General features: G+C 62.4%; 108 protein-coding genes, 2 tRNA genes, 3 pseudogenes and 1 CRISPR repeat array. Of the genes and pseudogenes, 61 read left to right on the top strand and 52 right to left on the bottom strand.

Features of this window, described 5'->3' with window-relative positions:
• Positions 1-33: 33 nt before the first annotated feature.
• Together G486_RS0111085 and G486_RS0111080 are read right to left on the bottom strand one after the other, a co-directional pair.
• Positions 34-627 carry an IMPACT family protein gene (locus G486_RS0111085; protein WP_027015596.1) on the bottom strand — a complete coding sequence of 198 codons (594 nt, stop codon included), beginning with the start codon at positions 625-627 and terminating at the stop codon, positions 34-36.
• 77 nt (positions 628-704) lie between these two features.
• Positions 705-1,340 carry a GntR family transcriptional regulator gene (locus tag G486_RS0111080; protein WP_027015595.1) on the bottom strand — a complete coding sequence of 212 codons (636 nt, stop codon included), beginning with the start codon at positions 1,338-1,340 and terminating at the stop codon, positions 705-707.
• Between the two features lie 102 nt (positions 1,341-1,442).
• On the opposite strand from G486_RS0111080, the gene scpA reads away from it, so the two are divergent.
• Genes scpA through G486_RS0111060 form a run of 4 tightly spaced genes read left to right on the top strand, consistent with a single transcriptional unit; the run spans position 1,443 to position 8,313 of the window.
• Entirely contained in the window at positions 1,443-3,620 is a 2,178-nt protein-coding gene (scpA, locus tag G486_RS0111075; protein WP_027015594.1) for a methylmalonyl-CoA mutase, read from the top strand.
• A gap of 20 nt (positions 3,621-3,640) precedes the next feature.
• Positions 3,641-4,663: a methylmalonyl Co-A mutase-associated GTPase MeaB gene (meaB, locus tag G486_RS0111070; protein ID WP_027015593.1), complete on the top strand. Its 1,023-nt coding sequence runs from the start codon at positions 3,641-3,643 to the stop codon at positions 4,661-4,663.
• 47 nt (positions 4,664-4,710) lie between these two features.
• Positions 4,711-6,243 carry an acyl-CoA carboxylase subunit beta gene (locus tag G486_RS0111065; protein WP_027015592.1) on the top strand — a complete coding sequence of 511 codons (1,533 nt, stop codon included), beginning with the start codon at positions 4,711-4,713 and terminating at the stop codon, positions 6,241-6,243.
• 27 nt (positions 6,244-6,270) lie between these two features.
• Positions 6,271-8,313 carry an acetyl-CoA carboxylase biotin carboxylase subunit gene (locus tag G486_RS0111060; protein ID WP_027015591.1) on the top strand — a complete coding sequence of 681 codons (2,043 nt, stop codon included), beginning with the start codon at positions 6,271-6,273 and terminating at the stop codon, positions 8,311-8,313.
• Between the two features lie 657 nt (positions 8,314-8,970).
• Here G486_RS0111060 and G486_RS0111055 read toward each other — a convergent pair.
• Positions 8,971-10,029 carry an HTH-type transcriptional regulator GntR gene (locus G486_RS0111055; RefSeq protein ID WP_027015590.1) on the bottom strand — a complete coding sequence of 353 codons (1,059 nt, stop codon included), beginning with the start codon at positions 10,027-10,029 and terminating at the stop codon, positions 8,971-8,973.
• A 223-nt stretch (positions 10,030-10,252) separates the two neighbouring features.
• On the opposite strand from G486_RS0111055, the gene G486_RS0111050 reads away from it, so the two are divergent.
• The 6 genes from G486_RS0111050 (at position 10,253) to eda (ending at position 16,519) form a co-directional block, all read left to right on the top strand.
• A complete protein-coding gene (locus G486_RS0111050; protein ID WP_051303424.1) occupies positions 10,253-10,801 on the top strand; it encodes a gluconokinase in 549 nt (182 codons plus the stop codon).
• A 122-nt stretch (positions 10,802-10,923) separates the two neighbouring features.
• Positions 10,924-11,427, top strand: coding sequence for a TRAP transporter small permease (locus G486_RS0111045; RefSeq protein ID WP_027015588.1), 504 nt, complete (start codon positions 10,924-10,926; stop codon positions 11,425-11,427).
• A 9-nt stretch (positions 11,428-11,436) separates the two neighbouring features.
• Entirely contained in the window at positions 11,437-12,717 is a 1,281-nt protein-coding gene (locus G486_RS0111040) for a TRAP transporter large permease (protein ID WP_027015587.1), read from the top strand.
• Positions 12,718-12,913: 196 nt separating this feature from the next.
• Complete coding sequence (locus G486_RS0111035; protein ID WP_027015586.1) at positions 12,914-13,933, top strand: TRAP transporter substrate-binding protein; 1,020 nt, start codon at positions 12,914-12,916, stop codon at positions 13,931-13,933.
• Between the two features lie 103 nt (positions 13,934-14,036).
• The gene (edd, locus tag G486_RS0111030; RefSeq protein WP_027015585.1) at positions 14,037-15,887 is read left to right on the top strand and encodes a phosphogluconate dehydratase; all 1,851 of its coding nucleotides are present in this window, start codon (positions 14,037-14,039) and stop codon (positions 15,885-15,887) included.
• Positions 15,872-16,519, top strand: a complete 648-nt coding sequence (eda, locus tag G486_RS0111025; protein ID WP_027015584.1) for a bifunctional 4-hydroxy-2-oxoglutarate aldolase/2-dehydro-3-deoxy-phosphogluconate aldolase — start codon at positions 15,872-15,874, stop codon at positions 16,517-16,519. The genes edd and eda overlap by 16 nt, the downstream gene beginning before the upstream one ends.
• A 36-nt stretch (positions 16,520-16,555) precedes the next feature.
• On the opposite strand, the gene G486_RS0111020 is transcribed toward eda, so the two are convergent.
• Entirely contained in the window at positions 16,556-16,747 is a 192-nt protein-coding gene (locus G486_RS0111020) for a YgaP family membrane protein (RefSeq protein ID WP_027015583.1), read from the bottom strand.
• A 45-nt stretch (positions 16,748-16,792) separates the two neighbouring features.
• Positions 16,793-17,155 (bottom strand): carboxymuconolactone decarboxylase family protein, encoded by a 363-nt coding sequence (locus tag G486_RS0111015; RefSeq protein WP_027015582.1) that lies wholly within the window; start codon positions 17,153-17,155, stop codon positions 16,793-16,795.
• Between the two features lie 209 nt (positions 17,156-17,364).
• On the opposite strand from G486_RS0111015, the gene G486_RS0111010 reads away from it, so the two are divergent.
• From G486_RS0111010 to G486_RS0111000, 3 genes are all read left to right on the top strand, one after another.
• Positions 17,365-17,703 carry an ArsR/SmtB family transcription factor gene (locus tag G486_RS0111010; protein ID WP_027015581.1) on the top strand — a complete coding sequence of 113 codons (339 nt, stop codon included), beginning with the start codon at positions 17,365-17,367 and terminating at the stop codon, positions 17,701-17,703.
• A gap of 103 nt (positions 17,704-17,806) precedes the next feature.
• Positions 17,807-18,625, top strand: coding sequence for a YdcF family protein (locus tag G486_RS0111005; RefSeq protein ID WP_245587294.1), 819 nt, complete (start codon positions 17,807-17,809; stop codon positions 18,623-18,625).
• Positions 18,626-18,760: 135 nt separating this feature from the next.
• Positions 18,761-19,231 (top strand): VOC family protein, encoded by a 471-nt coding sequence (locus G486_RS0111000; protein WP_027015579.1) that lies wholly within the window; start codon positions 18,761-18,763, stop codon positions 19,229-19,231.
• A 39-nt stretch (positions 19,232-19,270) separates the two neighbouring features.
• Here G486_RS0111000 and G486_RS0110995 read toward each other — a convergent pair whose 3' ends face one another.
• The 5 genes from G486_RS0110995 to G486_RS0110975 form a co-directional block, all read right to left on the bottom strand.
• On the bottom strand, positions 19,271-19,918 hold the full coding sequence (locus G486_RS0110995; protein ID WP_027015578.1) for a DUF4136 domain-containing protein: 648 nt from the start codon (positions 19,916-19,918) through the stop codon (positions 19,271-19,273).
• A gap of 135 nt (positions 19,919-20,053) precedes the next feature.
• Positions 20,054-21,568 carry a PepSY domain-containing protein gene (locus G486_RS0110990; protein ID WP_034387345.1) on the bottom strand — a complete coding sequence of 505 codons (1,515 nt, stop codon included), beginning with the start codon at positions 21,566-21,568 and terminating at the stop codon, positions 20,054-20,056.
• Positions 21,568-23,796: a TonB-dependent receptor gene (locus G486_RS0110985; RefSeq protein WP_051303429.1), complete on the bottom strand. Its 2,229-nt coding sequence runs from the start codon at positions 23,794-23,796 to the stop codon at positions 21,568-21,570. Before G486_RS0110985 ends, G486_RS0110990 begins: the two co-directional genes overlap by 1 nt.
• Before the next feature lie 123 nt (positions 23,797-23,919).
• Complete coding sequence (locus G486_RS0110980) at positions 23,920-24,291, bottom strand: hypothetical protein (RefSeq protein ID WP_027015575.1); 372 nt, start codon at positions 24,289-24,291, stop codon at positions 23,920-23,922.
• An 84-nt stretch (positions 24,292-24,375) separates the two neighbouring features.
• Complete coding sequence (locus G486_RS0110975) at positions 24,376-24,858, bottom strand: DUF192 domain-containing protein (RefSeq protein ID WP_084455207.1); 483 nt, start codon at positions 24,856-24,858, stop codon at positions 24,376-24,378.
• Between the two features lie 575 nt (positions 24,859-25,433).
• Here G486_RS0110975 and icd point away from each other — a divergent pair.
• Positions 25,434-26,696 (top strand): NADP-dependent isocitrate dehydrogenase, encoded by a 1,263-nt coding sequence (gene icd, locus G486_RS0110965; protein WP_027015572.1) that lies wholly within the window; start codon positions 25,434-25,436, stop codon positions 26,694-26,696.
• Positions 26,697-26,777: 81 nt separating this feature from the next.
• Here icd and G486_RS0110960 read toward each other — a convergent pair whose 3' ends face one another.
• Entirely contained in the window at positions 26,778-27,533 is a 756-nt protein-coding gene (locus G486_RS0110960) for a DsbA family protein (protein ID WP_027015571.1), read from the bottom strand.
• 128 nt (positions 27,534-27,661) lie between these two features.
• Between G486_RS0110960 and G486_RS0110955 the strand changes: the two genes are divergently transcribed.
• Positions 27,662-28,228 carry a retropepsin-like aspartic protease family protein gene (locus tag G486_RS0110955; protein ID WP_027015570.1) on the top strand — a complete coding sequence of 189 codons (567 nt, stop codon included), beginning with the start codon at positions 27,662-27,664 and terminating at the stop codon, positions 28,226-28,228.
• 392 nt (positions 28,229-28,620) lie between these two features.
• A complete protein-coding gene (gene mnmH / locus G486_RS0110950) occupies positions 28,621-29,670 on the top strand; it encodes a tRNA 2-selenouridine(34) synthase MnmH (protein WP_027015569.1) in 1,050 nt (349 codons plus the stop codon).
• Between the two features lie 84 nt (positions 29,671-29,754).
• Here the strand turns inward: mnmH and hrpA are convergent, their stop codons facing one another.
• Positions 29,755-33,795, bottom strand: coding sequence for an ATP-dependent RNA helicase HrpA (gene hrpA / locus G486_RS0110945; RefSeq protein ID WP_027015568.1), 4,041 nt, complete (start codon positions 33,793-33,795; stop codon positions 29,755-29,757).
• A 371-nt stretch (positions 33,796-34,166) separates the two neighbouring features.
• Here hrpA and G486_RS22110 point away from each other — a divergent pair, with 371 nt between their 5' ends.
• Positions 34,167-34,388 (top strand): hypothetical protein, encoded by a 222-nt coding sequence (locus tag G486_RS22110; RefSeq protein ID WP_034387340.1) that lies wholly within the window; start codon positions 34,167-34,169, stop codon positions 34,386-34,388.
• 19 nt (positions 34,389-34,407) lie between these two features.
• The gene (locus tag G486_RS0110935) at positions 34,408-36,372 is read left to right on the top strand and encodes an AAA family ATPase (protein ID WP_245587293.1); all 1,965 of its coding nucleotides are present in this window, start codon (positions 34,408-34,410) and stop codon (positions 36,370-36,372) included.
• A gap of 196 nt (positions 36,373-36,568) precedes the next feature.
• On the opposite strand, the gene G486_RS0110930 is transcribed toward G486_RS0110935, so the two are convergent.
• The 15 genes from G486_RS0110930 to G486_RS0110855 form a co-directional block, all read right to left on the bottom strand.
• On the bottom strand, positions 36,569-37,852 hold the full coding sequence (locus tag G486_RS0110930) for an O-acetylhomoserine aminocarboxypropyltransferase/cysteine synthase family protein (protein ID WP_027015566.1): 1,284 nt from the start codon (positions 37,850-37,852) through the stop codon (positions 36,569-36,571).
• Positions 37,853-38,290: 438 nt separating this feature from the next.
• A tRNA-Thr gene (locus G486_RS0110920) sits at positions 38,291-38,366 on the bottom strand.
• Positions 38,367-38,393: 27 nt separating this feature from the next.
• A complete protein-coding gene (locus G486_RS0110915; RefSeq protein WP_027015564.1) occupies positions 38,394-39,401 on the bottom strand; it encodes a class 1 fructose-bisphosphatase in 1,008 nt (335 codons plus the stop codon).
• Positions 39,402-39,586: 185 nt separating this feature from the next.
• Entirely contained in the window at positions 39,587-42,316 is a 2,730-nt protein-coding gene (gene pepN, locus G486_RS0110910) for an aminopeptidase N (protein ID WP_027015563.1), read from the bottom strand.
• 37 nt (positions 42,317-42,353) lie between these two features.
• On the bottom strand, positions 42,354-43,385 hold the full coding sequence (locus G486_RS0110905) for a YiiG family protein (RefSeq protein ID WP_027015562.1): 1,032 nt from the start codon (positions 43,383-43,385) through the stop codon (positions 42,354-42,356).
• A 65-nt stretch (positions 43,386-43,450) separates the two neighbouring features.
• Positions 43,451-44,555, bottom strand: a protein-coding gene (prfB, locus tag G486_RS0110900; RefSeq protein ID WP_156920005.1) for a peptide chain release factor 2 whose coding sequence is annotated in 2 segments (ribosomal slippage) — positions 43,451-44,473 and positions 44,475-44,555 — 1,104 coding nt in all. Because the reading frame shifts where the segments join, the coding sequence is not laid out codon by codon here.
• A 308-nt stretch (positions 44,556-44,863) separates the two neighbouring features.
• Complete coding sequence (locus tag G486_RS0110895; protein ID WP_027015560.1) at positions 44,864-46,138, bottom strand: acyl-CoA dehydrogenase family protein; 1,275 nt, start codon at positions 46,136-46,138, stop codon at positions 44,864-44,866.
• Positions 46,139-46,182: 44 nt separating this feature from the next.
• Positions 46,183-47,268 (bottom strand): phosphotransferase, encoded by a 1,086-nt coding sequence (locus G486_RS0110890; protein ID WP_027015559.1) that lies wholly within the window; start codon positions 47,266-47,268, stop codon positions 46,183-46,185.
• Positions 47,269-47,431: 163 nt separating this feature from the next.
• The gene (locus tag G486_RS0110885) at positions 47,432-48,151 is read right to left on the bottom strand and encodes a Crp/Fnr family transcriptional regulator (RefSeq protein ID WP_027015558.1); all 720 of its coding nucleotides are present in this window, start codon (positions 48,149-48,151) and stop codon (positions 47,432-47,434) included.
• 186 nt (positions 48,152-48,337) lie between these two features.
• On the bottom strand, positions 48,338-49,114 hold the full coding sequence (locus G486_RS0110880; protein WP_034387337.1) for an ABC transporter ATP-binding protein: 777 nt from the start codon (positions 49,112-49,114) through the stop codon (positions 48,338-48,340).
• Positions 49,115-49,236: 122 nt separating this feature from the next.
• Positions 49,237-50,235: a FecCD family ABC transporter permease gene (locus G486_RS0110875; protein ID WP_027015556.1), complete on the bottom strand. Its 999-nt coding sequence runs from the start codon at positions 50,233-50,235 to the stop codon at positions 49,237-49,239.
• A 203-nt stretch (positions 50,236-50,438) separates the two neighbouring features.
• Positions 50,439-52,220 carry a methyl-accepting chemotaxis protein gene (locus G486_RS24710; RefSeq protein WP_027015555.1) on the bottom strand — a complete coding sequence of 594 codons (1,782 nt, stop codon included), beginning with the start codon at positions 52,218-52,220 and terminating at the stop codon, positions 50,439-50,441.
• Positions 52,221-52,476: 256 nt separating this feature from the next.
• On the bottom strand, positions 52,477-53,565 hold the full coding sequence (locus G486_RS0110865; protein ID WP_027015554.1) for an ABC transporter substrate-binding protein: 1,089 nt from the start codon (positions 53,563-53,565) through the stop codon (positions 52,477-52,479).
• Positions 53,562-54,146 (bottom strand): DUF2478 domain-containing protein, encoded by a 585-nt coding sequence (locus G486_RS0110860; RefSeq protein WP_027015553.1) that lies wholly within the window; start codon positions 54,144-54,146, stop codon positions 53,562-53,564. The genes G486_RS0110865 and G486_RS0110860 overlap by 4 nt, the downstream gene beginning before the upstream one ends.
• Before the next feature lie 445 nt (positions 54,147-54,591).
• A complete protein-coding gene (locus G486_RS0110855) occupies positions 54,592-56,553 on the bottom strand; it encodes a TonB-dependent receptor plug domain-containing protein (RefSeq protein WP_034387374.1) in 1,962 nt (653 codons plus the stop codon).
• Positions 56,554-56,920: 367 nt separating this feature from the next.
• On the opposite strand from G486_RS0110855, the pseudogene G486_RS24010 reads away from it, so the two are divergent.
• The 3 genes and pseudogenes from G486_RS24010 to G486_RS0110840 form a co-directional block, all read left to right on the top strand.
• Positions 56,921-57,161, top strand: a pseudogene (locus G486_RS24010) (transposase); the annotation flags it as partial.
• A gap of 165 nt (positions 57,162-57,326) precedes the next feature.
• Complete coding sequence (gene tadA / locus G486_RS0110845; RefSeq protein ID WP_034387334.1) at positions 57,327-58,679, top strand: tRNA adenosine(34) deaminase TadA; 1,353 nt, start codon at positions 57,327-57,329, stop codon at positions 58,677-58,679.
• Between the two features lie 30 nt (positions 58,680-58,709).
• The gene (locus G486_RS0110840; protein ID WP_211233781.1) at positions 58,710-59,813 is read left to right on the top strand and encodes an LD-carboxypeptidase; all 1,104 of its coding nucleotides are present in this window, start codon (positions 58,710-58,712) and stop codon (positions 59,811-59,813) included.
• 416 nt (positions 59,814-60,229) lie between these two features.
• Here G486_RS0110840 and G486_RS0110835 read toward each other — a convergent pair whose 3' ends face one another.
• On the bottom strand, positions 60,230-60,598 hold the full coding sequence (locus G486_RS0110835; protein ID WP_027015549.1) for a hypothetical protein: 369 nt from the start codon (positions 60,596-60,598) through the stop codon (positions 60,230-60,232).
• Positions 60,599-60,730: 132 nt separating this feature from the next.
• Between G486_RS0110835 and G486_RS22100 the strand changes: the two genes are divergently transcribed.
• Entirely contained in the window at positions 60,731-63,244 is a 2,514-nt protein-coding gene (locus tag G486_RS22100; protein ID WP_051303418.1) for a penicillin acylase family protein, read from the top strand.
• 78 nt (positions 63,245-63,322) lie between these two features.
• Here the strand turns inward: G486_RS22100 and G486_RS24300 are convergent, their stop codons facing one another.
• The 3 genes and pseudogenes from G486_RS24300 to G486_RS0110815 form a co-directional block, all read right to left on the bottom strand.
• A complete protein-coding gene (locus G486_RS24300; RefSeq protein ID WP_169728590.1) occupies positions 63,323-63,469 on the bottom strand; it encodes a hypothetical protein in 147 nt (48 codons plus the stop codon).
• A gap of 382 nt (positions 63,470-63,851) precedes the next feature.
• A pseudogene (locus tag G486_RS23555) lies at positions 63,852-63,986 on the bottom strand (IS481 family transposase); the annotation flags it as partial.
• A 68-nt stretch (positions 63,987-64,054) separates the two neighbouring features.
• The gene (locus tag G486_RS0110815; protein WP_027015547.1) at positions 64,055-65,194 is read right to left on the bottom strand and encodes an iron-containing alcohol dehydrogenase; all 1,140 of its coding nucleotides are present in this window, start codon (positions 65,192-65,194) and stop codon (positions 64,055-64,057) included.
• A 62-nt stretch (positions 65,195-65,256) separates the two neighbouring features.
• Here G486_RS0110815 and G486_RS0110810 point away from each other — a divergent pair, with 62 nt between their 5' ends.
• The 4 genes from G486_RS0110810 to G486_RS0110795 all read left to right on the top strand — a co-directional run bounded on the left by G486_RS0110810 (position 65,257) and on the right by G486_RS0110795 (position 68,969).
• Positions 65,257-66,135 carry a 2-keto-4-pentenoate hydratase gene (locus tag G486_RS0110810; protein WP_027015546.1) on the top strand — a complete coding sequence of 293 codons (879 nt, stop codon included), beginning with the start codon at positions 65,257-65,259 and terminating at the stop codon, positions 66,133-66,135.
• A 198-nt stretch (positions 66,136-66,333) separates the two neighbouring features.
• Positions 66,334-67,269 carry an alpha/beta hydrolase gene (locus G486_RS0110805; protein WP_084455214.1) on the top strand — a complete coding sequence of 312 codons (936 nt, stop codon included), beginning with the start codon at positions 66,334-66,336 and terminating at the stop codon, positions 67,267-67,269.
• 58 nt (positions 67,270-67,327) lie between these two features.
• A complete protein-coding gene (locus G486_RS0110800) occupies positions 67,328-68,185 on the top strand; it encodes a YbgC/FadM family acyl-CoA thioesterase (protein ID WP_027015544.1) in 858 nt (285 codons plus the stop codon).
• 28 nt (positions 68,186-68,213) lie between these two features.
• Positions 68,214-68,969, top strand: coding sequence for a sulfite exporter TauE/SafE family protein (locus G486_RS0110795; protein WP_027015543.1), 756 nt, complete (start codon positions 68,214-68,216; stop codon positions 68,967-68,969).
• 78 nt (positions 68,970-69,047) lie between these two features.
• Here G486_RS0110795 and ygfZ read toward each other — a convergent pair whose 3' ends face one another.
• Positions 69,048-70,004, bottom strand: a complete 957-nt coding sequence (gene ygfZ, locus G486_RS0110790) for a CAF17-like 4Fe-4S cluster assembly/insertion protein YgfZ (protein ID WP_027015542.1) — start codon at positions 70,002-70,004, stop codon at positions 69,048-69,050.
• A gap of 30 nt (positions 70,005-70,034) precedes the next feature.
• Between ygfZ and mltG the strand changes: the two genes are divergently transcribed.
• The 6 genes from mltG to G486_RS0110760 all read left to right on the top strand — a co-directional run bounded on the left by mltG (position 70,035) and on the right by G486_RS0110760 (position 74,825).
• The gene (gene mltG, locus G486_RS0110785; protein WP_407059795.1) at positions 70,035-71,045 is read left to right on the top strand and encodes an endolytic transglycosylase MltG; all 1,011 of its coding nucleotides are present in this window, start codon (positions 70,035-70,037) and stop codon (positions 71,043-71,045) included.
• Between the two features lie 21 nt (positions 71,046-71,066).
• Complete coding sequence (gene tmk, locus G486_RS22095) at positions 71,067-71,759, top strand: dTMP kinase (protein ID WP_051303415.1); 693 nt, start codon at positions 71,067-71,069, stop codon at positions 71,757-71,759.
• On the top strand, positions 71,756-72,790 hold the full coding sequence (gene holB / locus G486_RS0110775; protein ID WP_027015540.1) for a DNA polymerase III subunit delta': 1,035 nt from the start codon (positions 71,756-71,758) through the stop codon (positions 72,788-72,790). Before tmk ends, holB begins: the two co-directional genes overlap by 4 nt.
• An 82-nt stretch (positions 72,791-72,872) precedes the next feature.
• The gene (locus tag G486_RS0110770) at positions 72,873-73,232 is read left to right on the top strand and encodes a PilZ domain-containing protein (RefSeq protein ID WP_027015539.1); all 360 of its coding nucleotides are present in this window, start codon (positions 72,873-72,875) and stop codon (positions 73,230-73,232) included.
• Positions 73,233-73,296: 64 nt separating this feature from the next.
• Positions 73,297-74,103: a TatD family hydrolase gene (locus G486_RS0110765; RefSeq protein ID WP_027015538.1), complete on the top strand. Its 807-nt coding sequence runs from the start codon at positions 73,297-73,299 to the stop codon at positions 74,101-74,103.
• A complete protein-coding gene (locus G486_RS0110760) occupies positions 74,100-74,825 on the top strand; it encodes an ankyrin repeat domain-containing protein (protein ID WP_027015537.1) in 726 nt (241 codons plus the stop codon). Before G486_RS0110765 ends, G486_RS0110760 begins: the two co-directional genes overlap by 4 nt.
• 160 nt (positions 74,826-74,985) lie before the next feature.
• On the opposite strand, the gene msbA is transcribed toward G486_RS0110760, so the two are convergent.
• The gene (gene msbA / locus G486_RS0110755; RefSeq protein ID WP_027015536.1) at positions 74,986-76,833 is read right to left on the bottom strand and encodes a lipid A export permease/ATP-binding protein MsbA; all 1,848 of its coding nucleotides are present in this window, start codon (positions 76,831-76,833) and stop codon (positions 74,986-74,988) included.
• Between the two features lie 258 nt (positions 76,834-77,091).
• On the opposite strand from msbA, the gene tolB reads away from it, so the two are divergent.
• From tolB to G486_RS0110730, 5 genes are all read left to right on the top strand, one after another.
• On the top strand, positions 77,092-78,345 hold the full coding sequence (tolB, locus tag G486_RS0110750) for a Tol-Pal system beta propeller repeat protein TolB (RefSeq protein ID WP_027015535.1): 1,254 nt from the start codon (positions 77,092-77,094) through the stop codon (positions 78,343-78,345).
• 65 nt (positions 78,346-78,410) lie between these two features.
• Positions 78,411-78,947, top strand: a complete 537-nt coding sequence (pal, locus tag G486_RS0110745) for a peptidoglycan-associated lipoprotein Pal (protein ID WP_027015534.1) — start codon at positions 78,411-78,413, stop codon at positions 78,945-78,947.
• Positions 78,948-78,964: 17 nt separating this feature from the next.
• Positions 78,965-79,732, top strand: a complete 768-nt coding sequence (gene ybgF / locus G486_RS0110740) for a tol-pal system protein YbgF (RefSeq protein ID WP_027015533.1) — start codon at positions 78,965-78,967, stop codon at positions 79,730-79,732.
• Positions 79,732-80,580, top strand: coding sequence for a tRNA threonylcarbamoyladenosine dehydratase (locus G486_RS22090; protein ID WP_034387326.1), 849 nt, complete (start codon positions 79,732-79,734; stop codon positions 80,578-80,580). The genes ybgF and G486_RS22090 overlap by 1 nt, the downstream gene beginning before the upstream one ends.
• Before the next feature lie 42 nt (positions 80,581-80,622).
• Positions 80,623-80,698 (top strand) — tRNA-Lys (locus G486_RS0110730).
• Between the two features lie 123 nt (positions 80,699-80,821).
• Here the strand turns inward: G486_RS0110730 and G486_RS22085 are convergent.
• Together G486_RS22085 and G486_RS22080 are read right to left on the bottom strand one after the other, a co-directional pair.
• Positions 80,822-81,757: a phage integrase gene (locus tag G486_RS22085; protein ID WP_211233780.1), complete on the bottom strand. Its 936-nt coding sequence runs from the start codon at positions 81,755-81,757 to the stop codon at positions 80,822-80,824.
• Positions 81,738-82,157, bottom strand: a complete 420-nt coding sequence (locus G486_RS22080) for a hypothetical protein (protein WP_034387324.1) — start codon at positions 82,155-82,157, stop codon at positions 81,738-81,740. Before G486_RS22080 ends, G486_RS22085 begins: the two co-directional genes overlap by 20 nt.
• A gap of 103 nt (positions 82,158-82,260) precedes the next feature.
• Here G486_RS22080 and G486_RS24005 point away from each other — a divergent pair, with 103 nt between their 5' ends.
• The 11 genes from G486_RS24005 to G486_RS23995 all read left to right on the top strand — a co-directional run bounded on the left by G486_RS24005 (position 82,261) and on the right by G486_RS23995 (position 89,223).
• Positions 82,261-82,524, top strand: a complete 264-nt coding sequence (locus G486_RS24005) for a hypothetical protein (protein ID WP_156919999.1) — start codon at positions 82,261-82,263, stop codon at positions 82,522-82,524.
• The gene (locus G486_RS24000) at positions 82,521-82,667 is read left to right on the top strand and encodes a hypothetical protein (RefSeq protein WP_156919997.1); all 147 of its coding nucleotides are present in this window, start codon (positions 82,521-82,523) and stop codon (positions 82,665-82,667) included. The genes G486_RS24005 and G486_RS24000 overlap by 4 nt, the downstream gene beginning before the upstream one ends.
• 139 nt (positions 82,668-82,806) lie before the next feature.
• Positions 82,807-83,895, top strand: coding sequence for a replication initiation factor domain-containing protein (locus G486_RS0110705; RefSeq protein WP_027015532.1), 1,089 nt, complete (start codon positions 82,807-82,809; stop codon positions 83,893-83,895).
• Positions 83,896-83,916: 21 nt separating this feature from the next.
• Positions 83,917-84,228: a hypothetical protein gene (locus G486_RS0110700; protein WP_027015531.1), complete on the top strand. Its 312-nt coding sequence runs from the start codon at positions 83,917-83,919 to the stop codon at positions 84,226-84,228.
• Between the two features lies 1 nt (position 84,229).
• On the top strand, positions 84,230-84,448 hold the full coding sequence (locus G486_RS0110695; protein ID WP_027015530.1) for a hypothetical protein: 219 nt from the start codon (positions 84,230-84,232) through the stop codon (positions 84,446-84,448).
• The gene (locus tag G486_RS0110690; RefSeq protein ID WP_027015529.1) at positions 84,445-84,702 is read left to right on the top strand and encodes a hypothetical protein; all 258 of its coding nucleotides are present in this window, start codon (positions 84,445-84,447) and stop codon (positions 84,700-84,702) included. The genes G486_RS0110695 and G486_RS0110690 overlap by 4 nt, the downstream gene beginning before the upstream one ends.
• Positions 84,703-84,757: 55 nt before the next feature.
• Positions 84,758-84,994 (top strand): hypothetical protein, encoded by a 237-nt coding sequence (locus tag G486_RS0110685; RefSeq protein WP_034387320.1) that lies wholly within the window; start codon positions 84,758-84,760, stop codon positions 84,992-84,994.
• A 133-nt stretch (positions 84,995-85,127) separates the two neighbouring features.
• The gene (locus G486_RS0110680) at positions 85,128-86,489 is read left to right on the top strand and encodes a hypothetical protein (RefSeq protein WP_027015527.1); all 1,362 of its coding nucleotides are present in this window, start codon (positions 85,128-85,130) and stop codon (positions 86,487-86,489) included.
• An 11-nt stretch (positions 86,490-86,500) separates the two neighbouring features.
• Positions 86,501-86,788 (top strand): DUF2523 family protein, encoded by a 288-nt coding sequence (locus G486_RS0110675; RefSeq protein WP_027015526.1) that lies wholly within the window; start codon positions 86,501-86,503, stop codon positions 86,786-86,788.
• Positions 86,789-86,791: 3 nt separating this feature from the next.
• Complete coding sequence (locus tag G486_RS0110670) at positions 86,792-87,859, top strand: zonular occludens toxin domain-containing protein (RefSeq protein ID WP_027015525.1); 1,068 nt, start codon at positions 86,792-86,794, stop codon at positions 87,857-87,859.
• Positions 87,860-87,981: 122 nt separating this feature from the next.
• Positions 87,982-89,223, top strand: coding sequence for a type II secretion system protein GspD (locus G486_RS23995; protein ID WP_027015524.1), 1,242 nt, complete (start codon positions 87,982-87,984; stop codon positions 89,221-89,223).
• A 42-nt stretch (positions 89,224-89,265) separates the two neighbouring features.
• On the opposite strand, the gene G486_RS0110660 is transcribed toward G486_RS23995, so the two are convergent.
• Complete coding sequence (locus G486_RS0110660; RefSeq protein WP_245587292.1) at positions 89,266-89,529, bottom strand: antitoxin VbhA family protein; 264 nt, start codon at positions 89,527-89,529, stop codon at positions 89,266-89,268.
• 468 nt (positions 89,530-89,997) lie between these two features.
• On the opposite strand from G486_RS0110660, the gene G486_RS23545 reads away from it, so the two are divergent.
• From G486_RS23545 to G486_RS23535, 3 genes are all read left to right on the top strand, one after another.
• A complete protein-coding gene (locus G486_RS23545; RefSeq protein WP_084455205.1) occupies positions 89,998-90,291 on the top strand; it encodes a hypothetical protein in 294 nt (97 codons plus the stop codon).
• A gap of 249 nt (positions 90,292-90,540) precedes the next feature.
• Complete coding sequence (locus G486_RS23540) at positions 90,541-92,652, top strand: NACHT domain-containing protein (protein ID WP_084455203.1); 2,112 nt, start codon at positions 90,541-90,543, stop codon at positions 92,650-92,652.
• Positions 92,652-93,530 (top strand): RelA/SpoT domain-containing protein, encoded by an 879-nt coding sequence (locus G486_RS23535; protein WP_169728589.1) that lies wholly within the window; start codon positions 92,652-92,654, stop codon positions 93,528-93,530. The genes G486_RS23540 and G486_RS23535 overlap by 1 nt, the downstream gene beginning before the upstream one ends.
• 625 nt (positions 93,531-94,155) lie before the next feature.
• On the opposite strand, the gene G486_RS0110645 is transcribed toward G486_RS23535, so the two are convergent.
• The 13 genes and pseudogenes from G486_RS0110645 to G486_RS24515 form a co-directional block, all read right to left on the bottom strand.
• Positions 94,156-95,169 (bottom strand): tyrosine-type recombinase/integrase, encoded by a 1,014-nt coding sequence (locus G486_RS0110645; RefSeq protein WP_027015522.1) that lies wholly within the window; start codon positions 95,167-95,169, stop codon positions 94,156-94,158.
• On the bottom strand, positions 95,144-95,314 hold the full coding sequence (locus G486_RS23530; RefSeq protein WP_084455199.1) for a helix-turn-helix domain-containing protein: 171 nt from the start codon (positions 95,312-95,314) through the stop codon (positions 95,144-95,146). Before G486_RS23530 ends, G486_RS0110645 begins: the two co-directional genes overlap by 26 nt.
• A gap of 123 nt (positions 95,315-95,437) precedes the next feature.
• On the bottom strand, positions 95,438-95,752 hold the full coding sequence (locus G486_RS0110640) for a hypothetical protein (protein WP_027015521.1): 315 nt from the start codon (positions 95,750-95,752) through the stop codon (positions 95,438-95,440).
• On the bottom strand, positions 95,749-96,219 hold the full coding sequence (locus tag G486_RS24525) for a hypothetical protein (protein ID WP_245587291.1): 471 nt from the start codon (positions 96,217-96,219) through the stop codon (positions 95,749-95,751). The genes G486_RS0110640 and G486_RS24525 overlap by 4 nt, the downstream gene beginning before the upstream one ends.
• Positions 96,201-96,575: a hypothetical protein gene (locus G486_RS0110630; protein WP_156919993.1), complete on the bottom strand. Its 375-nt coding sequence runs from the start codon at positions 96,573-96,575 to the stop codon at positions 96,201-96,203. The genes G486_RS24525 and G486_RS0110630 overlap by 19 nt, the downstream gene beginning before the upstream one ends.
• Before the next feature lie 85 nt (positions 96,576-96,660).
• Positions 96,661-96,945: a hypothetical protein gene (locus G486_RS0110620; RefSeq protein ID WP_027015518.1), complete on the bottom strand. Its 285-nt coding sequence runs from the start codon at positions 96,943-96,945 to the stop codon at positions 96,661-96,663.
• Between the two features lie 47 nt (positions 96,946-96,992).
• Positions 96,993-97,331 (bottom strand): hypothetical protein, encoded by a 339-nt coding sequence (locus tag G486_RS23990; protein ID WP_156919991.1) that lies wholly within the window; start codon positions 97,329-97,331, stop codon positions 96,993-96,995.
• A gap of 74 nt (positions 97,332-97,405) precedes the next feature.
• Positions 97,406-98,116: a hypothetical protein gene (locus G486_RS0110615; RefSeq protein ID WP_027015517.1), complete on the bottom strand. Its 711-nt coding sequence runs from the start codon at positions 98,114-98,116 to the stop codon at positions 97,406-97,408.
• Between the two features lie 13 nt (positions 98,117-98,129).
• The gene (locus G486_RS0110610) at positions 98,130-98,312 is read right to left on the bottom strand and encodes a hypothetical protein (RefSeq protein WP_027015516.1); all 183 of its coding nucleotides are present in this window, start codon (positions 98,310-98,312) and stop codon (positions 98,130-98,132) included.
• On the bottom strand, positions 98,309-98,944 hold the full coding sequence (locus G486_RS23120) for a hypothetical protein (protein WP_051303412.1): 636 nt from the start codon (positions 98,942-98,944) through the stop codon (positions 98,309-98,311). Before G486_RS23120 ends, G486_RS0110610 begins: the two co-directional genes overlap by 4 nt.
• A 103-nt stretch (positions 98,945-99,047) precedes the next feature.
• Positions 99,048-99,239: pseudogene (locus tag G486_RS24520) on the bottom strand (DNA translocase FtsK); the annotation flags it as partial.
• A gap of 768 nt (positions 99,240-100,007) precedes the next feature.
• Positions 100,008-100,871, bottom strand: coding sequence for a hypothetical protein (locus tag G486_RS22065; protein WP_245587290.1), 864 nt, complete (start codon positions 100,869-100,871; stop codon positions 100,008-100,010).
• Positions 100,872-100,886: 15 nt separating this feature from the next.
• Positions 100,887-101,129, bottom strand: a complete 243-nt coding sequence (locus tag G486_RS24515) for a hypothetical protein (RefSeq protein WP_245587289.1) — start codon at positions 101,127-101,129, stop codon at positions 100,887-100,889.
• A gap of 92 nt (positions 101,130-101,221) precedes the next feature.
• Between G486_RS24515 and G486_RS24415 the strand changes: the two genes are divergently transcribed.
• From G486_RS24415 to G486_RS0110555, 6 genes are read left to right on the top strand one after another with little or no spacing between them, the layout of a single operon-like run.
• Positions 101,222-101,524, top strand: coding sequence for a hypothetical protein (locus G486_RS24415; protein ID WP_211233779.1), 303 nt, complete (start codon positions 101,222-101,224; stop codon positions 101,522-101,524).
• Positions 101,511-102,167 carry a DUF6475 domain-containing protein gene (locus tag G486_RS22060; protein ID WP_051303410.1) on the top strand — a complete coding sequence of 219 codons (657 nt, stop codon included), beginning with the start codon at positions 101,511-101,513 and terminating at the stop codon, positions 102,165-102,167. Before G486_RS24415 ends, G486_RS22060 begins: the two co-directional genes overlap by 14 nt.
• Complete coding sequence (locus G486_RS0110570) at positions 102,164-102,367, top strand: hypothetical protein (protein ID WP_027015513.1); 204 nt, start codon at positions 102,164-102,166, stop codon at positions 102,365-102,367. Before G486_RS22060 ends, G486_RS0110570 begins: the two co-directional genes overlap by 4 nt.
• Positions 102,364-102,894: a hypothetical protein gene (locus tag G486_RS22055; RefSeq protein ID WP_245587288.1), complete on the top strand. Its 531-nt coding sequence runs from the start codon at positions 102,364-102,366 to the stop codon at positions 102,892-102,894. The genes G486_RS0110570 and G486_RS22055 overlap by 4 nt, the downstream gene beginning before the upstream one ends.
• Entirely contained in the window at positions 102,891-103,307 is a 417-nt protein-coding gene (locus G486_RS24410) for a phage tail assembly chaperone (protein WP_034387314.1), read from the top strand. Before G486_RS22055 ends, G486_RS24410 begins: the two co-directional genes overlap by 4 nt.
• A gap of 28 nt (positions 103,308-103,335) precedes the next feature.
• On the top strand, positions 103,336-103,782 hold the full coding sequence (locus G486_RS0110555; protein WP_027015511.1) for a GNAT family N-acetyltransferase: 447 nt from the start codon (positions 103,336-103,338) through the stop codon (positions 103,780-103,782).
• Here the strand turns inward: G486_RS0110555 and G486_RS23525 are convergent.
• Positions 103,748-104,053, bottom strand: a complete 306-nt coding sequence (locus G486_RS23525; protein ID WP_084455193.1) for an addiction module antidote protein — start codon at positions 104,051-104,053, stop codon at positions 103,748-103,750. The two genes, G486_RS0110555 and G486_RS23525, sit on opposite strands and share 35 nt — an antisense overlap.
• The gene (locus G486_RS0110550) at positions 104,016-104,345 is read right to left on the bottom strand and encodes a type II toxin-antitoxin system RelE/ParE family toxin (protein ID WP_027015510.1); all 330 of its coding nucleotides are present in this window, start codon (positions 104,343-104,345) and stop codon (positions 104,016-104,018) included. Before G486_RS0110550 ends, G486_RS23525 begins: the two co-directional genes overlap by 38 nt.
• Positions 104,346-104,519: 174 nt before the next feature.
• Here G486_RS0110550 and G486_RS0110545 point away from each other — a divergent pair, with 174 nt between their 5' ends.
• Positions 104,520-105,353 carry a hypothetical protein gene (locus G486_RS0110545; protein WP_156919989.1) on the top strand — a complete coding sequence of 278 codons (834 nt, stop codon included), beginning with the start codon at positions 104,520-104,522 and terminating at the stop codon, positions 105,351-105,353.
• Between the two features lie 45 nt (positions 105,354-105,398).
• Here the strand turns inward: G486_RS0110545 and G486_RS23520 are convergent, their stop codons facing one another.
• Positions 105,399-106,406: a DUF2569 family protein gene (locus G486_RS23520; RefSeq protein ID WP_084455192.1), complete on the bottom strand. Its 1,008-nt coding sequence runs from the start codon at positions 106,404-106,406 to the stop codon at positions 105,399-105,401.
• 151 nt (positions 106,407-106,557) lie between these two features.
• Positions 106,558-106,826: a CRISPR direct-repeat array (repeat unit 28 nt; unit sequence GTTCACTGCCGAGTAGGCAGCTCAGAAA).
• Positions 106,827-106,866: 40 nt separating this feature from the next.
• Between G486_RS23520 and G486_RS0110540 the strand changes: the two genes are divergently transcribed.
• From G486_RS0110540 to G486_RS0110525, 3 genes are all read left to right on the top strand, one after another.
• Complete coding sequence (locus G486_RS0110540) at positions 106,867-108,420, top strand: hypothetical protein (protein WP_156919987.1); 1,554 nt, start codon at positions 106,867-106,869, stop codon at positions 108,418-108,420.
• A 992-nt stretch (positions 108,421-109,412) separates the two neighbouring features.
• Complete coding sequence (locus G486_RS23110) at positions 109,413-111,698, top strand: hypothetical protein (protein WP_245587287.1); 2,286 nt, start codon at positions 109,413-109,415, stop codon at positions 111,696-111,698.
• Positions 111,699-111,765: 67 nt separating this feature from the next.
• On the top strand, positions 111,766-111,961 hold a 196-nt coding region (locus G486_RS0110525; protein ID WP_027015505.1), incomplete at its 3' end, for a transposase.

The raw sequence follows: 111,961 nt of genomic DNA, 5'->3' as shown, positions 1-111,961 counted from the left end.
ATCGGCCGAGGGCCTTAGATCGTAAACACGTTCTTACGCATAGACCTCGATCCAGCCCACGCGGCCCTGGCCTGCATCGTTGAGCCGGCTCTTGAAGGCCTCGGCCTGGGCTTCGGGCAGGCGCAGACTCAAATCCACGAGACTGGCGTGTTCCACTTCGAGCAATTCGGCGCCGGCGGCCTCGATCTCGCGGCGCACCAGGCCCTCAAGCGCATAGGGCACGCTGCAGCGCAAGACCTGCATGCGCTGCAGCCTCACTTTCTCTGCCGTGAGCAAGGCCTGGGCCACGGCATCGGTATAGGCGCGTACCAGGCCGCCTGCGCCCAGCTTGACGCCGCCAAAGTAGCGCACCACGGTGGCCAGCACGCCCTCAAGATCCTGATGGCGCAGCACATCGAGCATGGGCCGGCCCGCCGTGCCGCCAGGCTCGCCATCGTCCACGGCTGCAGACTGGCCTCCCGCGAGCAAGGCCCAGCACACATGGGCTGCCCCGGGATGGGCGCGGCGAAGTTCATCGACCACTGCCTGGGCGCTGGCGCGGTCACTCATGGGCTGAACGCAGCCGATGAAGCGGCTTTTCTTGATGATGAGTTCGCTGTGCACGGCACAGCTCAGGGTCTGGGACATAAGCGCGGGCAAGCTTACCTCATGCAAGCCTGGATGCGGCTCAAACACTCTGGGCGCGCAAGATGCGCCGGGCATGACTAGCCGGCGGCGGCCAGCCCTTTGTTGAAGTGTTCGCGCATGGCGCGTGCGGCAGCTGCTCCGTCATGGGCCAGCAAGGCCTGCATGACGACTTCATGTTCTTGCAGTGAATCCTCGATGCGCCCATGCTTGAACAGGGACTTGTGGCGGTTGAGCTTCATGACCTTGCGCAGATCGGCGACCAGCTGATTGCGCCAGCGGTTGTCGGCCAGCTCCAGCATCTGCATGTGAAAGCTTTCATTGAGCGCAAAAAAGCGCTCGGCATCATGGGTCTGGGCCTTGAGCTGCTCATGGGTGTGGAGCAGGGCGGCAAGCTGTTGTTCGTCGGCTCTTTCGGCAACCACGCAGGCAGCATCGGATTCGAGCAGGCCCAGCAGGTGATAGACGTCGGCAATATCCTTGGGCGAAACCTCGGTCACATAGGCGCCGCGGCGCACTTTCATGGTCACCAGGCCTTCGGCAGCCAGCACCTTGAGCGCTTCGCGCAGCGGTGTGCGGCTGATGCCGTATTCCTCGGCGATCTTGAGTTCGTCTATCCAGTCACCGGGAGCCAGCTCATGCGCAAAGATACGGTGGCGCAGCTGTTCGGCCACTTGTTCATAGAGAGCGCGGGGGGTGAGGGTGTTGGTCGACATGGCGACTGCATTCTAAGGGCAGGATATTTTGAATCAATAATTATGAATGATGTACACTGCGGCCTGTTCCAAGCCAGGGACAATATTCACCAGCCTGACATCATGAGACAAGAAAATCCGACAGCGCGGACCGAAGCCGAGTTCGCAGCCTCCGACCTCAAGACCTGGGCCCAAGCGGCAGCCAAGGCGGCTCCCGGAGGGGACGTGGCCGCGCTGAACTGGATCACGCCCGATGGCATCACGGTCAAGCCGCTGTACACGGCCGCCGATATGGCCGATCTGCAGCATGCCGACAGCCTGCCGGGGTTCGAGCCCTATATCCGTGGCCCGCAAGCGACCATGTATGCAGGCCGCCCCTGGACGATTCGCCAATACGCGGGCTTTTCCACGGCCGAGGAATCCAACGCCTTCTACCGCAAGGCGCTGGCTGCCGGTGGCCAGGGCGTGTCTGTGGCCTTCGATCTGGCCACGCACCGGGGCTATGACAGCGATCACCCGCGCGTGACCGGTGACGTGGGCAAGGCCGGCGTGGCCATTGATTCCGTGGAGGACATGAAGATCCTGTTCGACCAGATTCCCCTGGACAAAATCAGCGTCTCCATGACCATGAACGGCGCGGTACTGCCCGTGCTGGCCGGCTATGTGGTGGCAGCAGAAGAGCAGGGCGTGCCTCAGGACAAGCTCTCCGGGACCATTCAGAACGACATCCTCAAGGAGTTCATGGTCCGCAACACCTACATCTACCCGCCTCAGCCCTCGATGCGCATCATCGGCGACATCATCGAGTACACGAGTCAGAACATGCCCAAGTTCAACTCGATCTCGATCTCGGGCTACCACATGCAGGAAGCCGGAGCCAACCAGGCGCTGGAGTTGGCCTTCACGCTGGCCGATGGCAAGGAGTATGTGAAGACCGCGATTGCCAAGGGCATGGACGTGGACGATTTTGCGGGCCGCCTGTCCTTTTTCTGGGCGATTGGCATGAACTTCTACCTGGAGATTGCCAAGATGCGCGCCGCGCGCCTGTTGTGGTGCCGCATCATGAAGGGCTTTGACGCCAAGAAGCCCAAGAGCCTGATGCTGCGCACCCACTGCCAGACCTCGGGCTGGTCGCTGACCGAGCAGGATCCCTACAACAACGTGGTACGCACCACCATCGAGGCCATGGCTGCGGTGTTCGGCGGCACGCAAAGCCTGCACACCAACAGCTTCGACGAGGCGATTGCCCTGCCCACGGAGTTCTCGGCCCGCATTGCGCGCAATACCCAGCTCATCATCCAGGAAGAGACCCATATCACGAATGTGATCGACCCCTGGGCCGGCTCCTACATGATGGAAAAGCTGACCCAGGACATGGCCGACGCGGCCTGGAAGATCATCGAGGAAGTCGAGGCCATGGGCGGCATGACGGCCGCCGTGGACAGCGGCTGGGCCAAGCTCAAGATCGAGGCGGCCGCCGCCGAGAAGCAGGCGCGTATCGATTCGGGCAAGGACGTGATTGTCGGTGTCAACAAGTACAAGCTGGCCAAGGAAGATCCTGTAGATATCCTGGAAGTGGACAACGTCAAGGTGCGCGACAGCCAGATTGCGCGCTTGCAAAATATCAAGCAAAAACGCGATCAAGCGCAGGTGGATCAAGCGCTGGCTGCTCTCACAAGTGCAGCAGAGTCTGGCCAGGGCAACCTGCTGGAGCTGTGCATCCAGGCCATGCGCCTGCGCGCCACCGTGGGCGAGGTCTCGGATGCGCTGGAAAAGATCTTTGGGCGCCACCGCGCCGACACACAAAAGGTGACCGGTGTGTACGCTGCCGCTTACGACTCGGCCGAGGGCTGGGAGAAACTCAAGGGCGAGATCGATCAGGCCTCGCAGCAAATGGGCCGCCGCCCGCGCGTGATGATCGCCAAGCTGGGCCAGGACGGTCATGATCGCGGCGCCAAGGTGGTGGCCACCGCGTTTGCCGACCTGGGCTTCGACGTGGACATGGGCCCGCTGTTCCAGACGCCAGAGGAATGTGCGCGCCAGGCGATCGAAAACGACGTGCACGCCGTGGGCGTGTCGACACTGGCCGCAGGCCACAAGACCCTGGTGCCGGCCATCATCGAGGAGCTCAAGAAGCAGGGTGCCGACGACATCATCGTCTTTGTGGGCGGCGTGATTCCGGCCCAGGACTATGAATATCTCTACAACGCCGGCGTCAAGGGCGTGTATGGCCCGGGCACGGCGATTCCGGCCAGCGCCAAGCATGTGCTTGAACAGATCAAGCAGGCCAATGGTCTTTGAACGGGTAAAGGCGATTTGCGGTGACACCTGAGCAAATGCTGCAAGGCATACTGCATGGCGCCCCGGCCCAGCGCCGTCGCGCCATGGCCAAGGCCATTACCTTGCTGGAATCCACGCGGGCCGATCATCGTGCCCAGGGCGACGAGCTTCTCACGGCCTTGCTGCCGCATACCGGCCAGGCCTTGAGGCTGGGCATCAGCGGCGTGCCGGGCGTGGGCAAGTCCACCTTCATCGAAGCCTTGGGGCTGTATCTCATAGCTCAGGGGTTCAAGGTGGCGGTGCTGGCCATCGACCCGTCCTCCACGGTCTCGGGCGGCTCCATCCTGGGCGACAAGACGCGCATGGAGCAGCTTTCCGTGAACGAGGCCGCCTATATCCGCCCCAGCCCTTCCAGCGGCACGCTGGGCGGCGTGGCCGAGAAGACGCGCGAGGCCATGCTGGTCTGCGAGGCCGCTGGCTATGACGTGGTCATTGTCGAGACCGTGGGTGTGGGCCAGAGCGAGATTGCCGTGCATGGCATGACCGACATGTTCTGCGTGCTGCAGCTGCCCAATGCCGGCGACGATCTGCAGGCCATCAAGAAAGGCGTGATGGAGTTGGCCGACCTGGTGGTCATCAACAAGGCCGATATCGACGCTCATGCGGCCACGCGTGCCCAGGCACAGATCACGTCCAGCCTCAGGCTGCTGGGCATGCATGGCAACCCCGATCATGCCGCGCATGGTGCACTGTGGCAGCCCCGGGTGCTGCAGATCAGTGCCTTGAAAAGCCAGGGCGTGGATGGCTTCTGGAACGCGGTGCGCGACTATCGCCAGCTGCAGACCGACAACGGCCGGCTGCAGGCCAGGCGCGAGAGGCAGTCTCTGGCCTGGATGTGGGAGCGCATCGACGCCGGGCTCAAGCAGGCCTTTCGCCAGCACCCGCAGGTTCAGGCCCTGCTGCCCGAACTGCAGGTCGAGGTCGCTGCAGGCCGGGTGGCGGCCAGCACTGCAGCAAGAAATCTGCTGCTAGCGCAGACCCAGTCTGTGCCAGCAGCTCATTGAACAATAGCAATCACTGAGACAAACAACGACAGCGGTAGAGGACAGTCATGCAAGACATTCTGAGTCAGTTGCAAGCCAAGCGCGAACTTGCGCGCCTTGGCGGCGGGCAAAAACGCATCGATGCCCAGCACAAAAAGGGCAAGCTCACGGCGCGCGAGCGCATCGAACTGCTGCTGGACGACGGCACATTCGAGGAGTGGGACATGTTCGTGGAGCATCGCTGCACGGACTTCGGCATGGAAGGCAGCAAGATCCCCGGTGACGGCGTGGTCACCGGCTACGGCATGATCAATGGCCGCCTGGTGTTTGTCTTCAGCCAGGACTTCACGGTGTTCGGCGGCGCGCTGTCGGAAACCCATGCCGAGAAGATCTGCAAGGTCATGGACCAGGCCATGAAGGTGGGCGCTCCCGTGATCGGCCTGAACGACTCGGGCGGTGCCCGCATCCAGGAAGGTGTGGCCTCCCTGGGTGGCTATGCCGATGTGTTCCAGAAGAACGTGCTGGCCTCGGGCGTGGTGCCGCAGATCTCCATGATCATGGGCCCCTGCGCCGGTGGCGCCGTGTACTCGCCGGCCATGACCGACTTCATCTTCATGGTCAAGGACAGCAGCTATATGTTCGTGACCGGCCCCGAAGTGGTGAAGACTGTGACCCACGAAGAGGTGACGGCCGAAGAGCTGGGCGGTGCCGTGACCCACACCAGCAAGAGTGGCGTGGCCGATATGGCCTTTGACAACGATGTCGAGGCGCTGATGATGCTGCGCCGCCTCTACAACTACCTGCCGCTGAACAACCGCGAAAAAGCACCTGTGCGCGAGTCCACCGACCCGGCACACCGCGCCGATCTGTCGCTCGATACCCTGGTGCCCGAGAATCCCAACAAGCCCTATGACATGAAGGAGCTGATTCTCAAGACCGTGGACGACGGCGACTTCTTCGAGCTGCAGCCCGACTACGCCAAGAACATTCTGATCGGCTTTGCGCGCATGGCCGGCCAGACCGTGGGCATTGTGGCCAACCAGCCCCTGGTGCTGGCGGGCTGCCTGGACATCAAGAGCTCCATCAAGGCCGCGCGCTTTGTGCGTTTTTGCGATGCCTTCAACATCCCCGTGGTCACCTTTGTGGACGTGCCCGGCTTCATGCCCGGGACCTCGCAGGAGTACGGCGGCATCATCAAACATGGCGCCAAGCTGCTCTACGCCTATGCCGAGTGCACCGTGCCCAAGATCACCGTCATCACCCGCAAGGCCTATGGCGGCGCCTATGACGTGATGGCCTCCAAGCATTTGCGCGGTGACGTCAACCTGGCCTGGCCCCAGGCCGAGATCGCCGTGATGGGCGCCAAGGGTGCTGTGGAAATCATCTTCCGCGAAGACAAAAACGACCCCGTCAAGCTGGCCGCGCGTGAAGCGGAATACAAGGAGCGCTTTGCCAACCCCTTTGTGGCCGGCGCACGCGGCTTTATCGACGACGTCATCCTGCCGCACGAAACGCGCAAGCGCATCTGCCGTTCTCTGGAAATGCTGAAGAACAAGCAACTGGAGAACCCCTGGCGCAAGCACGGGAACATTCCTTTGTAAGAACAAGAAGAACGAGGAGATACGTAGATGTTTACCAAAATCCTGATCGCAAATCGGGGCGAGATCGCCTGCCGTGTCATCGCCACCGCCCGCAAGATGGGCATTGCCACCGTGGCCGTCTATTCGGACGCCGACAAGGACGCCCGCCATGTGAAGCTGGCCGATGAGGTCGTGCACATTGGCGCAGCGCCCAGCCGTGAGTCCTACCTGGTGGCCGACCGCATCATCGCGGCCTGCAAATCCACCGGTGCCCAGGCCGTGCACCCCGGCTACGGCTTTCTGTCCGAGAACGAGGCCTTTGCCAAGCGCTGCGAGGAAGAGGGCATTGCCTTTATCGGCCCCAAGGCGCATTCGATTGCCGCCATGGGCGACAAGATCGCCTCCAAAAAGCTGGCGGGTGAGGCCAAGGTCAACACCATCCCCGGCTACAACGACGCGATCGAGAACGCCGAAAAGGCCGTGGCCATCGCCAAGGGCATTGGCTACCCCGTGATGATCAAGGCCTCGGCCGGTGGCGGTGGCAAGGGCCTGCGCGTGGCCTATAACGACAAGGAAGCACTGGAAGGCTTTACCGCCTGCCAGAACGAGGCCCGCAACAGCTTTGGCGACGACCGCATCTTCATCGAGAAGTTTGTGCAGGAGCCGCGCCACATCGAAATCCAGATTCTGGGCGACAGCCACGGCAACGTGGTGTATCTGAACGAGCGCGAGTGTTCCATCCAGCGCCGCCACCAGAAGGTGATCGAGGAAGCGCCTTCGCCCTTCATCAGCGACGCCACCCGCAAGGCCATGGGCGAGCAGGCCGTGGCCCTGGCCAAGGCCGTGAAGTACCAGTCCGCCGGCACGGTGGAATTCGTGGTCGGCAAGGACCAGGACTTTTACTTCCTGGAAATGAACACCCGTCTGCAGGTGGAGCACCCGGTGACCGAGTGCATCACCGGCCTGGACCTGGTGGAGCAGATGATCCGCGTGGCGGCCGGCGAGCCGCTGTCCTTCACCCAGGCCGATGTGAAGCGCGATGGCTGGGCCATCGAGTGCCGCATCAACGCCGAAGACCCGTTCCGCAACTTCCTGCCCTCCACGGGCCGCCTGGTGCGTTTCCAGACGCCCGAGCAAACCATGTGGCAGGCCGACACCACCCACCTGAACGGCGTGCGTGTGGATACCGGCGTGTTCGAAGGCGGCGAGATTCCCATGTTCTACGACTCGATGATCGCCAAGCTCATCGTGCACGGCAAGGACCGCAACGACGCCATCGCCAAGATGCGCGAGGCCTTGAACGGCTTTGCCATTCGCGGCATCAGCTCCAATATTCCGTTCCAGGCTGCGCTGCTGGCCCACCCCAAGTTTGTCAGCGGGGAATTCAACACCGGCTTTATCGCCGAGCACTACAGCCACGGCTTCCATGCCGAGGATGTGCCTCACAGCGATCCCGGATTTCTGGTCGCGCTGGCCGCGCACATGAACCGCCGCTATCGCGCGCGCGCGGCCACCATCAGCGGCCAGGTGCGCGGGCATGAGCTCAAGATCGCGGGCGATTACTGCGTGGTGGTCCTGGGGGCGGATGGCCAGCATGCATACCACGCCGTGCAGGTCGCGGGCTGCGAAGGCGATGCGAACAGCGTGCTTGTCGATGGCAAGACCTATGCCTTCGAGAGCCATACGCCCATGCGCGCCATCTGCGTCCAGGGCCAGTGCAATGGCCTGCCGTTCACGGCCCAGGTGGAGCGCGGCACGGGCAAGAATCCGCTGGCGCTGCGCGTGATTCACAACGGCACGCAAATCGAGGCGCTGGTGCTGTCGCCGCGCGGGGGCGAGTTGCACCGGCTCATGCCTTACAAGGCGCCGCCGGATCTCTCCAAGTTCCTGCTCTCGCCCATGCCGGGCCTGCTGGTCGAGGTGGCCGTACAGCCAGGGCAGAAGGTGCAGGCCGGCGAGAAGCTGGCCGTCATCGAGGCCATGAAGATGGAGAACATCTTGTTCGCCTCCCAGGATGGCGTGGTCAGCAAGGTCTCTGCAGGCAAGGGCGACTCTCTGGCCGTGGACGATGTGATTCTCGAATTTGCATGAAACCCCGTCCGTTGGCCTGAGGGCAGGAGTGCGCTCCAGGCAATGAAATTGGCATGAAAATAGCTTCTAGCCCTTGTCTATCAAGCGCCGGAAGCTATTTTTTTTGAGAGCGATTTAGGGATGTATCGGGGCCACGGCGGCCGAGGCGACGTCAACAGAGGTCATGCCGTACACACTGCAGCCCCAGCTTCCCTCGATGGGAAAAGAGGCCCTGCCGGCAAGGGCTCAGGCCGGAGATTCAGGCTTGCTAACACAAGCCTTGAGTACTGCCTGCGGTTTAGCGCCTTGTCTCAAACGCAACCCTGCGGTTTGCTGGGTTGTGTTGGCCGCTCTTAGAACGTGTTTACGATCTCTACGCTGCCGCGTTGGAGCGCAATCGGGATGAGTTCAAAGCGATGGGGCGCAGCTTGCACCGGGGTGCAAGCAAGCCACAGCGCGAAGAAATCGCCCGATTTCGCTCCACCCCTTCGGGCCAGTGCCTTTGCGGGCGGTCTACAGCGTTGCGAATCCTCGCAATAGCACAGCTATTGCTGCGGTATCGCGCCTTGTATCCCATCCCGCACAGACACTGGCGCGGCACCGAGGAGATCGTAAACACGTTCTTAGATGCAATCGCCTTGGGAATGTGGCAAAGACGATGCACGTGGTCCGGCGGGCTTAGCTGCTCTTTCTCACGATCAGTTCATAGCCGAGATCGATCCGGGTCTGCTCCACTTCATCGCCGCGCATGAGCTGCAGCAGCATCTGCGCCGCTTCGCGGCCTATGCTTTGGCGCGGCGTGCGTATGGTGGTCAGCGGGGGCAGCATCTGATCGCTGCCGGCCAGGTCGTTAAAGCCCGCAAGCGCGACCTGCCCAGGGACATCGATGCCCAGCCGCAAGGCCTCCAGCAAAGCGCCTTGGGCAATGTCGTCGTTGCAGAAGAACATGGCATCGGGCTTGAGAGCCAGAGCCGCGTTGAACAACTGGGCTCCGAGGGCCATGGAGGTCGGCTGCGGCCAGAGCAGCTCCAGCGTCTGGTCGTAGACGCCGGCTTCGCGCAAGGCATTGCGGTAGCCTTCGGCACGCTGCATGACGCGTACATCAAGCTGGCCTGCGCAGAACACAATGCGCCGGCGCCCGCCGGCCAGCAGATGGCGCGTGATGTCTGCGCCGGCATCGGTCTGGGAAAAGCCCACGCAAGGCGTGCCGGCGCGATCGCTGAGCTCCATCAGGTGTACGCAGGGCACCTTGCTTGCCGCGAGCAGCTTTTCCGCGCCCGGACTGTGGTTCAGTCCCGTGAGCAGCAGGCCTGCAGGGCGCAGCGGCAGATAGGTGCGCAGCAGCAGCTCTTCCTCGGCCGTGTCGTAATGGGTCACGCCGATCAGCGCCTGATAGCCGGCCTTGAACAAGACCTGGTGCACGGCTTCGAGCAGATCCACGAACAAGGTGTTGGACAGCATGGGCACGAGTACCAGCACCTGCGAGCTTTTTTGCGAGGCCAGGGCGCGGGCCGCCGGGTCGGGCACATAGCCGAGCTCATCGGCCGCGGCACGTATCTTTTCCACCAGACCTGGGGCCACGCGCCGCTCGCCGCGCAACGCGCGCGACACCGTCATGGCGCTCACGCCGCAGGCCTGGGCCACGTCGGCCAGAGTGATGCGTCCGGTGGCACGCGATGAGCGCGTGCGGCCCGCAGCCGGGGCAGGAAGAGGGGACTCGGAAGAGGAATGGGCCATTGCTAGGGAAGAGTAAGGGAATTTCCTAGGTCAGCAGCAGGTGTTTTATTCGATATGATAGCGCTAACCGGTTGATTCATATTGTTTGTTTCAGAGTGTAGAGCAGACATGTGGTTCATGTGATAACAACATCAAGCAACCCCAGGTTGCTCATTTTTCAAATCCGATGGATAGCGCTAACAATTCAACCGTTCAAAGCTCGGAAATAACGGCACTGGTGGTCATGGGGGTGTCCGGCTGCGGCAAATCCAGCGCCGCCCAGGTCTTGTCGCAAGCACTTGGATGGCGTTTGCTCGAAGGTGATGCCTATCACACCGAGGCCAGCATTCTCAAGATGCGCTGCGGTGTTGCGCTGACCGATGCCGACAGAGAGGTCTGGTTGCAGCGTCTGGTGAGCCTGCTGCAGCAAGACGGGCAGGAGAGGGGGGCAGAGACCAGCTGTGGCAGGAGAGGTCTGGTGCTGACCTGTTCTGCGCTCAAGCGCAAATATCGTGAGCAGTTGCGTGCGGCCCGTCCCGGTGTGGGCTTTGTGTTCCTCGATCTGGACTTCGCCACGGCCCTGGAACGCGTGCGCCAAAGGCCGGCCCATTTCTTCTCCCCCGATCTGGTAGCCAGCCAGTTCGCCACGCTGGAGCGCCCCGAGGATGAGCCGAATGTGCTGCGCCTGGATGCAGGGCTGAGCCTGGAGCAGATTGCACACCTCTCCCGCAGCTGGCTGGCCGCAGGGCAGGTTGCGGGAGAGAAACCGATGGAAACAGGAGCTCGGCCCTGAGACCGAATATTGCCTGGGAGAGACGGATCGGCGCCTGAGCCTCGGGGCCGGATCCGCTGTCCGCCTGCACATGCAGGCCGCATACATGCCAGGCATGGACACAACGCACGGAGAGAAAACCTATGAAGACACAACAGGCCATGGCCGCCAAGCCTTTGTGGCAGCGTCTGGCAGAAGGGCTCATGGTGCTGGCTCTGGCCGGCATGGTGGTCGCCGTTTTTGTGAATGTGGTGCTGCGCTATCTGTTCCACACCAGCATCGTTTCCTATGAGGAGATTTCGCGCCTGCTCTTTGTCTGGCTGGTGGCTGTGGGCGCGATTGTGGCGGCCTACGAAGGCAGCCACCTGGGCTTTGACATGCTGACCTCGCGTCTGGGTCCAGGCCCGGCGCGGCTGCTGTTCTGGATTTCGCAACTGCTGATCACGGTCTGCATGCTGCTGCTGCTGTGGGGCGGCTGGGCCCAGGTCCAGGCCGGGCTTGACAGCTTCAGCACCGTGCTCGGCTACCCGCTGGCCCTGGGGGTGGGCGCCATCGTGGTGCTGGCCCTGGGCCTGCTGGCGGTGGTGTTGCGCGATGTGCGGCGAGGCCCCGTGGCCCAGCAGCATCCGGCCATGGACATCGAGTAGGAGCCGGCAATGCTTGTCACTTTCATCTTTCTTTTCGTGCTCATAGGCGGCATGGTCATCGGCATGCCCATTGCCCATGCCCTGCTGCTCACGGGCGTGGTCCTGATGTGGCATCTGGACTTTTTCGACACCCAGTTGCTGGCGCAGAACCTGCAGGCAGGCTTCGACAATTTTCCCTTGCTGGCCGTGCCGTTCTTTATTCTGGCCGGCGAGCTCATGAATGCTGGCGGCCTGTCGCGGCGCATCATCGATCTGGCCGGGGCTTATGTCGGCCATATACGCGGTGGCCTGGGCTATGTGGCCATTGGTGCTGCGGTTTTGCTGGCCTCCATGAGCGGCTCGGCGATTGCGGACACGGCGGCGCTGGCCACCATTTTGCTGCCCATGATGCGCGAGCAGAAATACCCGGACAGCTACAGCGCTGGCTTGATGGCATCGGGCGGCATCATCGCGCCCATCATTCCGCCGTCCATGCCTTTCGTGATCTATGGCGTGACGACCAATACCTCGATCAGCAAGCTGTTTCTCTCGGGCGTGGTGCCGGGTCTGATCATGGGCGTCTTCCTGATCTTTGCCTGGTGGTGGATAGCGCGCAGCCATGATCTGGCGCCCGGCCCGCGCGTGCCCTGGGGGCAGAGGCTCAAGGCGCTGGCGCAGAGCTTCTGGGCCATGATGATGCCGGTCATCATCCTCGGCGGTCTGCGCGGCGGCATCTTCACGCCTACCGAAGCCGCTGTCGTGGCAGCCGTCTATGCCTTGTTCGTGTCCATGGTGGTCTATCGCGAAATGAGCCTGGCCAGGCTGTACGAGGTTTTTCTGGCCGCAGCCAAGACCACGGCTGTGGTCATGTTCCTGTGCGGCGCAGCCACGGTCACGGCCTACATGATCACCCTGGCCGACCTGCCGAACATGCTGGCCGATACCTTTGCCGGCGTGCTTGGAAATCCAATGCTGTTCATGGCCTTGATGATGCTGTTTCTGCTGGTCGTGGGCACGGCCATGGACCTCACGCCCACGATCTTGATCTTCGGCCCCGTGTGCGCTCCGCTGGCGGTCAAGGCGGGAATCGATCCCGTGTACTTCGGCTTCATGTTCATCTACGTGGGCTGCATAGGCTTGATCACGCCGCCCGTGGGCACGGTGCAGAACGTGGTGGCCGGCGTGGGCCGGCTGCGCATGGAGACCGTGATCAAGGGGACGACGCCATTTTTGCTGGCCTATCTGCTGCTGGCCGTGCTGCTGGTGATCTTTCCCCAGATCGTAATGGCGCCTTTGGCGTGGATGCATTGAGTATGGGTTACCCCCTGAGCCGCTTCGCGTCTTCCCCTGGAAGGGAGGGGCGACAGCCTTGCCTGAGGGGGCCCAGGCGGCCCTTGCTTCGTGCCAGCCAAGGTGGGGCATGCGGCATGAGCGGTGGCACCCATGACCGAAGAAATAAAGTTTTCCCTGCACGTCACCCTGTTCTCTTACAACCAAGGAGATGAAGATGCGTATTTCATTTGCTCTTGCCGGCCTGATGGCCGCTGTCGCCAGCCTGGGCTTTGCCGGCCTGGCCCAGGCTCAGGATTTCAAGCCGCGTCTGGTGCGCTTTGGTTATGGTCTGGTCGATGATTCCAACCAGGGGCGGGCTGTGCGCCTGTTCGCCCAGGAGGTGGAAAAGGCCTCGGGTGGCAAGATGAAGGTTCGGGCCATAGGCAATGCCGCCCTGGGCTCGGACACGCAGATGCAGCAGGCCTTGATCGGCGGCGCGCAGGAGATCATGGTGGGCTCCACAGCCACGCTGGTCGGCCTGTCACAGGCCATGGCGGTCTGGGATACGCCTTTTCTGTTTGCCAACACCAGGGAGGCCGATGCCGTGCTTGACGGCCCCGTAGGCGAAAAGGTCAAGGCCACGCTGGAGGCCAAGGGCCTGGTCGGTCTCGTGTACTGGGAGAACGGCTTTCGCAATCTGACCAACAACAAGCGCCCGATCACCCGGCTGGAGGACCTGTCGGACATCAAGCTGCGCGTGATGCAGAACAATGTCTTCATCGACAGCTTCAAGGCCCTGGGCGCGAATGCCGTGCCCTTGCCATTCTCGGAACTGTTCACGGCGCTGGAGACCAGAGCGGTCGACGGGCAGGAGAACCCCTTCAACACCGTGATCTCCAGCAAGTTCTACGAGGTGCAAAAATACCTGACTGTCTCCAACCATGTGTACAGCCCATGGATAGTCACCGTGAGCAAGAAATGGTGGGATCAGTTGTCCGAAGCCGAGAAGGCCGTGCTCAAGAATGCGGCCATCAAGAGCCGTGAGTTCGAGCGCAAGGACACGCGCGAGGAGGCCGCCAGGGCCCTGGCCGAAATCAAGGCCAAGGGCATGCGGGTCAATGAACTGTCTGCAGCCGAGACTGCCCGGATGCGCGACAAGCTGGCTGCCATCAACGCCGGCATCGCCAACAGCGTAGGGCAGACTTACTGGGACGAAGTTCAGGCCGCAGTGCGGCAGCTTCGTTCCAAGAAATAAGAGCGTGTTCACGCTCTAAGAGAAATCTGCTTGAAGCGCTTATGGGGAGGGCGCTGACAGCTACTGAAACAGAAGCAAGAGCCTTGCTTCAAAGGAAGCCAGCATGAGTCTCATACATCCCGTCGTCGAACGGGTGACGTTGCGCATCATCGAGCGCAGCGCTCCCGGGCGGCAAGCCTACCTGGAACGTCTGGAGCAGATGGCCCAGCGCGCTCCTGCCGCCCAGAGCCTGGGCTGTGCCAATGTGGCCCATGCGTTTGCGGGCCTGCCCGGCGCAGACAGGATTCGCATCGTCGAGCAGAAAGGGCCCAACGTCGGCATCGTCACCGCCTATAACGATGTGCTCTCGGCCCATGCACCGCTGGCCGCCTATCCGGAAATCCTCAAGGACCAGGCGCGTCGGCATGGCGCCACGGCCCAGGTGGCTGGAGGCGTGCCCGCCATGTGCGATGGCGTGACCCAGGGTGCGCCGGGCATGGAGCTGTCCCTTTTCAGCCGCGATGCCATCGCCATGGGCACGGCCATAGCCCTGTCCCATGATGTATTCGATGCGGCTCTTTTGCTGGGCGTGTGCGACAAGATCGTGCCCGGGCTTTTGATCGGTGCCTTGCACTTCGGCCATCTGCCCGTGGTCTTTTTGCCGGCGGGGCCCATGGGCACCGGGCTTTCCAACAGCGAGAAAGCCAAGGTGCGCGAGCAGGCCGCGCAAGGGCTGGTCGGGCGCAGCGAACTGCTGGCCGCCGAATCCGCGGCCTACCACGGCCAGGGCACGTGCACCTTTTATGGCACGGCCAACAGCAACCAGATGCTGCTTGAAGCCATGGGGCTGCATGTGCCTGGCACGGCCTTCATCCCGCCGGGCAGCAAGGCGCGCGAGCTGCTCACTCGTGAGGCCATGGACAGTGCGCTGGCCATTACCCGTCAGCGGCGCTTTGCGCCCATTGGGCGCGTCGTGGACGAGCGCTGCATCGTCAACGCCATGGTGGCCCTGCTGGCCACGGGGGGCTCGACGAATCACCTGATTCACTGGGTGGCCGTGGCGCGTGCGGCAGGCATCATCATCGACTGGAATGATTTCTCGGAGCTCTCGGCCGTTGTGCCTTTGCTGGCCCGCGTCTATCCGAACGGCCAGGCTGACGTCAATCAGTTCCAGGCTGCAGGTGGCCCGGGCTTTGTGATCGGCGAATTGCTGGGCGCAGGCCTCATGCATGGCGATGTGCTGACCGTGCATGCCGACGGCTTGAAGGCCTATGCACGGATACCTGAGCTTCAGGGCGAGACACTCGCATGGCATGAGGTCGGGGCTTCGGGCGACGACAGCGTGCTGCGCCCGGTGCAGCAGCCGTTCAGCCCCACAGGCGGGCTCAAGCTGCTGGATGGCAACCTGGGCCGCTCCGTGATCAAGATCAGTGCGGTGCCAGAGGATCGCCATGTGGTCGAGGCGCCTGCGCGGGTGTTCGACTCTCAGGAGGAATTGCTGCAGGCCTTCAAAACCGGCGAGCTGCAGAGTCTGTGCGAATCCCATGCCTCTCGCGGTCTGGTCTGCGTGGTGCGCTGGCAGGGCCCGCGCGCCAACGGCATGCCGGAGCTGCACAAGCTCACGCCGCCGCTGGCGGTTCTGCAGTCCAAGGGGCTGCATGTGGCCCTGGTCACGGACGGGCGCATGAGCGGTGCTTCGGGCAAGGTGCCTGCCGCCATCCATGTCTGGCCCGAGGCCAGCGTGGGGGGGCCGCTGGCGCGCGTGCGCAACGGCGACCTGCTGCGCCTGGACGCCGTGGCCGGCACCCTGGGCGTGCTGGTGGATGCGGACGAGTGGAGCCGCCGCCAGCCCGATGCCATGCCCCGGGGCCTGCGCGAGGCGAATCAGCATGGCTTTGGCCGCGAGCTGTTCGCGGGCATGCGCCACCTGGCTTTGTGTGCAGAACAAGGAGCTTGTACATGGATGATCGATTGACTGCCCTGACCGTCATGCAGGACGGTCCTGTAATCCCCGTCATCGTGCTCGACAACGAAGCCTATGCCGTGCCCTTGGCCCGGGCACTGGTTGCGGGCGGCATTCGAGTGCTCGAGGTCACCTTGCGCACTCCCCAGGGCCTGGCCTGCATCGAGGCCATGGCCCGTGCCGTGCCCGAAGCCCTGGTCGGCGCGGGCACGGTGCGCAGCGCAGCCGATGCGCGTGCTGCGGCCGATGCCGGAGCGCGCTTTGCCGTGAGCCCCGGCTATGCCAGCAGCCTGGGCCAGGCCTGTGCGGATCTGGGCTTGCCGCTGCTGCCCGGTGTGGCCACGGCCAGCGAGGTCATGGCTGCGCTGGCCGACGGCTTCAACGAGCTCAAATTCTTCCCGGCCCAGCAGGCCGGTGGTGTGGCCATGCTGCGCGCCTGGCAGGGACCGTTTGCCGACGTGCGCTTTTGCCCCACGGGCGGCATCTCGGCGGCGAACGCTCCAGAGTTCCTGGCGCTCTCCAATGTGGTCTGCGTGGGCGGCTCATGGCTGGTGCCACACCAGGCCATGGCCCAAGGCGATTGGGAGCGCATCAGCCTGCTTGCACGCGAAGCCCGGGGCCTGGCGCGCCTGGATGTGCATTGAGCGAATCGCGGCCAGACCTTTGGCTGGCTTGCGTTCTTACTTGCGCTTGGCGCAGGTATTGATGCCCAGCAAAGGGTAGGCCGGACAGAAGCCGGCGAATGCCGTGAGCAAGGGCAGGATGCCGAGCCAGCCCCACCAGCCCGCTGTGCCGGTAGCGGCCAGGGCCATGAGTGCGAGGCCGAGGATTGCGCGAACTGCGCGGTCAAGACTTCCCATATTGGCTTTCATGAAGCTCTCCTGTGCTGTGGTGTAGGGACGCTCGTAAACACGTTCTCAGGCACTGACGGGTGCCTGCAGTGCTGCAAACTCGTCATAGGCGGCCAGGGCGCGAGCCGAATACATGAGCGAAGGGCCGCCGCCCATATAGACCGCAAGACCCAGGGCCTCGGCGACTTCTGCGCGCGTGACGCCGAGCTTGACCAGGGCCTGGCTGTGAAAGCCCAGGCAGGGGTCGCAACGCACGCCGACCGACAAGGCGATGGCGATCAACTCCTTGGTCTTGGCGTCAAGTGCGCCGGGCTTGGTCGCAGCCTGGGCCAGGCTGGAAAATCCGCGCAGACTTTCCGGGATTTCCGCACGCAACTGGGCTAGCTGGGCCGAGGTTTGCTGGGTGAGTTCCTTGTAGCTGATGCTCATATCATTCCTTTGAATAAATCACCAAAAACAGGTGTAGCCCTTGCAGAGCAAGCGCTTCTAGCTATGAAAAAAGACGGTCTTATGACAGTTGCTGGCAAGCTGTATGCAATTTTGTTTTAATTATTTAGCTAATTAGTTAAATAGTCAATAAGCTATGATCAAGCTCTGTCGTCGGATAGACGAGAACTTGTTCTTGCATGGAGAAACCGATGAAACAAATGCCGCCCGAAGCCCTGGAGCAGGTTGCTGCCTATTTCCAGGTGCTGGCCGAACCGACGCGGCTGCGGATTCTGAATCTGCTGAGCGAAGGGGAGCTCAACGTCGGTGAGCTGGCCCAGGCCTGTGGCTACACGGCGGCCAATACCTCGCGCCATCTGTCCTTGATGACCAAACATGGTCTGGTTGCGCGCGAGACCCGGGGGACGGCCGTGTACTACAGCCTGGGCGACGAGTCCGTGCATGCGCTGTGCGACTTGGTCTGCGGCAATATCGCTCGCCGCCTGGAGCGCGATGCGGGTGCACGTGCGGCCTTTGCCAAGCTGCGCTAGCTGCGCTGACTGGCGCACAATAGGTGCTTTGGCGGCTTGGCCCAGGAGGTCAAGACCAGCCCCGAATGCCCGGCCCGGGCTTTTTTTCTTGGCTTTGCGCGACTTGTCTCTCATCACTTCTCCCCGGCCTGGCCTGCATGCTCTTGGTCTTCGTCAATGGCTGGGCCTGATTGCCGGCCTGGTGTTGCTGCTCGATGCCCTGGTGCTCATGGCCTATGGCATGTTCAATCTGGGCGTGACCTTGCCTGCGGCCCTGGGCCTGCTGCTCGTGGTTTCCAGTCTCGGGCACCGGGCCATTGCTGGCTGGCTGGACAAACGCCCGGCCTGGCGCAGGGCCTGGCGCCTTTCATGGCTGGGGTTGGGGCTCTGGCTGCTCAGCCTGCTGCTCTTCTGGGGCTTTTTGCTGTTGCACATCGACCGTGGTTGGGACGACGGGGCACCGGTACAGGCCGTGCTGGTGCTGGGCAGTGCCACGCGGGACGGGCAGCCTTCCACGACGCTGGCGCAACGCCTGGATGTGGCTGCTGCCGTCGCGGAACGCCAGCCCCAGGCGCTGGTGCTGGTCAGCGGTGGCGTGGACTTCGGTGAAAAAGAGAGCGAGGCTGCCGTCATGGCCCGTTATCTGATCGAGCGCCATGGCCTGGCGCAAGACCGTCTGCTGCTCGAGCAGGCCAGCACCAGCACGGCGCTCAATCTCGCCTTGAGCCTGCCTTTGCTCCAGCAAAGAGGCCTGGCGGCGGATGCACCCATGGCCCTGGTCACAAGCGACTTTCATACGCTGAGAGCGCTCTGGATAGCCAGACGCAATGGTTATGTCCATGTGCGGGCGCTGGGTGCACCCACGCCGCTTTCCATACGCGCCAATGCCTGGCTGCGCGAGTACTTTGCGGTACTCAGCGGCTGGCTGCTGGGCGAGTTCTAATCAGCCGGTTCACGCCAGCCTTCTATGCCATACCCTCGCATGACCGATGGATCTGGCAAATGCACTGACGGCGCAGGTCCATGATTTCAAAAACCGCCGCCCTGTCCAGGACGGCAATCTACAAAGGAGCAAGTCTTGAGCAATACACAGCGTCCCTTCAAGGTTCTGGGCATTCAGCAGGTCGCGATTGGCGGCACCGACAAGCAGCGCATGAAGCGCCTGTGGGTGGACATGCTGGGGCTGAGCCAGACAGGAACCTTCCAGAGTGAGCGTGAGAACGTGGATGAAGACATTCTGGCCATGGGCCGAGGGGTCTACCAGGTCGAAGTGGACATCATGCAGCCCCTGGATCTGGACAAAAAGCCTGCGGTCCACACGACGCCGCTCAATCACATCGGTCTGTGGATAGACGATCTGCCCAGGGCCGTGGAGTGGCTTACGGCCCAGGGCGTGCGCTTTGCGCCTGGAGGCATACGCAAGGGTGCGGCAGGCCATGACATCTGCTTTCTGCACCCCAAGAGCAATGACGAGTTCCCGGTGGCAGGTGAGGGCGTGCTGATCGAGCTGGTCCAGGCTCCGGCAGACGTGATTGCGGCTCTGGGCTGAGCGGCTCAACAAGGCCGCGTCGCGGCAGGACCCAGCGTGTCAGTGCCTGGTCTGCTCCACGGTTCTGGGCTGGCCGCTCTTTCCGGGGAAGTCCTGCAGCAAGGCCTCGATCATGTAAGGCATGACGGCGCTGAGCTGCTCCTCTGTGCCGCGGCTTTTCACCTCGCCCTGGTACAGGCGCAAAGGCCTGCCTTCGCTGTCTTTGGCCTTGTTGTCGAGAATCTCGACCTGGAGAAAGCGTGCGTAGACGGTATCCGTTCGGGTCGTGGATCCTATGACCCCATAGCTGGGGGTGTTGTAGGTGGTTGAGGAAAAGTTCGAGCCCTTGGCCGAACGATTCACCTGGCCGTAAGTGTGGGACGAGGCAATCCCTGTCTGCCCGACGATGGGGACCGAAGAGACCTGGGTGCGACCTTTGTCGATGCCATAGCGCACCAGCACCGCGTACTGGGCCTTGTCGGCGCTGGCCTGCTCCATGCCGTAGCGCATCAGGCCCGAGGCGAGCTCCTGGGCGTAGGTCTTGTATTCAAGATCGTTCTTTTGCTCATTGCGTGGTGCAAGCGCAAAAGTGCGGCCCTTGATGTTCTCAAGCTCATGGAACACGGACACCTGGGAGCGGATCGGGGTCGAGCAGGCCGCAAGCAAGCTGCAGGCGAGCGCAACGGATGCAATCTGGAAAACTTTCATCTGACTGATTTCTCCTGTAGAGAAAATGTAGCAGACGCCCCATGGGCCCAGGGCCATCGCATCTCAAAACCGATACCGTCAAGCGCTCAAGCTGGGGGTAGATGCAATCGCCCTGCCTATGGGCAGGACACGTTCTCATCTGTGCCTGCCTTGGCGCGTCTTTCTGGCAAGACGCCTGGCACTTTGAACCAGGCCCGTGGCGCTCAGCATCAGGCCGCCGAGGCTCATGACGATCATGAAGACATCCCAGAGCGGGCGACGGGAGAGCAGGGGTAGCCAGTCCCAGCTGTGCAGCAAGGCAAACAGCCAGCGCCAGGCGCGCTGGCCGCGATCGAGCCGCCCCAGGACCTGGCCTGTGTGTGCATCCACATGTACCCAGGTTTGCGCAGCATCGCCAAACACCAGGCGCAGCACGGGCAGGGGCTTGTCATGGCCGCCTGTCATGCTGTGATCGGCGCGTGCGTAATAGTAAAAATCGTAGTCCTCAAGCCGGTCGCTGCGCAGCAGCGGTGCGTCTAGCAAGCGCAGCCCTGCAGTCCGCAGACTTTCCGGGCTGGGGAGCCAGGGGCTGGCGCTGGAGGTTTCGAACACCAGGGCTTGGCCTTGGGCGCGCCGGATCTGGACCAGATCCTGTCCCGGGGCGCGCATCCAGCGCAGTTCGGCGGCAGGCCCGGTCTGTGCGAGCAGGGATGCAGGCGCAGTATCGGGTGCCATCAACGGCCCCGCCTGCCACTGATCGATCTGGAGCGGCTCGGCGTTGCTGTCAAAGATGCGCCAGGGATTCATGGACATGAGGCCGCTGAAGATCCAGCCGAGCACGAGCAGGCCGAACAGCAGGCCGCCCAGATGGTGCCAGCGCATGAGCCGCCCTGGATAAGGTGTGCGCCGCCCGCTGGCATAGGGCCGCGCGAAGCGCCAGCGCTGCCAGCCCACTAGCAGCCCGGCTGCCGTCAGAGCAATGCCGGCGATGGACAGGCTGTTGACGATGCTCGACCAGTGGTCATCCAGGGCATTGCCGCGGAACATGTACAGCCAGTGCAGCCAGGCCCCCTGATAGTTCCAGCCCCGCTCGGCACGCGTGGCATCGCGCACCACCTCCGCCGTGCGGCCCGAGATATACAGCCGTGTGCCCTGGGCATCGCCCAGGGCCACGTGGTGCAGGGGCCGGTGGGCATCCAGCGCACGCGAATGCGTGAACGCATCTTCGTCGATCGGGCCCAGATACGCGATCTCCAGATGGGCGCGGCTGTGCATGGCTGCATAGACTGCAGCCGACGCCATGGCCTGCTGGGGGCCGATGGCCGTGAGGCGCTGGCCGCTGATGGCGTCCACGGCAATGGCCACCCTGCCGCCTGTCGGCGTGGCGAAATAACTGGGCCGGCCATTGCCTGCATGCAGGCGCAAGTCCTTGAGCGGACCTGGCACTCCGGCCAGCGCAAGTGCCCGGCTTGGTGGCAGCAGCGCAGCCTCGTGCGGCAAGGGTGGCAGGTGCGCGAGTCTTTCGCTTTCACTGAGCTTGGGGTAGCCCACATACAGCATGACCATGCCCGAGACAAACCAGGCCACGAAGAACACGCACAGGCCTATGCCCAGCCAGCGGTGCAGCAGAAAAATCCAGCGCCTGAGTGCGCTGCTCGTCAGGGCCTTCATCAGAACCTCAGCTGGACAGAGACATCGGCCGTGCGTGCCGCGCCCAGATAGGCCATGCCCCGGCTGTCCATGGTCAGCGCATAGGTGCGGTCCGTGGCATTGCGCAGCCGCGCCTGCAGCGAGGCGTTCCTGCTGATGCGATAGCTGAGGCCCAGGTCGAGCAGCGTATAGGCGGGCGCGTAAAAGGTGTTTGCCGAATCACCATAGCTTCGACTCACATGGCGCAGCCCCGCCGTCACCTGGAGCTTGGGGGTGAGCTGGTAGCTGGACCATAGATTGGCCACCTGGCCGGGCGTGCCCACGGGGTGCTTGCCGGCCATGGACTGGCCGGCCTCCCAATAGTCGTCATACCGTGCATCCACATGGCTCCAATCGGCCCGCAGATTCCAGCGCGGCGTCAGCGCCAGGCCAAGCGACAGCTCCAGCCCGCGCGAGGACTGCTGGCCCACGAGCAGCGTCTGCCCCGTGTTCTGCGGGTCCGCGCTTGCCAGGTTGCGCCGCGTGATCTGGTAGAGCGCCAGCGTCGCCGTGCCTTTGTTCTGCCAGAAGCCCAGCTTGCTGCCGAGCTCGAACTGGCGTCCCTTGGTGAGCTCGGTATTGCTCATGAGGGCGGGAAACGCAGCCGTGGTCAGCATGCCCGATGGTGGGTCGGCCGCCGTTGCGTACTGGGCGTAGAGGCTGGCTTCAGCGGAGAGGTCCCAGACCATGCCGATGCGGCCCGTGGTCGGCTGATAGCTGCGCTGAAAGGACGCCGGCGCGCTGGCCGTGACTTCGCGCCGGTTGAAGGCCTCCAGCTCTATGCGCTCATGGCGCAGACTGCTCAGCAGATGCAGGTCCGGCCTCAGGGCCGTGCGGTTTTCCACGAACAAGGCCAGGGTGCCGACCCGGTTCTCGCGCAAGGGTTTGAAGCCTGGCGTCATGCCCGGGATGTCATAGAAGTCTTCGGTCGCGAAGTCGTAGGGGTCGACGGTACTCACTGCGCCCGGGAGACTGTTGGGAAACGAGGTCATGCGGTTCATGCTCAGGTCCAGGCCGAAGGCCCAGTCGCTGCGGCGACCGCCCAGCTCGCCTTGCAGGCTGCCCTCGATGCGGTTGCCTACAAGCCTTTGTTCATGACGCTGCAGATAGGTTTCGGAGCGCTGGACGGCGTTGTTGTCGGGCGTGAACGCATAGACCTCCACATTGCGGTATTCGCGCATGGCGTCATAGGCGTAGAACGTGTTCTTGAACTGCAGCCTGTCGTTCACGCGCCATTCGGTCAGCGAGCGCAGCCACTGCACGCGCTGGGCATACATGCCGTCCATGCTGTTGTAGTTCTTGTCGCGCGTGGCCTCGTCGATTCGGATCTCGCCCAGCATGGGCGCGAGTACGGGTGTTCCCCAGTAGGGGCGGTCCACGCGCTCGTACTGGGCTTCATAGGCCAGGGTATGGCTCAGGCCCGCGCCCAGGTCCGAAAGCAGCGAGGCCGCCAACTGGCTGGACTGGGACTGCTGGCCTTGAACCCCGCTATGGGCCTGGCGATGGTTGAGGTCCAGGCGGAGATGGTGGGCGTTGGCACTGTCCTCAGCGCTGAGCTTGCGGTTCAGCCCCAGGGATGCCTGTTTGAGGCCATGCTCGCCCAGCCGCAACTGGGCCTCGCCAAAGTTCGCGCGCTGGGCCAGCTTGGTGATGTAGTTCAGCGTGCCGCCCACGCCGCCCGCGCCGTACAAGAAGCTGGATGCCCCGCCGACCGCCTCCACGCGCTCGTAAATCCAGCTGTCCACGGGGCGCATCGCAATCGTGTATTGCAGGTTGATGCCGTTGAACAACTGGTTCACGGCTGCGCCCGTAAAGCCCCGGTAACTGACGCTGGTGCTGCCCGGCGCATCATGGGCCGTGACTCCGGGCACGGCCTGCAGTATCTGCTGGGTGTTCTGCGCGTCCATGGCCTGTATGGTGTCGTGCTCGATCACGGACACCGCCGCCGGAGTCTCGCGCAGGGACAGACCCAGTCGGCTCGCACTTTGGCTGCGCAGCCCGAGATCGAATCTGCCCAGGGCCTCTTCGTCCTGGGCCGAGACCTCGACCTGCTCCAGAACCGGTTCGGGCTGACCGGCCTCAGCGGCCGAGGCCCAGGGCGCGGCCAGCATGGCGCAATAAAGACTGCAGACCCAGACTTTTTTGGGATGGCCGGTAGACGGCGCGAAGAGATGGGGACGGGCCTGCGCGCATGCGTGCACGGCCGCCATGGAAGACAGCGGAAAATTCAAAGCCAACTCCTGATCAGGCGCCCTGCAGGCGCGACAAGCCAAGGTGCGGCAAAGGCACCTTTGGGCATGGACTGATGCCCGCATGCGCAAGCGCGCTGCGGTCTATTCGTTCAGTGCAGGAGAGGAGGGCGGGCCGCGTGCGGGCAGGGGCGCACGCGTGAGCGCAGCAATATGCGCGCTGACCATGGGCTGCAGCGCATGGGCCAGGGGCTGGGCTGCAGGTGGAAATCCAAGGCTAGGGGGAGGGCCTGCGCAGACCGGCAGGCACAAGGGGCAGTGAAGCTCATGGCTGCCCGGGCCTGGGCTGTCGAGGCCGTCGTCTGCAATCAGCTGTATTTCGCCGCCTGTCGTGCAGATCAGCTCGCCGACCACCGTGGGCTGAAGAAATGGCGCAGCCACCCCGACGCCCAGGGTGAAGGCAAAGCAGGCCAGAATCAACCTGGCCTGCCACAGCAGGTGGCGAGCGGATGGCATGGGCGGCGATTATCGCTGGCCCGGTCCTTGGGAAAGGGTAAGCATTGGTGACGCTCGTGAGCTGGTGCGGCCGCCGGCCTTGGCTCAGCGTGCCGAGAAGGGCTTGCCCAGCAGCTTGTCTCCGGCCTGGATGTGACGCTTGGCAAACCAGCCCTGGTTCATCTCCAGCACAAAGCGCACGGGCTTGGCCGAGCAATGGGAGTTCTCGGTCATGGGCTGCATGTCGGCGAGATTGACGATGACGCCATCATCGGCCACAAAGGCTGCGGTCAGGGGCAGCAGGGTATTGCGCATCCAGAAGCACTGCACGCCGGGCTGCTCGAATGCGAACAGCATGCCTTCATGCTGGGGCATTTGCTGGCGGAACATCAGGCCGATTTCGCGCTGGGCCGGCGTGGCCGCGAGCTGGGCCTCGATGCGGTGCATGCCGGCGGTGAGCTCGACACGGCGCAGATCGAGCTGAGGCCCTGGCTGGGCCTGGGCCGCCGTCATCATGAAGGCCGAGGCCAGGGCCGCGCAAAGCATGCGGGCTGGAGCAAAGGAGTGCAGAGCAGGTAATAGCTTCATGGGGATACATCGCAAAACAGCGGGCGATACAAAGCCCGCAAAACAAGGGTATTTTGCGGGCTTTTGGGATCGAACCTGTCAATTCATGCCAGAGAGTCCCAGGGCTTCGGACATGAGCGCATGGCCGGTGTATCAGGAGGCCGGATGCTTGTGGAGCTTTTTGCTGCGCTTGGCATGCTTCTTGGCCGGGGCAGGCGTTGGTGTCGCAGGCGTATGTGCGAGAGGCGCAGCATGCGTGGAGCCTGCAGGTTCTGCATGAGCATGGGGAGTCGCCTGGGCAAAAGAAGCTGCAGCCAGCGAGCCGAAGAGCAAAAAGGTGAAGAGCTTTTTCATATCACATGCCCTATGAATCAATACGGCAAGGCCGTGTCTCGGCATAAAAATTACGTCTGATTTCAGCGCGCCTCATCCAAATCGGCGAGCAGAGCTGGTTCAACGAAGGCGCTTGTACCGCCGTTGACAGGCTTGCCACCCAGTTTGTAGCTAGAATTTTCAGGATCCGATGGGTGTCGGTGGCCACGATGCATGCAGACACCCGAGCTCAGCCAAGCATTCGACAGTGGAGACATGCCTTAATGACCAGCTTTCAGCATATTCAGGTGCCGGCCCAGGGCCAGAAGATCACCGTCAACGCGGACATGTCCTTGAACGTGCCCGATCAGCCCATCATTCCCTTCATCGAGGGTGATGGCACGGGCATGGACATCACGCCCGTGATGATCAAGGTCGTGGATGCGGCCGTGGCCAAGTCCTATGGCGGCAAGCGCAAGATCGCGTGGATGGAGGTCTTTGCAGGCGAGAAGTCCACGCGTGTCTACGGCCCCGATGTCTGGCTGCCCGAGGAAACCCTGGCGGCCCTGCGCGAATATGTGGTCTCCATCAAGGGTCCGCTGACCACGCCCGTGGGCGGCGGCATCCGCTCGCTCAACGTGGCCCTGCGCCAGGAGCTCGATCTCTATGTCTGTCTGCGCCCCGTGCAGTATTTCAAGGGCGTGCCGTCGCCGCTCAAGGAGCCCGAGAAGACGAACATGGTGATCTTCCGCGAGAACTCGGAAGACATTTACGCCGGCATCGAATACGAGGCCCAGAGTGCCGGTGCCAAGAAGCTCATCGATTTCCTGATCAAGGAAATGGGCGTGAGCAAGATCCGCTTCCCCGAGACCTCGGGCATAGGCGTCAAGCCCGTGTCCATAGAGGGCACGGAGCGCCTGGTGCGCAAGGCCATCCAGTACGCGATAGACAACGACAAGCCCAGCGTGACCCTGGTCCACAAGGGCAACATCATGAAGTACACCGAGGGCGGCTTTCGCGACTGGGGCTATGCGCTGGCCCAGCGTGAATTCGGCGCCCAGCCCATAGACGGCGGCCCGTGGTGCAAGTTCAAGAACCCCAAGACGGGGCGCGACATCGTCATCAAGGACTCGATCGCCGATGCCTTCCTGCAGCAGATCCTGCTGCGCCCGGCCGAGTACTCGGTGGTGGCCACGCTCAACCTCAACGGCGACTACATCTCGGATGCGCTCGCGGCCCAGGTCGGCGGCATAGGCATTGCACCCGGCGCCAACCTGTCGGACTCCGTGGCCTGCTTCGAAGCCACGCATGGCACGGCGCCCAAGTATGCGGGCAAGGACTATGTGAACCCCGGCTCGGAAATCCTCTCGGCCGAGATGATGCTGCGCCACATGGGCTGGACCGAGGCTGCGGACCTGATCATCAAGGCCCTGGAAAAGGCCATAGAGAGCAAGCAGGTGACGTATGACTTTGCGCGCCTCATGGACGGTGCAACCCAGGTCTCGTGCTCGGGCTTTGGCCAGGTCATGATTGCGCAGATGGACTGAGCGCGTGAACACGCCCTGAGCGCCTGAGCCGCCTTCTGGCGGCTCTTGCTGTTCAAGGGGGCCTGGGGACTGGGTCTTGGGTCAGGGCAGGGCGCAGCCATCGGGGCCGCAGCCTTCGGCCTGGTCCGGGGCCTGGTTCTGGCTCTTGAGCTCGGCCACCTGCTGGGCCCACTGGCCGAGCTGGGCCTTCCAGCCTTGTACATCGGCCAGCCAGGGGCTGATGTCTATGCGCTGCACGGCGCGCTGGCCGGGCTGCTCGGGGTGGTCGAACTCTAGTGCAAAGCTCGGAAAACCCTGACCCTGGACCAGCGACAGCAGTTGCCGGCTTTGCTGCATGTGCTGCTGGGTGGGCGCGCCTTGCTGCTGCGCATAGGCCTGGGCAAAGGCTGCAGCGTCCAGGCCCAGATCCCGGGCCAGCTCCTGGAGCACGGACATATCGCTGATGAGGCGTCCCTGGATGTAGTAGGCCTCTTGCATGCGCGCCAGCAGATCCAGGCCCCGGCCCGAGAGCTGCTCGGCAGCCAGCATGGCCGTGGTGGGCGGCTCGGAGTCGAGCACCGTGCCCACGGCCTTGAGCAGGCCGTCGCTATAGGCTTCGCCAAAGACCTGGCCCGTGAGTTCGCTGATGCGCTTGTCGTGCGGCAGCACATGCTCGCGCCAGCCCGCATCGATCTCGCGGCGCTGGGCTCCGACCAGCATGCCGCCGCCATGCCATTGCAGGCCTATGCCGGGCAGATTGCGCGCGGCCTGGACCAGGGGAGCGGCTGCATAGCACCAGCCGCACAGCGGATCGAAGATGTAGTGCAGAACCAGTGGGGCAGAGGTTTGGGCGTTCATAAGCTTGGTGGCTTGGTGATTCAGGATGTCAAACACTGTAGCGCCAAGCGCAGGCCCCTGCTGCTGCTCGGGTCTCGATCTTCGGCTGGCACAATGGCCCGGCTTTTGCGCTTTGCCTTTTTGCCGCCATGCCCTTGAAAACCACTGCCCATCGCCGGCCCCGTTCCGACTCCGGTGAGCCCAGCCCCCAATCCGTGGCCAGGCGCGCCACCGTGGGCTTTTTGCTGTTCTGGCTGCTGGTCATGGGCGTGCTGTACTGGGCCATGCAGCTTTACCTGCAGCCCGCGCGTGCCACGGTGCAGGCCGATGGCAGCCTGGTGATTGCGCGCGACCGGGATGGGCACTTTCGCGTCGACGGTGCCATCAACGGCGAGAGCGTGCGCTTTCTCGTCGATACCGGCGCCACGGCGATCAGCGTGACCGACGGGCTGGCGCAGCGGGCTGGCCTTGTCGGTGGTGAGCGCGTGCGCTTTCGCACGGCGAATGGCGAGCGCGAGGGGCGCATGGTCGTGGCCCAGCAGGTGAGGGTGGCCAACCTGGTGGTCAGCGGCCTCAGCGTGGGCACGGGCTATACCGGAGACAGCGAAGGCGATGCCTTGCTGGGACAGAACTTTCTGCGCCAGTTCGATGTGCAAATGCGTGCTGACAGCATGCTCATCCAGCCGCGCGGCAGCCTTGGCCAGGCGCCGCGCTGAGGGCGTCAGCACGTTTCGAGGTGCGGCCGGGCGCTGGCCGTTTCAGGGCATGTGCGCACATGCGAGAATAGGCGCCCTCAAGTGAGGCTTGGACCGTTGGTGTCCTGAAGCCGAGGCTTGCCGAACCCAGCCCCCGAATCGCTTTGCCATGCGACCGCTGTCCCTGCGGGGTTGGCGCCTGGCCTGGCTGCGATCCCGGGCGATGGCTGATTCAGGCAGGCTCCAATTCAGGACACGCGCAACGGATGGGGCGCTGGGATCAGCGCGCCATTCCGAATCCGGCCTTTGGTGCGTGTCGAGGCTCGATCCACTGCTTGCTGCGTCGTGGCCGCTCGGCAGTCTTCAGGACTTGGGCTGGCCTTGTTGTTGAGTCCGCCAAAGCACTGAAACCCGTGTCCCACCGCCAGCCCATACGTATTGCCGACCGCCATCGGTTCGACTGCCTGATCGACGCCCGCACCCCCGAAGAGTTCGAGCTCGACCATATACCCGGTGCCATCAATTGCCCCGTGCTCGACAATGAAGAGCGCGTGCGCATAGGCACCATCTACAAGCAGGTCAGCCCCTTCGAGGCCAAGCGCCTGGGGGCTGCCATGGTCTCCGCCAATCTTGCGCGTCATCTGCACGAAACCTTTGCCGACAAGCCCGCGAACTGGAAGCCTCTGGTCTATTGCTGGCGCGGCGGGCTGCGCAGCGGCTCCATGGTCACCTGGCTGCGCCTTGTGGGCTGGGATGCCCAGCAACTGGCCGGCGGCTACAAAAGCTATCGCGGCCATGTGGTCGAGCAGATCGAGACCCTGGCCCCGCAACTGCAACTGCGTGTGCTGTGCGGTGCCACAGGCAGTGCCAAGACGCGCGTGCTGCATGCGCTGGAGCAGGCCGGCGCCCAGGTGCTGGATCTCGAAGGCTATGCGCGCCACAAGGGTTCGCTGCTCGGCAATCTGCCCGGGGTCGAGCAGCCCAGCCAGAAATACTTCGAGACCCTGCTCGTGCAGCAGCTGCAGGCCATGGACCTGTCCCGCCCGATCTATGTGGAAGGCGAGAGCGTGAAGATAGGCCGCATCTGCCTGCCGCTGGTGCTGGTCAAGCACATGCGCACGAGCCCGGTCATCGAAGTGCGTGCCACGCCCGAGGCGCGTCTGGCCTATCTGCTGCGTGACTATGCATACCTGGGCGACGACCCGGCAGCGCTGGCCGAGAAGCTGGGCTGGCTCAAGGAGCTGCAGGGCAAGGAGGCCGTGATGCGCTGGCAGGCCTGGGCCCACGAGGGGCAGTTGTCGCCGCTGTTTGCCGAGCTCATGCGCCTGCATTACGACCCGCACTACGAGCGCTCCCAGGAAAAGCACTTTGTGCAATGGCCGGGGCGCATCTCGCTGGCAACCGATGATCTCGGCGAGCGCGGCATCGAGGAGCTGGCCCGGCGCATTCTGAGCCCGGCATAAAAGCCCGGCGTAAGGCCCGGTGTAAGGCCCGGGCCCTGGTGTCCTGAGCTGGATATCGGTTCGGCAGACCTCCAGCTCGCCACACTAGCTTTGCAACTGGGCCCAGACCTTGTCCAGGCGCTTGGCGCTCACGGGGTAGGGCGTGCGCAGCTCCTGGGCGAAAAAGCTCACGCGCAGCTCCTCCAGCATCCAGCGGTATTCCTGCATGCGTGTGTCGACCTGGCCCTTGCGCTCGGCCAGCAGGCGCCAGTAGCGCTGGGCCAAGGGTTGCAGCTCCTTGAGCCTGGCCGCATCGCGCGCGGGGTCGGCGCGGTATTTGTCCAGGCGCGTGGTGATGGCCTTGAGGTAGCGCGCATAGTGCTGCAGCTGGGTCCAGGGCGCGGCCGCGATGAAGCGCTTGGGCATGAGCTTTTGCAGCTGTTCGGCCGCATCCTGCGTGGCCTCGGGGGCGTTCTTGGTGTCCTTGATCTTGCGCTGGGCGGCCGCGTATTCGGTCAGAATCACGCCGGCCATGCGCGCGACCTCGTTGGCGATCAGGGTCAGCCGCCCGCGCCCATCCTGTATGCGCTGCCTGAAGGCAGCCTCGTCGATGGGCAGTGGCTCCTGCAAAAAGGCGCGGTCCATGGCCACGTCGATGATTTGCTCGCGCAGCTCTTCCTGCGTGCCCAGCGGCATATAGGCCACGGCCATTTTCTGCAGGTCGGGAATGTTTTTTTCCAGATACTTCAGGGCATCCCTGATCTGCAGCGCGAACAGGCGGCGCAGGCCTTGGCGGTGGCGTGCGCCGGCGAGCTCGGGCTCGTCAAAGACTTCGATGCCCACGGCGTCGCCGTGATCGATCAACGCCGGAAAGCCGATCAGGGTCTGGCCGCCTTTGCGGATCTCCATGAGCTCGGGCAGCTCGCCAAAGCTCCAGTCGGTGTAGCGCGCTTCCGTGCTTTGCGCGGCCTGGGGTTTGTCCACTCTCTTTTGAGGAGCTGGTACCGCTTTACCTACCTTGATTTCAGGTCTGTTTGTATCTGAATTCGTTACCTGGACAGCGCTAGGCGCTATCTTTAATGATGCCAGTGCCTGGAAGGCGCCGCGCGCCTTGGCACCCAGTTCGGCCTTGAGCGCGGCCAGGTTGCGGCCCTGGCCGAGCTGGCGCCCATGTTCGTCGGTCACGCGCAGGTTCATGAACAAATGCGGCGACAGCATGTCCAGCTTGAAGTCGGCGCGCTTGATGTCCAGCGAGGTCTCGTCGCGCACCTGCTTGAGCAGGGCGTCGATCAGCGAGCCCTGGGCCCAGCGCTCGTCCTGCGTGAACAGCGCGGCCAGGCGCGTCGCGCTTTCGGGCAGAGGCACGAAGCGGCTGCGCGGACGCTGGGGCAGGCTCTTGAGCAGGGCCTGCAGCTTGTCCTTGAGCATGCCGGGCACCAGCCATTCCACACGCTCTTCCGAGACCTGGTTGAGCACGAACAGCGGCACGGTGACCGTGACGCCGTCGCGCGCATCGCCGGGGCTGTGCAGATAGCTGGCCGTGCAGTCCACGCCGCCGAGCTTGATGGTCTTGGGGAAGTTGTCCGTGGTGATGCCTGCGGCCTCATGGCGCATGAGCTCGTCGCGCGACAGGCGCAGCAGGTCGCGGTCCTGGCGGCAGGCTTCGCGGAACCACTTGTCAAAGCTGGCGCCGCTGAACACATCCTTGGGGATTTGCTGGTCGTAGAACGCGAAGATCAGCTCGTCGTCTACGAGCACGTCCTGGCGCCGGCTCTTGTGCTCCAGCTCCTCGACGCGGCGCACCAGCTTGAGGTTGGCCGCGAGAAACTGCCACGGCGTGTCCCATTCGCCCTGAACCAGGGCCTCGCGGATGAACAGGTTGCGCGCCTCGTAGGCATCCACGCGGCCAAAGCTCACGCGCCGGCCGTTGTAGACCACCAGGCCGTAGAGCGTGGCGCGCTCGTAGGCCAGCACATCGGCCTGTTTCTTGCTCCAGTGCGGGTCAAGCAGTTGCTTTCTGAGCAAATGGGCGCCGACCTCTTCGAGCCACTGCGGATCGATGGCCGCGATGCCGCGCCCGTACAGACGCGAAGTCTCGACCTGCTCGGCCGCGACGATCCAGCGCCCGGGCTTCTTGGACAGGTGGGCACCCGGATGCGGGTGGAACTTGATGCCGTGCGCGCCCAGATAGGACTCGCTCTCTTCGCCCTTGTAGCCTATGTTGCCCAGCAGGCCCGAGAGCATGGACAGGTGCAGCGCGTCATAGCCTGCGCTCTGGTCGTTGATCTGCCACTTGAGGTCCTTGACCACGGTGAGCAACTGGGAGTGGATGTCGCGCCACTCGCGCACGCGGCGGATGTTGATGAAGTTCTGGCGCAGCAGCTGCTCCCACTGGCGGTTGCTGATCTTGTGGGTTGCGGCCTCTTGCTCGGCGGGGTTGAACAGCGCCAGCTTTTCCTCGGCCACACCCGGCTGTTGCGCGCCCGAGGCACGCTGGCTCACGGGCAAAAAGGCCTGGTTGCGCGCCGAGGCCTTGGGCGCAGGCGCATGCTGGGCGGCCATCTCGGCACGGCTCTTGGCCACGAGCTTGCCGCCGCGCGCGTCCGAGAGCCATTTCCACAGCCGCAGATAGCCGCTGAACTCGCTCTTCTCGTCGTCGAACTTGGCATGCGCCTGGTCGGCCTGCTGCTGGGCCTCCATGGGCCGGTCGCGCACGTCCTGCACCGACAGGGCCGAGGCCACGATCAGCACCTCGGCCAGCGCGCCACGGCTCTTGGCCTCGACGATCATGCGGCCCACGCGCGGGTCCAGCGGCAGACGCGCCAGCTCCTGGCCCATGGCCAGCAGATGGCCGCGCTCGTCCACGGCGCCCAGCTCGGCCAGCAACTGGTAGCCGTCGGCGATCGCGCGGCCCGAAGGCGCCTCCAGAAAAGGGAAGTTCACCACATCGCCCAGGCCCAGCGACTTCATGCGCAGGATCACGCCGGCCAGCGAGGAGCGCAGGATTTCGGGGTCGGTAAACCGGTCGCGCTGGTTGAAGCCGGCCTCGTCATACAAGCGTATGCAAATGCCGTCGGCCACGCGCCCGCAGCGGCCCGCGCGCTGGTTGGCCGCGGCCTGGCTGATGGGCTCGACCAGCAGTTGCTCCACCTTGCTGCGGAAGGAATAGCGCTTCACGCGCGCCGTGCCTGCGTCGATGACGTATCGGATTCCCGGCACCGTCAGCGATGTCTCGGCCACGTTGGTGGCCAGCACGATGCGGCGCCCGGTGTGGCCGTCGAAGATGCGGTCCTGCTCGGCCTGGGACAGGCGCGAGAACAGCGGCAGTACCTCGGCATGCCTGAGCACGGGCGAGTGCTGCAAATGCTTGCGCAGATGGTCGGCGGCCTCGCGGATCTCGCGCTCGCCGGGCAGAAACACCAGGATGTCACCACCCGCGCCGCCGGCCCACAGCTCGTCCACGCCATCGGCAATCGCGTCGTTGAGGTCGTAGTCGCGCTTTTCCTCGAACGGGCGCCAGCGCATCTCCACCGGGTAGGTGCGGCCCGAGACCATGATCACGGGGGCCGGGCCGCTTTGGGATGCAAAGTGCTTGGCAAAGCGCTCGGCATCGATGGTGGCCGAGGTCACCACCACCTTCAAATCCGGCCGCCTGGGCAGGATCTGCTTGATGTAGCCGAGCAGAAAGTCGATGTTCAGGCTGCGCTCATGGGCCTCGTCGATGATCAGCGTGTCATAGGCGCGCAGCAGCGGATCGGTCTGGGTCTCGGCCAGCAAAATGCCGTCGGTCATGAGCTTGACCGAAGCGTCCCGGGAGAGCCGGTCCTGAAAGCGCACCTTGTAGCCCACGACCTCGCCCAGCGGCGTGTTCAGCTCCTCGGCAATGCGCTTGGCCACGGAGGAGGCGGCAATCCGGCGCGGCTGGGTATGGCCGATCAAATGCCCGCGCACCTGGCCTTTTTCATCGGGCCTGGCATTGAGCTTGCCACGGCCCAGCGCCAGTGCGATCTTGGGCAACTGCGTGGTCTTGCCCGAGCCCGTCTCGCCACAGACGATGATGACCTGGTGCCTATCCATGGCCTGCATGATTTCCTCACGGCGGCTGGATACGGGAAGTGACTCGGGGAAGCTGATCTTCAATGACATAAGGCTGGGGATTATCGGGGCTCGCGGCTGGCTTGCGTTGGGCTTGCACAACAAACACCGATGCAGCCATTGTCATGGCCGCGATGCGGCCCGGATAATCTGCGCTTCGCTTCACAGCCTGCCAACGAGCAACCTTGGCAAGGCCTTGGAATGTGTTGAGGATCTCTACGCTGCGGCGCCGAGGAGATCATCAGCAGGTTCTTGCACAGGAGCACATCCCCATGTCTTTGTTCAACCCCTTTGACTGAACACGGTTCCCCGCCCCGGCTGAACCGTGCTACATAACTGTTCAGCCATGGTTTCAGGCGCTTTGCGTGCCGCATCAAGCCCTGGCCCATGAGCTGGGGCTTTTTTGTTTTCAGGAACCGCACATGTGTGCATCTCTCGCCATCAGGCCCGCCAAGGCGGGCCGGACCGGGCGCTCGCTGCCTGTTTCCCTTGAGGCCAGCCCCGCTCCACGCAACCCCGTAGCACGCGCGCTGGCGGCGCGCTCTGCCAGCGGTGGCGCTGGCCGCCACCTGCGCAGCCAGGGCGCCCAGCGCCGGGCCGAACGCATGCAGTTGCAGCGCAATCTGCATCAGATCAACGAATAAAAAGAATCACGTCATGCATATGAAGAATCCTCCCCGTACGGCGACTCCCGGTACCGATGTCAAGACCCAGCTGCATGCCCAGATGGCCCAGCGCCAGCAGGTGCTGACCGACGCTGCGGCCCAGCTCAAGCGCGAGCTGTTCGGCATCGACGATGTCATAGACCGCGTCATCGACAGCGTGCGCGCCTGGTATGTGCTGCCCCAGTGCATTACCCGTCCGGTCATCGTCTGCCTCTGGGGCCTGACCGGCACGGGCAAGACCCAGCTCACGCGCCGCCTGGCCCAGTTGCTGGGCTTTTACGACCGCTTTGTCGAAGTGCAGATGGACGGCTTCAGCAACGGCGCGGGCAGTTACCGGGGCTCGTCCATTGCCTCCATGCTGGAGAGCTCGGGCATAGACGAGGGCGCGCCCGGCATGCTGGTGCTGGACGAGTTCCAGCGCTACCGCACCAAGGACAGCAAGGGCGATGATGCCAAGGTCGAGCGCTACCAGGACGTGTGGATGCTGCTGTCCGACGGCCGCCTGCCCCCGCCGCTGGGCGCGCTGGTGGACATCGAGCGCAAGCTCGCAGGCCAGCAGTACGACGCCGAGCGCGACGATGGCGAAAAGCCCGAGAAAAGCTACCGCTTCCGCCTGGACGCCTGGGATGCCCAGGAGCTCAAGAGCACCTTCAAGCTGCAGGAACCCCTGACCGAGATCATGCAGTGGCAGCCCGAGCGCGTGCACGAGCTGTTCGTGCAGTTTCGCGAGACCCAGCAGGACTGGGAGACCGACTACAGCCGGCTGCTGATCTTCGTCTGCGGCAACCTCGACGAGATGTACCGCGAGACTGCCCAGCGCGTGGAGGACTGCGACACCGATGCCGACATTTTTCACCGCCTGACCCAGCGCCTGTCGCTGATCGACGTGAAGAAGGCCTTGTCCGAGCGCTTCAAGCCCGAGCAGATTGCGCGGCTTGGCAACAACCACGTGATCTACCCCTCGCTGAGCAAGAGCACCTATGAGCGCCTCATCAGCGAGTTGTGCGCGCGCTATGTGAGCGATATCGAGGTTCAGACCGGTGTGCGTCTGGAGCTGGGCAGCGATGTGTTCGATGCCCTGTACGCGAATTCGGTGTTTCCTGCCCAGGGCACGCGCCCGCTGTTCTCCTCGGTGCATGCCGTGCTCAGCAGCACCCTGGTCAAGGTCTCTCTGTGGGCCCTGGAGCAGGACTTGCTCAGCCATGTGCCCGTGCATCTGACACTGGCCCGCGACAGAAAGCATTTGCTGGCCAGCGCCAGGCTGGAGAGCGGCGTGACCCTGAGCGAGAGCTTTGCCGTGGTGCTGGACCTGGACCGTGTGAAGCAGCGCGCGAATGCCGACTTCCGCGCTCTGCTGGCCGTGCACGAAGCCGGCCACGGCCTGGCCTATGCGCTGCTGTTCGGGCAGGCTCCGCAGGAGATCAAGATCAACATCGCGTCCTTTGAAGGGGGCTACAACAGCTTTGCGAGTCTCAAGGCCACGACGCGCCAGAATGCGCTGGACATGATTTGCGTCAGCCTTGCAGGACGCGTGGCCGAGGAGCTGGTGTTCGGCGAGATGGCCTGCACTACGGGCTCGGAAAGCGACTACAAGCAGGCGACCGCGATTGCCGCGCGCCATATCCGCTACCACGGCTTTGGCGCACGCATCAGCCGCACCGATGTGACCTCGGAAACCGAAGACCATCTGAACACCGATGTGGCCCCGAGCAACCAGGCCATCGAGGACCTGCTGCAGGCGCAGTACCAGCGTACCCGCGAGCTGCTGAGCCAGCATGGACCGGCCTTCGACACCACGGTGGATGCGCTCATGCTGCGGGGCGCGATCACGCCGGCCGAGATGGGCGATCTCATGGCCAGGCACGACGTGCAACTGCGCCTGCCCGGAGATCAGCCTGACGAAAGCCTGGTGCTGGAGCCGTTTGCAAAGCGCCTTGCAGCCTTTCGCTCTCGCAAGGGCTGAGCGCGTCCGCACGCTCTGAGGCCGCAGACATGCACCGGGCGCAAGCTCGCAAGTCTGGCGGCTTTCCCATGTAAAAGCGCGGGCTCCTGGATCAGGAGTCCGCGCTTTTCGTCTGTCCTGCGGCCCCGCTGCATGCGCCGGGCCGCTTGGCGCCTATTGCGCCTTCGGGTTCATGGTGCGCACGAAGCTGGCGCGATCACACTTGATCCAGGGCCTGATTCAGGTCGGTCAGCAGGTCGTCGATGTGCTCTATGCCCACGGACAGGCGCACCATGCCTTCGCTGACCCCGGCCTTGGCCAGCTCCTCGGCATCGAGCTGGCGGTGCGTGGTCGAGGCCGGATGCGTGGCCAGGGACTTGGCATCGCCGATGTTCACCAGGCGTGTGAACAGCTTCAGCGCATCGAGGAAGCGTGCACCTGCAGCGCGCGCGTCGCCATCGGCCGACTTGAGGCTGAACGACAGAATGCCCGAAGCCCGTCCGCGGAGCTGGCGCTGCACCAGCGCGTGGTCGGGGTGGCTCTTGAGGCCGGCATAGCGCACCCATTCGACCTTGGGGTGCTGCTCCAGGGTCTCGGCAAGGGTTTGCGAGTTCGCGCAGATGCGGTCCATGCGCAGGGCCAGGGTCTCTATGCCTTGCAGGATCAGAAAGGCGCTGTGCGGGGCAATGGCTGCGCCCGTATTGCGCAGCGGTACCACGCGCACGCGGCCGATGTAGGCGGCCTCGCCCAGGGCTTCGGTATAGACCACGCCGTGGTAGCTGATGTCGGGCTCGTTCAGGCGCTTGAAGCGCGTCTTGTGCTGGGCCCAGGGGAACTTGCCGCTGTCGACCACGGCACCGCCCACGCTGTTGCCGTGGCCGCCCAGGTACTTGGTCAGCGAGTGCACGACGATATCGGCGCCATGCTCTATGGGGCGCAGAAGGTAGGGGCTGGGCACGGTGTTGTCCACGATCAGCGGCACGCCATGGGCATGGGCCACATCGGCCAGGGCACGTATGTCGGTCACATTGCCCAGGGGGTTGCCTATGGATTCGACGAAGATGGCCTTGGTCTTGTCATCTATGAGCTGGGCGAAGCTGGCCGGGTCGCGCGGGTCGGCGAAGCGCACCGTAATGCCTTGCTGGGGAAAGGTATGGGCGAACAGGTTGTAGGTGCCGCCATACAGGGTGCTTGCCGAGACGATGTTGTCGCCGGCCTCGGCAATTGCCTGGATTGCATAGGTGATGGCCGCCATGCCCGAGGCCACGGCCACGGCGGCAATGCCGCCCTCCAGTGCCGCGACGCGCTTTTCAAGCACGTCGTTGGTGGGGTTCATGATGCGCGTGTAGATGTTGCCGGGAACCTTGAGGTCGAACAGGTCGGCACCATGCTGTGCGCTGTCGAAGGCGTAGGCCACGGTCTGGTAGATGGGCACGGCCACGGACTTGGTCGTGGGGTCGGGCGAATAGCCTGCGTGAACGGCAAGAGTTTCAATGCGCATGTTTGCTCCCTGGATGCATGCTTGATGTTGTGGACGATCTGATCTGCAAGACCCTGGCCTGGCTGCCTGGGCCAATGGCCCTGGATGGCACTTAATAGGTGATGCAGTTGGCGGGCATTATGGCTCCAGCTGCCATGGCAGGCGAACAACGCATTGGCAATGTGCTTATGCCCTTGCCCCTGGAGTCCGCCTCCATAGCGGAGTCACGAATTGCCTTGCCTTGCCTGAGCCGTGGGTGGATGAAGGGGCCGGCCATGCAGGTGCACCAGGGCAGGACATCAGGACTTCTAGGACATGCTCTCTACAACGATTTGTCGATCTACAGCCCGCAGCCGACTTCCTGAGTATCTTGAAAATCGGCTTACATCCGCCCTTGCATCGTTCGGGAAAAGAAAAACCCCGCTATGCAAAACATAGCGGGGTTTTTCTTTAATGACTTGGTGCCGGAGACATGAATCGAACACGCGACCTTCTCATTACGAATGAGCTGCTCTACCAACTGAGCTACACCGGCAATAGAACGAAATTATAGCCTGAAATTTCAGGCCTCAAGGTGATATTGGCTTACGCGCTCGACTTCGTTCTTGGAGCCGAGGATTACGCTCACGCGCTCGTGCAGCTGGGTGGGCTGGATTTCCATGATGCGCTGGCGGCCGTTGGTGGCTGCGCCGCCTGCCTGCTCGACCAGCCAGGACATGGGGTTGGCTTCATACATGAGGCGCAGCTTGCCGGCCTTTTGCGGCTCGCGGTTGTCCCAGGGGTACATGAAGATGCCGCCGCGGCACAGGATGCGGTGTACGTCGGCGACCATGGCAGCCACCCAGCGCATATTGAAGTCCTTGCCGCGCGGGCCTTCCTTGCCGGCCAGGCATTCGTCGATGTAACGCTTCACGGGGGCATCCCAGTGGCGCATATTGCTCATGTTGATCGCGAATTCCTTGGTGTCCTCGGGGATCTTCACGTTCTCCTGGATGAGCACGAAGGAGCCTTGCTCGCGGTCCAGCGTGAACATGGAGACGCCGTCGCCCACCGTGAGCACCAGGGTGGTCTGCGGGCCGTAGATGCAGTAGCCGGCTGCGACCTGCTGGGTGCCGGGCTGCATGAAGTCCTCTTCGGTCACGCCGGGATGGCCTTCGGGCTTCTTGAGCACGCTGAAGATGGTGCCGATGGACATGTTGATGTCGATGTTGGACGAGCCGTCCAGCGGGTCGAACATCAGCAGGTATTCGCCCTGAGGGTAACGGTTGGGCACCACGTAGATGCCTTCCATCTCCTCCGAGGCCATGGCCGCCAGGTGGCCGCCCCATTCATTGGCCTCGATCAGGGTTTCGTTGGCGATGATGTCCAGCTTTTTCTGCACCTCGCCTTGCACGTTTTCGCTGCCGGCCGTGCCCATGACTTCACCGAGTTCACCCTTGTTCACGGCAAAGCTGATGCGTTTGCAGGCGCGCGCCACGACTTCCAGCAACAGGCGCAGTTGGCCCGGGATCAGACCGTCCACGCGTTGCTGCTCGACCAGGTAGCGGGTCAGGCTGATGTTCTTCTTCATGATTCAACTCCTAAAAAATCAAATGGGCAGGTCGCAGGCTTTGTGGATCTGGTATTTGCTTGAAAGCCTGTTGCCTGCTCTCGACGCGGCGCAGCCCGGGGACACCGGGCAAGGGCCGCTGCGCTGCGAAAGTGCCGACCCCTCCCGCGCGTGGCGAGAAGGGGTGCCGCCGCGCAAGAGGCACTTTAGTCGGCTGCCAGGGCCCGCGTCACCACTTCGCGCACATCGTTGCTGAGCTCGGGCTTTGCGGCAATGCGTGCAATGGCCTCGCGTGCGGCCGTGCGGTAGGGTTCGGCCAGCTTTTTCCAGCGATCCAGCGCGCGAACCAGACGGGCCGCGACCTGGGGGTTGATGGCGTCAAGCTCGATCACGCGTTCGCTCCAGAACACATAGCCTGCGGCATCGGCACGGTGAAAGGCTCCCGGGTTGGCGCTGCAGTAGCTGAAGATCAGGCTGCGTGCCCGGTTGGGGTTCTTGATCTGGAAGTCCGCATGCTTCATGAGCTGCTTGACGGCAGGCAGCACATTGCCGCCGCGATCGCAGGCGCCGGCCTGCAGCGCAAACCACTTGTCGAGGACCAGCGCATCGTGCTGGAACTGACTGTGAAAGCGCGCCAGCGCCTTGGCGGCCAGCGGATGGCCGCTGTTGACGAGGGCGGAGAGGGCGCTGACGCGGTCCGTCATATTGCCTGCATCCTTGAAGCGCTGCAGCGTCCTGCCGGGCCAGACTTCGTCACCCGTGGCCTGGGCGGCCAGGCACAGCATGCCCAGAGCCAGGCCCGAGAGCGCGCGGCGGCCCGCGCTCAGCGGGTCGGGGCGGTAGGCGCCGGTGTCGTGATGTGCTTCCCAGGCCCATTGCCAGTCGGCCTGCAGCTCGGTGGCCAGTTGCAGGCGCATGGCTTCGCGCACGGCGTGCACGCGCTGGGGGTCCACCACTTCCAGCTGCTCGGCGATATAGCTTTCGCCCGGCAGGGTCAGCACCAGCTCCTTGAAGGCAGCGTCGAGCTCGGCATGGCGCAGCACGCCGCGCATGGCCTCGATGAAGGAGGGCGGCAGCAGCCTGGCTTCGATTTGGCCTCCAGCACTGGTCGTGATTGTGCTGTCCGCTATTGCATTCAGAGCAATGCCGAGCGCCAGGCGCTGTCCGGCCTCCCAGCGGTTGAAAGCGTCGGCATCGTGGGCCAGCAGGGTAAGCAGGTCCTGGTCGCTGGTATCGCTTTCCAGCACCACGGGCGCGCTGAAGCCGCGCAGCAGCGATGGCACGGGCTGCTCGTCGATGTCGGTGAAGACAAAGCTCTGGCTGGCTTCATGCAGCACCAGCAGGCGGCTTTCGGCTGCGGGCGAGCTCTCGCCTTGCAGGCGCAGGGCCAGGGGCTGGCCATTGCGGTTGAGCAGGCCTGTCTGCACAGGGATCACGAAGGGCAGCTTCTCGCCCTGGCCGGGCGTGGGGGCGCAGCTTTGCGTGAGCGTGAGCGTGTAGCTGCGGGCCTGGGCATCGTAGCTACCCGTGGCGTGCACATGGGGCGTGCCTGCCTGGCTGTACCAGCGCTTGAACTGTTCCAGGCGCTGGGCGAGTTCGCTGCCGGGGTTGGCGTCGGCCATGGCCTGGGCGAAGTCGTCGCAGGTCACGGCCTGGCCATCGTGGCGCTCGAAGTACAGGGCCAGGCCCTTGGCAAAGCCGTCGCGGCCCACGAGGTTGTGCTGCATGCGCACGACCTCGGCACCTTTCTCGTAGATCGTGAGCGTGTAGAAGTTGTTGATCTCGATGTAGCTGTCGGGCCGCACGGGGTGGGCCATGGGGCCTGCGTCTTCAGGGAACTGGGCGGTGCGCAGCACGCGCACGTCCTCGATGCGCTTGACGGCACGCGCCGAGGGGCTGGCCGCCATGTCCATGGAGAACTCCTGGTCGCGGAAAACCGTCAGGCCTTCCTTGAGTGAGAGCTGGAACCAGTCGCGGCAGGTCACGCGGTTGCCGGTCCAGTTGTGAAAGTACTCGTGGCCGACCACGGATTCGATGTTGGCGTAGTCGGTATCCGTGGCTGTGGACTGGCTGGCCAGAACGTACTTGGTGTTGAAGACGTTCAGACCCTTGTTTTCCATGGCGCCCATGTTGAAGTCGCTGGTGGCGACGATCATGAAGCGGTCCAGGTCCAGCGACAGGCCGAAGCGCGCTTCGTCCCAGGCAATGCTGGCCATGAGGGAGTTCATCGCGTGCTCGGTCTTCTCCAGGTCGCCCGGGCGCACAAAGACCTGCAGCAGGTGATCGCGCCCAGCGCGGCTCTTGATCTTTTGCTCGCGCGCGACGAGGTTGCCGGCCACGAGGGCGAACAGATAGCTGGGCTTTTTGTGCGGATCGACCCAGCGCGCAAAGTGGCGCCCGCCTTCGAGCTCGCCCTGCTCCACGAGGTTGCCGTTGCTCAGCAGTACGGGGTAGAGGCTCTTGTCGGCGCGCAGCGTGACGCTATAGCTGGCCATGACGTCGGGCCGGTCCAGGAAGTAGGTGATGCGGCGAAAGCCTTCGGCCTCGCACTGCGTGAAGAACGTGCCCTGGCTCACGTACAAGCCCATGAGCTTGGTGTTCTTGATGGGCGCGCAGGTGGTGAAGATCTCCAGCTCCACGGGCTCGTTGCCTTCGGGCAGGTTCTCCAGCACCAGCTGGTTGCCGTCCATCTTGAACGAGGTGCCGCCGCCGTTGACCAGAACGCGCGCGAGGTTGAGCTCATCGCCGTGCAGACGCAGCGGCTGGGCCGCCACGTCGGGGTTGCGGCGTATGCGCATCCGGTTGAGCACACGGGTCTTGGCTGGGTCCAGGTCAAACGTGAGGTCCACGCTGTCGATCCAGTAGACCGGCGGGATGTAGTCCTCGCGGCGAATAATCGTGGGTGTGGACGTGGTGGCGTCTTGTGCGTTCAACATGGCGCAATCATCTTTCTATGCAAGTGGGCTGGGTGGATCAGCGCATCCGATTGCTGCTTTCCACTAACCGGTTGTAGTTCTGGACAAGCTTGGCCGGGCTGCCGTCGACCATCCAGCCGGAGCTGGCACCGGCGAGCAGGGCGCGCTCGCCATTGCTGTAAGGCGTTTTGTCGCGCACCCGGCGCAGGCGCTGCTTGGCGGCCGTGCGGAAGTCTTCCAGGGGCGAATCCAGGGACCACATCCTGGGCGTGTCGGCGTCGTCTTGCTTGGTCAGTGCGATCAGGGCATCGGCATTGTCCTCATAGGCCTTGAGGCGCTCGGTAGCCATGGCGACATCGAAGTCGTCATGCTCCAGGAGGTTCACCAGCTGCTTGGCGCTGAGCATGGTCGACATATGCCAGTAGCTGAACTTGCGGCCTTCGTTTTTCTCGATCTCGGCCAGCAGCGCGAGCTGGCGCTGGTCGTTGGCGTCTTCTATGGCCTGGCTGTACTGGCCGCTGGCCGCATCAAAGGCCTCGTAGTGCCTGACGAGGTCGCCGTGCATGGCCTTGCCCTGGGCCATGGCGTCATCCTTGTAGTTTTCGCGGCTGTAGTAGGTGTCGGCCTCCTGCAGGGCGTGGCCCCAGGCGGTCAGCGTCTCGGAATAGGCCTTGGCCGCCGCATCCAGCGCAGGCATGGCGGGAGAGCTCTGGGCGGCGCTGAGGATGGGCGCGCCGCAATCCTTGAGGCTGGACTCCGACACCGTGTAGGTGCCGTAGACGATGCTTTCCTTGCCCGTGGGGCCGGCCTTCATGTCCTTGACCCAGGAGGCGTAGCGCGCCATGGCCATGTGCGCGCGCTCATGCGTGGCGTTGAAGCACTCGATGTAGAGGTTGAGCTTTTCGGAGGCGTCGATCTGCGGGGCGGGCTCGGGTGCGGGCGGCGCAGATGGGGCGGCGGCAGGAGCGGGCGGCGCTGCGGGCGCGGCAGCGGGGGTGTCGGCGGACTTGTCTCCACAGGCCGCCAGGCCCATGGCGGCGGCTACCAGCAGGCTCAGGCCCGCGGGCCGGAGGTTGCGAATGTTGTTCATGTGTTCCTCTCTTGTCTTTGTTGGTTGTGGAGACTGTCCTGCCGATGGCTGCCGTGGGCTGGGCTTCAGAGGCCTTGCTTGAGCGAGGCTTCGATGAAGGCGTCGAGATCACCGTCCAGGACTTTTTGCGTGGCCGAGATTTCGACGTTGGTGCGCAAATCCTTAATCCGGCTGTTGTCCAGCACATAGGAGCGAATCTGGTGGCCCCAGCCCACATCGGTCTTGGTGTCCTCCAGTTTTTGCTGCTCTTCCATGCGCTTTTGCATCTCGTGCTCGTAGAGCTTGGAGCGCAGGCGCTGCCAGGCCACGTCGCGGTTGCTGTGCTGGCTGCGCCCGTCCTGGCACTGCACCACGATGCCCGTGGGAATGTGGGTCAGGCGCACGGCCGAGTCGGTCTTGTTGATGTGCTGGCCGCCCGCGCCCGAGGCTCGGTAGGTGTCGGTGCGCACGTCCGAGGGGTTGATGTCGATCTGGATCGAATCATCGATCTCGGGGTAGACGAACAGCGAGGAAAAGCTGGTGTGGCGCCCGCCCGAGCTGTCGAACGGCGACTTGCGCACCAGGCGGTGCACGCCGGTCTCGGTGCGCAGCAGGCCGTAGGCGTACTCGCCCTCGATGTGAATCGTCGCGCTTTTGATGCCGGCCACATCGCCCGGGGTCTCGTCATCCACCGTGGCCTTGAAGCCCTTGCGCTCCGCATACCTGAGGTACTGGCGCAGCAGCATGCTCGCCCAGTCGCAGGCCTCGGTGCCGCCGGCACCGGCCTGGATGTCGATGTAGCAGTTGAGCGGGTCGGCCTCGCGGCTGAACATGCGGCGAAACTCCAGCTCCTCGATCAGGGGCTGCAGCTTGGCGGTCTCGGCCTCGATGGCCAGCAGCCCGGCCTCGTCCTCCTCCTCGCAGCTCATCTCGTAGAGTTCGGCGTTGTCGGCGAGCTCGGAGCTGAGCTTTTGCAGGGTCAGGACCACGCCGTCGAGCAGCTTTTTTTCCTTGCCCAGCTCCTGGGCCTTCTTGGGGTCGTTCCAGACGCTGGGGTCTTCTAGCGATGCATTGACGGTGCGCAGGCGCTCGTATTTGGCATCGTAGTCAAAGATACCTCCGTAGATCTGCCGTGCGCTCGGTCAGATCTTCGAGGGTGTTGCCGATGAGGTTGATGCGTTCTGCTTCCATGATGTGTGTCCGTGTCTGGTCTTGAGTGAGCCCGTGATTTTCTCATGCCGGGCGGCAGGCCCGGGACAGGCCTGCAAAGCTGCGCATTATGCGTGCTGACATGCGCCAAGGGCTATCAAAAAAAGTAGCTGCTAGCGCTTGTTGGTCTTCATTTCTAGTATGAAACATCTATAAAACCGCCGTGTGGCAAGCGCTGGCAGCTATCTTGTTTGAGATCGTGAACACGCTCTGAGAACACCGCCTGTCTTCGGCGGGCAGCAAAAAGCCTGGGCAGGCCCAGGCTTTTTGCGTTGGTGTCACGGAGCGGATCAGCTGCCGCGCGTGATCGGCACGTCGGCGTTCTTGCCGTAGCTGCCGTACTTGCCCAGCTCCCACTTGGCGATGGCGTTGCGGTGGACTTCGTCCGGGCCGTCGGCAAAGCGCAGGGTACGGGCCTGGGCGTAGGCGCTGGCCAGGGGGAAGTCATCGCACATGCCGCCGCCGCCATGCACCTGCATGGCCCAGTCGATGACCTGGCAGGCCATGCTGGGGGCCACGACCTTGATCATGGCGATTTCGGTCTTGGCGACCTTGTTGCCGGCCACGTCCATGAGCCAGGCGGCCTTGAGCGTGAGCAGGCGCGCCATGTCGATCTTGCAGCGGGCCTCGGCAATGCGCTCCTGGGTCACGGTCTGCTGGGCCACGGTCTTGCCGAAGGCCGTGCGCGAGCTGGCGCGCTTGCACATCAGTTCGAGCGCGCGCTCTGCGAGGCCGATCAGGCGCATGCAGTGGTGGATGCGGCCGGGGCCAAGGCGGCCCTGGGCGATCTCGAAGCCGCGGCCTTCGCCGAGCAGGATGTTGCCTGCGGGAACGCGCACGTTCTCGAAGTACATCTCCATGTGGCCGTGCGGTGCATCGTCATAGCCCATGACGTTGAGCGGGCGCACGATGCGTATGCCGGGCGTGTCGCCGGGCACGACGATCATGCTTTGCTGCGAGTGCCTGGGCGCCTCGGGGTCGGTCTTGCCCATGGTGATGAAGACCGCGCAGCGCGGATCGCCGGCGCCCGAGATCCACCACTTGTGGCCGTTGATCACGTATTCGTCGCCCTGGCGCTCGATGCGCGTGCAGATGTTGGTGGCATCCGACGAGGCGACCTCGGGCTCGGTCATCGCGAAGGCCGAGCGGATCTTGCCTTCGAGCAGGGGCTTCAGCCAGCGCGACTTGATCTCGTCGCTGCCGTAGCGGGCCAGGGTCTCCATGTTGCCGGTGTCGGGCGCCGAGCAGTTGAAGACTTCGCTGGCCCATGGCACGCGGCCCATGATTTCGGCCAGGGGCGCGTATTCCTGGTTGGTCAGGCCCGCGCCGTGGTAGCCCGAGGCTTCGGCGCTGTCCACGGGCAGGAACAGGTTCCACAGATCCGCGTTCTGGGCCTTGACCTTGAGCTTCTCGATGGTGTCCAGCGGCGTCCAGCGCTTGCCGGCCGCGGTCTTGGCGGCCATTTCGGCTGCGTATTCCTGCTCTGCTGGATAGATGTGCTCATCCATGAACTTGAGCAGTCTGGCCTGCAGGTCCTTGGTTTTGGGCGAGTAGTCGAAGTCCATGGGTTCCTCCGTAATGCTTCGATGGTGGGGGATTTCTTGCGCTCTCAGGAGCGCTGGGCGAAGGACCAGGCCAGTTCGGCCATGGGACGGGCCGTGTCGCCCGAAGCCTTGGCCTGGGCGCTGGAGGCCGTGCCGGCCTCCACGCGCTTGGCAATGCCTTGCAGGATGGCGGCGATGCGGAACATGTTGTAGGCCATGTAGAAGTTCCAGTCGGCCTGCAGAGTGCCCACGTCGGCAATGCCCACGCGCTCGCAGTAGCGGCGCATGTAGTCCTGCTCCTGGGGGATGCCCAGGGCGGCGAGATCCTGGCCGGCAATGCCCCGGCCGAGGGCCGCAGGGATGTGCCAGCTCATGCAGTGGTAGCTGAAGTCGGCCAGCGGGTGGCCCAGCGTGGACAGCTCCCAGTCGAGCACGGCGATGACGCGCGGCTCGCTCGGATGGAACATCAGGTTGTCGAGGCGGTAGTCGCCATGCACGATGGACACACGCGACTCGTCGCAGGCGCTGGCCGGCATGTTCTCGGGCAGCCATTGCATGAGCTTGTCCATCTCGGGGATGGGCTGGGTGACCGAGGCCACGTACTGCTTGCTCCAGCGGCCGATCTGGCGCTCGAAGTAGTTGCCGCTCTTGCCGTAGCTGGCCAGGCCCCGGGCCGCGAAGTCCACGCTGTGCAGGGCCGCGATCACGCGGTTCATCTCGTCGTAGATGGCGGCGCGCTCGGACGGGCTCATGCCGGGCAGGGACTGGTCCCACAGCACGCGGCCTTCCATGCACTCCATGATGTAGAAGGCGCGGCCTATGACGGACTCGTCCTCGCACAGCGCATACATGCGCGGCACGGGCACATCGGTGCCGGCCAGGCCCTGCATGACGCGGAACTCGCGCTCGATCGCATGTGCCGAGGGCAGCAGCTTGGCCACGGGCCCGGGCTTGGAGCGCATCACATAGTGCCTGCCGGGCGTGATCAGCTTGTAGGTCGGGTTGGACTGGCCGCCCTTGAACATCTCTGCCTGCAGGGGGCCGGCAAAGCCTTCGACGTGGCGGCTCATCCAGTCCGACAAGGCGGGCACGTCAAAGGCATGCTGCTCGCTGACGGGCCGGGTGCCAACGAAATGGTCAAAAGTGCTCATGGGCAAATCAATCCTGTGGTTCTTTGAAAAACAAGCCGCCGCGCCGCGCGCACGGCACAGCCGGCGCCTGCTGGAGCAGGGCCGGTCGGGCATTCGAGGAGAGGAGGCAGGGGGCCGACCCGGGCCGCGAGCGCGGGGCGCGCATGCGGGCCAGGCCCGGGCTTCAGGTCTCGGGTGCGGCAATGCGCAGCAGCGCATCGCGCTCGCGCACCACCAGACCACCGGGTTCTATGCGTATCACGTCCTCGCGCTCCATGGCCTTGAGCTCCTGGTTTACGCGCTGGCGCGAGGCGCCCAGCAACTGGGCCAGTTCCTCCTGCGCAAGGTGCAGGCCGATGCGGATCTCGCTGCCATCCGACAGGCTGGTCACGCCATAGCTGCGCACCAGGTGCAGCAACTGCTTGGCCAGGCGTGCGCGCAGCGGCAAGGTGTTGAGGTCCTCGACCAGCCCGTAGAGCTGGCGTATGCGGCGTGCATGCAGGCGCAGCATGGCTTCGGAGAACTCCACGTGCACGCCCAGAATCTTCTTGAAGTCGGCCTTGGACACGCACAGCAGCGTGGTCTCGCCATGCGCATAGGCATCGTGGGTGCGCCTGTCGCCATCCAGGATGGCCACGTCGCCAAACCAGATGCCGGGCTCCACATAGTCCAGCGTGATCTGCTTGCCCGTGATAGAGGTCGAGCTCACACGCACGGCGCCCTTGGCACAGGCAATCCATTCCTCGGGGGGCTCCCCGCGTGCGCAGATGAGCGTGCCATCTCTGAAACGTTTGACGTATGCGCATCTAAGAATGTCGTGCCTGAGCGATGGTGAAAGAGATGAAAACCAGCGACCTGAGTTGATCGCCTCTCGTTCGTCGATGGTAAGAATCGGATCGTCCATGGCCTGTCTTTTGCGTGACTGAATACCTGTCCATTGTCGCGTGTGGGACCGGAGGTCGATTTTTACGGGTACATCCGGCTGTCGCTTGGGCGTCTAAGAACGTGTTCACGATCTCTACGCAGGCGCGCCGAGAGGAGGTCGTGAACACGCTCTGAAGCCGGCGCTCCAGGGCTCGCCGATCCCGGGTCAGAGGCGCGGCAGGCGTGCGGCCACGGCGTCTTCGCTCACGCCATACAGCGCGGCCAGGGCACGCGGCGTGGCGACCTCGGCAGGCGCGCCCATGTCCAGCATGCGGCCCTGGCCCAGCAGGGCGATGCAGTCGGCGATCTGCAGGCCGTGCTCGGGCTGGTGGGTGGACAGCAGCACGGCCATGCCTTGGGCGCGCAGGGCCGCGATCTGCTCCAGCACCAGGATCTGGTTGCCGAAGTCCAGCGCAGCCGTGGGCTCGTCCATGATGAGCAGCGCGGGCTCCTGCGCCAGGGCACGCGCGATCAGCACCAGCTGGCGCTGGCCGCCACTGAGCTCGGTATAGCGGCGCGTGGCGAGGCCGGCAATGCCCAGGCGCTGCATGCAGGCCAGGGCCAGGGCGCGGTCGCTGCGCGAAGGGCCGGACAGCGCGGACAGGCGCGCGGCGCGACCCATGAGCACCATGTCCAGGACCTCGAAGGCAAAGACCCCGCTCTGGGCCTGGGGCACATAGCCGACGCGGTGTGCGAACTCGGCGCGCGTCCAGCCCTGGATGGGCTGCTCCTGCACCAGCACCTGGCCCGCCAGGGGCGCGAGCAGGCCCAGCAGGGTGCGAAACAAGGTGGTCTTGCCGCAGCCGTTCGGGCCCAGCAGGCACAGCACCTGGCCTGAGGCGATCTCCAGATTGATGCCCTGGCTCACGACCTGGCGGCCATGGCCCGTGGAAAGCTCCAGGGTCCTGAGCACGGGGGCTGTGCCACGATCCGGCCTATCCATGCCGTGCTCCCTGGGCAGAAGACGCCGAAAGGCCGGGGGCGCAGCGCCCGGGGGCAAAGGGCCCGGGGGCAAAGGGCCCGGGGGCAAAGGGCGCGGCCAGGCCGCTCAAGAAGAGTCTGGTTTCATTCATGCCGGCCTGTGCGTGACAGCAGGTAGAGAAAAAAGGGTGCGCCCACGAGGGCCGTGAGAATCCCCAGGGGGAGCTCGATGCGCGCCACGCTGCGCGCCAGGGTGTCGGCCGCGACCACAAAGCCCGCGCCCAGCAGGGCCGAGGCCGGCAGCAGGCGCACCAGGTTGGGGCCGACCAGCAGCCGCGCCACATGAGGCACGACCAGGCCCACCCAGCCGATGATGCCCGACAGCGACACGGCGGCTGCCGTGCCCAGGGTGGCGCAGGCCACGAGCACCAGCCGCAGCCGCGCCACGGGCACGCCCAGGGCCAGCGCCTCCTCGTCGGGCAGGCCCAGCAGGTTGATGCGCCAGCGCAGGGCCAGCAAGGGCAGCAGGGCTGCGAGCATGACCGGGGCCGTGGCCGCGAGCTCGCTGCCGGTCACGGCGTTGAGCCCGCCCATGAGCCAGAAGGTGATCGAGGGCAGCTGGGTATTCGGATCGGCCAGGGTCTTGATCAGCGCAATGCCCGCGCCCAGCAGCGCGCCCAGCGCAATCCCGGCCAGCACCAGGACCAGCACGGGATCGTGGCGGCGCACACCGGCGCTGATGCTCAGCACGATGGCGACGGCGGCCAGCCCCCCCGCAAAGGCCAGGGTCTGCACGGCGGCCATGGACCAGCCGAGCAGGATCGCCAGGGCCGCGCCCAGGCCTGCGCCCGAGGAGACGCCCAGAATGTCGGGCGAGACCAGGGGGTTGCGGAACATGCCCTGGTAGGCGGCCCCGGCTGCGGCCAGCGTGGCGCCCACGGCCAGGCCGGCGGCGATGCGCGGCAGGCGTATGTTCCAGAGCACGGTCTCGGCGGCCGGGGAGAGCGGCGAGGCTGCTCCTTGCAGGCGGGCCAGCAGGGACTGCCAGAGCTGTCCCGGCGCAATCGGGAACTGGCCTGCGGCCAGCGCCCAGAGCAGCACCGCAGCCAGAAGGCCGCCCGCCAGCAGCCAGCCCAGGACCAGAGGCCGGGCCAGGCCGTGCTGGCGATTTTTGCTATCACAAACGAAGCTGCCTGCGCTTGATGGCAGGCGGTTACAGCTAGGAATCACCGAGAAGTCACCATATACAGCGCGCAAGCAGCTATCAAAAAAGCAAGCCGCCAGCCCGGCGGCGCAGTCCGGGCGTGGCGGTTCAGAGCGAATCAGTTCAGCGCTGGGTCAGGTCATTAGAACGTAACCCAGTCATCGTCGGAGCCCGAGGATACCGCGGGCGCCGAGGCCGGTGCGGGTGCGCTCTTGGGCACGGCCGGCAGACTGGCGCGCGGGGCGGCGGGCTTGGCCGCTGGCTTGGCGGCGGGTTTTGCTGCGGGCTTGCTGGGCGCAGGGCTGCTGCGCTGCAGGCCCGCCGGGGCCAGGGCCACGGGGCCGGGTGCGCGCGTCTCGGTGCCCGGTGCGAGCTTGAAGACGGAGACCACGCCCACCAGTTGCTGGGCCTGGGATCTGAGGCTTTCGGCGGCGGCCGCGCTTTCCTCGACCAGGGCCGCGTTCTGCTGGGTCACCTGGTCCATCTGCGTGATCGCATTGCCGACCTGGTCGATGCCGTCGCTTTGCTCGGAGGTGGCCGAGGAGATCTCGGCCACGATGTCGCTCACGCGGCGGATCGAGCCCACGATCTCGCCCATGGTCTTGCCCGCCTGGTCGACCAGGGTCGTGCCTTGCTCCACATGCTCCACGTTGCGGCCGATCAAGGTCTTGATCTCCTTGGCCGCCTCGGCGCTGCGGCCCGCGAGGCTGCGCACCTCGGATGCCACGACCGCAAAGCCCCGGCCCTGCTCGCCTGCGCGCGCGGCCTCCACGGCCGCATTCAGCGCGAGGATATTGGTCTGGAAGGCGATGGAGTCGATGACGCCGATGATGTCGCCGATCTTGCGGCTGCTGTCGCTAATGCCTTGCATGGTGGTCACCACCTGGTCCACGACCTGGCCGCCCTGGGTGGCGACCGAGGCCGCGCCCTGGGCCAGCTGGTTGGCCTGCTTGGCGCTGTCGGCATTGTTGCGCACGGTGGAGCTGAGCTCCTCCATGGTGGCGGCGGTCTGTTCCAGGGCGCCGGCCTGCTCCTCGGTGCGCTGGCTCAGGTCGGCATTGCCGCTGGCGATCTGCGTGGCGCCCGTGGCGATGTTGTCGCTGCTGGTGCGCACCTGACTGACCACGCTCTTGAGCTGCTCCTGCATGGCCTTGAGCGCGGCGATGATGCTGGTGCTGTCGCCGGGCTTGACATCGAGCTGGCGGCTCAGATCGCCTTCGGCAATGGTGGCCGCGATCTGCACCGCATAAGAGGGCTCGCCCCCGAGCTGGCGCATGAAGCCGCGCGAGAACAGCACGCCTATGCCCACGCCGACGAGCAGCGCGAACAGGCTGCCTCCGGCCACGACCCAGGTCACGAAGTTGGCGCTCTGCAGGCTCTCCTTCGCATACTGCGTGGCGTTCTCCTCCTTGGTGTTGGCGGCGGAGGTGATATGGTCGTCAAAGGTCTGGGCCTGGGCCATGAAGGAGCCGTGCAACAGGTCCAGGGCCTCGGACTGCGGACCCAGAGGCGTGAGCGGCAGGGCCTTCTTGACCTGGGCCACATGCTCCTGATAGGCCTTCCAGGAGTCGTCGACCTTGATGAAGATATCCCTGCCCGTGTCCGACCAGAAGAGCGGGCGCGCCTTGTCCAGATTGGTGTTGAACAGGCCAATGCTGTCATCGACTTTCTTCATGGCTGCAGCGCGCTGCTCGGTCGAAGCCGCAAGCACGGCATCGCGCATGGCGCGCTCGATGTAGATCAGGTCGACATTCGCCTCCTTGATATAGGAGATGCCCATCAGGTCGTACTCATGCAGATGCTGGGCGCCATCGCTGACTTTCACGATGCTGTATGCCGCAAAGAGACCAACCACAGCTCCTATGAACGCGACAATGGAAAAGCCCCATAGCAACTTGGTTGAAACCCTTAATCCTTGAAACATAGACGGTCCTTTTTTGAGGCGGGGCTTGTGGCCGGCAAGCAGCGTGCTGACTGTCTGGAGCGATGCCCTGCCATGGTGTTGCCGCCCTGGCCTGCTCTCCCTCCTCAGGATCCGGGCACCCTCTGGCCAAGAGATACGGATCGCCTGATGTTTCGATATTGTGTGTATGCGGCAAGAGGGGGATGGTGCAAACAATGCGGTTTTCCTGCCTCTGTTGCGCGGCTTGCCGCCCAGCCCTCAGAGCGTGTTTACGATCTCAGGCCGCGAGGGCCATGAGCTGCTGCAACTGGGCCGGCGTGAGTTCGGCGCCATAGAACAGCTGGTAGAAGCGCCCAACCTCTTGCGCAAGCGGCGGCAGGCCTTGCAAGGCCTTTGCCTGGGGATGCAATTTTGATAGCATCCAGCGCAATCCCAGCAAGCGGTTCACGCTGGGTGGACCATCCAGCCAGCCAAACGGCCAGTTGGGTGCACAGTGCACGCGGCCCGCACGCACGGCGGACACGCCACGCCATAACGGGTCCTGGCGGACGCGCTGCGCGAACAAGGGCTCCTGGGTGACGATGACCTCGGGGTTCCAGGCCAGGATCTGCTCCATGGACACGCGCGTGAGCCCGCCGCGCCCGGCCTGGGCAGCGACATTGATGCCGCCCGCATACTCCAGCAGCTCCAGATTGATCGAGCCAGCCAGCCCGGTCTCCATGCCGTTGCTGCTGCGCCCCAGATAAACGCGCGGGCGCTGGCCGGGGGCCAGGCTCTGTGTGACCTCACGGGTCAGCGCGGCCACGGCCTCGGCATAGGCGGCGAGAGTCTCGCCACGGCTGGGCTCGCCCAGCAGGGCGCCGACCTGGCGCAACTGCCTGGCGTGCTGTTCCAGCGAGCCCTGCACCAGCACACAGGGCAGGCCGGTCTGCGTGGCGAGTCTTTGCAGGGCCGAGGTATGGCTGGCATCGGCCGTGCCCGAATCCAGCACCAGATCGGGCTGCAATTGCAGCAGGGCTTCCAGCGGCATGGTGCTGCCGCGTCCCGAAAGCCGACCCAGATGCGGCAGATTCTGCAGCGCCGGCCCCAGATGGGCGCGCGCCTGATCGCTCAACTGCTGGGGCCAGCCCAGCAGCTTGTGGGGCGCGAGCACGGCGATCAGCACGCTGGCTGGCGGGCCGGCCGCGAATACGCGGCGCAGTTGCGAGGCATCGGGAATGCGGCCAAAGCTTGCGGCCAGCACCGCGTCTGCAGCGCTGCCCGACAGGGCCTGGGCGAGAGCCGTGGGGCCTGCGAGGGCGCTGCCGAGTCCGGCCGCCAGGGCCTGGCCCAGCCAGCGGCGGCGATCGGGTATTGCGCGACTCATGCCCGGGCCTTTGGTGCTTGCTGCCGCATGGGCTGCGGTGTGCGGGAATCTTGGCGCTGGCGGATCTGGGCATGGCACCAGTCCTGGATCTGCTGCTCGTCGGCGCCCAGCTCGGCGTGCAGGCCTGCGGTAAACCGCTGCCAGTCCTGCAGATGGCGTCTGGCCACGGCCGTGATCACGGGCGCGCCCGCGAGCACACAGGCTGCGAACTCGGCCGCAAAGCCCCGGCCTTCGGCCTCGGCCACGCCAAAGCGGTTGACTACGACCAGATCCACGCCGTCGGCCAGCGCCTTGCGCAGCACTTCACTGGCCTGGGCCAGGGCCTGGGGATTGAGGCTGCAGGCTCTGGAGTCGCTGCCCAGGTCTTGGGATAGCTCAAAACTCTGCGTGCTGCGCAAATCGAACAGCTGCATGCGTTTGTTGCCATTTGCATAGCGGTCCTGGCGATGGATCAGGCCGCCGATGTTCAGCCCCTGCTGCTGGAGCTGGCGTGCTGCGCTTTCCAGCAGCAGCTCCATATGGTGCTGATCATCGTCATGCACCAGGGCGGCAAGCGGCAGGGAGGTGTTTGGTGTGGACATCAAAGTCATTGCTTGATGAGGGTGGAGTAGCTGCAGCGCTAGGCCGGCCCTGCAAACCTGCCCATCGATGGCCCATAGCTTGTAAAACCGGCATGCCCCAAGCCCAGGGATGCCGAGCAAGAGCCGCCTCGCAGCGAAGGCGTCGTCCCCCTGGGGGACACCGCAGCAGGCGATTGAGGAAGCAGGCCCGTCCATTGATGGGCCCGCAGCTTGTAAAACCGGCATGTCCCAAAGCCAGGGATGCCGAGCAAGAGCCGCCTCGCAGCGAAGGTGTCGTCCCCCTGGGGGACACCGCAGCAGGCGATTGAGGAAGCAGGCCCGTCCATTGATGGGCCCACAGCTTGTAAAACCGGCGTGCCCCAAAATCAGGGGCGCCGAGCAAGAGCCGCCTCGCAGCGAAGGTGTCGTCCCCCTGGGGGGAAGCCGCAAAGCGGCTCAGGGGGGATCAAAATTTATACCCAAGATTCACATACCACATGCGCCCCGGCATGGGCAGGCCGTCGTCGAACTGATACCACTTGTCGCCGAGATTGCTCACGCCCACGTCCAGGTTGATATCGTTGCGCGGCTTGTAGCGTGCACGCAGATTGGTCGTGCCAAAGCCCGACATCTTCAGAGCCGTCAGCTGTCCGCTACCGGCCAGCGAGACATAGCGGCCCTTTTCGGCCTCGACCTCGGCATTCAGCTCCCATTGCGCATGCGGGCGCCACTGTACGCCGGCCAGCAGGCGGTGGCGCGGGGTATTCGTGAGCGTGATGCTGCTGTCGCTGGTGTTGCGCCGGCTCAGATAGGTGTAGTTCGCATGCAGGCCCCATTGTGCGGACAGCTCCTGGGCCAGGGACAGCTCCAGGCCCAGATTGCGCGTGCGGCCCACGTTCTGTGCCTGGTTGCAGGTGCTGCCGCCGCAGGCGGCGGAGGGCACGACCACGCTTTGGATCTGGTTGCGCACGCGGCTGTAGAACAGCGCGGCCTGGCCCAGGCCTCCTTCCCAGGGCTTGCCGCTGACGCCGAGCTCCAGGTGGTTGGCGGTCTCGGGCTGCAGGTCGGGGCTGGGCAGGGCCGTGCCCATGCGTGCCGAGTAGCGGTCCTTGATCGTGGGAAAGCGCGTCTTGTGCGAGGCGATCACATAGGCCTCGCTGTCTTTGCCAAGCGCATAGCCGAGCTTGGCCACGCCGTTCGTGGCATCGGCCGAGCCCGTGGGCCATAGATGCACTTCGCGTGCTTCGCGGCGCTCGTGGCTCACCGCCAGGTTCAGGCTCCAGCGTTCGGCCAGCGCAATCGTGTCTTCGGCGACCAGGGAGTAGGTCACGTCGCGGTAGTGCTTTTGCGGGTCCTTGGTTGAGGCCGCATCCGTGTGCTCGTCGATCTTGTAATGGGCGCCGAAGCGCAGCTCATGGCCCGCAAAGCTGTAGTTGGACCACTCCAGGCTTGCGCCCTTGCTCACGTCCTTGTAGCTGCTGGTCGGGTCGTGGCGCGAATAGCTCGCGTCCGTATACATGTCCAGGCCGTTCTTGTAGCTGTCGTGGTAGATCCTGGCCTTGAGCAGATTGTTCTCGCCAATGCGTGTATTGCTCAGGAGGTAGACACTGTCCTTGTCCCAATAGGGCCAGCGCCAGTAGCGGATCACGTTCTTGCCCGTGGCCGTGCCCGTATACACGGGGTTGCCCTTCTCGCCTTCCTGGTGCACATAGCCGAGCGCATACTCGTCGGTGGCATTGGGCGTGAGGCCGATCTTGAACGACAGGCGCTTGTCGGTGCGGTAGGCGTTTTCGCGTTTGTCGCCGGTGTCCGTGGGCTGCTTCTTGAAGTCCTTGAAGCCCTTGGGAAGGGGGAAGGAGTCCGCGTCCAGATAGGAGGCGCCGATCTGGTAGTACCAGGTGTCGAGATTGCCACCGAGGTTGACCGCCGCCTTGCGCTGGCTGCCCGAACCCGCGCCCAGGCGTATGTCGCCTTCGAAGGGCTTGCTGGGCTTGCGCGTGACCAGGTTGATGGCGCCGCCCAGGGTGTTGGGGCCGTACATCAGCGAGGCTCCGGCCTTGGCGACACGCACTTCGGCCAGGTCGAAGGTGGTGAAGCGGCCGAAGTCCACATAGCCGTCATAGGGCACGTAGAGTGGAATGCCGTCCACATAGACCGGCACCTGGCGCGAGTCGAAGCCGCGCACATTGATCATTTCCTCGTTACGGCTGTTGCGCGAAAGGCTGACGCCGGGCAGCAGGCGCACGGCATCGGCCACGGTGTCCGCATTGCGCAGCTCCAGCTGGGCCGCGTCCAGGCGCTGCTCGCTCGTGGCTGCGGGCTCGCCGCTCTTTTGTCCGTGTACATCGACAACGCCCAGCTCAAAGGCCTTGGGACTTGTCTCCTGCGCCTGTGCCTGGCCGCAAAGGGCAAGACTGCCCACGAGCATGGACAGCAGCAAGCTGCGGGGGAAAGGAGGGGTTTGCGTCCGGTCCTGGGGCAATTGGCGGGACGAAGAGCCTGGGATGGGGTGTTTCACGGTACTTGGCTATGCTTTTGTAGATATAGAGATGCTGCTTTCCTATCTGAATGGAAAGCAGATGCATTCTATCGATATGTATTTATATGTATAGCGAGGTGCCGGCCGAAGGACTTGGGGAGAACGCCTAGCCGTACTGTCAGGTGCGGGGCTGAACTGCCGTGGCCTGTTGCACAAATCATCTCTTGGTCGCGGATAGGCTTGGGAGATGGGCTAGCCCTTGCAGTCCAAGCCCCGATACCGCACCACCAACTGGGCACAGTACAACGCAGCGCTCAAGGAGTACGGTGCTGAACGTCGGCGCCAATGGCGCCTTGAACATCGGCATCGATGTCCAGACACTGCAGGTGCGGGCCATCTGCGTCACAACCAAAGATGTCAGTGATGCTGCTGTCGTGTCTCAGTTGCTGGAACAGCTTTCTGCCAGCCAGCCCTTGCTGAGCTTCACAGGTGACGGTGCCTATGTGCGTGACCTCATCTTGGATGGCGGTGCGGGCATAGTCGAGAGAGGCTGCATGAGCACGTCTGTATGCCTTGAGCGCAGCCTCTACGGATTGGGCCTGCGAGAATCGAGTTCTATGTATCCATCTACTTATGAGCTACGCAAATTTGGATGAGGCAAGCTGCCAGTTCTCGGGTGTGCGGGGTACTCACACTCCTGGCTGGCGAAGCCCGAGAAGCTTATGACCGCAAATGAGCAAGACCAGCATTGGATGCGCCACGCCTTGAGCTTGGCGCATCAGGCCGCGGCTGCAGGTGAAGTGCCCGTGGGCGCCGTGGTCGTGAAGAATGGTGTCGTCATAGGGCGTGGGTGCAACAGCCCGGTCAGCGCTTGCGACCCCACGGCCCACGCCGAGATCCAGGCTTTGCGCGAGGCTGCGCAAAGTCTGAGCAACTACAGGCTTGATGGCTGCACCCTCTACGTGACGCTGGAGCCTTGCACCATGTGCAGCGGAGCCATGCTGCATGCACGTCTGGCACGCGTGGTCTATGGTGCATCCGAGCCCAAGACCGGGGCAGCAGGCTCGGTGCTCAATGTGTTCGATGAGGGCCGGATCAATCACCACACCCGGATGGAGTCTGGTGTCCTGGCGGATGAGTGTGCGGCCTTGCTTGCCGATTTTTTTCGCCAGCGCCGGGTCCAGCAGCGTCGCCGGCATCAGGCCTGCCATCCTTTGCAGGACTGGGCATTGCGCAATCCGGATACAGGCCTTGAAGACCTGCCCGGGCTTTTGCCCGTGGACTGGCGCAGCGATCTGGCGGCACTCAGGGGGCTGCGTCTGGCAGTGGTTGACCAGGGTCCCAAGGACGCGCCGCTGACCTGGCTGTGCGTGCATGGCAGTCCCGCCTGGAGCCACTGGTTTGCGCCCTTGATCCGAGGTCTCGCCGCAGCCGGCCAGCGTGTGGTGGCTCCCGATCTGCCGGGCTTTGGGCGAAGCGATCAGCCCAAGAAGCCTGGGCAGCATACGGCGGCCTGGCATGTGCAGGTGTTGGCACAGCTCGTGCAATCCCTGGATCTGCAGCGCATTGTGCTGCTCGGGCATGACGATGGGGCCCGCCTGGGGCTGGCCTTGGCGCAAAGCATGCCAGAGCGCTTTGTGGGCGGCTGGCTCATCAACGCCTGGCCCGGGCAGCAGGCCCCGCAGGCTTATGCAAAATGGTTCGAGAGTGCTGCGCGCAAACCCGGCTGGCCTGTGGCACGGGCCATGGGAGAGGTGGGTGATCCGGCTTTGGACTGGCCTTTTGCGAGGCCTGGTCACCGCGCTGCACTGGAAGCCTGGCCGCGTGTGCAGGCGGAGCTGCCTTCTGTGCCTGGCGAGCTGCTGGCCGTTTGGCAGGCCCGGCAAAAGCTGTGGCTGCAGGGCTCGGCCCTCGATGAGCTTTTGCCTGCATCGCTGTGGAGCGAGGCTTGGGAGCAGGTTTTGTGCGAAGCTGGCGGCCAGCCGGGCACAGCGCAATTATTTGCCCATGGCCATTGGGATATGGAGCCCGTAGCGCTCAGGCTGGTTCAGGCTGTGGAATACTTTGGCCGTTGACTGGGCCGGCCCAGTTTTTTCACCAGCCATATGGAGCCTGTCGCCCAGTTGCGGCATGAAACCGATTTGTCCTCTTTGCGCAAAAACCGTAAACCTACCGAGTCTGCCGAGCAGCCAACCGAGCCCGTACCGCATGAGCATGTGCATGCCGCCGATGGCAGTTGCTGTGGCCATGCCCATGAGCCTGGTGCCAAACATATCTATGTTTATTCGCCCTCGGGTGCGGTGCGCGACAGGAAAGGCTTCAAGCGCGCGATCAAGCGCCTTGAAGCCATGGGGCATGAGGTTGAGGTCGATGCCGACGCTTTGAGCTCCCATCAGCGCTTTGCGGGAGACGATGCCGCGCGCCTGGCCGCTATTCACAGGGCGGCAGCCAGCGGCGCTGACGTGGTGCTGGCCACGCGTGGCGGTTACGGCCTCACGCGCATTCTGCCGGGCATCGATTACAAGGCCCTGGCCAAGGCGGCCGAAAAGGGCATGAAGTTCGTGGGCCTGAGCGATCTCGCGGCCTTGCAATCGGCGTTGCTCGCCAAGACCGGTGCCGTGAGCTGGGCCGGCCCCTTGCTGATCGACGATTTCGGCCGTGCGAGTGACGAAGGGGGGGTGGATGACATCATGCTGGCCTGCTTCGAGGATTTGCTCAGCGGCCAGGGCGAGGGCGCTGGCTGGCGCATGCCCAAGATCGGGCAGGATGCCGAGGGCAAGCCAGCGGTCGAGGATTTCTACGTAGAGGGTGGTGCCACGCTGTGGGGCGGCAATCTGTGCGTGCTTAGCAGCTTGCTGGGAACGCCGTATTTTCCGCAGATCAAGGGTGGCATCCTGTTTCTTGAGGATGTGGGCGAGTCCCCTTACCGCATAGAGCGCATGTTGACCCAGTTGCTGCATGCAGGCGTTCTGGGCAAGCAAAAGGCTGTGGTCCTCGGGCAGTTCACGGCCAGCCGGCTCACGGAGCATGACAAGGGCTTCAAGCTGCAAACCGTGGTTGACTGGCTGCGCAGCCAGCTTGCCATTCCGGTGCTCCAGGGACTGCCTTATGGTCATGTGCCGACCAAGGTGTTGCTGCCCGTGGGGCTGCCGGTGTCCTTGTCGGTGGAAGGGCGTGATGCCTTGATCTACTGGGGGCATACCCACTGACTCCCTGCCAGCCATCGGGAAAGGCATGCCGCTAGCCTTTCCCGATGCGGCCTGCATTCTCAGAGCGTGTTCACGATCTCAGAACGTGTTTACGATCTCCTCGGCGCCGCGCCAGTGTCTGTGCGGGATGGGATGCAAGGCGCGATACCGCAGCAATAGCCGTGCTATTGCGAGGATTCGCAACGCTGCAGACCGCCCGCAAAGGCACTGGCCCGCAGGGTTGGAGCGAAATCGGGCGATTTCTTCGCGTTGTGGCTTGCTTGCACCCCGGTGCAAGCTGCGCCCCATCGCTTTGAACTCATCCCGATTGCGCTCCAACGCGGCAGCGTAGAGATCGTAAACACGTTCTCAGGCCTGTACGCCCGCTCCCAGGTCAGTGCTCAAGCGCCTGCAAACAGGCCTGAGAGGAGCCGGATTCAGCGGGACGGCTTATTCGAAGCGCGCATGCCAGTGCGTAAAAACAGCTTGCTGGCTCCTTGCTCGGCCAGGGGCAAGCGCATGTCTCCGGCCAGATGGACATCCAGGCGCGGGCCCAGGTCGGTCAGCAGCAGACGCACGGCGCCCAACTCCTGTTCGGGAAGATGCGCATGCTGCTGCAGAAAGTTCTCCAGATAGTTGCGCGCATCGACTTCAAGTTCTGAACGCGATATGGCCAGAGAGATATAGCTGATCTCGTCCTGGCCCTGGGTTTCCACGCCCATGAGATAGCAGCCCACATAGTCGCCACGGGTCTGGCCCACGGCGGGATCCTGGCTGAGCTTTTTCAAAAGACTGAAGGGCCACATATCTGCTTTCGGTTACCAAGCGTTTCTTGAGAGCGCAAAAGCCCGATTGTCGTTGCATATGCGGCATAGTTTGAGCTATCGGAGAGATGGTGGTCGTGATACAAGCTGAAACATATTGAAGAGGAGGGCGTAATGGGATGCAATCGTTGGGCACTCTGGCTGGCGAAAGCCGGAGTGGCTGTTGTAGTCACTCTCCTGCTGCTGGGCGCTGTTCTGGCCTCTTATGCAGTGCGGGTGCAGCCCAAGCTTGATGGTGAGCTGATCTTGGCCGGGCTGGAGAACGCGGTCCAGGTGCGCCGCGATGCATCCGATGTCACGCATATCAGTGCTGCCTCCCCCCAGGACTTGTGGCGGGCCTTGGGTCTGGTTCATGCCCAGGAGCGTGGCTGGCAGCTCGAATTCAACCGCCGCCTGATGAATGGCAGTCTGTCCGAAGTGCTGGGCCCTGCGACGCTGGAGCTCGACAAGCTGATGCGGACCCTGGACATCAGCGGCGCAGCCCGGCGCCAGTATGCAGCGCTGCCGGCGTCTGCGCGCGAGGCCCTGCAGGCATACAGCGAAGGCATTGCCGCCTATTACGCAGGCTTGCCGGTGCGTGGTCAGCCTTTGCAGCCCGAGTTCCTGCTTTTGGGCATGGAGGTGAACGTGGGTCACTCTGCGTGGCTGCCTGAAGACAGCGTGGGTTGGACCTTGATGATGGCCTTGGACCTGGGGGGCAACTGGGGTAACGAGTTCGCGCGTCTGGCCTTGCTCTCGAAGCTGAGCACGTCGCAGTTGTGGGAGCTGATGCCTCCTTATCCGGGCGAGGCTCCGGCAACGGCTACCGACCTGGCGGTACTGTACAAAGACCTTGGTGTCTACAAGCCGGATCATGATTCAGCTGCACTGGCTCAGCCCAGGCAGGATACCGAGCAGGCCCTTGAGCTCTGGGCACGTCATTTCGTGCGCGATGCGGGCGTCAATGACGGGCTTGGCAGCAACAACTGGGTGCTCGATGGCAGCCGTACGGTCAGTGGCAAGCCGCTCCTGGCGAATGACCCGCATCTGGGGCTGAGTGCACCGGCCATCTGGTATTACGCTCACTTGCAGTCACCCGCAGGCTGGACGCGCGAGGGCCTGGCCTTGCCGCCTGTCGATGTGATTGGTGCAACCCTGCCGGGATTGCCATTCGTGGTGCTGGGTCGCACCAGCGAAGTGGCCTGGGGATTCACGAATACCAATCCGGATGTGCAGGACTTGTACCTGGAGAAGATCGATGCTGCCGATCCGGGGCGCTACCTCACACCGGACGGTTGGCAGCCGTTTGCCGTGCGCAACGAGATCATCAAGATCAAGGGCCAGGCCGACCTGAGCCTGACTGTGCGCAGTACGCGTCATGGACCGGTGATTAGCGATGTACAGCCCCAATATGAGAACTTGCTGAACAAGCATCGATATGCCGTGGCCTTGCGCTGGGCGGCGCTGGACCCGGACAACCGCACAGTGCTTGCCGGACTGAGAGCGAATGGCGCCAGCAGTGTCGATGAGTTGTTCAAGGCCTTCGAGGACTATCACTCTCCCATGCAAAGCATTGTCGCGGCCGACGTCCATGGCGCGATAGGATTCAAGGCGTTGGGCAGAGCGCCTGTGCGCGCTGCCGACAATGACCTGCGAGGCGTGGCACCGGCACCGGGCTGGCTGGCCCGCTACGACTGGCAGGGGTGGATAGACAATGATCAACTGCCTCAGGACAGTGGCGCGAGCCGGGGCTATGTGGCCACGGCCAATCAGCGGGTGACCGAGCCTGGGTATGCTCACTTTCTGACCCAGGACTGGCATCTGCCTTACCGCCATGAGCGCATCAGCGCCCTGATCGAGGCCAGGCCGCTGCATGATGCGGCCAGCATGGCCGCCATCCAGGCTGACGTGCTGTCGCTGGCCACGCAGAAGCTGCTCCCGTATCTTCAGCGCTCGGCCGATAGCCTCAACGATCCGTTGGGCAGCCAGGCAAGGCAAGCCCTTCGTGGCTTTGACGGCCGAATGGAGGCAGAGCAAGCTGCTCCGTTGATTTTTGCAGCCTGGGCCGATGAGCTCACGCGTGCTCTGGTTGGTTCCCGTGTGGGCGAAGAGCTGTTGTCCATGACCTATGGCAAGCGCGATTTTCGTGCAGGTCTGGGAGGCATTCTGAGCCGTGACGATGCTTGGTGGTGTGCACCGCTTTCCTGTGCCCAGCGGTCCAAGCAGGCCTTGGAGCGTGCGCTGCAGAGACTTGCTGCCGCATATGGCGTGGACCTGGGACGCTGGCATTGGGGCAAGGCGCATCCTGCGCTCAGCGTTCATCGGCCTCTGGGCAGTGCCTTCGGACTGGCAAAGATCTTCAATGTCAGCGTGGCTTCGGGGGGCGACAGCTATACGGTCAATGTCGGCCAATACCATCCGAATCAGCACGACATGCCGTTTGCCAACCGCCATGCGGCTTCCTTGCGTGCAATCTACGATCTGGATCGGCCCGAGAGCTCGCAGTTCATCTACCAGACCGGGCAAAGCGGCCTGGTGTTCTCCAGCCGCTATATCGACATGAGCCAGGCCTGGGCAAAGGGCAGGTACCGGCCTCTGAGAATGGAGTCTGGCATCTGGTGCCGCCAGCAGTTGCTGCTGCCCCAATAGTGCCTGTATATGTACAAAAAGCCCCGGGGCCTTGTGGCCGCCGGGGCGGAGGTTCCTGCAGAAGGGGCATGAAAAGAATCAGAAGGCGTCGGCACTGCATTCGCTTTGTGGCGGATTCTTTGCCAGCATGCACAGCACTTCCTCGGGCGCGCGGGGCTCGGGCATTTCAACCACAGCTTGCTGGGCTGCTTCAAACTCCAGAGGGGAGACGGAAAAGTAGGTCATGGCGTACTCCTCGGTTGGGGGGCTGGGGGATTTCAGTGTGCTACTGTTCAACGCCCGAGCATGTCAGACGGTTGACAGGTTTTGTGAAGTTTTTATGACCTAGCGCCAGCGCGAGGCAAGGAATCCCGAGCCGACTGCGTTGAATGCGCCTGCTTTGCGCCCGGTATGTGGCTGCAAGGCCGCACCGGTGCGTGCTTCTGTACTGAAGTTTTTTGCAGTCTGTGAGTGGTGAAGCCCGCTTCGCAACGGCCTGCCGAGCCAGCTCGGCGGCCTTGTCTGGGCTATTGCTGCGCTATCGCGCTTCGCATCTCATCCAGCAAAGACACTGGGGCGAAGCCGAGGAGATTGTCAACACGTTCTCAGACCCGCGAACCCAACCCTTGACCTGCACAAACACCCGGCGGGTTGCGCGGTCTATGGCAACGAGCAGGTAGCGGCGCTTGGCCTCGTCCTGCATCTGCGGCAGGTACTTCACATCCATGTGCACGAAGCCCGGAACATAGTCTTTGAAAGCTTTGTGGGGCTGTGCAGGCACGGCAGGCTTCAAGGCAGTAAGCGGCCATATGACTGGCCGGGATGCGACAGCTACATGGAGGCTGCGAGCAGTGCCTCATAGTCCCCGGTGCTGGCCAGACGCGGGTTGGTCGCATGGCAATGGTCCTTCAGCGCGCCTGCGATCACAGCCTGGAACTGCTCGCTTTGTACGCCCATGGCGGCCAGGCCCTGGGGCAGGCCCAGGCGCGCATTCATGTCGCGCAGGGCTTCGGGGATGTCGCTACCCGAGGCCAGGCCCATGGCGTGGGCCATGCGCTCCAGCCGCTTTTCCTGCTGCACGCTGGGAGCCTGGGCGTTGAAGTCCACGACGGCCGGCAGAAACATTGCGTTGAGCGTGCCGTGGTGCAGACGCGGATTGATGCCGCCCAGGCTGTGGCTCAGGCTGTGCACGCAGCCCAGGCCTTTTTGAAAGGCCATTGCGCCCTGCATGCTGGCGCTCATGAGCTGGCGCCGGGCCTCGCCATCCTGTGCGCCGTTGCGCGTTGCGCGCTCTATGTGGGCCCAGCCGCGCGTAAGCCCGTCCAGGGCGATACCGTCGGCCGGAGGGTTGAAGGCCGATGCCATGAAGGTCTCCATGCAATGCGCAATCGCATCCATGCCCGTGGCCGCCGTGAGCATGGGGGGCAGGCCATAGGTGAGCTCGGGATCGCAGATGGCCGACCTGGGTACCAGGTGCCAGCTGTGAAAGCCCAGCTTGCGCCCGTCGTCGACGATGAGAATGGCGCCGCGCGCGACCTCGCTGCCCGTGCCGCTGGTCGTCGGCACGGCAATGATGGGGGCTACGCGCTCGCTGATGCGCGGCGAGCCACCTTCGATGGTCGCGTAATGGGTCAGTGGCCCTTCATGGGTGGCTGCAATCGCCACGCCTTTGGCGCAGTCGATGGCGCTGCCGCCGCCCAGGGCGATCAGGCCGTCGCAGCCCTGGGCCTGGTAGATGGCGGCTGCCGCGCGCACGGCGGCCTCCGTGGGATTGGCGGGCGTGGCATCGAACACTGCATGCGGCAGATTGCCGAGCGCCGCCTCGGCCCTGTCCAGCAGGCCGGCGGCCTTGATGCCGGGGTCGGTGACGATCAGCGGGCGGTTCAGGCCCAGGCGCTCGCACTCCTCGCGCAGCAGGCGCAGGGCACCGAAGTCGAACTGGATATGGGTCACGTAATTGATGAAAGCCATGAGAGGAACTGAGGTGTCGTTGATTACTATCTGAGCTTCGAATTTAGAGCGGAGAAGCAGACATGGGCATGAAGCTAACCCTGAAACCGGGGCTGTTGGGCGCCTTGATCGTCACCTGTGCGACTGGTGCACAGGCTGCCTGTCTCGATCAAGCCCAGATCTCGGCCTGGGTCCAGGGCTATGTGGCCCAGCAGCCTGTGAGCAATCCGCCGGCCGATCTCAGCGATGCCGATGGCGCCTGCACGCGCGCGCGGTTTACGGCAGCCCTGGAAAAGCAGGGTGCAAAAATCATCGGCTACAAGGCCGGGCTCACGAATCCTGCGGTGCAAAAACGTTTCTCCACGGACAAGCCGGTCTGGGGCAAGCTCTACGAAGGCATGCTGCGCCCCGACGGGGCCCGGATGCCTGCCAAGTTCGGTGCACGCCCCTTGTTCGAGGCCGACATGCTGGTGCGCATCAAGAGCGCCGGCATTGCGTCTGCGGCCACGCCTCAGCAGGTGCTGGAGAACATAGACCAGGTCGTGCCCTTCATCGAACTGCCCGATCTCATGGTCGAGGCACCACCCAAGCTCAATGGCGCAGGCGTTGCGGCGATCAACGTGGGCGCACGTCTGGGCGTGATGGGCAAACCGCTGGCCGTGCCCCGGGATTCGGCCCTGCGCAGCGCCTTGCTTGACGGGCTGCGCAGCATGCAGGTCGTGGTGAGGGACGGCGAGCAGGAAGTCGTGCGCGGCAAGGGCAGCGATATTCTTGAGCACCCGTTGAACGCCGTGAGCTGGCTGGCCCGGGCGCTGGCCTCCGAAGGGCTGGCGCTGCAGCCTGGCGATTGGGTCAGCCTGGGCTCGTTCTCGCCGCTCATGCCAGCCAAGCCGGGCCAGGCCATCAGCGTGAGCTATGAGGGTCTGCAGGGGCTGGAGCCCGTGCATGTGAGCTTCGAGTGAGTCTCGGGCGGTGTGTGCTCTTGCTGCGGGCCCGCCAGCGCATGAGTAGCCCGGGCGACCTTGCAAGTATGTGAATTGCTGCATGATGTGCGGCCCTGCTGCTGCTCGCCATGTCGGCCGGGCAGGCCTCGCCCATCCCATTGCCATCAGCCTTTCGTGACCAGCGATTCCGATCTCCCCGACTCCCTGACCCCGGCCATGCGCGACGTGCTGCGCCGCATGGCGCGTGCGGCGCGCTCGCCCTTGCACCATCTCACACCCCAGGCTGCACGCGCAGCCTACGAGGCTGGCTCCGGCGTGCTTGAAGTGCCCAGGCAGGAGCTCGCACGCGTCGAGCAGATATCGATTCCCGCACGCGATGGCGCAGCCCTGGATGCGCGGCTTTATGCTCCGGCGACCAGGGGCCGGCAGCCCGAGGGCGGTCTGCCCGTGCTGCTGTACCTGCATGGCGGCGGTTTTACCGTGGGCAGCGTGGCCACGCATGACGGCCTGTGCCGCCAGATCGCCCATCTTGCAGGCTGCATGGTGGTCTCGCTGGACTACCGGCTTGCGCCCGAGCACCGCTTCCCCACGGCCAGCAACGACGCCTGGGACGCCTTGCAATGGCTGGCCGCACATGCGGCCACGCTGGGTGCCGATGCCTCGCGCCTGGCCGTGGGCGGCGACAGTGCAGGCGGCACGCTGGCTGCAGCCTGCGCCATTCTGGCGCGCGATGCCGGCCTGCCGCTGGCGCTGCAGTTGCTGATCTACCCGGGCTGTACGGCGCATCAGGACACGGAATCGCACCGCCGCTATGCCAAGGGGCTGGTGCTGGAGGATGAGGCCATCAGCTGGTTCTTCGCGCAGTATGTGCGCAGCCCCGAGGACCGTGAGGACTGGCGCTTTGCCCCGCTGCTGGCACCCGATGTGGATGGCGTGGCCCCGGCCTGGATGGGGCTTGCCGAATGCGATCCGCTGGTCGACGAGGGGGTGGAATACGCGGACAAGCTGCGCATGGCGGGCGTGGCCGTGGAGCTGGAGATCTACCGTGGCGTGACCCATGAATTCATCAAGATGGGCCGAGCGCTTGCCGAGGCGCGTCAGGCCCATGCGGACATGGCCCGGGCCTTGAAGGCCGCCTTTGCCGCAGGCTAGTTGGGGAGCTCGTCAGCGAGCTCTCCGCGAAACAGAAAATCAAACCCTTAGGAAAGCTATGCAACGTCAGGATTTTCGCTGCCTCACCCGTATCGAGGTGCGCTGGGCCGAGGTCGATGCCCAGAAGATCGTTTTCAATGCCCACTATCTGATGTATGCCGATGTGGCCGTCACCGATTACTGGCGCCTGATGGGCCTGCCTTACGAGACCGGTTTCGAGGCCCTGGGCGGCGAGGTGGTGGTGAAGAAGGCCAGCACCATCTACCACGCCTCGGCCACGCTGGGCGATGTGCTGCATGTGGGCATGCGCTGCGTGGAGCAGGGCAATACCTCGCTGCGTTTCGAGGCCGGTATCTTCCGCGGGCTGGAGTTGCTGAACGCGGTGGAGCTGGTCTATGTGTTCGTCGACAACGCCACGCGCAAGCCCCTGGCCGTGCCGCAGCAGTTGCGCGACATGCTCACGGCCTTCGAGGCCGGGCAGGATGTGGCCCGGCTGGCCTCGGGCAGCTGGAACGATCTGGGGCGCGATGCCGAGCGCCTGCGCATGGCGGTGTTTGTGCAGGAGCAGGGCGTGCCGCGCGAGATCGAGATCGACGAGCTCGATCCCGTGGCCCGCCATGCGGTGATCTATAACGGCGCGGGCCAGCCGATTGCCACGGGCCGCCTGGTCAGCGATGCGCCGGGCGTGGGCCGCATAGGTCGCATGGCCGTGGACCGGGGCCTGCGCGGCGGCCGCTGGGGACGCATGGTGCTCGACAGCCTGATCGAGGCCTCGCGCCAGCGCGGCGATCGCGAAATCGTGCTCCATGCCCAATGCCATGCGCAAAGCTTTTATGCGCGCGCAGGCTTTGCGCCCGAGGGCGAGGTCTATGACGAGGCCGGCATTCCCCACATCACCATGCGCATGAAGCTGTGATGGCCGCGCTGTCCACGCAGGAGCGCTGATGGAATCGGTCTGGCTTTTCGTGGCCCTGGGCGCTGCGCTCGCGGGGTTTGTGCAAGGGCTTTCGGGCTTTGCCTTCGGCATGGTGTCCATGTCGGTCTGGATCTGGGTGCTGGAGCCCCAGGTCGCGGCCACGCTGGCGGTCTTCGGGGCCCTGGTCGGGCAGTTGGTGGCGGCGTTTTCCGTGCGCCGCGGCTTCGATCTCCGAATGCTGCTGCCCTTCGTCGCCGGAGGGCTCGTGGGCATTCCCCTGGGCGTGGCGCTTTTGCCCAGGCTCAACATGGATGTGTTCCGGGCCTTGCTCGGAGCCTTGCTTGTGCTGTGGTGCCCGGCGATGCTGATGTCTTCGCGCCTGCCCCGGCTGAAGGCCGGCAATCGCCTGGCCGACGGCCTGGTGGGCATGCTGGGCGGCATCATGGGTGGACTCGGCGGCTTCACGGGAACCCTGCCCACGCTGTGGTGCACGCTGTGCGGCTACGAGAGGGACAGGCAGCGCGCCATCATCCAGAACTTCAATCTGTCCATGCTGGCGGTGACCATGCTCACCTATCTGGGCACGGGCCTTGTCACGCGCGATGTGTTGCCGCTGTTTGCCATCGTGGCACCGGCGATGCTGATCCCCACCTTTCTGGGCACGCGCATGTACCTGGGCATCAGCGATCTGCGGTTCCGGCAGATCGTGCTGGGGCTGCTCACGGCTTCGGGCGTGATCCTGCTGGCCAGCTCCGTGCCGAAGCTGATATCGATTTATTTTTGACGAAAAATGGCTGAAGCGCTTGTGTAGTAAGCGCTTGCAGCTATCAAAAAAGTAGTTGGATGCTGAGGCCGAGCGGGCTCAGATATCTTCCTTGAGCGCATAGGGCAGGGGCAGGAGCTGCAGCGCCACGCCCTGGCCGGAATCGGCCGTCTGGCCTTCGGCCAATGCCGCATGGGCAAACAGCGGCTCTTGGCTCGATGCAACCTGCATGGAGACCAGTGCATCCCAGCCTCCCTGGGGCGCGGGCGCTGCCTGGACGATGCTGCCCGTGGCCTGCTCCAGATCCTCGGGCGTGAAGACTTCCATGCCCGTGCTCAATGCCTGGGCGGCGTGTACCAGATAGGCGCGGCGCTTGAGCGTGCCGCGAAACTGGCTGCGCGCCACGATTTCCTGGCCCGGGTAGCAGCCTTTCTTGAAGTTCACGCCGTCCACGGACTCGTAATTGAGCATCTGCGGCACAAAGGCGTCGGCCATGGGAGCGGTCAGGGTGGCGATGCCGCTGGCGACCTCGCTCCAGGCCCAGAGCGCGGGATCCAGCGGGCTGCCTTGGGGCGCAGGCTCGCCGGCTGGCGCAACCCATAGCGCGCGCGGCTGGCTGCCTGCGGGGTAGAGCGCAACCACGCTGGCCAGGCCCAGGTCCTTCTTGCTCCAGGGGCTGGCACCGGTGCCCAGCGCCTGGGCTGCGGGCTCGCCGGCCAGGCCGTAGAGCGCGAATTCGGCCGTGGCGTCCGTGAGCTTGCACTTGGTGCGCAGCACGAACATCGACAGGCGCTTGAGTGTGGCGGGCAACAGGCTTTGATCGCAGACCAAGAGCACTTCGTCCTGGTCGCGCTTGAAGCCGATCATGCTGGCCAGCATGCGGCCCTTGGGCGTGCAAAAGGCCGCGAGCCGGGCCTGACCGGCCCCGAGCAGCGCAAAATCGTGCGTGAGCTGGCCGTGCAGGAATTTGGTGGCCTCCTCGCCCTGGGCGCGGATCAGGCCTAAATGGGTCAGAGGGACAATACCGTTCAGAGAAGAGGTCAGGGGCTGGGTCATGGCTGAATTATGATCCCCGCTCTATTGCTTATGGGGACTGAGGTTGTGCGCTTCGTAATTCGCGCTTTTTTGGCGCTGGTGCTGCTGGCCGCTGCCGTCGCAGGTGCCGGCTGGTGGTGGCTCAACCAGCCGCTGGTGCTGAGCCAGCCCGTGCTGGAGCTGGAGATCGAGCCCGGCACCACGCCGCGCGGCGTGGCCCGCGAGGTCGTCAAGTCCGGCGTGCAGACCGATGCGCGGGCGCTCTATGCCTGGTTTCGCATCTCGGGCCGGGACCGGCAGATCAAGGCCGGCAACTACGAACTCGCCCAGGGGATCACGGCCTACGGGCTGCTGCAGAAACTGGCGCGCGGCGAGGAGTCGCTCAAGGCCCTGACCCTGGTCGAAGGCTGGAACTGGCGCCAGGTGCGTGCGGCACTGGCGCGCGAGGAGTTTCTGCGCCAGGACAGTGCGGTGCTCGATGACGCGGCCCTCATGCAGGCCCTGGGCCGGCCCGGCGTGGCGCCCGAGGGGCGCTTTTTCCCCGACACCTATACCTATGCCAAGGGCAGCTCGGACCTCGCCGTGCTGCGCCGCGCCCTGCATGCCATGGACAGGCGTCTGGCCGATGCCTGGGCCCTGCGCGCGGCCAGCTCGCCGCTCAAGACGCCCGACGAGGCCCTGATTCTGGCGAGCATCGTGGAGAAGGAAACCGGGCGCGCAGCCGACCGCGCGCAGATCGCCGGCGTGTTCAGCAACCGGCTGCGCATAGGCATGCTGCTGCAGACCGATCCCACGGTGATCTACGGCATGGGCGAGAAGTTCGACGGCAATCTGCGCCGCCGCGACCTGCAGACCGATACGCCCTGGAATACCTATACGCGCGCCGGCCTGCCGCCCACGCCGATTGCCATGCCGGGCAAGGCCGCACTCATGGCAGCAGTCCAGCCCGAGGCGACCAAGGCCTTGTACTTCGTCGCGCGTGGCGACGGCACCAGCCATTTCAGCCCCACGCTGGACGAGCACAATAGGGCGGTCAACCGCTATCAGCGGGGCCAGCGCTGAGGCGCGGCCCGGACAGGATTTATGAATTCCCCTTTCACCCACGGCTTGTTCATCAGCTTCGAAGGCATAGACGGGGCCGGCAAGTCCTCGCATATCGAGGGCCTGGCCCAGGCTTTTCGCAGGCAGGGCCGCGCGGTCACGCTCACGCGCGAGCCCGGGGGCACGCCTCTGGCAGAGAAGCTGCGTGCCCTCATGCTGCACGACGCCATGGACCCGCTGACCGAGGCCTTGCTGGCCTTTGCGGCCCGGCGCGATCACCTGTGCGAAGTCATAGAGCCGGCGCTGGCGCGCGGTGATGTGGTGTTGTGCGACCGCTTCACCGATGCCACCTTTGCCTACCAGGGTGCGGGCCGGGGTTTCGATCTGCAAGCCCTGACGGTGCTGGAGCGCATGGTGCAGACGGGGACGGCCCCTGAGCCCGGCCTGCTGCGCGAGCCGCATCTGACGCTGTGGTTCGACCTGCCGGCAGAGCTGGCTGCCCAGCGCCTTGCGGGGGCGCGTGTGCCCGACCGCTTCGAGGCCGAGCCCGGCAGCTTTTTCGCGCGCGTGGCCGCCGGCTATGCGGCGCGCGCCGAAGCCGCACCCCGGCGCTTTGCACGCATCGATTCCAGCGCCAGCCGGGAACAGGTCTGGCACAGCATTGCCCAGCTCATGCTGGAGCGCGGCCTGCTGGGCGAGGCCGCGCTCGCGCAGCCGGGCACGGAGGCCGCATGAGCCAGGATCTTTTGCCGCCCGAGGCTTCGGCCCCCTGGATTGCCGAGCAGCGCGCGAGCCTGCTGGCCCAGCGCGGCCATGCCTGGCTGCTGCAGGGCCCGTCGGGCCTGGGCCAATACGCGCTGGCGCTGGAGCTGGCGCGTGCCTGGCTGTGTGAAGCGCCTGCGGAGCAGGGCGCTTGCGGCGCATGCCCGAGCTGCCATGCGATCGCGGTGCGCGCGCACGCGGATCTGTGCGTGCTCATGCCCGAGCTGCAAATGCAGGAGCTGGGCTGGCCCTTGAGCGAGAAGGCCCAGGCCGAGATCGACGACAAAAAGCGCAAGCCCAGCCGCGAGATCCGCGTGGACGCCATGCGTGATGCCGTGGAGTTCTGCCAGCGCACGAGCGCGCGCGGGCGTGGCAAGGTGGTGCTGGTCTATCCGGCCGAGCAGATGAATGCCATCACCGCGAACGCCTTGCTCAAGACCCTGGAGGAGCCGCCCGGCGATGCGCGCTTTGTTCTGGCCAGCGAGGCCGCGCACCAGTTGCTGCCCACCATACGCAGCCGCTGCCTCACGCACACCATGAGCTGGCCCACTGATCAGGCTGCGGGCCAGTGGCTGGCCGGCCAGCAGATCGAGCCCGGGACCGCCGAGGCCGCCCTGCGCGCAGCGGGTGGGCGCCCCGGCGATGCGCTGGCCCTGGCCCGCAGCGGCGCGGCCCAGGCCTGGGCGCAGTTGCCGCGTGCCCTGGCCAAGGGCGATGTGGCGGCCCTTGCGGGCCATGCTCCGGCCGGGGCCGTGGCCGCGCTGCAGAAGATCTGTCACGACCTCATGGCGCTGGCTGCGGGGGCCGAGCCGCGCTTTTTCACGCGTGCCGATCTGCCCTCCAGGCCTTTGGCCATGGACGGGCTGCAGGCCTGGTCGCGGGAGCTGGTTGCGGCTGCGCGCACGGCCGATCACCCGTTCAACACCGGGCTGATGATGGAGGCCCTGGCCGCCCGCGCCAAAGGCGTACTGCTCTCAGGCAGCAGCCCGCGCGCCAGGCGTTGAGGCTGCGGCGTCTGTTAATCTACGCGGATGCGGCGCCAGCCCCCGGGCCGCGCCTGCCCCACTCTCATGTCCTGAGCCTGCCATGGAAAAAACACCTGCCACACCCCGTCCCAGCGTCATGCAACTGGCGATCAAGGAAAAGGCTGCGCTGTACGCGGCCTATATTCCTTTGTTCGCCGAAGGGGGGATCTTTGTTCCCAGCCAGCGTGACTACCAGCTCGGCGATGATGTCTACGTGCTGCTGACCCTGCCTGACGATCCCCAGCGCTACCCCGTGGCCGGCCGCGTGGCCTGGGTCACGCCGGCGCGCGCTTCGGGCAATCGCGTGCAAGGCATTGGCGTGCGCTTTCCCAAGGACGAGAAGTCCGTGCAGCTCAAGGTCAAGATAGAGCAGATCCTGGGTACGGCCCTGGGCTCGGAAAAGCCCACCCAGACCGTCTGACATCCGGCCCTGCTGCAGCCTCATGCGCTCCGGCCCTGGCGCGCAGGGCTTTTGATTGCTTTTCATGTTTACCGATTCCCACTGTCATCTGAACTTTCCCGAGCTGCAAAGCCGCCTGCCTGAGATTCGCGCGGCCATGGCCGAGGCCGAGGTCACACGCGCGCTGTGCATTTGCACGACCATGGAGGAGTTCGAAGCCGTGCACGGCCTGGCACTGGCCCATGACAACTTCTGGGCCACGGTGGGCGTGCACCCGGACACCGAGCACATGACCGAGCCCGAGGTGGCCGATCTGGTACAGCGCGCGGGCCTGCCGCGCGTGGTCGCCATTGGCGAGACCGGGCTCGACTACTACGGCATGCAGGACCGCAAGGGCGGGCGCTCGATCGCCGATCTCGAATGGCAGCGTCAGCGCTTTCGCGTGCACATACGCGCGGCGCGCGAAGTGCAAAAGCCCCTGGTCATCCATACGCGCAGCGCCAGCGCCGACACCCTGGGCATCTTGCGCGAGGAGGGCGAGGACGGCTCGCCAGGTCAGGCCGGGGGCGTGTTCCACTGCTTTACCGAGACCATGGAGGTCGCGCGCGCGGCGCTGGACCTGGGCTACTACATCTCCATGTCGGGCATCGTCACCTTCAAGAACGCCCAGGATCTGCGCGACGTGGCGGCCTTTGTGCCGCTGGAGCGCCTGCTCATAGAGACCGACAGCCCCTACCTCGCGCCCGTGCCCTATCGCGGCAAGATCAACAGCCCGGCCTATGTGCCCTTTGTGGCGCGCCAGATCGCCGAGGTGCGCGGCATGCGCGTGGAGGAGGTGGCCGAGGTCACGAGCCGCAACTTCGATCAGCTGTTCAAGGGAGTGCTCGCATGAGCCTGAGGCCGTCCTCACCCGCGCTTTTGAACCGCCGCCGCTGGCTGGCCCTGGCGGGGCGGGCCGGCATGGTTGCAGCCGCAGCAGGCGCGGGCGGGGTCTGGGCCGGCGATTACGACGACTTCAACCGCGCCATCATCAGCGACAACCAGAGAACCATGGTCAACCTGATCTTTCGCGGCTTCGACCCCAATACGCGCGACACGCGCGGCCGCCCGGGCCTGGTGGCGGCCTTGCACCAGGACGCGCTGAACGTGTTCGACGTGCTGCTCAAGTCGCCGGGGATTGACCTCAACCTCGCGTCCCGCCAGGGCGAGACGCCGCTCATGATGGCCTGCATCAAGGGGCATTTGAAGCTGGCGCAGGAGCTCATCAAGCGCGGCGCCGATGTGAACCAGGAGGGCTGGGCGCCGCTGCACTATGCGGTCTCGGCCGACCGGCCCGAGACCCTGGCCATCGTGCAATTGCTGATCGACGAGCATGCCTACATCGATGCGGCCTCGCCCAATGGCACCACGCCCTTGATGCTGGCCGCGCAGTACAGCAGCGAGGCCGTGGTGGACCTGCTGCTCAAGGAGGGCGCGGACATTGTGCTGCGCAACCAGCGCGGGCTGACGGCCGTGGACTTTGCGCGGCTCGTGGATCGCCAGTACATGGTCAAGCGCCTGTCGGGCGCACTGCAGACCGAGCGCCGCACCCAGCCTTCGCGCGGCGGCTGGTAGCGGGCAGCAGGCGCGTGCGCGCCATTGTGTCGGCCAGCTTGAGGATTTGAAAACTATCAAATAAAGGAGCTGCTAGCGCTTGCCACACCTAGGTTTCAAGTGGATTCTGTCTTGAAATCAAGGTGTGGCAAGCGCTAGCAGCTCACTTTTTATTCTGCTCTCATGCCTTGGACTGAGCCGGGGCGCCGCCTGCGCGGTTCTGGGTATGCAGCCGCGCGTACAGGCCGTCCATGGCCAGCAGCTGCTGGTGCGTGCCTTGCTCGGCGATGCGGCCGCGCTCCATGACGATCACGCGGTCCGCATGCTCGATGGTCGACAGCCTGTGGGCAATGACCAGCGTGGTGCGGCCCTGCATGAGGCGGTTGAGCGCCTGCTGTACCAGGCGCTCGGACTCGTTGTCCAGGGCCGAGGTGGCCTCGTCGAGGATCAGGATCGGCGCATTCTTGTAGAGCGCGCGCGCAATCGCCAGGCGCTGGCGCTGGCCGCCCGAGAGCTGGGCCGCATTGTGGCCGACCCTGCTTTGCAGGCCCTCGGGCAGGGCGCGCACATGCTCGGCGAGGTTCGCGGCCTCCAGGGCCGCCCAGAGCTTGCCTTCGTCCTCTTCGCTGCCCAGGGCCACATTGGCCGCAATGCTGTCGTTGAACATGACCACATCCTGGCTGACCATGGCGAACTGCCGGCGCAGCGCCGCCAGATCCCAGTCGGCCAGGGCCACGCCGTCCAGCAGCAAGCCGCCCTGACTGGGTGCGATGAAGCGCGGCAGCAGATTGACCAGCGTGGTCTTGCCCGCGCCCGAGGGGCCGACCAGGGCCACGACCTCGCCAGGACGCACCTGCAGGCTGACATGGGACAGGGCCGGGGCCTTGTCCTCGCCGAACTGCACGCTCACATCGCGCAGCTCGATGGCACCTTCGACCCGCTCGGGCACGAGCTGGCCACCGACCTCGTTTCCCGAGTCTTCAAGCAGATACAGGCCGCGCTCCAGCGCAGCCACGCCGCGCGTGATCGGGTTGGCCACATCGGCCATGCGGCGAATCGGCGCGATGAGCATCAGCATGGCCGAGATGAAGGCCGCAAAGCTGCCCACGGTGACTTCATGCATGCTGCTGATGGAGGCCGTGCCCCGGCTTTGCCACAGCGCAATGCAGATCACGGCCGACAGGGCGGCGGCGGCCAGCAACTGGGTCAGAGGCGTCATCGCGGCCGAGGAAATCGTGGCCTTGATGGCCAGGCGCCGCAGCCTGTGGCCCAGCGCGCCAAAGCGCTGCAACTGGCCTTGCTGGGCGCCATGCAGGCGCACCATGCGGTGAGCGAGAAAGTTCTCCTCCACCACATAGGCGAGCTCGTCCGTGGCTTCCTGGCTGGATTTGGTGATGCGGTACAGGCGCTTGGACAGCGTCTTCATGATCCAGCCCACGCCCGGTACCATGACGGCCACGATCAGCGTCAGCTGCCAGTTCAGGTACAGCAGGTAAATCAAGAGGCCGACCAGCGTGAAGCCGTCACGCGAGATCCCCAGCATGGCCTGGACCAGCAGCGTGGAGCCGGTCTGCACCTCATAGACCACGGTGTTCGACAGGGACGAGGCCGACTGGCGCGAAAACAAGGCCATGTCGGCCGCCAGCAGGCGCTCGAACAGCCGCTGGCGCAGGGCCAGCATGCCTTCGTTGGCGATATGTGCAAGCGCGTATTGCCCGAGAAACTGGGCCAGGCCGCGAACCAGAAATATCCCTATGATGGCCACGGGAACGGTCCACAGCGGCAGGGAACCTTCTGTAAATCCGTTGTCCAAAAGAGGCTGCAACAGAGCCGGGATCAAGACCTCGGTTGCCGCTCCCACCAAGGTGGCAGCCACCGCCAGAGACCAGGCCAGGTGCTGTCCGCTGAAGTACGGCGCAATGCGTCTAAGCCTTTGCGACAACGGCAGGTCCGCAGGTCCCTGGGAGGACGAGGAGGGCTTGCCCACGCCGGTTGTGGCCGATGACGGAGTAGGAGATGGTTCTTGCATGAGGCGAGGATTCTAGAGGGGGCAGGGCCTTGCTCGGGCCGTGCCGGACCAAAGTCCGGGAATGCCCGGCGCATGGGTGAAAGTCACTCGCGGGGCTTAAAGTACGGGTTCTTACATTGTGAATCATCTAGTGTGTGTAACATTCGCCTCTGTGTAGGCACCGGGTCTTCCCGGAGATATTGATGACTGCCAATGACTATTAATCGACGAGCATTTTCTGTTTCCACTGCGGCCAAACCCCTTGCCTCGCGCAGGGCCATGCTGATGGCGCTGGCCTCCAGCCCGGCGCTTCCCGCTCTTGCGCAGTTCCGTGTTGAAGTCACGGGCGTGGGCCTGACGCAGTTGCCGATTGCCATTGCCCAGTTCAAGGGCGAAGCCCAGTCTCCCCAGAAAATCTCCGCCATCATCCAGGCCGACCTTGAGCGCAGCGGACAGTTCCGTGGCGTGGATACGGCAGGCGCGCAGCTCGACGAGACCTCGCGCCCCGATGTGGCCCTGTGGCGCCAGAAGAATGCCGATGCGCTGGTTTCGGGCAGCGTCACGCGCCTGCCCGACGGGCGCTTCGATGTGCGCTTTCGGCTCTGGGACGTGGTGCGCGGCCAGGATCTGGGCGGCCAGGGCTTTGCGGTCACCGTGGGTGATCTGCGCCTCGTGGCCCACCGCATCTCCGATTTCATCTATGAAAAGCTCACGGGCGAGAAGGGCATCTTCTCCACCCGCATTGCCTACGTGACCAAGGCCGGCAGCAACTACCGTCTCTGGGTCGCGGATGCCGATGGGGAGAACGCACAGTCGGCGCTGTCCAGCCCCGAGCCCATCATCTCGCCGGCCTGGTCGCCCACGGGCAAGCAACTGGCCTATGTGTCCTTCGAGTCGCGCAAGCCCGTGGTCTACGTGCACGACGTGGCCAGCGGCCGCCGCCGCCTGGTGGCGAACTTCCGCGGCTCGAACAGCGCGCCGGCCTGGTCGCCCGATGGCAAGAGTCTGGCCGTGACGCTGAGCCGTGACGGCGGCTCGCAGCTGTACCTGATCAACGCCGAAGGCGGCGAACCGCGTCGCCTGATGCAAAGCAGCGGCATCGATACCGAGCCCGAGTTCTCCAGCGACGGCCGCACGATCTACTTCGTCAGCGACCGTGGCGGTGCGCCCCAGATCTACAAGGTCGCGGCTTCGGGCGGCAGTGCCGAGCGCGTGACCTTCACCGGCAACTACAACATCTCGCCCAGCATCAGCCCGGACGGCAAGTGGCTGGCCTACATCTCGCGCGTTGGCGGAGGCTACAAACTGCATGTGCAGGATCTGGCCACCGGCACGGTCACGGCAATCACCGACACCACGTCCGATGAAAGCCCGAGCTTTGCACCCAACAGCCGTCTCATCGTCTACGCAACCGTGCAACAAGGCCGCGAGGCTTTGATGACGACGACACTGGATGGCAAGATCAAGGCCAGGCTTGCAGGGCAGGGTGGTGATCTGCGTGAACCCGATTGGGGGCCTTTTCAAAAACCCTGATCTCGGTCTCGCTACTGGTTCTTCGGACAATCAACGATTTCTTATCCGGACTTACGGAGTCTTTCATGATCTTATTCAAGCGTCTCTCCCTGGCTATTGCCATCACGGCCCTGATTGCCGGCTGCAGCTCCGGCGTCAAGCTCGACGAAACTCCTGTCACCGATGCAGGTGCCGCAAGCACGGGCCAGGGCGCAGGGAGCGGCAGCACCTCGCAAAGCGGCGTGTCGGGCGTGGACCTGTCGGCCTCTGCTTCGGACAAGGACGGCCCCCAAGGCGTGAGTCGCATCGTCTACTTCGACTTTGACAGCTACGCCATACGCGCCGATGCCCAGGCACAGGTCGAGGCCCATGCGCGCTTTCTGAAGGCCTCGCAATCGCGCAAGGTCCAGATCGAAGGCCATACCGACGAGCGTGGCGGCCGCGAATACAACCTGGCACTGGGCCAAAAGCGCGCCGAAGCCGTGCGCCGCGCCCTGGGCCTGCTGGGCGTGCAGGAGTCGCAAATGGAAGCCGTGAGCTATGGCAAGGAAAAGCCGGCGGTTGAAGGCAATACCGAAGACGCGTTTGCGCAGAACCGCCGCGCTGAACTGTCTTACCGCTGAGCATGGGGCGCGCCTTGTTGAATCCGAGTCGTTTTCCGCTTTCGCCGCGAGCCCTGTTGCTGGCCGTCATGCTTGGCGGCTTTGCCAGCAGCAGCTATGCCTTGTTCGGTGATGACGAGGCGCGCCGCGCCATCATAGAAATGCGCCAGCGCCTCGATGGCATGCAGCAAAGCCAGCAGCGCATGGGCGAGGACAATGCGCAGATGCGCCGCAGCCTGCTGGAGTTGCAGTCGCAGATCGAGCAACTCAAAGCCGACCAGGCCAAGCTGCGTGGACAGAACGAGCAACTGCTGCGCGACACCTCCGAGTTGCAGCGCAATCAGCGTGACATAGCCAAGGGCATGGACGAGCGCCTGCGCCAGTTCGAGCCCATGAGCGTGAACGTCGATGGCCAGGAGTTTGTCGCCGACCCTACGGAAAAGCGCGACTTCGAGGCGGCCCTGGCGGTGTTTCGCAGTGGCAAGTATCCGGAAGCAAGCTCGGCCTTCACGACCTTTCTGGGTCAATGGCCCAAGAGCGGCTACGCCTCCTCGGCGCGCTTCTGGCTGGGCAATGCGCAGTACGCCACGCGCAACTACAAGGAGGCCATTGCCAACTTCCGCAGCCTGCTCAATGCCACGCCTTTGCACGGGCGTGCGCCTGAGGCAGCGCTGTCGATAGCCAACTGCCAGATCGAGCTCAAGGACAACAAAGGGGCTCGCAAGACCCTGGAGGACTTGGTCAGGAACTATCCCAATTCGGAAGCTGCTGGCGCAGCCAAGAACAGGCTGGCCACTCTCAAGTGATGAGCGACGCACAATCACCGGCATCCGCCGGCCAGAGCACAGCGCCCGATTCGGGCGCTGTTTTTTCTGAGGCCGATCTGCAGCGCCGCTTTGGCGGCCTGCAGCGACTCTATGGAGTGGAAGGCGCAGCCCGCATACGCTCTTCCCATATCGTTGTGGTCGGTATAGGCGGGGTCGGCTCCTGGGCCGCAGAAGCCCTGGCGCGCAGCGGCGTGGCCAAACTCACGCTGATCGACATGGACCACGTGGCCGAGTCCAACATCAACCGCCAGATCCATGCCCTCACAAGCACCGTTGGCCAGGCCAAGATCGAGGCCATGCGTGATCGCATCGCTGAGATCAATCCGGCTTGCGTGGTGCAATGCGTTGACGATTTCGTGACCCCCGACAACTGGTTGCAATTGCTGCCTAGCGATGCGCATGCCGTCATTGATGCCTGTGATCAGATAAAGGCCAAGACCGTGATGGCAGCCCATGCCCGTGCCAGGCGCCAATGCTTCATCAGCGTGGGCGCAGCCGGAGGCAAACGCCTGGCGCACAAGATCGATATAGACGATTTAAGTGCCACCACCCATGACCCCTTGCTGGCCCAGCTGCGCTATCGCCTACGCCGCGAGCATGGTGCGCCCAGAGAGGGTAAGAACATTGGCGTGAGCTGCGTCTTCAGCCGCGAAGCCGTGGCTCCCCCGCATGCTTCGTGCGCGCTGGAGGGAGATGGCAGCCTCAACTGCCATGGCTACGGCTCTGTGGTTGCCGTGACCGCCAGCTTCGGCCAATGCGCGGCTGGCTGGGTCCTGGAAAAAATCAGCAGCTCTTCAAAGCACCAAGGATTTGATGCTAGAATATGAGTCTTCGCTAAACGAGAGAGTTATTTTTTGTTTGGCAGGTTCGGGTCTTTAGCTCAGCCGGTAGAGCAGCGGACTTTTAATCCGTTGGTCACGAGTTCGAATCTCGTAGGACCCACCAAAGAATTCAAGGACTTAGGTTAACGCCTAAGTCCTTTTTTCGTTTCAGGTGTCAACCAAGTGTCAACGCAGACAACGGGTTGAGCTTGACCACCTCTTGCAGGTGGTCTGGGGCCAGGTGGGCTTAGCGCATCGTCATGGTCAGATTGGCATGGCCCAGGCTGCGCTGGAGCACCAGGATGTTGCCGCCATTCATCATGAAGTGCGATGCGAACGTGTGTCGCAGCACATGTGTGAGCTGCCCATCTTGCAGCTCAAGGCCTGAGCGCCCGACCGCATCACGAAATGCCGCGTAGCAGGGCGCAAAAAGGCGCTGGCCTGTCTCTGCTTTGAGGTGGTGTGATCGAAGCTGCTGTGCCAACTCGGGTTCGATAGGGATGGCGCGCACCTTCCCAGACTTGGTGCCCGCAAACTGAATCTGGTCGTTGCGCAGGTGGCGGGCTTCCAGGCTTTCTGCTTCGCTCCAGCGCGCACCGGTTGCCAAGCAGACCCTGGCTACCATCGCTGCGTGGCGGTTCTTGCCCTTTTGCAGCTCAGATAAAAGCTCATGGATCTGGTCTGCTGCCAGGTATGACAGCTCGGACTCCTGTACCTTGAACTGGCGCAGTTCGGCAAGGGGGTTGGGCTTGTTCCACTGCCCGAGTCTTCGCAGCTCGTTGAATACGGAGCGCAGATAGGCGTGTTCACGGTTGACGCTGTTGGGGGCGATGCCGGCCGCGAGCCGCTCGGTGCGATATGCCGTGAAGGTGTTGACCGTGAACCGGTCGGCTATGGGATCACCCATGGCTGCGCAAGCGAGCTTGAGCCGGTTGTAGGTGTCGGTGCCGGCTTTGAGGCTGACCCCATGATGGGTATGCCAAAGGTCAATCAACTCACTGAGCTTGCGTGTGTCTCTTTTCTCAGGTTGCCACTTGGCATCTTGGTTGACCTGGGTCTTTAGCCAAGCCTCCCATGCCTTGGCCTCGGCCTGCGTTTTGAACGTCTTGCGGAAGCGCTTTGATCCACGGCCACCTGGCTGACTATCTGCGAGCCAGCCGGATTCAGTCTTTTTGAGTGCCACGGCGTGTTTTGCGTGCTGGGGGCGAGGCAAATGTGGCGTTGACCGCGTTTTCCGCTTCCGCAATTTCCGTCGGAGAGGGTGTGGCCAAGGGTTGGCGTTCTTCTCCTCGGAGTTCAGGGTGTGCGAATGAGCCGCCGAAGTGTTCCTCTTCCGAGGGATCAACTTGAGCGCTGCTCACAACCTCGCCCATCACCATCCACTCTAGGTACTTGGGCCTGAACTCACGAGCTAGGGCCGCGATCATTTCGACGCTGGGTTGTTGGACCCGGTTGCAGAGGTTCTTCCATTTGCGAGCGCTGATCCCGGTGCGCTCCTCCAGGTAGGGGTACTTGTGAGTTGTTCCCACTGAGTGGTTTACGACCCAGATGACCCGTTCACGGATGTCATTGAAGTCTGTCATGGGTTTTTTGATCCGTTGCTGATTTTATGAATCGTACTTGAATTTGGTACGAATCGATGTCACAATCAAAACGTACCAAAAAATGGTATGTTTTGGAGGTGGCATGACTGTTGATGAACAAGATCGGGTTGGCAATCAAGGCGCTGTAGCAGCAGGGCAGCACGTCTCTTCGCTTTCGCACACTGCGTACAGCCCGTTGATGACACGACAAGCATTTGCTCAGGTCATCGGTTTGCCTGTCGGGGTTCTCGTGGCCCAGGCAGAACGCGGCTACTGGCCTCAAATCACCATCGGTAAACGGGTGTTCATCAATGTCGAGGCTGTCCGTCTTTTGGCTGCCGAGCGCGCCGCGGAGTTCGCGCTATGAACTTCTTTGGCATGAGTGGCGGTGCCCGCCTTCTTTACATCGTGCGTCGTGCACATGAGCTGCATGGCGATGACGCCTACCTCATGGAAGCCCGAAAAATCGCTGCGAAGCTGATCGGTGCGGGATGTGAGGTGGTCGCATGAGTGGCGTCACGTTCACCAGCATGGAAGCGGCGGCGATCGCCAACACGGAGCGCTCCGGCGCCTGCCCGCAGCGCAGCGAGGACAGCCGCCGGGGCGCTTCGCGCCGCGTATCCCCCTCGAGTAACACGGGGATGAACAAATGAAAGTGAGCTACCAGACGGACGAGCGCCTGGTGCTCGAAGGCAAGAAGGTCAAGCTTCTTTGTGCCGAGCGTGCCGCACATGCCGATGCCGGTGTCATCGTGGACTACTTCCGCTGCACCGTGCAGCGCGAAGCCCTGTTTGCCGCCCAGATTCCCAGCAAGGGTGAGCTGATCGTGGATGGTCTGCAGCTCGACGGCGAGATCGTGCAAGACCTGGCGGTGCATTTCGCCAAGCTCCTGGGTTTCTTGCCCGGTGAAGCCCGGCCAGGCCGGGACTACTACGAGCATTCGTACACCATCATCAACGAGCACGGCAAAGAGGTCGCCAGCGTCAGCGGTGGTGGTGTCAGTCAGCGCGGCACCTTCTGCTTCACCGTGAAGGGCGAAGGCTGCACCTTCGGGCAAGCAGGCTGGGAGCAGCGGCTTTATGACTTCTTCCTGCCCTTGCAAGGCAAGGTCACTCGCATCGACCTGGCCCGAGATTTTTTCGACGGCAAGTACGGATTCGATGCGGCCTATGAGGCCTACCAGAACGACGAATTTTCCTACCGTGGGCGCAAGCCATCGTTCGATGATGCCGGTAGCAAAAAAGGCTTTGCCTCGACCTTCTATGTCGGCAAGCGAGACAGCGGAAAGATGTTCCGCGGCTACGACAAAGGCCACCAGTTCAAGCTGCTGGACGATCCCTGGTGGCGTGCCGAAATCGAGCTCCGCAGTGCCAACCGGGTCATCCCTCTGGAAACACTGATCCGCCCGGCATCTTTCTTTGCCGGTGCCTACGGCTTCACTGCTCGCATTCTGGAAAACGTCGAGCCTCTGCGTATTCCCACGCTGCAGAAGGTGGCTGAGGCCAGCGTGGAACGCACAGTCCGCTGGTTCGAGCGCACGGTTGCGCCCTCGCTGGTGCACATCTCCCTGGCCGCTGGTTTCGATTGGCTGATGGACATTGCCGAAGACCAAGCTTACCGCCCGTTGCCGAAGTCCCTGCACGGCCTCTCGCCCGAGGCCATGCGTGCAGGCATTCGTAAATCCCTGCATCGCTTTTCTTCAACGCCTCCCGAACCGGCCGGGTTGGCGGCTGCTTAACGCCGGAATCAAGGAAACACCATGAAGTTCACATCCCGCATCACCGTGCAAGGCATCAAGGGCAGCAAGGGGCAGCTGGAAAGCGGCCAGTCCTACGACAGCACCAAGATCTACGTGCAGACCGCGCTGGACGATAGCAAAGGCATGGGCAAAGGCTTTGCCACCGCCGAATACAACTTCGGCACCAGCGACGAATACCACAAGTACAAGCACCTGCCGTTTCCCATCGACTGCGAAGCCGAGCTGGAAATCGTCACCAACGGCAAGACGCAAAAGACCCAGATCGTCAGCTTGCGCCCGCTGGAAATGACCAAGCCAGCCAAGGGAGCCTGACATGGACTGCCGCCCTTGCTGGTATGTCCAGTCCATTGATGACGGTGCCTTTCTTGCGCCGGATGGCGAGGGCGGTGTCGTGACCCAGAGCCTGCTGGTGAACGCGGTGCCCTTTGAAACCCGTGAAGCAGCTGTGCATGCCGCTGTCGATCATTTCGATGGCCGTGCCTCGCTGATCCAGCTTTATCAACCGCTGAGCTGCGAAGAGTTTGTGCAGTGAGCCAAGTCTACGTCCTCTATTGCGAAACGTCGCACGGCATCGCGGCGGGCACCACGCCCAGCCAATGCCCGGATGCCTATCGCAAAGAGGTGGCCATCGATCTGCAAGCGCTCCAGCAGCTCGGCAGTGCGATTCCCCAACTCAACCCCGGCGACGTGGCCCAAGCCTTCGGCATGGGCTTCGGTGTCGTCGTGCTGTTCTTCCTGGTCGGCCGGGGAGTCGGCGAAGTTTTGCGGCTCATCCGTCATGGATGAAGCTCACCGTCGAGCGGGCGGTTCCCGCTCAAACCAACCCAAGAGAGGACTTCATATGAAGAAGCAATTCAACCCCAAGACCGCCATTGCAGCGGCAGTAACGACCGCCCTGGTGCTCGCCAGTGGTGCAGCTGCCGCAGAAGGCACTGGTATCGACCTGACGCCCATCACGGGCGCTTTCAAGGCCTCGGATGTGGTCACCGCTGTGTTGGCTGTGGCCGGTGTGCTGGCGGCCATCTACGCGACCATGACGGCCGCCAAGATGGCGCTGCGTTGGATTCGTGGCGGCTAAGCCCGCGATCTAAAGCGATTCGGGCGGGCCTGATCACCCCGCTTGAATTGGTCCCTCACATGACATCACTTTGGTATCTGTTTATTTTTGCCTGGGGCATCGTCTGTGCCTGGGCACTTATCAAGGGCCTAGAATGACGATCTTCAAGCGCTGGCTCCTTCTTAAAATCTGTGTACTGCTTGCCATGCCCATGTATGCATGGCCGCAGGCCCTGCCCAAGCCACAACCAGAGAATGTCAATCGCGCCATCTCCGGCACTATGGGTAACGTCATGGCGAATCGTGGGTTTGCAGCCAACGATCCAAGAGTCGCCAACACCATCGCACGAATGTCTCCAGCCCTGCAGGGCATCGCGGGCAGTGCGGCCGTCATTACCGTTGGCACTGTCACCGCTCCAGGCTGGATCTCTGGTGCAGTGGCGATCGGTATCGGTGCTGTCATCTCATATGCTGTTGGAGTGGCCGTCAACGCGGTGGTGAACTGGCTGTTTCGCTCGGATGGGAAAATCGACCAGTCCGGGCTGGAATCAGAGAAAGACCCATCTGGTGGCATCTCTCCCGGTGTGCCCGCGTGGCGTTCGAAGCAGTGGGTTACGCGCTCCACCACCGAATTCATCTGGGGCGGCGACGGCTTTGCGGTTGCGCGTGAAGCCGAGGCCAGCTATCGCGCGGTCAACGGACTTACACCGAACACGCCTGCATGCACGCTTGCTGCTGGTGGGCAATCCGCCATCTGCGGCAACTCCATCGCCACACTCAACCCTGAAGGGCCTCCAGGGGCATGTCCAAAGGGTACGTTCTGGGTGGCTGGCAACTGCTCCCCCTACGGATTTCTTGCCCCAGCTGGGGTGCCTACCGTTATCGGCCAAACACCACAGCAGGCGGTCAATGCGCTTCCTAGCGGGGAGCTGGGCAAGGATTTGAATCCCCGGATCATTGCCGCTCTGGCAGATCGTGCATGGCAGTCTGCGGCCAGCCAGCCCGGCTATGACGGCGTACCGTATCCAGTGTCAAAGCCGGTGACCGAAGCCGATGTGCAACCCTGGGTGAACGCCAATCCAGAGATCGCACCGAAGGTTCAGGACTTCGTCACCCCCAACCCGGTATCACCCACGAATCCCAACCCTTGGGCGATCCCTTTGGACTCCAAAGCACCCGTAATCAAGCCTGTTGTGCCCAACACCGGCACCACCAACCCTGCAGCCGCAAACCCCGAGGCGAATCTGGGCCCAGATCCTGGTATTGGTGCTCCCACTCTCGAAGCTATCCCCACGGCCCAGCAGATCGCCAATCCCATCCTGCAGCTCGCACCCGACCTTCGAGGGTTCCAGGCCAGCGGCCAAGCTGGTGTCTGTCCACGACCCACCATCGATCTATACGGCACCCATGTGCTGGATGCACATTGCAAGCTGATCGAAGACAACAAACAGGTGCTGCAGCTCGCAATGGCCTTTGCCTGGGCCGCGATGGCCTTGTTCATCGTGCTGTCGGCGTGAGGGAGTGAACCATGTTTGGCATCCTGCTTTCCGCCCTGAATTCCATTCTGGCCTGGGTATTTCGTTCGCTGCTGGTCAAGTTCGCGCTGTTCTTCGCGCTGTACTTCATCACCAGCGAGTTCGTGGGCTTCATCGCCGCCTTGCTGCCCAATGCCAGCTCTATCAACAGCACGTTGTCTGGCATCACGGCGGGCACTTGGTTCTTTCTCGATGCATTCCAGCTGCCCATGGGCATCTCGGCCCTGGTGTCGGCCTACGCCACACGCTTCATCATCCGTCGCATGCCGGTGATTGGATAAGCCATGCCCATCAACACCTACAGCGGCCTGATGGGCTCGGGAAAATCCTATGAATGCGTGTCCTCGGTGATCGTCCCTGCCGTCAAAGCAGGGCGTCGCGTGGTCACCAATGTGGATGGCATCGACGGCGATGCGATTCGGGCCTACTGCCAAGACAAATTCAGCGTGCCTATGGAACAGCTTGGCGAGGTCGTGCATTGCACCAATGACGATGTGCCCAAGGCCAGCTTTTTGCCGCATGGCCAGGACGTGGATACCTTCTGCCAGCCTGGCGACATCATCTGCATTGACGAGGCTTGGCGCTTCTGGGGCACCGACTGCAAGCTACTGCCCGAGCATAAGGTGTTCTTCCGCGAGCATCGGCACTTTGTGCATCCCGATACCAAGGTCTGCTGTGACCTGGTGTTGATGGTGCAGGACATCACCGACCTGCACCGCACATTGCGCGTGGTAGTCGAGGTCACATTTCGCACCACCAAGATCAAGACATTGGGCTGGCAAAAGACCTACCGCGTCGAGATGTGGGAAGGCTACAAGCTCACGGCCAAAGGGCGGGTGTCGGTCGAGAACAAGCGCTACGACACCGAGATATTTCCGCTGTACAGCAGCTACACCGGAGGCACGGGTAAAGAGCTGCAGGTGGACAGCCGTCAGAACGTGCTGCGCAATCCCAAGCTGTGGTTGCTGGCCGTGGGCGTGGTAGTGCTGTTCGGCTGGGGCGTTTACACCATCCTGGGATTTTTCAATGGCACGCGGGCCAAGGCGGGAGATGGAAAAAGCGAACCCGGCAAGACAGTTTCAGCGCTTCCGCAGGCTGCTCCGGGCAGCATTCCCAAGACAAATTCAGCGCAACCAGATGGCCCCCAAGTTTCCAGCACCTGGCGCCTGGTTGGCACATTCCAGGCCCAGGGCAAGCACTTCGTGGTTATCGAAAGCCAAGGCGGGCGCATTCGCCTAGAGCATCCATCGGCCTTCGTGAACACCGGCGCGGTGATGGTCGGCGAGGTAGACGGGCAGAGAGTGACAGCTTGGAGCGGTAGCGCTCCTTCAAGTCGAAGGGGGCAGGAATGATTGGCGACAAACTGAGCCTGGCCAGGTTGGTGAGCTGTCACCATTCAGGGGGCGTTAGTAGTAATAGTAGTAGTGCCATTACTACTATTACTACGCGAGGTCTGCAGGGTGCAGCAAAGCGCATGCATCAATACCTTGCGGCTGCGTGTTTGGCGGCAGTGCTGACCCAGGTGGCACAGGCTGCGCCTATGGCTGCCAGCTTCGATCTGCAGGGCGCGAATGTGTCCGAGGTGCTGCAGCTGCTCTATGGCGAGGTCATGAGCACGCCCTATGTGCTTGATCCCGAGGTGCTGGGCGACACCCGATTGGTGTCCTTCCGCTACAAGCACGGGCAAGGTGATCTGCAGACCTTTGTGAGTGGTTTTCTGGAAAGTCTGGGCTACACCGCGGAGCGCAAGGGCGGCGTGGACTTTGTGCGCAAGCGCAAGGCGGAAGAAGCACCACCACCGGAAACACGGCTGCACCTCTACCGTCCTCAGTACCGTGACGTGGCCTATCTGGCGCGCGTGCTGGCCCCGCTGTTCAAAGGTGCGTTCTCGGTCAATCGCAGTATTCGTGCTTCGGGCCAGTCCATGCCGGAGGGGAATGTGCCCAGCGGCTCGGCCGCCGCGCTGATCGACCAGGATGCCGACGTGCTGCTGTTCTCGGGCACTCAGCCCGAGATAGACAAGTTGCAGGAACTGTTGCCCCAGATCGATGTGGCAACTGGCGAGGTGCTGGTGCGCGGTGTGTTCTACGAGGTCAGTCGCACCGACAAAACTGGCTCGGCTTTTGGGCTTCTGGCAAACCTCTTGGGCGGCAAACTCAATCTGGGTATCGGTTCGGCCGTGGGCAATCTTGGCAACTTCATTCAGCTCAAGAACACCGCGCTCGATGCCGTGTACTCCATGCTGGAGACGGATAGCCGTTTCAAGGTGATTTCATCGCCATCCTTGCGCATCCAGTCTGGCGCGCGTGGTGTGTTCTCGGTCGGCCAGGACGTGCCGGTGCTGGGTGCGCTGTCGTTCCCGCAAGGTGCTGGCCAGGCCGTGCAATCGGTCGAATACCGCAGCTCAGGCGTGATCTTCGACATCAGGCCCACGGTGCGCGATGCAGTGATCGAAATGGCGATCAGTCAGCAACTTTCGGATTTCATCAAGACCACTACCGGCGTGAACAACAGCCCGACGCTGACCAAGCGAGAACTGAAGACCACGGTAGGCCTGCAGGATGGCGATGTGATCGTCTTGGGAGGCTTGGCAGAAGACAAGACCTTCAGCAGCCGCGATGGGCTTTCGTTTTTGCCCAGCTTCTTGCACACCAGAGGTCATGAGTCCACCGGTGCCGAGGTCTTGCTTGTGCTGCAGGCGCAGCGTGTGAAGTAGCCGGCTAGGTAGGGAATTTGGTCATGACCAAATAAGACAGATTCAGCGTGCCGGTTTCAAGAATCCGGGAAGGTCGATTTCACCGGCTATGAACCTGGCGGCTTGCTGCTCGCAGGCCTCGGATAGTTTGAATCCTTCCAGGCCCACGGAAGCACGTGCATGCTTGACTGCATTCTGGCGCTTGCGGCACTGCTCGGTATCGGTTGAGTTCATGTCAATCATTGTTTGATCCTCATCCTTCATTGCGTCAAGGTTCTGACGTTTGTTGTGCTGTTCCGCATCGGTGATGGGCGTATCTGTGGTCAATTATTGGATCAGCATCCGCATGCAATAGCTACTGATTTGTGAGGTTGTATCGCGTAATTCCTGTCATTGGCTCGGTCTTGTGGAGCCTGTGAAGCTCTCCGCTCAGAGTCATGCAAGCGGTTCTTACGTCTCGGAATTTGGTTATGGCTAGGGCTGCAGGGACTTAGGCCGGAACAGCCTTGGCTGTGTGGCACGGCTAGCCAAAACGTAGGTTATAGTTGATGTTACAAATCTGTGCAAATTTCAACTATTAGCTATTTTTGTGTTGTATAGCTCGAAATTTGCGGTTCATGGCTAAATTTTGTGCCGTGGCTTCATGTCTGTTGATTTGTGTAAGTTTTGTGCCGGGGGATCGTCGCTGAATCTTCGCTTCATCGATTTATATCGCAGAAGTTAGATATTAATTTGGTATTGAACCAAATCTGCATTGCGATAAAGCATCATAAATATTGACCTAAGGAGTAGAGAATGTTGTTGTTAAGCACGGAGACATTGCCTGAAAATTGCGTAATTAAGGAGATGTACTCTTTGGTTCAGGTTACTCGCGCTATTGAAGTTTCCGATAAAGGTTTAATTCGCGGTATTCTTGAGCGCAAGCGTAATGAATATCAAGAAGCACTAGAACAGCTGACCTTATGCGCGCCATCTGATGCAAATGCGATCATAGGTGTAAAAGTAACATCAAGTACGCAGAATTTTAGCAATGGCACATATCTCTACCTTACCTATATTGGAACGCCTATTTTATATCAGGCTAAATAATAAAATTCAAGCCTAGCCTAGAATCATGGTCAGCGTGTTTTCGCCGGAAAATTTTGCTTGAAGCCAGTTTTCTCAGAATTCCATGCGTATCTAGGTCGAATCCATCTGCGGATGTTGAATTCATTGAATCGATTGAAGATGGCTGCACAAATGTGCAGTTTATTGAATCGGTATTTGAATTTTATGAACATATAGCTAAATACATTTTTTATCAGTCTGCTGACGTAAAAAAGTCCTCGAAGGTGAAAATTGAGCACTCCTTTTAGACGAGAATTGGAAGAGATATATAAGCGGTATGGGTTTGAAACCGCGAAGTTATATGACACAGAAAACGTTGTTGTATTTACTCTGAAGACGGGCTATTTTGACAACGCGGATATAGTTCCGCTTAGTGAAGATGCTCAAACAGAAAAGGCATTTAAGGACTTTTCTACCGCTGGTTTTGCGTGCACAGTTCGATCATATCTTACGGCGAAACAAACCGAGTATGAGCTATTCAAAGGCTTCTTCTCCGTATCATCCATACTAGATCGTCTGAAGAGAGATTACTCACAATTCACCAATGGTATCGTTCGCCCATTCGCGGATGATGCCAAGTACACGTATATAAATGCACCGTACAGCGTCAATGGAAAAATAGGCGAGCTCTCTCCCGCTGATGAAGTTGTTTCGCGTCTTGGTGCGAACAAACCAATGCTATTCCTGATTGAGGCTGCAGCAGGATTTGGAAAGACATGTACAGCATATGAAATTGTCCGTTTATTAATAGACAACGCCGGTTATTTGCCACTGTTTTCAGAACTCTCTCGCAACAGAAAGGCTCCGATTTTTAGATATGTTTTGCTTGACGAGATAGACAGGAAGTTCCCAACACTGAGTTCTCGGCTGGTTCAAAATGAAATGGTCAACGGTCGCATTGTGACTATTCTTGATGGTTTCGATGAACTACTGCGTAAAGCAGACGATACCGATGAGTTTGATAAGCATGAGCCCATGCTAGAGACAATAGGTCAATTCCTAACTGGCAACGCAAAAATCGTTCTGACAACGCGACGTACAGTATTGTTTGAAGGAGATGCATTCCATACCTGGGCTGCAAATAATGCAGATAACTTTGAACTAGTACGCATAAAAATTGGAGAGCCATCTATTTCAGACTGGTTATCCGAAGAACGCCTTAATGCCATAAATGCTACTGCAATTAATATAAAAGGTGGTTTATCAAACCCAGTTTTGCTTTCATATCTGAGATGCATTCCCAGAGAAAAATTTGACGCTGTAGTTCAGTCACCGCAAGATCTTGTTGAGAAATATTTTAGCTTCTTGCTCGAGCGTGAGCAGACTCGCCAAGATCTGAAGATGAGTGTTGGTACTCAGAAATCGATACTGGCCATGATTGCAGGGGACATGATCTCCCAAGGTTATACCTCGGAGCAGCGTGACTACATCGTCGACTTGGTACAACGGTCCTGTCTTCAAGAGCTTGAAGCGTCTCTAGCGTTGTACCCCGCTGCAGAGCGCCCTGATAGGGAGTTCCTGGCGAATAAAATTGCCAGCCATGCACTGCTTGACAGAAGCAGCAAGGAAGAGAGCAAAATTGGCTTCATAAACGAATTTGTTCTAGGCTACTTTGTCTCAACCAATATCTTGCGCCACCCGGATTGGCTAAATGATGATATAAGATTTCTTGAGCCGGCAGTGACCTCTTATGGACCTCGATCCAATGATGAAAAGGCCATGCTTTTGGATCGAATTCGAAATTCACTCGAATTCACTTCAGTCTCTTATCGAATAGATTTTACAGCTAAGTTGAGTGGTGGAGTGGATTTCCTGCTTTCATCTGACGAAGCTGAAGGGCTAGATTTGGCAAATGTTAGCTTAGGAACCTTGCCAATTAGCGATTTTCAATTTAATGATTGCACTTTCAGAAACTGTCAGTTTTTGTTGTCAACAATGGCAAATGTAACATTTTTGAATTGTAAATTCTACGGATCTAATACTGCGGTTGGTATATCAGATGGAAAAATTTATCTATTGGGAGAATCCGGGGATACAGTCTTTCTTCGCGATGCGATCCAGAGCAACGTGGCAGAGCCAGAGCAGCTGGAAGATTATTCGCAGTTGACTGAGCGGCATGTTCTTGAGAAATTTTGGCCTATCGGACGAGAGAAACTAATGCACAAACATCGGCCAATCTCTGGAATTTGTACAGCAAGCGGAGAGTACAAACCTAATGAAATGTTTGAGGCAGTAGTTCGCCTCAAGAAGGCTGGACTTCTTCTTCAGCCTAATCACGCATCTTTTGTTGAGTTGAATTTTGAGCGCTTACCAGAGATTCGGCAAATTCTCGGGAGGCAATGATGCAGAGTAATTTTAGATATATTGCCGAAGAGCTTCGTCGCCAAGTTGAGGACTCTATTTTTAGCATAGGCCTTCTTGCCAGGGTCTTTGCTAGAGGAAAAGATCATGAGTCGCTGAGTGAAAAACTGCAGCGAGACGCAGGCAAATACAGTATTGGTGGAAAGCTCATTCAGGACGCTATTGGAATTAGAGTTGCTCTTTATTTTCCTGAGGATATTCCACTTGTAAAGTCAATCCTTGAATCCAAGTATCGTCTTGATCTATCGTCATCGGCTATAGATGTGCCAGATCGAGATCAGTTCTCTGTGACACGATACAACCTGGTTTTCAGGCTTCCTGAAGACCTCGTAGGAAACTTCCAACGCGTGGCTGCAGGTGAAGCACTTGATACTTGTTTCGAGGTGCAATTACGAAGTATTCTCTCCGAGGGTTGGCACGAAGTTGAGCATGACCTCCGTTATAAGGCTAAGGAGAGTTGGCGGGAGCATGATGATTTGAGTAGGGCTCTGAATGGTGTCGTTGCGACATTAGAGACCTCAGAATGGAGTATGGGCAGAATATTTGATGAACTTGCATATCGACACTACAAGCAAAAAAATTGGTCTGCAATGCTCCCGAGTCTGATAAAGATTCGGATGCGAGGTCAGATACCTGATGAGTTAGCTCAGGTGCTGGATTCAGATACCGCTGCAGCGAAAGATCTTGTTCGCGTCGATCGGTCTAGGCTTATTAAGTGCATGTTCGCTGCTCGTCCGCGCATTCCCATGACTATGGAGAACTTGATCTACTTTTGGAACGCCATTGGCCCACAACACGCTTCATTAACTGCGCTTACGCCGGCACTAGTATCTGAGTCGGCAAGCTCAATATCTAGATAATGGTGAAGCCTGATGTGCGTTGCTACGTATATCAGGCTGGTTGGCCCCTGGGGGGAGGGCTTAAGCGTTGAACGCTAGATTTTCACGAAAAAATCCAGCAACATCTTTGACCGCGATGGGTGGGCATCTGCTCGCTGCGAGCAATCACTGCGCTTTGGGGTTACGGGAAGGCTTCCCCATGTATGTGTTTTGTCGCGCGACGTGCCCAGCGCTTAGGGCGTAGCATCACTAGCGCGCCAGTCGTTGCAATGGCCTTGGCGGTTGAGGAGTCAATGTCGCCTCGCTGCGGTAGTGATCGCACAAAAATTCGCCGCGTAGCTTGTTTCACGCAGGGCAAGGCGTTTGCTGCGCGCCCTGTAAGACAGGCTCGCCGCAGGCGCTCTGCAGGCAAACTACCAGTGTCAACAAACTGTCGACGGAACAGCGGGATAATGCATGCCTACTGCTGCTGTAGTTCATGCAAACCATTGTTTTTTTGGATATAGCAGCCTAATGCAGGCTTATGGCGCGGACTTTTAATCCGTTGGTCACGAGTTCGAATCTCGTAGGACCCACCAAAGATAACAAGCCCCTGTAGCAATACAGGGGCTTTTTTCTTGCTATCGTTTTCATACTCCAGCCGCTTTTACGCGGCTTTCTTTTTGCTTGTTGTGCGGGGTTTTTTGCCAACCAACGCAACAGCGCTTTGCAGCGTCTTTGTAGCAAGGTGACTGTAGCGCTTTGTGCTGACCGCCGACTTGTGACCCAATACCCCGCCAACAGTGTAGAGATCAACCCCTGCATTGATCATTTCGCTTGCCGTGCTGTGCCTTAGATCGTGCAGTCTTGCATGCCCGAATCCAGCAGCCCGGGCGCCAGCCTTGAATGCTTTGCTCACGGTCCACTTTGTGGGGCGGACTGGCCACAGCACGGGGTTGCGTACGATGTGGGCGATCCTGGGGTGTATGGGTACAGCGCGTGGCATCCCGTTCTTTGTGTGCTGTCCATCCAACTCGAATACGTCACTGCCGCGGTGGGCCTGGGCCAGCCCGACCTCCGCCGCCCGCATGCCGCTGTAGAAGGCGATGCGGATTGCAGCGCGCGCACCTCCTGGCGAGATCTTGCGGCAGATTTTGAGGAACTCCAGACGACCCAGGTAAACGTGCCGCTCGTTTCGCACCTTTGGCATGCTGACGCGGTCAGCTGGATTGCTGTCGCCCAGTCCATGGTGCTTCCATGCGTAGCGGCAAGCTGCCCGGAGATAGGAAAGGCGATTGCGCACCGTGGCAGCAGCCATAGGCTTTTTGTTTTCGTCCACTGGCTTGTAGCTGAGCGCAATAGCTGGCAGGGCCGAAAACGGTTTGCCGGCATAGGCGCTGTAGCAGGCCTTGAGCTCGCGCACGATGTTCTCAAAGCTTTTGAGTGCTGGAGCATGGTGCTTGAGATACAGCAGCACGGCGTCTTCAATCAATGGCTCTGGCTTGCTGACACCAGTCGCAATCGAGTGGAGCCGTTTGGTTTCCTCGAGGTCGAATTTTTGGGCCTCGGCTTTTGTGTGGCCTTTTGGAAGAAGGCGGCTAGCCCGCTGCCGCTGGCCCGCAATAACCTGGTCGAACTCAAAGCGCCAACGCTGGTTACGGGAGTCGAAACGGATCGGCATGATTTTTGTATTCCTCAATGTCTGATTGCTCAAATCGCACTGAGCTGCCAAAGCGGTAGCAGTTCAGGCGCCCGGATTTTGCGAGCTCGTAGACGGTGCGCTCGCTGAGCCCGAGTTGCGCGGCAACGGTTTTTGCATCAATCATCTGGCTTTCTCAAAAAGAAACCCCGCTCAAAGGCGGGGCTGGTTGTCATCTGCTGGCTCGCGCCATCTGTCGCGCTTGTCGCCGCGCTGGCGGGATCGGCGGCTCATGTGTCGGGGCCCCTCTTCAGGCAGTGCCCAGAGCATCCACGCGACATGCACTCAGGCTGCTGGCAGTCTTTGTGTTGCACTGTGATTGGGCCTCCAGCTCTGCAATGCGTTCTGCCATGCGTTCGTTCTGCGCCATTCGCGTGACGCGCTCTGCCCCCAGCTCCTGCACGCGGGCATGCAGGCGGCGGAGCTCTGAGGCTGCTCTGAAGCGGTGCTGGGCTGCGATATTCCCAGCCTCAAGTGTGTCTGCCAGGCGAAGCACGTAGGGTTGAATTTCCCGGCCTCGCGCGGCGTCGATCAGCGGGTTGTCGGGTTGCTGTGCTTGGGTCACGTCTTATTCCTTTCAATCAGTTCGGCCGACTTCTTCATCGCCAGATCAATGCTGAAGCCATCCACATAGCGAGTCATGCCACGAAATATGAGGATGTATTCCCGAAGCTCTTGCATCAACCGCATGGCTTCGGCCAGCTCGCTGTTCGCGTCCTTCTGGAGCAGGCGCGGCTGACATTTCTGGAGGCAGCGCCCCTCTTCAAAGCACGCTCCACTCGCTACCCAGCATTCGTAATGAGGGATGAACACGCGCTTTCCGCTCATTGCTGCCGGCCCTGCAGCGCTAGATATCGGCGCTTGATGGTTATCGCGCGCCGCATTCAAGTCGCCGAATGAGACTTTGTGCTTGTAGTAGTCGCGCAATTCGGTTAACCCCATGTTGGGGAAGTGCTCCAGCATCGTTGTTGCATACCGCCCAAAGTCTTCCGACTCCCTCTTTGCTTTTGCAATTATTGTTTTCGGCAGCATTGCTCCCCCTCCTGCGCCTGGGCGCGCTGTGCGACATCCTTCAGCTTGACGTCTGCGCTGTCCATTCGCTTCAATGCCTTCTGTGACTCAGCTTGAGCTATCGATATAGCTCGCTTGATCGCCGCGTTGTGGTGCTTGCTGCTCGGCGCAGAGCTGCCTTCCAACAACTCAATGACCGAGCCCCAGGCGTACAGATCGGCCATTGCGCGCTGGCTCTCCCGCAATGTTTCGTGAAACTTTGACGAATCCATCACTCCCCCTTCTGCGCTGCTGCTCGCTGTGCCCGGTAATACTTGCCCTGAGCCTTTTTCTTCGCCGCTTCGCGGCTTGTGGCTGCTATCTGCCAGACGTTGCACTCGGCATAGTCCGGGTCGTTCGGCTTCCCGCCCGTTGACCAGAGTCCGCTTGGAAACCGGGCGACAGTCCAAAGTTGCTCGCGCATCACTCCCCCTTATCAGCCCGGGCTGCGATAGCGGCGTCGATGGCATCGTCCAGGTCATCGCCATTGAGAACCACGTTGTTGGGCGTCATCCCCGCGAAAACTCCGCCTTTGCTCAGGGTGTCCAGGTCGCGCTCGCGAAGCCAGCGGTAGCGCATCGCATCCAGCACATCCGCTGCTGGTGCTGCAGCCGAAAGGTCGCCAGTCGTATAGCGGCGCAGCTCGGCCAGCGTTTTTGTGCCATCGCGCTTTTTGTCGATTGCCGAGCATGCTGCGGAAAGAAGCATGCGCGGCACCAGGACATGATCCTCATCGCCAAATATCGCCGGCGAGGCTACCGTCCCCGCAGGCGCAGATCCGGCCAGCAGGGCGCGGGCATTCCACTGCTCAGGCGTGGCTGTAGCTTCGCATCCTTCGCACTCGACGTAATACCAAGCTGCGCCGGTATTGGTCGTTCCTTCCGATTGCGAGACTTGATCGCTGCCGCAGAATGGGCACGGCAAATAACTGGCGGCAGTCCCGCAGGCTCTGCAATCTGGTGCAGGCAGGGCTTGCGAGCTGCTTCCCAGGCAGCGACCCAGCCCAGGCGCTCATTGCTCATTCCGGGCGTATCCCATTCGAGCGCGTAGTACAACTCAAAGGCGTGGATGCATTCGTCGGTTGGTTTTTTCATGTGTGCTCCGTGGTCAGGCCTGGGCCAGACGAAAAAAGCCCGCGTTTGCGGGCCTTGGTTGTTGGTGGTGTGATTCAGGCCGGGCGGCCGGTGGTGCTGATGGTCTTGAAGTCGATGACCCAGACCCAGGGGGTTGCGGCCCAGTCGCCGCCGGTGGATTCCCACAAATGACGGAAACGCTTCACGTATGTGTCGCACTCCAAGCAGTCCACATCGAAAATCACGCCGCCGCCTGAACCCAGCGCGTTGTGCAGACGAGTGCCGCCGCACTTTGGACACAGCTTCCAGTCTTGCTCGTGGCGCTCCACTTCCAGACGTTCGCAACCCTCTGCCTTTGCATCCGCTTCGCTGATGTCCTGCAGGCGCTCCACGCGCACGCCGCTGACTTCCAGCCAGATGCGGGCGGCATGCTTGGGCATGTGAATGGCGGGCGTGTACTTCACGCCGGCAGCCTTGTCGCTTCCGTCCTGATAGTCGGCTGCAAACACCAGCTCTTCGCTGCCGCATACCGTGGGCACGCGGGCGAACGTCTCGCGCACATAGATGCGGTCGCCAACAAGGCCAAAGGGGCTGACAATTTCTGCGTTGTATTCTGGGATTTCCCAAACACCAGTGCCGCATGTTGGCTGTCCTTGCCACTCTAGGTATTGCCGGCCATCTGGGCGCGCCTCGCACCATTGATCGCCAATCGATTGATCTTTGACTGCACGCCTGGTCTGCGTTTTCTGACCCGCGAGGATGGCGCGCACCAGGGGCGCCTTGAACATCAAGCCGGTTTCTTTCATGGTGTCTCCTTGGTCAGTGGCCGCAAGGCAGGGCCTGGCCGGGCGTGTAGTTGTTGGGCAAGTCGGCGCCGCAGCTTCCGCATTTGCTGGGCTGCTGCTCGCGCCACCAGGTGGCCCGGGCGTCTTCACTTGCGGCCAGGGCTGCGCGGCGGTCGCGCTCCAGGCGCTCCTGGGCGATGGGGTGGGTTGTTGTCATGCGGAGGCCTCCGCAGTCGTGGCCTTGGCGGTGTCGTACTGAGCAATGGCCCAGACAATGGCGCGGCAGCACCAGATGTAGTGGTAGTCCCAGCCCTTACCGTCAGGTGCGCCGTCTGACAGATCGAAGTAGAAGTAGGGCCTTCCTCCATCGTGGCGATAGCTGTACTCGCGCAGCAACTGGACGGAACCCCATTCGTCTGGCTCCGTCTCATCCAAGGAATCTTCCAGGTCCTGTCGGGCGGCCGCGCGGATTTCCGTGTATTCGCACTCCTTTTTTGCCCGGTCGAACTCGGCGAGAGCCTCTGAGCGAAAGCGATCCCAGTCAAAGCTCCGCGCACGGTCGCGGGCATCAATGATCTTTTCCTGCCAGTAGCCAGGATTGATGCGCGATCCGCCTGAGCGGAAGAACTCGAACATATCCTCCAGGCGTGTGAAGGTGAATGTCTCGCAATCGCCGGTGATGACCAGGCGGTGCGGCCATGTCACGATGTCGAACCAGCGGAAGCCGCCGCTGGCCATGCGAAAGCGCAGATGCCGGTAAAGGCCGTCATCGCGCAATGCCTCCATGGTCCATTCGGCCACGTCTTTATCAAAGTGCTCTTGGGTGGGCTCGTAGTCGGTCTTGCTCATGATTCAGTGGCGCGCTCCAGGCTCGCGGGTCATGGGGGAAATAAAAAGGCCCTCACGGGGAGGGCCTGGTGATAGGGGGAGCAAGGCGCAGCGCGCCCTGTGCTCATGCCTCGATTTCGGCCAAAACTTGTCGGCGCCCAGATGCATCCATCCGAGAAACGAGGCCGCTTTGCTCCATACGCTCCAGCAGTCGCGCGGCGCAGTTGTAGCCAGTCACAAGCTTGCGCTGCAGATATGAGATGCTGGCCTTGCGATCCTTGAGCACGATTTCCGCGGCTTTGGGATAGAGCTCGTCATCGCTGGCTGGTTCGATCTGTGCAGCGCTGGGAGTGGTCTCATGGTCGAACAGGTCAGGCGGACCTTCAATGCTTACGCGGTCATCGTCTTGCACAAGTTTTGCCAAGTCCGACACTTCACCAGCACTCGGGTATAGGGAGACGCTGCATGTCAGGGTAATGACTCCGCCATCAGCCGGCTCAATGCTGAACTTGCGCACATCACAGCCTGCGAACTTGTGGACGCCGATCTGAACGTCTGCACTGTTGATGCTGTTTCCGTAAGTCACAGGAGACAGGAAAGGGTTTCTCACGATGAGCGATTCTGTCTCGCCGCGCCATAGAAAGGCCTGCAGCGCATCGTCGAAGTAGTCGCACAAGCGGCGATCTACCTGTTTGAACGTCAGCTTCACGTCCACGGCAAGAACTTTGTCGTCCTCAGGGCCTTCCTTGCGTACGTTGATGTGTTTGATGGAAGCAATGCCCTGCACCTTGAAGGGCGGTCGGTTTGTTATCTCTGTCATTGAGTGGTTCTGGAAGTTAAAAAATGGGGATGCTCACGATCAAGCTGGCCGCGCCCAGGGCCAGGGAAGACAGGCCGGACCAAGCGAATACAAACAAAAGCGATTTCATAGGTTGAGGCGTAAAAATTGGCCTGTGTATGTGGCTGGCCATGGTTGGAAACGATCAGCAGATAAATGCTGCTGCGAGCAGAAAGGCACCGGCAAAGCCGGTGCTTCCAGCGAGCAAGCTGATGCCAGCGGCACCCAGGAGCACATGAAACAAGTTCATGGCTGATCCTGGAAGCTGTCGCGCACATTGGTGATATGTGCGATGAGGCCATTGCAGAAGGCTGTGAAGCTGGCTTCCGGCATGTGCACGGCGCCGCGGTCCTTGATGGTCTGCACGCCCACGGCTGCTGCGGTCGTTGCGTTGACCTCGAAGATGCCGAGGCGCGCATTGATCTGGCCCAGCTTTAAGGTCTGGCCGTTGGTCACCAGATCGAGCAACTGTTGAGGCTCGAGGGCTGTGGGCTTGACCAGAGTCGGCGATGTAGCGACAGATACAGGGGCGGGTGGTGTATAGGCCGCTCCGGTCTGCAGGTCGGGCTGTGCGGCCATGTCGAGTCCGATCAACTCAGGCTGTGTTTCCGCGATGCCCGCGGTGGCTGCAGGTTCCGGGTGCGTGGCCGCGAATTCGGCGATGTACTGCGCGTAGTAGATTCGAGCGGCTTCCAGCTTGATGTCCATCTGGCGCTCCAACTCCAGGTCGCGTTCGATAGCCCAGGTGGTCAACCGCATGTGCTCGGGGATGTGCTCGACAAGGTGCAACTGCAGTGGCTCGTACTGGCCCAACAGATCCTCGGGTGTGTTGACCATGGCGTAGTTGACTTCCCAGCGGTCCAGATCCCACAGACGCATGTAGCCGCGCATCTGCCACTCGTAGAGCGAGTCCTGGCAGTCGTGCACAAAGGCCGGGAAGGTCTGCAGGCTCCAGGAGCATTTCAGGTCGTGGCCGCAACGGCGCGGCCCAAGGTCCACGGTGTCGGCCTCGCCAGTGATCAGGTTGTCGCTGCGCCTCTCTGCGTTTTTGACAAGATTCAGGCCGCGTACGCGGTTCAGTAGGGCCAGGCCCTCGGCTTCTACGGCCAAGCCTTTATCCGTGTATTAACTGGACACCTCGAAGTCCACGCCCCAGAGCTCTTGCCTTACCAATTCCCTGATATAGGTCTTGGCTCCTTCACTGAGCGTGCGCAGCTTGAGTTCTTCGAGTACCGCCTTTTCGTCGTCTGTGCGGACCTTCTTCACCTGGATGGCCTTGACTTCGGGCGTGATCAGAGCGGGAGCGATGCTTACAGGCGCAGCCATCAGCTTACCGATGCTTGAGCAGCGGAAAAGGATTTCTCTCATGAAGCACTCCTTGTGCCGCTCGTGGCCTGGTTGAATGCCATGAGACCAGCTCGATCACGGGATAGTGCTGCGCGGCCTTGGCGGCAGGCGACATGACCAAAGACGAGCTGTGGCGCGCCGGTAAGTCGCTGCTCGCAGAGGCTGGGATGCCGAGGGCTCAGTGCGGTTCGTTCGTCGGAAAGCTGGTCAAGGACTATGGCGATGCCGTGGTCGTTGAAGCCGTTCGTGCCGCCGTAGTGGCTCGTCCTGCGGACCCGGTTGCCTACCTCAAGGCGACGTGCCAGGGCGCAACCGGAGAGCGCCGCCAACCGAATCGCCAGGAGGCCCAGGAGGCCCGCAATCGCAGCGTTGCCAGCGCCTGGGCCGCGCAAGGAGACACCCATGAAGCAATTTGACCGGCCGGCCTTTGGGCAGCTCGTGACGGATGTGCTGGCGTACTACCGCCAGGACGCCAGCAATTTCGTGCTGGACCTGTGGTGGAACGCCTGCCACGGCTTCGAGCTGGAGCAGATACGTGCCGCAATGCAGCGGCACTGCATAGATCCCGAACGTGGCCAGTTTGCCCCGAAAGTCGCCGACTTGGCCCGCATCCTGCAGGGCACAGCTACTGATCGGGCTGCCATCGCATGGGGCAAGGTCCACGAGGCGATGAGTGCTGTCGGCGGCTACTCGGATGTGGTGTTTGACGATCCAGCAATTCACGCGGTCATTGAGGACCTGGGTGGTTGGCCCAAGGTCTGTCGCACCGACTTGGAAGAGCTGTCGTACCTGCAGCATCGATTCTGCGAAGCGCACCGCGCGTACACCGGGCGTGGCCACTTCGAGTATCAGCGCCGCTTGGCCGGTGATCGTTCGCCCGACTTCGAATACACGAGTCGCGGGCTCCCGCTGCCGCGCCCGGCGTTGGTGGGCGAGCAGAAGCGTGCCATCGCGGTGCTGTCCAACGGAAATGCCGCAGGCAAGACGCTGATTTCCTCGCTACCTGCCAAAGCAATGCAGCTGCTGGAGGGTGCTGCCCCGAAAAGGAGCGACGCATGACGCTGCTGCAACTGCTCAAGACCGGCGCCGTGCTGCGCTACCGGCCTGGCTTCCGCTTCTACGCGGTTCAGCAGAGCCGCGAAATCTCCGTCAACCAGGTGGAGGCCGAGGCAGCCGTGCGCGCCGGCCGCGTCCGCCCCGAAAGCACCGGCCCCGATGGGTTCGGCGTGTACCACTTCTCGCTCAGGAATTCCCAATGACCCGCAGGTTTGAATTTGCCCGCGACCAGGTGCTGGCCACCATCGAGGCCGGTCCCGTGCAGTACGCAGCTCTAGCCGGCACGATGTCTGATTCAGCCCGCGCCCAACTGCGCGCCATCATCGATGAGCTGACGGGGCAGGGCCTCATACGGCTGATCCAGCTGGACCGCTTCCCGCACTACGTGACCACCGACTGGGTGATGCCCGACGAGCTGCGCCTGCAGCTGATCGAAGGCAAATGCCGGCGCACCCTGGATGGCTGCTTGATCTGGACGGGCTACATCGACCCGCGCCGCGGCCCTATGGTGCGTTTCGGACCTGACGGTCCACCCACGGCAGCCCGCCGCGTGGTGTGGACGATCAAACGCGGCCCGCTGGGCCTGCAGCAAACCGTACGCGCTGGCTGTGACGAACCCGCATGCGTGGCCTACGAGCACATGAAGCTGGGAACCCGCGCGGACAAGTCACGAGGCCGCAGCCTCACACCTCTGACCAAGCTGCGCATTGCCATTGGAGTGAAGCGATGACGCCATTCGTGCTGTACCAAGCGGCCGATGGCCGCGTTCTGTCGTCTGGCACATCCTTCAATCCGCAGAGTCTTGCGGGAGTTGGGCAGGGCATCTTGGTAGTGGAGAGACCTTGCGATCCCTGTGGCAGCTATGTCAAGGACGGCCAGCTTATTCCCATGCCCGTAAGTCCGGGAGAGGGCTACAGGTTCAATTACAGCTCGAAGATGTGGGAGCTGGACTTGGCGCGAGCCTGGCATCTGGTGCGAATCCGGCGCGACACCCTGCTCACTGAGTCGGACTGGCGCTTGGCCCGCGCCATGGAGGCGGGTGAGCCCCTATCCCCCGAGTGGCGGGCATATCGACAGGCACTGCGCGATGTGACGGACCAGGCGGATCCGCTGGTAATTGTCTGGCCTATGCCGCCAGTCTGATGCGTGCCAAGCCTGCCAACCTTGGCGCATGAGTGCTCATACTTTGGAATATGACCTTGATGCGGTTCTACCTTTTATGCGCGACCGCATTCCAGGCTTCGGTGCATCTGAGGGCATGCGTGCCATCGGCTTGCGGCGCGAGGGCGTTCTTGTCGCGGGGGTTGCGTATGAGGGGTTCAACGGCCGCAACCTCTGGGTGCATCTGGCTGGAGAGCCAGGCGCGCGCTGGATGACCCGCGATTTCCTGCGAGCAGGCTTTGCCTATCCGTTTCTCGTCTGCGGCTGTGAGCGTATCAGCGGCTACGTGAATGAGAGCAATGCCGCGGCGCGGCGTCTCAATGAGCACTTGGGGTGGAAGCCCGAAGCCAGGCTGCACGGCGCAGCCCCGGACGGGGGCGACGTAATCCTCTATGCAATGTGGAAAAAGGAATGCCGGTACATCAAGTCTGAGTCACTGGCGCCAAAGATAGCTTGAACCCCATTGCATGGATGACCTTGAAAAGCGTGTCCGAGCTTGGCGCTCTCTCGCCAGATAGGCTTTTATACAGGCTCTCGCGGGATAAGCCAGTATCGCGGGCCAGTTGAGTCATGCCTCGGGCTCGGGCAATATCGCCCAAAGCTCCAGCCAGCTCTGCTGGATCACCATCTTCTATGACCTGGCGCAGGTATTCAGTGATCTCTGCCTCGCTGCCCAGGTAGTTGGCCATGTCAAACGGGCGGGTCTTGATCGGTTGGGTCTTGCTCATCTTGCAACTCCGTCGCCAAAGCCTTGGCGAATTCAATGTCTGCTTGCTGGGTGGATTTGTCGCCACCACCCAGCATCATGATGATTGCGGCGCCTTGCCGTATGTAGTACATGCGCCAGCCAGGGCCGAAGAACTCGCGCATCTCCCACACGCCATCGCCAACTGGTTTGACATCTCCTAGGGCTCCGCGCGCTGCTTTGCTTAGACGCCTGGTAAGCCGGATGCGTGTCGGCATGTCGCGCAACCCAGCGAGCCAAGCGGTAAACGCCTCGGTTTCGATGACGGTGTACATGCGCTAATTGTATCCAGCTGGCTACGATTTTGAAAGCTCACTGCTGCAGGCGCAGATCAAAGGCGTACCAAGCCTGCCACGCTCCTCGATAAAGGAGCATCTATGGCACGCTGGCACACGACTGAATTCGACTTCCTGCCCGAGCAGGCTTTCCAACCGCGCCCCGGTGGTGGCATGAGTCTTGAAGGTGGAGGCAAGGGCGGGAGCAGTGCACCGGCTCCAGATCCGCGCTTGGTCGAAGCTCAGATCAAGTCCATGGGTATACAGGACAACGCTATACAGAAGATCCTGGCGCAGTCTGATGACATGGCGCCGCTTCAGAAAGAGCAGACGCAGTTCGCGCTCGATACATCGAAGAAGGCCTGGCAGCAATCCCAGGATGACCGCGACTATGCCCTGGGCCGCAGGATGGCGCTGACGGGCCTGCAAGACAGGATGATCGACGATGCGCGGACCTTCGACACCGAAGGCAAGCGCGAGGAGCTGGCCGGCCAGGCCGCAGCCGATGTTTCGCAAGCCTACGAAAGCTCCAAACGCACGCAAGCTGCCGAAATGGCTCGCATGGGAATCAACCCCGCCGACGGCAAGTACGGCGCTGCATCCAATGCGCTGGCCGCAGGTACTGCTCTAGCCACAGCCCAGGGAAAGAACTCTGCCCGAACCGCTGCACGCGCGGAAGGCCGAGCTCTCACTGACCGCGCATCGAACGCCCTGGCCGGCTTCCCGGCAATGGGCATGCAGGCAACGGGGCAGGGCGCTGGCTTCGGCACGAACGCGCAGATGATCGCAAACCAGGGCCTTGCTGGCCTGAACTCCGGCTATGGGCAAGTCGGAGGCATGGCAGGACAGATGGGCAGCAATGCCACGAATATGTGGGGCGCGCAGGCTAGCTATAAAAATGGCCAGGATCAAATCGCCGCAAACAATAACCCGTTCAATACGCTGCTGGGCGCAGCTGGCGGCGTGGGGACTGCATTTGCGCTGAATGGCTTCAAGTTTGCTGATTAGATAATTAAAATTATTTATGATATTTTTATTTCTTATTATCGATAATTATTCTGGAGGTTGAATATTCTTCGGGAGGTTTTTAACATCCGTGAAGGGCTGTAAATTCCATGCAGCGCCATCCCCAAAGAATGCCTTGCATCTATTACATTCAATCGAGCCCCAGAGTATGATGTTATCGCAATTTGGGCATATACCTTTGGAGGAGTTTTCCCATATGCGCTCATTTTCCTCTTTTTCTGAAATTTTCTGCTGTTGCTCCTGCTGTGCTTTTATGCGCAAGTCTTGCATTTCACGCACTCGCGCGATTAGATAATTTGCTTTAGCTTTTGATTCATCTCCGTTGCACTGTGCATAATATTTCGCCCAGAGACCAGCGCGGCGATGCTCTCCATCCACTTCAATTAGCGCTTGCTCCCACAACACTTCATCCTCAAAATCCAATTTTTGCTCTACGTCTGTAATCGTTTCGCAGACAGTTTCTTGTGGCACATATGATTGCTTTATCTTTGTTGTCTGAGTCGTATTGAGAGGAGGTGGGGAAGCATTTAATGTGGATTTTTTTGTGACATCCATGCCGTCAATTACGCGCACTTTATGCTCGAAAGTTACGCGTACTCGCTTTGAAAGAAGTAAATAAGCCGCCCATATGCATGTCCCAAAAAAACCACCGATCAGTGGGGCCATGATCTCCTTAAGTACGTCAGATACTTGAAATATTAAAATTCCGATGAATAGAAGAGGGTAATAAGCGAAGGCAATAACTATCGATGTTAATCGGAAATTTTGCGCTTTTCTAATCATTAAATAAAAAATAGTCGATGCAGCTCCAATTGATAATACTAATTCCCATTGCAATATATAAGCATATGGGTCATCAATCATTAGGATGCTTAGAAATGGAATTTCTGCCTGATTCGCAATTTGCCTAATTTCACTCAACGACCTAACAGGTACCATTACTATGGTAAAAGCGAATAATGCAAGCCATCCTCTAATTCCATATAAGGCATGATTTTTTGCTTCATCCGCAGTAATTTTTTTCCACGTGCTCATGCTTTCATCCTCTTTGTCTTAGCAATTTGCTGGCTAAATGTATCAGGCTTGCCCCTTTTCTATTTCTACTTCTGTACTGAGAAAAAAGGTGCAGAGGGGACAAAGGGGAAATTCTGGAATTGTGGCATGCACTTGCGCGTGCTACGCTTCAGTTCACTGCCGAGTAGGCAGCTCAGAAAAATGGCAGGCCAGCGGCCTATTTTGAACAGGAGTTCACTGCCGAGTAGGCAGCTCAGAAAGCAGGCTCCCTCGAAGAAACGCTCATGCTGCTTGTTCACTGCCGAGTAGGCAGCTCAGAAATGTGGCGCACCCTGCTAGCAAGACTAGCAATGGTTCACTGCCGAGTAGGCAGCTCAGAAAATGAAAGAGCACTACGCCATGGCGAACATCAAGTTCACTCCCGAGTAGGCAGCTCAAAAGCGTGCCAAGCCTGCCACGCTCCTCGGCAAAGGAGCATGGTATGAGTGCATTTGATAGCGGATTTCGAATGGGCATGGGGGCCTTCCAGACGGCGCTTGACAATAAGCAGCGAGACGAGGAACTGGGCTGGAAGCGTGCCGACCGCGCGCGCGCCGAAGCGGATCGCGCGCGGGAAGATGAGGCGTGGGGGAACATCGAACGACCAGCAGTCGCTGCCCCTGTGGTCCCTGTTGATGGAAACACTCCTGGAGCGGCAATGTCGGCGGGAGGTTTGCGGACGTCAAGCGATGCACTGGCACAGCCTGCTGCGAAAGTGGGCAATGTACCAGGAGCGTCCACTATCGCAAGCCAAGGTTTGGGGGCCGGTGCACTGCCGCCACAGAGCCGAGCAGGCCAATTGCGTGCGCTGGAGGGACTTGCAATCGCACGCCGTGACGCATCCGGCCTTGAGCGTCTGGGGGCAGTACGTCAGGCTGCGGATGAAGACGAGTTCATTGCGCAAGCACTGAAGGGCTACACAGGCGACGAAGATCAGATCGGAGCAACGACACAGCATCTGAACAGCTCTTCGAAGTCAATCGCCATGAGTGACCCCGACAAGCATGGCGTTGTCCGGGTGTCTGTTGTGACGCCCGACCGGCGCGCACAGTTCCTTGACTTGAGTCGACAGGACCAGGCGCGCTTGTATGCTGCTGCCCAGCTTATGGAGCGTAACCCTGCGAAGGCTTACGAGATGATGTCTGGGGTGAACAAGTCGCTGGCCGACGCTATTGCCGCAGAGAACGGACTGACAAGCAAGGTTGCTCATACCAACAATGACGCTGCATTCCGTGCTCGTGACGATTCACGGGCAGACCAGCAGCTTGCTGAATCACGCCGACACAACCGGGCCTCGGAGGCGATTGCGGCCACCCGAGCGAGTGGCGGCAGCGGTTTGGGTGCGCCTGGTGCGTTTGATCCTATGGCCGGGTTCGATCACGACAAGGCTTATCAAAGCGCGACGGCCATGGTTGACAAACAAATGGCTGGCGATCTGGGCGGCAAGGCGGATCCAAAGCAGAGGGCTGCGCGCATTCAGGAGGCTTATGCAAGTCAGCGCGATGCTTGGGCGGCCGAGAACACCACCCGTCAGCGGTCAGGCGCATTCGCCAACGAAGCGCGCAAGGCGAAAACGCCGGCCGAGTTGGAGGCTTTGAGGGCGAAGGCACTTGAGCGGGGTTACACAGACGACGAAATGGTGAGACTGGATCCGCGTTTCAAGAAGCTGGATCCCGGAAAGCCAGCGCCCCAGGCGACAACTGCTTCGCGTGCCATTGCAGCGGCGCCACGGGCAGTTACGCCGGCCGCGCTGGATCCTGTCATTGACTCTGATGCTGGCAACGCCTACGACGCGGCGCGCCAGGAGTTCGCGGCGGCCCGCGAGCAAGCTCGGACCTTTGGCCTGAAGCAGCGCAGGGATAGTCCCACAGCCTACGCGGCAGCGATGCAGCGAGTTCGTGATGCCGAGCGTGCCCAGGGGGCGGCAGAACAGCAGTGGCAGAGCTTTATTGCAAAGCAAGGCCTTGGGGCATCCTTCGGCGGTGGCGTTCGATAGGGCGCGTACCAAGCCTGCCAGTCTGGCCTCCTTAGTCTCAAGGGGATCAGATGACAAAGAAGAAGCGACCCACATCCGTTTCGCTCAGTTCGTTCGATGAGTTGGATGCTGCCGGAATCGGTCTAGGCTATCGTCCTGCAACATCGGAGGAGCCGATCCAGCAGAAGGCCGCGCCGCAGCAGCGCACCTGGGGTGAGGCCATCGCTGACACTGGCGTACAACTCGGCGAGGGCGTGAACACTATCGCGGGTGCGGTTCCGAACCTGCTCGCTCCTCATTCTGTTGTCGCGGGCTTCTTCCGTGACAACGCAGAGCACTGGCGCAGCAAGCAGAGCGAAGCGATGCAGCGCAAGATGGCAGACGCCGAGCAGCAGGTAGCCGCTGCTGATCAGGACTCTATCTGGGATCAAGGTGTTGCGGCAGCGAAGGCCTACGGTTCAGATCCGGCGCTTATGGCGCGATTTGTCACGACGAACCTGCCGAGCATGATCCCTGGTGTTGGTGCTGCAAAGGCGGCCCAGGCAGCTCGGCTTGCCGCTGGCGGAACGGCAGCAGTTGCGGCAGCGGCTGGCACCACTGCTGCTGGTGTTACAAACGCAACGCTCAACGCAGGAGGAGCTCGCGGCGAAGCCTTTGAAGACTTGCGCGAGACCCTGACAAAGCAGGGTTATACGCCGGAGGATGCGGAGCGCATCGCGCTTCAAAAGTCGCTTGCACCCGCGGCAGTGGGGGCTGCAACGGGCTTTTTGTCAGGAAAGACCGGCTTGGAGCGCGCGCTGGTGGGCAAAGGTTTAGCAAAGGGTGGGGCTCGCGCGGCCGTGGGTTCTACTGTTAGTGAAATAGCGGGGGAAGAGCTCGAAGAAGTGCTGCCCCAGGTTGCAACGAACTACCAAGCAGGGCAGTTCGATAACAGACCGTGGTCGCGCGATGTTGGGCGTACTGCTGTAGAGACTGCGATTGCTTCGGGCCCGACTTCCGCAGTGTCGGGCGCCATGGCTGGCGCAAACAAGGAGCAGGATTCCAAAGGTAATCCATCGCCGGAGAAGGCACCGCCGCAACTGGGCTATACCCCGGACCCGCTGATCGTCTTTCCTGACGGTACGGTGGGCCGGCGCGCTGATGTAGAAGCGTACATTGCTGGACTACCCGAGGAGCAGCGCCTGGCGGCGCGGGCCAAGATGCTCGGCTACGGTGAGCCTGCGGATGGCGAATGGACCACGGCGCCAGGCGCGGCGGGGCCAGGGAGGATGGGTGATGCGGGGGCACGAGGCCCCCAGGAGCCGGATCTCGAGACAGCGCCCGGTGCGGCGCCTGAGCGTGGCAATGGCATGGATTTTGTGCGCGAGGTCGATACGGGCAACATGGCCTTGGTTGATCCGGAGGAGGAGGCCAGGGCGCGCGCTGCGACTATTGACTACGAGCCGGCTGACACGACGCCCGCATGGGAGACAGCCCCAGGCGCTGCGCCTGATCGTGGGCTGGCGCTGGAGATGCCTGCCGCGCAGATCGATACCTCGGGGCTGGCGTTGCAGGAGCTGACAGGAGCGGGCAATGTGTCGGGCGTGCCGCCGTCCCAGGCCAAGACTTGGCCCCAGCTGGTAGCCGAGCGCGGTTTGAATATTCGCAAGTTGCGCAGAGGTACGCCCATCTGGGACCAACTGCAGCAGGAATGGGCTGCCATCAGGACGGCACGCGCTGGCTCTAACCCCGAGGGCACGGGCGCCATAGGTGCGCCGGCTCAGGAGATCCAGAACCGCGACCGCAGCCGTCCCGCAAGCGTGGTGCAGATGCAGGGCATGGCCCAGAACCCCGACTATCTGCGGCTGGGCGTCTCGCGCAGCCCCGAATCGGGTGCTCCCATGGTGTTCGCCGTGGGCGACCAGGATACGGCTGCGCAGGCGCTGGGCCGCGCAGACGTGGCCGTGATGAGCGATGGCCAGCGCGTGCCGTTCCGGTATGCGGTGATGGAGGCCGCTGACGTGCAGCCGTCCAATTTCGCAGACGGCGCGGTGAACCCGCTCTTCGACGCGGCCCACCCGGGCACGGTCAAGGCCTTGAACAACGGCCGCACGGCGGGCTTGCGTGCTGCCTACGAGCGCGGCACGGCCGACGCCTACCGGCAGGAGCTGGCCGCCGACAGCGCCATGCACGGCATCGACCCGGCCGTCATCGAGGGCATGCAGGCCCCGGTGCTGGTGCGCCTGTATTCCGAGAAGGACAACCAGGTCAACATGGGCGCCAAGAGCCAGAGCCAGGCGCTGGGTCTGTCCGCCACGGAGCAGGCGGCCACGGACGCGGCCCTGGTGGACGGCGGCGTGCTGGAGGTGTTCGATAGCGGCGCCCTGGACAGCGCAGCGAACCGGGACTTTGCCCGCGCCTTCATCGGCAAGCTGCAGGAGCAGGGCCAGGACGTGGCCGGCATGATGGACGCCAATGGCGCGCTCTCGCCGGCCGGCGTCACCCGCCTGCAGGCCGCCCTGGTGCACAAGGCCTACGGCGACGGCGATCTGGTGGAGTCGCTGTTCGGCTCCACCGACAACGACATCCGCGCCATCGGAGAATCCCTCAAGTCCGTGGCAGGCGAGTGGGCCAACATGCGCCTTGCGGCCGAACGCGGCGCCATCAATGCCGAGGTGGACGTGACCGAGAACCTGCTGCAGGCCATCCGCCTGGTGCAGAAGGCCCGGCGTGAGCGCGCGGCCCTGCACGATGCTGTGCAGCAGGTGGACATGCTCACCGGCGATGTGCCTGACGCCTTGACCGTGGGCATGCTGCGCCTGCTCTACAGCGGCCATTACCTGACCCGGCCCGTGGGTCGCGACCGCCTGGTGGCGTCCCTGCGCGACTACATGGGGTCAGCCTTGGCAACAAGTTCCAGTGGCGATATGTTCGGCGAGCAGGTTGGCCCTGCCGCAATCCTTGCCGCGCTGAGCGGCCAACCAAGTACACAGCAAACCAATGGCACAAGCATCGATACCCAGCAAACCTCATCCCCGCAAGGCGGCCGAGAATCCGTTGGCAGCGACCCTGCTGGGGATCGTGTTGATGCAGCAGGGCCAGAAGCACGGAGACCGGAGTCAGGTGGCGCAGGCGCGCGAGCTGCTGAAACTGGCGGACGCGGCCAAGGGCAAGATGCCCAAGTTGCCGGCCAACAGTCAAATAGCCAGGGCGCTCAAGGAAATGCAGAAGAAGGCGCTGGTGAAGTAGCGCGAAACGGACTGCGTCAGGCCACGACTTTTAGCGAAGCCAGAGCAGCAGAAGTGGCCCCGGTTTTTTGAACAGTTGGCTAAGCGAGATTTCTTCCCGTAAAAATGGCCTGACAGCAGGCCGAATCTGGAGAAATCTATGACCATCAAATCAAGACGCAAGCACAGTGCTACCTTCAAAGCCAAAGTCGCGCTGGAGGCGGTGCGCGGCGAGCGCACCGTCGCTGAACTGGCTCAGCAGTACGAAGTACACCCCAGCCAGATTGCAGACTGGAAGCGGCTGCTGCTGGAGCGGGCGGCTGACGTGTTTGGCCCAGCACCTGGGCCTGCTGCCC

Source organism: Comamonas composti DSM 21721 (assembly GCF_000429845.1).
Lineage (GTDB): Bacteria > Pseudomonadota > Gammaproteobacteria > Burkholderiales > Burkholderiaceae_C > Comamonas > Comamonas composti.
The sequence above is the reverse complement of the archived record's forward strand: the minus strand, read 5'-3'. Positions and strand labels throughout refer to the sequence as shown.

Bases quoted from the DNA above. Each gene is read 5' to 3' on its own strand.
- G486_RS24525 (WP_245587291.1), bottom strand. From the start codon at position 96,219: ATGCTGCCGAAAACAATAATTGCAAAAGCAAAGAGGGAGTCGGAAGAC.
- G486_RS0110550 (WP_027015510.1), bottom strand. From the start codon at position 104,345: ATGTACACCGTCATCGAAACCGAGGCGTTTACCGCTTGGCTCGCTGGG.
- holB (WP_027015540.1), top strand. From the start codon at position 71,756: ATGAGCCAGGATCTTTTGCCGCCCGAGGCTTCGGCCCCCTGGATTGCC.
- G486_RS0110810 (WP_027015546.1), top strand. From the start codon at position 65,257: ATGGGCATGAAGCTAACCCTGAAACCGGGGCTGTTGGGCGCCTTGATC.
- G486_RS0111085 (WP_027015596.1), bottom strand. From the start codon at position 627: ATGTCCCAGACCCTGAGCTGTGCCGTGCACAGCGAACTCATCATCAAG.
- G486_RS0110705 (WP_027015532.1), top strand. From the start codon at position 82,807: ATGAAAGTGAGCTACCAGACGGACGAGCGCCTGGTGCTCGAAGGCAAG.
- G486_RS0110670 (WP_027015525.1), top strand. From the start codon at position 86,792: ATGCCCATCAACACCTACAGCGGCCTGATGGGCTCGGGAAAATCCTAT.
- G486_RS0110615 (WP_027015517.1), bottom strand. From the start codon at position 98,116: ATGAAAGAAACCGGCTTGATGTTCAAGGCGCCCCTGGTGCGCGCCATC.
- G486_RS0110765 (WP_027015538.1), top strand. From the start codon at position 73,297: ATGTTTACCGATTCCCACTGTCATCTGAACTTTCCCGAGCTGCAAAGC.
- G486_RS23990 (WP_156919991.1), bottom strand. From the start codon at position 97,331: ATGAAAAAACCAACCGACGAATGCATCCACGCCTTTGAGTTGTACTAC.
- G486_RS0111080 (WP_027015595.1), bottom strand. From the start codon at position 1,340: ATGTCGACCAACACCCTCACCCCCCGCGCTCTCTATGAACAAGTGGCC.
- G486_RS22090 (WP_034387326.1), top strand. From the start codon at position 79,732: ATGAGCGACGCACAATCACCGGCATCCGCCGGCCAGAGCACAGCGCCC.
- G486_RS0111015 (WP_027015582.1), bottom strand. From the start codon at position 17,155: ATGAGCATCAGCTACAAGGAACTCACCCAGCAAACCTCGGCCCAGCTA.
- eda (WP_027015584.1), top strand. From the start codon at position 15,872: ATGGATGATCGATTGACTGCCCTGACCGTCATGCAGGACGGTCCTGTA.
- G486_RS22055 (WP_245587288.1), top strand. From the start codon at position 102,364: ATGACCCGCAGGTTTGAATTTGCCCGCGACCAGGTGCTGGCCACCATC.
- G486_RS0110905 (WP_027015562.1), bottom strand. From the start codon at position 43,385: ATGAACAACATTCGCAACCTCCGGCCCGCGGGCCTGAGCCTGCTGGTA.
- G486_RS24415 (WP_211233779.1), top strand. From the start codon at position 101,222: ATGACCAAAGACGAGCTGTGGCGCGCCGGTAAGTCGCTGCTCGCAGAG.
- G486_RS22100 (WP_051303418.1), top strand. From the start codon at position 60,731: ATGGGATGCAATCGTTGGGCACTCTGGCTGGCGAAAGCCGGAGTGGCT.
- G486_RS0110860 (WP_027015553.1), bottom strand. From the start codon at position 54,146: ATGTCCACACCAAACACCTCCCTGCCGCTTGCCGCCCTGGTGCATGAC.
- G486_RS0110570 (WP_027015513.1), top strand. From the start codon at position 102,164: ATGACGCTGCTGCAACTGCTCAAGACCGGCGCCGTGCTGCGCTACCGG.
- pepN (WP_027015563.1), bottom strand. From the start codon at position 42,316: ATGTTGAACGCACAAGACGCCACCACGTCCACACCCACGATTATTCGC.
- G486_RS23520 (WP_084455192.1), bottom strand. From the start codon at position 106,406: ATGAGCACGTGGAAAAAAATTACTGCGGATGAAGCAAAAAATCATGCC.
- G486_RS0110770 (WP_027015539.1), top strand. From the start codon at position 72,873: ATGGAAAAAACACCTGCCACACCCCGTCCCAGCGTCATGCAACTGGCG.
- G486_RS0110835 (WP_027015549.1), bottom strand. From the start codon at position 60,598: ATGTGGCCCTTCAGTCTTTTGAAAAAGCTCAGCCAGGATCCCGCCGTG.
- G486_RS23995 (WP_027015524.1), top strand. From the start codon at position 87,982: ATGCATCAATACCTTGCGGCTGCGTGTTTGGCGGCAGTGCTGACCCAG.
- G486_RS22110 (WP_034387340.1), top strand. From the start codon at position 34,167: ATGTGTGCATCTCTCGCCATCAGGCCCGCCAAGGCGGGCCGGACCGGG.
- G486_RS0111060 (WP_027015591.1), top strand. From the start codon at position 6,271: ATGTTTACCAAAATCCTGATCGCAAATCGGGGCGAGATCGCCTGCCGT.
- G486_RS0110795 (WP_027015543.1), top strand. From the start codon at position 68,214: ATGGAATCGGTCTGGCTTTTCGTGGCCCTGGGCGCTGCGCTCGCGGGG.
- G486_RS0111020 (WP_027015583.1), bottom strand. From the start codon at position 16,747: ATGAAAGCCAATATGGGAAGTCTTGACCGCGCAGTTCGCGCAATCCTC.
- G486_RS23545 (WP_084455205.1), top strand. From the start codon at position 89,998: ATGTTGTTGTTAAGCACGGAGACATTGCCTGAAAATTGCGTAATTAAG.
- G486_RS22060 (WP_051303410.1), top strand. From the start codon at position 101,511: ATGAAGCAATTTGACCGGCCGGCCTTTGGGCAGCTCGTGACGGATGTG.
- G486_RS24515 (WP_245587289.1), bottom strand. From the start codon at position 101,129: ATGAGAGAAATCCTTTTCCGCTGCTCAAGCATCGGTAAGCTGATGGCT.
- scpA (WP_027015594.1), top strand. From the start codon at position 1,443: ATGAGACAAGAAAATCCGACAGCGCGGACCGAAGCCGAGTTCGCAGCC.
- G486_RS23120 (WP_051303412.1), bottom strand. From the start codon at position 98,944: ATGAGCAAGACCGACTACGAGCCCACCCAAGAGCACTTTGATAAAGAC.
- G486_RS0110855 (WP_034387374.1), bottom strand. From the start codon at position 56,553: ATGCTCGTGGGCAGTCTTGCCCTTTGCGGCCAGGCACAGGCGCAGGAG.
- tolB (WP_027015535.1), top strand. From the start codon at position 77,092: ATGCTGATGGCGCTGGCCTCCAGCCCGGCGCTTCCCGCTCTTGCGCAG.
- G486_RS0110995 (WP_027015578.1), bottom strand. From the start codon at position 19,918: ATGAAAGTTTTCCAGATTGCATCCGTTGCGCTCGCCTGCAGCTTGCTT.
- G486_RS0110985 (WP_051303429.1), bottom strand. From the start codon at position 23,796: ATGGCGGCCGTGCACGCATGCGCGCAGGCCCGTCCCCATCTCTTCGCG.
- msbA (WP_027015536.1), bottom strand. From the start codon at position 76,833: ATGCAAGAACCATCTCCTACTCCGTCATCGGCCACAACCGGCGTGGGC.
- G486_RS0110885 (WP_027015558.1), bottom strand. From the start codon at position 48,151: ATGGACGATCCGATTCTTACCATCGACGAACGAGAGGCGATCAACTCA.
- G486_RS0110840 (WP_211233781.1), top strand. From the start codon at position 58,710: ATGGAGCCTGTCGCCCAGTTGCGGCATGAAACCGATTTGTCCTCTTTG.
- G486_RS0111055 (WP_027015590.1), bottom strand. From the start codon at position 10,029: ATGGCCCATTCCTCTTCCGAGTCCCCTCTTCCTGCCCCGGCTGCGGGC.
- G486_RS0110685 (WP_034387320.1), top strand. From the start codon at position 84,758: ATGAAGAAGCAATTCAACCCCAAGACCGCCATTGCAGCGGCAGTAACG.
- G486_RS0111040 (WP_027015587.1), top strand. From the start codon at position 11,437: ATGCTTGTCACTTTCATCTTTCTTTTCGTGCTCATAGGCGGCATGGTC.
- G486_RS0110805 (WP_084455214.1), top strand. From the start codon at position 66,334: ATGCGCGACGTGCTGCGCCGCATGGCGCGTGCGGCGCGCTCGCCCTTG.
- G486_RS24005 (WP_156919999.1), top strand. From the start codon at position 82,261: ATGACTGTTGATGAACAAGATCGGGTTGGCAATCAAGGCGCTGTAGCA.
- G486_RS0111050 (WP_051303424.1), top strand. From the start codon at position 10,253: ATGGGGGTGTCCGGCTGCGGCAAATCCAGCGCCGCCCAGGTCTTGTCG.
- G486_RS0110700 (WP_027015531.1), top strand. From the start codon at position 83,917: ATGAAGTTCACATCCCGCATCACCGTGCAAGGCATCAAGGGCAGCAAG.
- G486_RS22080 (WP_034387324.1), bottom strand. From the start codon at position 82,157: ATGACAGACTTCAATGACATCCGTGAACGGGTCATCTGGGTCGTAAAC.
- G486_RS0110800 (WP_027015544.1), top strand. From the start codon at position 67,328: ATGCAACGTCAGGATTTTCGCTGCCTCACCCGTATCGAGGTGCGCTGG.
- G486_RS0110540 (WP_156919987.1), top strand. From the start codon at position 106,867: ATGAGTGCATTTGATAGCGGATTTCGAATGGGCATGGGGGCCTTCCAG.
- G486_RS0110645 (WP_027015522.1), bottom strand. From the start codon at position 95,169: ATGCCGATCCGTTTCGACTCCCGTAACCAGCGTTGGCGCTTTGAGTTC.
- G486_RS24000 (WP_156919997.1), top strand. From the start codon at position 82,521: ATGAACTTCTTTGGCATGAGTGGCGGTGCCCGCCTTCTTTACATCGTG.
- G486_RS0110935 (WP_245587293.1), top strand. From the start codon at position 34,408: ATGAAGAATCCTCCCCGTACGGCGACTCCCGGTACCGATGTCAAGACC.
- hrpA (WP_027015568.1), bottom strand. From the start codon at position 33,795: ATGTCATTGAAGATCAGCTTCCCCGAGTCACTTCCCGTATCCAGCCGC.
- G486_RS0110555 (WP_027015511.1), top strand. From the start codon at position 103,336: ATGAGTGCTCATACTTTGGAATATGACCTTGATGCGGTTCTACCTTTT.
- G486_RS0110865 (WP_027015554.1), bottom strand. From the start codon at position 53,565: ATGAGTCGCGCAATACCCGATCGCCGCCGCTGGCTGGGCCAGGCCCTG.
- G486_RS0110960 (WP_027015571.1), bottom strand. From the start codon at position 27,533: ATGAACGCCCAAACCTCTGCCCCACTGGTTCTGCACTACATCTTCGAT.
- G486_RS24410 (WP_034387314.1), top strand. From the start codon at position 102,891: ATGACGCCATTCGTGCTGTACCAAGCGGCCGATGGCCGCGTTCTGTCG.
- G486_RS23530 (WP_084455199.1), bottom strand. From the start codon at position 95,314: ATGATTGATGCAAAAACCGTTGCCGCGCAACTCGGGCTCAGCGAGCGC.
- mltG (WP_407059795.1), top strand. From the start codon at position 70,035: ATGGGGACTGAGGTTGTGCGCTTCGTAATTCGCGCTTTTTTGGCGCTG.
- G486_RS0110980 (WP_027015575.1), bottom strand. From the start codon at position 24,291: ATGCCATCCGCTCGCCACCTGCTGTGGCAGGCCAGGTTGATTCTGGCC.
- G486_RS0110895 (WP_027015560.1), bottom strand. From the start codon at position 46,138: ATGGACTTCGACTACTCGCCCAAAACCAAGGACCTGCAGGCCAGACTG.
- edd (WP_027015585.1), top strand. From the start codon at position 14,037: ATGAGTCTCATACATCCCGTCGTCGAACGGGTGACGTTGCGCATCATC.
- icd (WP_027015572.1), top strand. From the start codon at position 25,434: ATGACCAGCTTTCAGCATATTCAGGTGCCGGCCCAGGGCCAGAAGATC.
- G486_RS0110880 (WP_034387337.1), bottom strand. From the start codon at position 49,114: ATGGATAGGCCGGATCGTGGCACAGCCCCCGTGCTCAGGACCCTGGAG.
- G486_RS23535 (WP_169728589.1), top strand. From the start codon at position 92,652: ATGCAGAGTAATTTTAGATATATTGCCGAAGAGCTTCGTCGCCAAGTT.
- G486_RS0110815 (WP_027015547.1), bottom strand. From the start codon at position 65,194: ATGGCTTTCATCAATTACGTGACCCATATCCAGTTCGACTTCGGTGCC.
- G486_RS0110930 (WP_027015566.1), bottom strand. From the start codon at position 37,852: ATGCGCATTGAAACTCTTGCCGTTCACGCAGGCTATTCGCCCGACCCC.
- G486_RS0110620 (WP_027015518.1), bottom strand. From the start codon at position 96,945: ATGCTTCTTTCCGCAGCATGCTCGGCAATCGACAAAAAGCGCGATGGC.
- G486_RS24710 (WP_027015555.1), bottom strand. From the start codon at position 52,220: ATGTTTCAAGGATTAAGGGTTTCAACCAAGTTGCTATGGGGCTTTTCC.
- G486_RS0110695 (WP_027015530.1), top strand. From the start codon at position 84,230: ATGGACTGCCGCCCTTGCTGGTATGTCCAGTCCATTGATGACGGTGCC.
- G486_RS0110760 (WP_027015537.1), top strand. From the start codon at position 74,100: ATGAGCCTGAGGCCGTCCTCACCCGCGCTTTTGAACCGCCGCCGCTGG.
- G486_RS0111010 (WP_027015581.1), top strand. From the start codon at position 17,365: ATGAAACAAATGCCGCCCGAAGCCCTGGAGCAGGTTGCTGCCTATTTC.
- tmk (WP_051303415.1), top strand. From the start codon at position 71,067: ATGAATTCCCCTTTCACCCACGGCTTGTTCATCAGCTTCGAAGGCATA.
- G486_RS0110915 (WP_027015564.1), bottom strand. From the start codon at position 39,401: ATGAAGAAGAACATCAGCCTGACCCGCTACCTGGTCGAGCAGCAACGC.
- G486_RS0110975 (WP_084455207.1), bottom strand. From the start codon at position 24,858: ATGAAGCTATTACCTGCTCTGCACTCCTTTGCTCCAGCCCGCATGCTT.
- G486_RS0110545 (WP_156919989.1), top strand. From the start codon at position 104,520: ATGAGTCTTGAAGGTGGAGGCAAGGGCGGGAGCAGTGCACCGGCTCCA.
- G486_RS23110 (WP_245587287.1), top strand. From the start codon at position 109,413: ATGGCTGGCGCAAACAAGGAGCAGGATTCCAAAGGTAATCCATCGCCG.
- G486_RS0110890 (WP_027015559.1), bottom strand. From the start codon at position 47,268: ATGAGCACTTTTGACCATTTCGTTGGCACCCGGCCCGTCAGCGAGCAG.
- G486_RS24300 (WP_169728590.1), bottom strand. From the start codon at position 63,469: ATGACCTACTTTTCCGTCTCCCCTCTGGAGTTTGAAGCAGCCCAGCAA.
- G486_RS0110955 (WP_027015570.1), top strand. From the start codon at position 27,662: ATGCCCTTGAAAACCACTGCCCATCGCCGGCCCCGTTCCGACTCCGGT.
- pal (WP_027015534.1), top strand. From the start codon at position 78,411: ATGATCTTATTCAAGCGTCTCTCCCTGGCTATTGCCATCACGGCCCTG.
- G486_RS0111035 (WP_027015586.1), top strand. From the start codon at position 12,914: ATGCGTATTTCATTTGCTCTTGCCGGCCTGATGGCCGCTGTCGCCAGC.
- G486_RS0110680 (WP_027015527.1), top strand. From the start codon at position 85,128: ATGACGATCTTCAAGCGCTGGCTCCTTCTTAAAATCTGTGTACTGCTT.
- G486_RS0110990 (WP_034387345.1), bottom strand. From the start codon at position 21,568: ATGAAGGCCCTGACGAGCAGCGCACTCAGGCGCTGGATTTTTCTGCTG.
- G486_RS0111065 (WP_027015592.1), top strand. From the start codon at position 4,711: ATGCAAGACATTCTGAGTCAGTTGCAAGCCAAGCGCGAACTTGCGCGC.
- ygfZ (WP_027015542.1), bottom strand. From the start codon at position 70,004: ATGACCCAGCCCCTGACCTCTTCTCTGAACGGTATTGTCCCTCTGACC.
- G486_RS0110610 (WP_027015516.1), bottom strand. From the start codon at position 98,312: ATGACAACAACCCACCCCATCGCCCAGGAGCGCCTGGAGCGCGACCGC.
- G486_RS0111045 (WP_027015588.1), top strand. From the start codon at position 10,924: ATGAAGACACAACAGGCCATGGCCGCCAAGCCTTTGTGGCAGCGTCTG.
- G486_RS0110675 (WP_027015526.1), top strand. From the start codon at position 86,501: ATGTTTGGCATCCTGCTTTCCGCCCTGAATTCCATTCTGGCCTGGGTA.
- G486_RS23525 (WP_084455193.1), bottom strand. From the start codon at position 104,053: ATGAGCAAGACCCAACCGATCAAGACCCGCCCGTTTGACATGGCCAAC.
- tadA (WP_034387334.1), top strand. From the start codon at position 57,327: ATGACCGCAAATGAGCAAGACCAGCATTGGATGCGCCACGCCTTGAGC.